The following is a 108,245-nucleotide window of genomic DNA, read 5'->3' as shown; positions in this document are numbered from 1 at the left end:
AACCCAGGCCAGAATCTCTAGTTCTCACTGGTAGGAAATTCCCGGACAGGTCAGATGTATGCCGAGGAACGGCTGAAGGCCGAGATCCTCAAGGAAGCCATTGAAAGAAAGTGGTGAAGCCATCTCATCGTCGTGAGATGGCGCAACGGGCGGTCAAGCAGTATGCAGCCAGTATTCGCCTGGCCTGCGAGGCGTTCGGGATCAGCGAGAAGTGTTATCGCTATCAGGCCAAGTTAAGCAGCGACAATCAACAGATTGCTGACTGGCTGCTTCGGCTTACCCACAACCAACGCAACTGGGGATTCGGCTTGTGCTATTTGTACTTGCGCAACGTTAAAGGCTTTAAATGGAACCACAAGCGCATATACCGCATTTACCGCGAGCTGGAGCTGAACATGCGTATCAAGCCGCGCAAACGCATGGTACGCGAGCAACCTGAGCCATTAATAGTGCCCTACGCACCCAATGAGATCTGGTCGATGGACTTTATGCACGACCAACTGGCCGACGGTCGCGGCATCCGGCTGTTCAATGTCATTGATGACTACAACCGCGAAGGCCTATGCATCGACGTGGACTTCTCGCTGCCTGCACTGCGGGTGATTCGTTCGCTTGAGCAAGTCATTGAATGGCGCGGCAAGCCCAAAATAATTCGCTGTGACAACGGTCCAGAATACGTCAGTTCGGCACTGATGAGCTGGGCTGAAAAGCGCCAGATCAAATTGCAGTTTATCCAACCGGGCAAACCTCAGCAGAACGCCTATATCGAACGGTATAACCGCACGGTGCGCTACGACTGGCTGGCACATCACCTATTTGATTCAGTCTCTGATGTCCAGGACTTCGCAACGCGCTGGCTATGGACATACAATCACGAACGGCCAAACATGGCCTTAGGCGGCATTACACCAATTCAGAAAATGGCCTTGGCCGCTTAGCCTCTACTTTTAACGACCGTTAAAAAAGGGAGGATTACCCCTGGATCGCATTCGCTTCAGTAGCGGTTCTCGTCGTGGTTTGGTACGCGCTAACAACCCAGTAAGCTGGAATATGCGTCTTTGGAAAACTCTCTCCTACTAAACGGTGTACAGCAGCCTCCGCGATCGGTGCCGAGTAATTCACTATTCAGCCGGCCATTAAATCACGCGCTAATACGCCCCTGTTTGTAAATTGGCAGCCGCTTCCGATTCGCCTCGTGAGCCGCGCCATATTCCATGATTCGTGCGGTTTCTTGGGCGACGTCTTCCCCTAAAAAGCGCTCAAGCAAGTACAGCGTTAGATCGATGCACAGGCTGACTCCGCCCCCCGTGATGATTTTCCCTTCGTCGACCACGAGCGCCTCGATTGTTTCGACGGTGGGATGCTCTTCAGCCAGCGTTGTCAGGGGGCAAGTTTCTGGCGCAATGACAGGCACTTTGGTGGTGGCTCGCTTGTGATCCAACAGGCCGGCGGCGGCAAGAATCAGGGCGCCTGTGCAGACGCTTGCAATGCAGGTATCGGCTTGGGAACTGCGATCCTTGAGGAATGACAATATTTGCGGATTCTTTGCCTGAGCCTTCCAGCCTGGCCCGCCGGTAACCACAACGATGTCCGACCCGGGCGCTGTGCTGAAGTCATAATCGGTTTTTACATGCAAGCCATTTTGAAGTTCTACGGTCGCGCTGCTTTGCGAAACCGTGAAATAGGTAAGTTGCGGATAGACTCGCTTGGCCATCGATAGAGTCCCCAGGATTGCAATTTCGATGGGTTCGACAAAGTCGTAAAGTACGACGGCGATCTTCATGGAAGCTCCTGCTGTGTCAACCGCAGTTTCCATACTATGTCTTTATTTCATGGTAGGAAACCATAAGGCCGAAAAGTTGCAAAATAAGTAGGTCGAATGGCTCGGGCGGTAAACGCCCGGGGCTTAGAGCGACTCGGCTATTCCTCCGGCTCGGCCTGATGATCGTGCTCCATGACTACAACCAGTGCCTGCGCATCGCCGCTTCGGCTGCGCCCCCGGTGAGGCAAGCTGGATTCAAAATACATGCTGTCGCCCGGTTCCAGGTTCCAGCGGCGCAGATGGCCGTCTATCTGGATTTCAAACTCGACTTCCCCGGCCAGTATGTATATGAACTCTTCACCCGGATGTTCGAAGTAAGTGTCAATATCCACTTCGGACGGGAAAGTGAAAATGAAGGGTTCCATGAACTTGTGGGCTTTCTTGTGCGCCAGGCTGACATAGTCATAGCCAAACCCCGTTCCGCCGCGCACCACGGGCTTGCGTTCCCAGCGGTGAACCACCGAGATTCGCGGATCAAGAACAGGTTGAAGCGAATCTTCGTTTTGAATCGGGTCAACAAAAAAGTAACTCAGTTCCTGGTTCATGGCTCGGGCAATGCGGGCCAGAGATGCAATGGGCGGCGCGCTTTTGCCGTTTTCGATCTTGGATAGATAGCCCTTGGTAAACCCAGAGCGTTCGGCCAGAACATCAAGGGTGAGCCCGCTGTTGATACGCAATGCCTTCAGGCGGGCGCACACAGCGATTTCCTCGCTGCTGATTGGCGACTCTTGGGGTGAAGGTGCCGGCTGTTTGGTACGTAAGGGGGCGACTGTATTTCTTTTTGCTTTCATAGCTTGTGTCCGCTACGACGTTGCGCCTTGTTTATAGGTGCAACGACGGTGCCAGTTTCCTGATGGCTTATTCTACCGGCGAACTCGGCGGCCCTTGCAAAGCAAAAGCCAAACACGGCTAACGGCCAGCGTATCAGTCGTTTTTTTGGAAGCCCGCGGTATGGAAAAAGACGTTTGGCTTGCGATAAATCGCCAGTAACACGCAGCCTTCGTCAGAACGGGTTTCATGCAGGGAGCCCGGCTTGCGCCATACATATTGGCCTGCGCGGCATATGCCGTCGTGATCATAGAACGAACCTTCAAGCACGAAGCTTTGTTCCAGTTCGGGGTGACGGTGGAAAGGCAATACTGCGCCTGGCTCCCATTTGAGCAGCACGGTCATCTCGCCTTCAGCATCATTGCGGTACAGCACTTTCATCCAGATTTTCTCGAACTGGGATTTCTCCCATTCAAGCTGCTCGGGGTCCACATAGGTGGAGCCGCCAATGGTTGGCTGCAATTTGCCTTTAAGACGCTCGTCTAAGTGTGTTGATTCCATCTGGGCCTCCTGTGTGCCGGGAAATGGGCGCGAACAAACTTTCAGCTTATCGTACGTCCATGTTTCTTAAAAAGCAACTTTTTAATGTGTCATAGGCTAAATCTCCGCTATTAATGGTTTCATTAGGAAATTTTTGTTGTGTTGTAGGAAACTATCAGTTAATTTGGCGGTGTGGCACATCTACACACAATAAATTCAAAATGGTCGGGGCAGGGTTCAGGCTGAATCCCCATCCGGCAGAAATGCAGGTCCATCCTTTAGGAGGTGTACCGTGAAAGAGTCTGTCCGTTGGTGTGTGAAAGCAGCCGCGTTGGCTGTGCTGATCGGGTCAACTTTGGGTGGAGGCGCCGCAGTCGCCGAAGATGCCCGGGTGCGTTGGAAAGTTCAAAGCTGGTTTCCTACCAAGTTACCTCATGTGGGCACACAAATTACCGATATTTCAAATAAGGTGAAGGCGGTATCGGGGGGAAGCATTCAGTTTCAGGTGTTTGAGCCGGGTGCGCTCATTCCTCCTGCCGAATGCTTCGATGCGGTCTCGAACGGCGCGGTGAACGCTTGCTGGGGCATTTCGGGTTATTACTACGGCAAGAACCCGGCGCTGGCCATTTTCTCTGCCGTTCCTTTTGGCCCCGAGTGGCCTGAAATGCTGGCCTATTTCTACTATGGCGGCGGCAAAGAGCAATACGACGAGATATATGCCAAGAACAATATCAAAGGCATTGTGTGTGGCGGCACCGTATCCGAAGCTTCGGGATGGTTCCGGAAGGAAATCAATTCGGTGGACGACCTCAAAGGCATGAAGATGCGCATTTTTGGTCTGGGCGCAAAGGTGGTGGAAAAGCTTGGGGTTTCGGCCCAGTTGATTCCTGCCGGCGACATCTACCCTGCGCTGGAGCTGGGCACCATTGACGCCGCCGAATTCGCAATGCCTGCCGTTGACTTGCAGTTGGGATTCCATCAGGTGGCCAAGCATTACTACTTTCCAGGCTGGCACCAACCGGCCACGCTCTATGAGCTTATTATCAACATGGACAAATGGAACGCACTGTCTGACACACAGAAGGTTCAGGTCGAAATGATGTGTGGCGACAATGTGCGCCAAGCCATTGCCGAAGGCGAATTCAGGCAGCCCGCGGCTCTTAAGGCCATTCAAGACAAGGGTGTTACGGCCCATGAATGGTCACCCGAGATCATTGCAGCGTTTCGCGATGCGTGGGAACAAGTGATCGTCGAGGAATCGCAAGAGTTCCCCGAGTTCAAGAAAGCCTACGACAACTACGCCAAGTTTCGTGAAGAATACAAACCCTGGCGCCAACTTAGTACTGTCAAAGAATAAATCGCACACGGCAGCGGGGTATTGTCGGGGTGCCTGACAAGCCCCCGTTGCATCTGAAAGTGCGGGTTAAACGTAGACCAACAGTGGAGCAGCCGATGCAGGGCATTCTAAGACTGTCGACCGCGCTCGGGCGGTTCGTTGAAAAAGTGGGCATCATTGCTGCGTGGTCAGGGCTGGTGCTGGTTCTGGTCATTATGGTCGACGTCATCGGGCGTCATTTTTTTTCGTCCGGATCGTCCAAGCTGCAAGAGCTTGAATGGCATCTGCACACGATTCTGTTCATGTTTTGCGTTGGGCTGGGGTATATGCACGACACCCACGTGCGTATCGACATCGTGCGCGAAAAATTTGGGCGAAAAGTGCACTGCTGGATCGAGATTCTGGGATGCATCCTATGTTTACTGCCGTTCTGTTTCGTTGTTATTTACTACGGTATCGAGCTAACCCAGCGTTCCTGGCAAGTTAGTGAGATTTCATCCTCGGCAACCGGATTGCCGTACCGCTGGCTGATTAAAGCGGCGATTCCGTTGGGCACGCTGGTTCTGGCGATCAGCGGTGTCAGTGTCCTGCTAAGAAGCATCGTGAGGTTGTTCAGGCCCGATCTTGTGCCGTCACTCACGTTTGATGTCGGCTCCGACGGCACACCCACATAACAACAATTCACAATTGGGCGGAAAAATGGATATTCTGGGAAACCTACCCATCTACATGTTCGTGATGCTGGCCGTTCTGATGTTCACCGGATACCCGGTGGCATTCGTACTTGGCGGTACCGCGCTCACCTTCGGAATGATCGGCTACTACGTCGATTTTTTCGCGTTCGTTGAGTTCTACAACATTACTGCTCGTATCTGGGGCAGCGTGGCCGAAAAACCGATTCTGGTTGCCATTCCCATGTTCATCTTGATGGGGACCATGCTGGAGCGCAGCGGCATCGCCGTTGACCTCTTGCATTGCCTGCAGGTGCTGTTGCGCAGAGTGCCGGGCGGTCTGGCCATTTCTGTCACCATGATGGGCACAATCTTGGCCGCGACAACGGGAATTGTGGGCGCCTCGGTAATCATGATGACGTTGCTGGCGCTGCCTGTGATGTTAAAACGAGGCTATCAGGTGCAGTTGGCGACCGGCACCATTGCAGCTTCAGGCACATTGGGTATTTTGATACCTCCGAGCATCATGCTTGTGATATTGGCCGACTTGCTGGCGGTGTCCGTAGGCGCATTGTTCATGGGGGCGCTCTTTCCAGGCCTGCTTCTGGCCGCTCTGTACATGGTGTACATCTTCATTCTGTGCCTGTTCAAGCCGCGGCTTGCGCCGATCATGGCCAAAGACGAAGCGCCGGCAAGCGCCGGCGCCTTGACGTCTTTGATTTTCCGCAGCTTTCTGCCACCGGTGTTTTTGATTGTCTTGGTGCTGGGTTCCATCTTTGTCGGTGTGGCCACCCCAACCGAGGCCGGCGGGGTCGGAGCATTCGGCGCGTTTGTGCTTGCTGCCTTCAAAGGCAACCTGACTTTACCGGTGATGAAAGATGTATTGGTCCGCTCCGCCAAGACCAACGCCATGCTGTTCATGATCTTCCTGGGTGCTACGGCTTTCTCTTATGTGTTCAGGTCGCTGGGCGGTGACGACATCATTGCCGAGTTCTTCGACAAGCTCGGTATCGGCCCGGTTGGCATTCTCGTGCTCATGATGTTTGTGGTTTTCATAATGGGTTTCTTCTTCGACTGGATTGAAATCATTCTGATCATCCTGCCGGTGTTTATTCCCATTCTGGAGTCACTTGATTTCGGTGGCCATGTAAGCCAGGGAGAGTTTCTGGTGTGGTTTGCGATTCTGCTGGCTGTGAACCTGCAAACATCGTATTTAACCCCGCCGTTCGGTTATGCCTTGTTCTACATGAAGGGCGCCAAGATTCCTGGCGTCACCATGCAGCACATCTATGCTGGAATTGTGCCCTTTGTGATACTGCAATTGATCGGTTTGACGATAGTGGCTTTGTTTCCCGATATCGTGCTGTGGTTGCCGAGGATGTTGGGTTTGTAGGTGATCAGGGCACGGCGGCGCCGTTAGTGCGCCCCTCTCTCTGCTAGACGGTCGAATGGAAAGGCTTTCAGAACCCTCCCTCTAGCCTTATTAGCTGTAATTACAATAATAAAAAAACACGGCTGTTCGCTATTGAAATCCGGGAATACCCTTTGTTGACAATGATTTTCTGCTGTCAGATACTTTGTTAATACAACTGTATTTACAACTATAAGGCGTTTATTTGGTTGTTTCATTCCCAAGGAGGAAGACAATGCAGCAGTGGCGCAAATACGTTTCAAGACTCGTCGCGGCCGGGCTTTTTGCCGGGGCGGTGGGCTGGAGTGCAGCAGCGGTCAGTGAAACTGTTCTCACATTCAATCGGTGGACACCAGCTACACATCATTTTCATTCCCGCATCTATCAGCCATGGGCCGAACGGGTGGAGCATGCAACCGAGGGGCGCGTAAAGATCAGGTTCACCCCTGCTTCGCTGGGCGCTCCGCCCAGGCAGTTTGATCTGGCACGTACAGGCGTTGCCGATCTTACGTCGAACAATCAGGCTTATACGGTAGAAATTTTTCCCTTGGCTATGTTCGCCGAACTGCCGTTCGTGGCAAATAGCGCGGAATCGTTGTCAGTTGCCAATTGGCGCGCGACGCAGGCACTGATGGCCGAGCATGATGAATATAAAGATGTCAAATTGCTCGGTGTGTTTTCCAACGGCCCAGCCATGGTTTTTACTAGAAAGAAACCCATCCGGACGATAGACGACATTCAGGGCTTAAGAACCCGAACCTCGGACGGCATACCCAGCAAGATTGCGGCGCGGTTGGGTGCCATACCAATTACCGCTCCGGTTACCGAGGCGTATCAGATGCTATCCAAGGGGATTATCGACTCGGTGATTCTGCCGCCGGACAGCATCTACAGCTTCAAGATGGACCAGTATCTTGATTACATGACAAGAATACCCAAGGGCCTTTATTCCTCTACATTTTTTCTTGTGATGAACAAAGCCAAGTGGGATGCTCTTTCGCAAGAGGATCAGGAAGGGATCATGAGCGTATCCGGGGAAAACCTGGCCATAGAAGCCGGCAAGGTCTGGGACGACCAGGATCGTATCGCTATCGAAGCATTTGAAGAAAGAGGCATGCAGATCGCTGACCCGGATCCAGCGTTGATCACGGCAATCGAGGCAAAGCTGGCTCCCATTACAGAGGAATGGTTGCAAGTGGCGCAAAGCAAGGGCGTGGACGGTCAAGCCTTGCTGGACGAAGTGCAGCGCCATATCAAGGAGTATGAAAGCGAGAAGAAAGGAGCAAGCGATGAGTGACGGTTTGGCCAACGTTAATGTTGCCAAGCCCGAAGCGCCGTCGAAGCTTATGACCGTTCTAGGCGTCCTCGGCGGAATAGCTTTAGCCATATTGACGCTGATAACCGTAGTGGATGTGCTGGCAAGAACTGCCTCCGATGTTTCGGTAATCGGAGCGTACGAGCTCACCGAGTTGGCGATAGGCGTGGTTGTGGCGTTGGGATTGCCCTTGGTCGCGCTAAATTCAAGCCACCTCACCGTAGACCTGCTGCAGGGCTACTTCAAGGGACGAGTCCTGGCTATTCAAAGAGTGCTGGCTTCCTTGTTGACGGCCGGCGCCGAGTTGTTCCTGGCCTGGTGTCTATACGGCCAAGCGCTCAGGTCTCTGGAAACCGGAGGGCGCACGGCAATGCTTGAAATACCCCTTGCTCCGGTTCTGTTTACGCTGGCTCTGCTTCTCGGCCTCGCTGGGCTGATCACGCTTGGCTTGTTCTTGCGCCGGGTGATTGTGAAAGAAGAGGCCCATAGCTGATGGACTATACCTTTGCGTTAATCGGTTTTGCGGCGCTTGTGGTGTTGATGGCCATTGGGATACCCGTCGGCATCTCGCTAGGAGTTGTGGGGTTCGTGGGCTTCGGCATGCTTGTAGGTTGGGATCCCTCTGTAGCGATGGTGGGTCAGATCGTGGCAGACAACATACTGAACTACAACTTCTCTTTGCTCCCGCTGTTTATTTTGATGGGCAACCTTATTGCCCAATCCCGCATGTCTTCAGAGCTTTTCTCGGCGGCGCATGCCTTTGTCGGGCATTGGCGAGGCGGGCTCGCTCACGCGACGATTGTTTCGTGCGGAGCCTTCAGCGCGGTCTGCGGGTCCAGCATGGCAACCGCCGCCACGATGAGCAAGGTCGCCATTCCAGAAATGCGCAGGTATGGATATTCGGATCGCTTGGCACTGGCCTCCGTCGCGGCTGGCGGAACTCTGGGAATGCTGATTCCACCGAGCGTGGTGCTGATCATTTATGGCTTTCTTACCAACACTGACATCGCACAACTTTTTATCGCCGGCATTGCGCCTGGGGTGCTTGGAGTTGCTTTGTACAGTCTTGCCGTAACGGCAACTACAACGTTCGATCCGTCGGCCGGCCCGCGTTCTCGACTAGGCACGCTACGAGAGCGTCTGGCGGCGCTAAAGAAAGTTTGGCCGGTGGTTTTTTTGTTCTTTCTCATTCTAGGTGGAATATATGGCGGAATATTCACTCCGAATGAAGCGGCCGGAGTGGGCGCTGCCAGCGCCATGATTTTTGCTCTTGCGCGTAGAACGCTAACTTGGTCAAGCCTATTGGTGATTACCGTTGAGACGATGCGTACAACAGCAATGATGTTCTTTTTGCTGTTCGGGGCGCTTTTATTCTCCAATTTTCTTAGCGTCTCGGGTGGAGCGGGGGCGTTAGAGCAATGGATAGTCGGCTTAGACCTGTCGCCTGTCGCTCTTATCGTGGTGATAGTCGGCGTATATCTCGTGCTTGGGATGTTGCTTGAAAGTCTTTCGATGATCTTGCTGACGGTTCCTCTTTTACTGCCCGTCGTCACCGCCGTGGGAATTGACCCGGTATGGTTCGGAATAATCGTGGTGGTCGCCACTGAGATCGGCCTTATCACTCCGCCGGTGGGGCTCAATGTTTTCGTGCTGCGAGCGATTTTCCCCGATGTGTCCATCAATGAGGCGTTCAAGGGTATTTTGCCGTTCTTTCTTGCGGATATGGTGCGATTGGCCTTGATTATTGCGATTCCCGCCATCGCGCTCTATCTCCCGTCGCTCATGAGATAGCCCGGCGTCTTACACGAAAGAAGTCAATTTTTGGAGTCAATATGAAGCACCAACTTTCCGCTGAAATCGCCGGCGCCGGCCTGGGCGCTCTAACCGCGGCCACGAAGCTGGCGCAGCACGGCTGGAAGGTCCGCATGCACGAACGAAACTCGACGATACGAGAGGCCGGGGCGGGCATTTATATATGGGGAAACGGCCTTCGCGTTTTGGAGGCGATAGGTGCAAGAAGAGAGGCCTTGCAAAATACCAGTCGCTGTGTCGCATCCGAGTTTCGTGACAAGAACAACAATGTGATTCCTCGTATCAACAATCAAGACGCGGATCCCGTTCTGGTCTATGCGCTGCCCAGGCAACAGCTTCTCAAGGCGCTATTGAATGCCGCGCTACGAGAGGGCGTGGAGATCGTCACGAGTTCCGAGGTGATCGGTGCGGAGGCTGAAGGGGTCCTGCTGATGAAAAGCGGCGAGCGACTGGCGGCAGACTTCGTGCTGGGCGCCGATGGTGTCGGATCGCGCGTGCGGGATTCCTTGAACCTGGCACGAGAGGTCGAGCTGCTCAATGAGGGCGCGTTTCGCACAATGATAGAACGGGTGCCAGACGATGGCGACGATCGCTTTATGGAAAACTGGAACGGCGTGCATCGTATTCTGGTTACCCCTTGCTCGCCTACTCAAATTTATTTGGCGTTGACCTGTCCATACGACGATCGGGCCGCGGGCCCCCAGTTCGATAAGCAAATATGGACTGAAAAATTTCCCCATCTTTCGCATTGGATAGGCCGTATCGGAACCGACATTCGCTGGGATAGATACTCGCTTATAAAGCTTCATGGCTGGTCCAAGGGGCACGTAGCCATAACTGGAGACGCCGCGCACGCGATGCCTCCGAACCTGGGGCAGGGCGGGGGCATGGCCATGCAAAATGCACTTTCGCTAGCCTTTGAGCTTGGGCAGGTGGATTCGCGCCACGAGATACCGGCCGCGCTGCAGCGTTGGGAGCAGCGGGAAAGAGAACTTACCGAGCATACCCAGCTTTGGAGCATGTTCTACGACGTGTTAGGCGTATGCCCGGATGAAATGCGGCCATTCCTCATGAATCACATGGCCAACGATCCGTGGATGTCACGGCAACGCTTGAGGACAGCGCGGCATATTCCGACCGGAAGCAAAACCTTGCCGGCGTTGGTGGAGCCATGAGCTATAAGCCACTTCCGACACGCCCCGCGATGTTGCATCCCCGTGCGCAAGAATACGCGGACAGTATTCTTGAATGGTCGACCGAGGCGCTTGCGTCCACGCGGCATGTGCTCGACATGCCCTATGGCGAGGATGACTGGCACACATTGGACCTTTATCTTCCTGACGGCGATGCGTTACGCAAACGCCCCGTTTTCATGTTTTTGCATGGGGGCGCCTGGACTAGCGGGCACAAAGAGTGGATGGGTTTTCTAGCGCCTCACTTCACACGTATCGGCGCAATATTCATCTCTGTTTCTTATCGCCTTGCCCCTGAGGCAAAGTTTCCGAATCAGTTGCTGGATACGTTTGACGCGATCGCTTGGGTCTGGAATCACATACACGAATACGGTGGCGATCCAGCTGCGCTTTCCATAGGCGGCCACTCGGCCGGTGGTCATCTCGCAACGTTGGCGGCTCTGAGCCCTGAAGAGCTGGAACGAAGGGGGCTACCTATGGACGCGATCAAAGCTTGCTTGCCTTTGTCTACACCTTTCGATCTGCGCTCGCCGGAGGGGCAGCGGGACCCTGGGCAGGAAAGGGTGTATCGCGATCTTTTGGACAAGGCAGATGATGATTCTGCTGCCAGTCCGATCCTCCACGTCCGTCCGACCGCAGTTCGGTTTCTGGTTGCCTACGGAGACCGAGACTTCCCGCGCATCATAGAGCAAAGTCAGGCCATGGCCATGAAACTTCTGGAAGTGTCATGCGCTGATGTCCATCTGCTTCGGCTTGCGGACAGCGATCATTTTGATACCAATATGAACGGACTGAGCGCGGAAGACCCATGGATAAGGGCGGCTACCGCGTTAGTCGGCAGCACCAAAATTACGTAGCAAAGAACGAGGGAAAACGCGTGAAACAGAATGAAAGGCAAGCCGGCGACTTGAAGCAGATTGTGGCCGCAATCTCCATGACACATACTCCAGGCCTGGGAGACAGGCTCGACGCGCCTCCGCCTGAGCAAATGGGTCGCCTCTATCGCGCCTTCGAGACAGTCCGCGCAGACTTTGAAGGCTCGAACCCCGACCTGATCCTGGCTTTCGTCAACGACCATTTCGATCAATACTGGTTGAACAATATGCCGACGTTCTCCGTTGGTGTGTCGGCCGTACACTACGGTCCGTCAACTGACGCCGAAGCTTGGCTGCAAATGTCACGTCGAGAGCACCCCGGACACGAAGACTATGCAAGGGACATTCTGCTCCAATCCATCAAAGACGGTTTTGATATGGCGCGCTCCGGAGCAGCCGAGTTTAATCATAATGTTCTTATTCCGAAAAAGTTCATTTGGCCTAATCGGGATATTCCTGTTGTCCCCATGTTCATCAATTGCTTTGCGCCGCCCCTTCCTTCATGGGAACGATGCTTCGAACTGGGCAGAAGCATTCGAAGAGTCATCGACCAAAGGCCAGAATCGGTCGCGCTGGTCGCTTCGGGCGGCATCTCGCATTGGCCGCCTTTCGTAAACGAAGAGACGGTTCCCGAAGGCGACCTCTTGCTTCAGCGCCAACTTAAAATCCAACGTGAAGGGCCTGCTGCGCGCGCTTTGGATCAGAACATTCGGGCGGATTTTCATGCGCGTGAAGCTGAAATGGCATCGGGGGACAGGTCGTTGATCAATGTCGAATGGGACCAGCGCATGATGAATGCGTTCGCCGCCCCTGATTTCGAGTATCTTCTGTCGCAAAGCTACGATGACGTCGAGCGCGACGGAGGAAACGGTGGCCACGAAATGGCCTTGTGGATGGCAGTGCTCGGTGCACTGGATGGCGCGGCGGGTAAACCGATAATCTATGAAGCCGTACGAGAATGGATGGGAGGCGTCGGATTGGTCCAGTACAAGCCGTGACGCGTTTATTTCCGGGTTGTATATCGGTTGCTTGAACCAAAGCATGGAATAAAGAACGAAGGTTGAACATGACACGAAGTCAAAGCATTACCAACATAGTGAAAGGCCAGGACCGAAGCAAAAGCTTGCCGGATAGCCTAAGGCTTCAGTTGAATTGCGCGCACTATATTTCGCGTGTGTTGAACCGGTTGAACCTTACTCTCGCGGAAAAACTGAGAGATTTCGATATTACGGTTCAGCACCATAGGGTTCTGCAAATACTATTCTCAGGAGACGGAATCACCATTGGCCAGCTAGCGCAGCGAATGGTGGTCACTTTGCCTGTACTGAGCAGAATACTCAATCAGATGCAGGATAGAGAGCTTATAGAGCGCCGAGCCAATCCCGCCGACGCACGCTACACGCATATCTATATGACTTCGAGAGGGGTCAAGATGTACAAGACAGCAGCGCCCTTGGCACATCCCATCATCGATCACGCGATTAGCGATCTGTCCGACGAAGATGTGGCCCAGTTCCTGGCTTTCCTACAATGCATCGACCGGCGGATCAACGAAGCGTGACGTATTGCTCGGCAGCCAGAAGCGGTGGCCGGGGGGGTAACGAGCAGTCGCCCGCAGCGCCAAGTGTTAGCATCATCGCATGAACGCAATATCTTCCTATACCCCAAGCAGAACCAGCACGACCGAGCAAATCCAGATCAGAAACGATGTGTCGTATCGTCTTCGTCGCTGGCCGGCGCAAGAAGGTGCGAAGCTGGGCGCGCCTCCGCTTCTTCTTGCTCATGGCTGGATGGATGTGGGGGCTTCTTTTCAGCGGTTTGTGGATACGTTAAGTACAGCGCGCGAGGTTATCGCCATTGACTGGCGAGGGTTTGGCGGAAGCAGGGCTTCGCGGCCCAGCGACAGCTATTGGTTTTACGATTATTACGCCGACCTTGACGCAGTCATTGACCATATCTCGCCGAATGCTCCGATTGACCTTCTGGGTCACAGCATGGGCGGCAATATCGCGATGATTTATGCGGGAACTTGCCCCGAGCGTATCAGGCGTCTGGTCAATGTCGAGGGGTTCGGCCTTGCGCGAACATCACCGTCCGAGGCGCCGGCCAGATTGGCTCAATGGCTATCAGAATTGAAGACGCCGGTTTCCATCCGCACATTTGCAAGTTTGCAAGACGTCGCCGACCACTTGATGAAACGCAGCCCCCATATGGAAGAAGGGTTCGCTATCTGGCTTGCCGGGGAGTGGGCCGAACGCAGATCGGACGGACGCTGGCATGTGATGGCCGATGCGGTGCATAAGCGCGTGAACCCGATACTGTACCGTTGTGACGAGGTCCTTGCAGCTTGGAACAGTATTGAAGCCCGGGTCCTATGGGTGGAAGGGGATAAAGTGGAACAAACCCCGCTATCCAGCGAGCGATTTTCGCGCGATGAATTCGAAGAGCGCCTGGGCAGGGTAAAGGCGCTGGAGCGGCTGCGTATTGATGATTGCGGGCATATGGTCCATTTGGATAGGCCGGGTCTTCTTGCTCAGGCTGTGGAAAGCTTCCTGGGCGACTGAGAGGCCTCGATTTGCTGTTTTTCAGCGGTAGTACGGCGAATGCGGAAGCGGCTTGCTTGATGGCTCGTTTCTTGGCGGCCATGCGTGACGGGCGGGCGGGTCGGCCCGCCGTTAATGTGCAGGTCGCCGATGCTCCTTTGTCCGCGCCCGCGCCTGATGGACGCGCATCAGTATCATTGGATATACAATATGGAGTGTATATCAATTGATGGAGGGCAAGTATGCAAGTCGCCAAATGGGGAAACAGCCTGGCCGTACGCTTGCCGGCCGCCGTCGTAGAGGCACTTGAGCTACGTGAAGGCGACGATATTGAGATTATCGTAGACGACGCACGCCGCTTCGCCATTCGCAAGAAACCAGGCGCTGATGCTTTATTGAAGCGCCTGCGCACCTTCCGGGGCAAGCTCCCAGCCGATTTCCGCTTCAGCCGAGATGAAGCCAATGCGCGCAATTAAATGCGAGCATTTCCTCGACAGCAATGTTGTGCTGTATCTGCTTTCGGCAGACGCGGGCAAGGCGGACAAAGTCGAGGAGCTGCTCAAAGCCGGCCCGGTCATAAGTGGCCAGGTGCTCAATGAAGTAACGCATGTATGCCGACGCAAGCTTCAGATGGAATGGGATGAAATAGCGCAATTTCTTGAGCTTGTGCGAGGGTTTTGCAAGGTTGTTCCATTAACGGAAGCTGTGCATGACCAGGCTCGCTTGATCGCTGAAGGCAATAAGCTGTCGTTCTACGATGCCTGCATCGTCGCGGCAGCCGTTACCGCGGGGTGTCAAACTCTCTATAGTGAAGATATGAACCATGGGCAGATATTGGAAGGTGGCTTGACGCTTAAAAACCCGTTTTCTCCAGACTGATTTTCAACTATTTTCTTCCTTCTCAATGCGCACCAGAGAGGCCTCCCGGACAAAGATACTCTGTGCTGGCTTTGCTCATGGTCCAGTATCTGAAACCACTCATACCCAAACCCGCGTTCGCGCAAGGCTTCGACCAAAAGGTCTTGGCCGAAGTGGGGGTATTTACGCGAACCGGGAAACTACGGACGTCTGCAATTGCCTCTACACCGTAGATTTGTAGCAGGTTTATAAATTCTTCCAAGCTGCGCGTCGAGTGACCAATGGTCCAGATAGTTAGCGCCATTCTGTCAACTCTAGCAAATGACGGGCCTGTTGTACTGACGATGAACGCGTCTTCGCCTGCTCGCCGGCGGGAAGCGCTGAGCAGCAGGTAGCAGGCAGACTCGCCAGTCGCTGACAATTGATAGCCCGCATGGGGTCCCCATGCGTTGGTGGGTCTCAATCTTCAGGTGTTCGGCCCTAAGGCACGCTGCTTGCTGGAAGCTAGCGCGCCGCCCGGCGACCCTCTAAGTCACTTGGCGCCACTAAGGCATTTAATTGATCTTCGCAGCTTGCGGAGAACCATCAGGAGCGACTATGCGATCCATCCTTTTATGGCTATTGGGTATTCCCATTCCAATCATTATTTTGCTGGCGATATTTCTGTAAGCACAAGCAGTGTGACCATCATAAAAAGGACATGTCATGCAAACAACTGAGAATTTTTCAGCACCGGGCCAATCGGCTCGCGTATTCGATGAATCCACGCGGTCGGCTGTATCGTGGGGGGCGGTTATCGCGGGTGCCGTGATAGCTGCGGCATTGATGGCGACCCTTGTCACAGGGGGAACGGGCCTAGGGCTTTTGGCGGTATCTCCATGGCAGAACGATGGGGCGTCAGTAACGACGGTTGCCGTGGGTACCATACTTTGGATGTTCCTGACGCATATCATTGCTTATGGCATTGCGGGTTACGTAACCGGGCGGTTGCGTACAAAATGGACAGATCCGCGAAGTGACGAAATTTATTTTCGCGATACTGCGCATGGGTTTCTGGTTTGGGCGCTTAGCGTTGCTGTGGGCCTTGTTGTGTATGGCTTCATGGTGGGTTCGGTAATATCGGGTACCGCCAAGGTAGGCACCCAAGCCGTTTCAGCGGCCGCGGGGCAGCTTGCCAGCGTTGATGACCCTGCCGCCTCGATGGACTACTTTGCCGATGCACTGCTGCGCTCCGGCGGTATGGATGCCGGAGTTCGCGAAGGGGACGACCGCCGTGAGGTTGCTTTAATCCTGAGCACAAGCGTGGTGAAAGGCGAAATTTCCGAGGCGGATCAAACCTACTTGGTTCGGCTAATCTCACAGCGAGCGGATATTGATGAAAGTGAAGCGCGCGCGCGCTTGAACGAAATTGGCGGTCAGGCGCAACAAACGTTCGAGGAAGCTGAGACGAAGGCGCGAGAAGCCGCTGACGCAGCGAGAAAATATGCCGCAGCTTTTTCCCTGTGGGCTTTCGCCGCCTTGCTGCTGGGTGCTTTTGTCGCGAGTTTCTCTGCCACCATCGGTGGACGGGCCCGCGATCTGTAGCTAACAGCACCCGCCCTTAGTTCAGCAAGCTGCGCAATACATATTGCATGATGCCGCCGTGGCGATAGTAGGCAGCTTCGCTGGGCGTATCAATTCGCACCAGTGCATCGAACTGAACATCGCCGGCTTTTACCCTTACTGTTTCCACCTTGCTTGCACCGTTAAGCTGCGTGATGCCGACCACTTCGAAAACCTCTTCCCCTGTTAACCCCAGTGTCTGGGCGTTTTGCCCGTCCAGGTACTGCAACGGCAAAACTCCCATGCCCAGCAAATTCGAGCGGTGGATACGTTCGTACGATTCTGCAATGACCGCGCGCGCACCAAGCAAGGCTGTACCCTTTGCAGCCCAGTCGCGCGACGAGCCGGAGCCGTATTCGGCTCCGGCCAGAATGACCAGCGGCGTGCCTTGCTCGATATAAGCGCGTGAGGCCTCGAAGATGCTGGTGACGGGCGAATCGGCTTTTGTGAAATCTCGCGTATATCCGCCTTCGGTGCCTGGCGCCAACTGGTTGCGCAGCCTCACGTTGGCGAACGTGCCGCGTATCATCACCTCATGATTGCCGCGGCGAGATCCATACGAGTTGAAATCTGCGGGGGCCACGCCATGCTCGGTAAGGTAGGCGGCCGCAGGGGAGCTCCTGGCAATGGACCCTGCGGGGCTGATATGGTCGGTGGTTACCGAATCGCCCAGTTTGGCCAGAACCCGTGCGCCGCTGATGTCTGAGACGGGCTCCGGTTCTCTTGGCATGTTTTCGAAGTATGGAGGCTTGCGAACATAGGTTGAATCGGGGCTCCAGTCAAAAATGGCGCCCTCGGGTGTGGGCAGTTGCCGCCAGCGCTCGTCGCCGGCAAACACGTCAGCGTAGCCGCTTCTGTACATGTCGGAGACGATGGACGATTCCACTACCTGTGCAACTTCGCCGGCGGTGGGCCAGATGTCTTTCAGATACACCTGCTGTCCGTCTTTTCCGGTACCAAGTGCGTCATTGAACAAGTCGATGTCCATCGTGCCGGCCAAGGCGTATGCCACCACCAGCGGAGGCGACATCAGATAGTTCATTTTCACTTCGGCGTGGATTCGGCCTTCAAAGTTGCGATTGCCCGATAGCACTGATACGACGGCCAAGTCGTGCTCGTTCACCGCTTGGCTGACCTCTGGTATTAACGGGCCGGAGTTTCCAATGCAGGTGGTACAGCCATAACCCACAAGGTTGAAACCCAACGCTTCGAGATATGGCGTAAGACCGGCGCGATCATAATAATCAGTGACGACCCGAGACCCCGGCGCCAGGCTGGTCTTGACCCACGGCTTGCGGGAAAGCCCTTTTTCCACCGCATTTTTGGCCAGCAGCGCAGCCGCCATCATGACCGTCGGGTTGGATGTGTTCGTGCAGGAAGTGATTGCCGCGATAACGACGGAGCCATGATCGATCTGGCACTCGGCGCCGTCACTTAACGCGATCGAAACTGGGTCTCTCTGGCGCAGGCCGCTGAGAGGGGCTTCGTCGACATGATCGGTAGGCGCGTCAGAGACCTTTTCGGGTTGTTCAGGCGAAGTCGGGTCTGACGCGGGGAATGTCCCGGCCACTGCCTCATCGTAGCCCTTCAGTTTTTGCGGCGTGTCGTCTAGGTAGGTTGCCAGTGTCCCGCGGAACGCCTGCTTGGCCTCGGCAAGCGAAATCCGGTCTTGCGGACGCTTGGGCCCCGCAATAGAGGGCACAACAGTGGACAGGTCAAGTTCGAGCCGCTCGGAATAACGCGGTTCGGCAAGCGGGTCGTGCCACAAGCCTTGCTCTTTAGCATATGCCTTGACCAGCGCGATTTGCTCGGCAGAGCGGCCGGTGAACTCCATGTATTGCAGCGTAATTTCGTCTATCGGAAATATCGCGATGGTGGAGCCGTACTCTGGGCTCATATTGCCTATCGTGGCGCGATTGGCCAATGGCACTGCCGTTACACCGGGGCCGTAGAATTCGACGAACTTGCCCACCACCCCGTGCTGGCGCAACCTTTCGGTGATTGTGAGGACGAGGTCGGTGGCGGTGGAGCCTTCCGGCAAGGAGCCGGTAAGTTTAAAGCCCACGACCTGCGGAATGAGCATGGAAATCGGCAGGCCAAGCATGGCGGCCTCGGCTTCGATGCCCCCCACGCCCCAAGCCACGACACCCAAGCCATTGACCATTGGGGTGTGCGAGTCGGTACCCACGCAGGTGTCGGGGTATGCCGCGGTGACGCCGTCGGTTTCCTGCGTGAAGATGACACGCGATAAATGTTCCAGATTCACCTGGTGCACAATGCCCGTGCCAGGTGGCACGACCTTGAAGTCGTTAAAGGCGGTTTGGCCCCAACGCAAGAATTGATAGCGCTCGAGATTGCGTTCGTACTCGATCTGCACGTTCTTCTCGAACGCGTTGCTACTGCCAAAGACGTCGACGATGACCGAGTGGTCGATGACCAGTTCGACCGGCGCAAGCGGATTAATGCGATTCGCATCGCCGCCCAAGTCTTGCATCGCTTCGCGCATTGCGGCCAGGTCGACCACCGCGGGCACCCCGGTGAAATCTTGCAGCACCACACGAGCCGGCGTGAATGCGATCTCTTGATCGGGCTGACCTTGGGCGTCCCAGCCGGCCAAGGCTCGGATATCGTCTGCGGTAATGTCGACGCCATCCTCGGTACGCAGCAGATTCTCAAGCAGGATCTTCAGACTATAGGGCAGACTCGCAACATCGAACCCGGCGTCGGCGACGGCGTTGAGTTTATATATTTCGTAGGCTTTACCCGCGACGTCTAACAGACCCTTGGCTTTGAAAGAATTAGTGCTGCCCATGGTGCGCTCCTCTTATGTAACGGTAACTCCAGAGTATCTATATCACCATATCACGAAGGGGCGGCTGCCTCTTTGAATATCTGACCTGCAATGTCAACCTCGCGGCCTTTGCTTACGCCACCCGCGGCACGGTTGCTCTGGTTGAAAGCTTGATCTCTCGATAGCCTTCGCGCTCGATGTCGACGACTTCAACGCTTAGGTGAGTCACTAGGGATTTCCCTAGAAGGCATATGGTTGGCTTGTCAACTTGTTGACTTACCAACTAGTTGGGCCTAGTATTTCGTCTGGCGACCCACCGGCTAAAACTGTTGCTGCAAGCCTAATCGGGCTGGGGCGCAGGCGATCGTGCTGGACCGTGGATCAGTCATGCACGCCGGCGCCAGTGCCGATTTGCTCCACGACACCGCCATTCTCGATCGATATATATCCGTGACACAGGTTCCGGTACATGATCATTAACACCCTGGCCTGGTAGGAGACAGCCATGAACAATCCTGAAAAATACGAAGCCCCTAACGCCTCGGTGCCCAGCCTGGACATCGACCCGTTTTCGGATGACTTTTTGACCAACCCTTATCCGTACCACGAGAAGATGCGCGGTGCGGGCGAGCTGATCTGGCTCGAAAGCTATGGCATCTGGGCATCGGCTCGCCACGAGACGGTGCGCGCAGGACTGAATGATTGGCAGAATTTCATTTCGTCTGCCGGCGTGGGCCTGGCCAATTTCCGAACTGAGCAGCCATTTCGCCCACCAAGCTTGATTCTCGAGGCCGATCCGCCGCAGCATACGCGCTCGCGAACCGTGCTGGCCCGCATACTTTCTCCGCGTGCCATGCAGCAGGTGCGCGAAGACTTTCAAAAGCAGGCCGAATTGCTGATTGATCGCTTGGTTGATCAGGGTGACATCGACGCCGTAAAGGATCTGGGCGAGGTTTATCCGCTTAAGGTCTTCCCGGATGCCGTCGGGCTGACAGAAAGCGGGCGCGAGAACCTGTTGCTGTACGGCAATATGGTCTTCAATGCCTTTGGTCCTAGAAACCATATTTTCGAAGAGGCGGTCGAGCGCTACGAGCCCGTGCGCGAATGGGTCATGCACCAGTGCAAGCGAGAAGAATTGCGTCCGGGTGGGTTCGGTGACCAAATCTATCAAGCTGCCGATGCCGGCGAAATCACTTTTGACGAAGCGCCTATGTTGGTGCGTTCGTTTTTGTCGGCCGGAGTAGACACTACCGTAAACGGCATCGGCAACACCTTGTTCAGTCTGGTGAATCATCCCGACCAGTACGAAAAACTGGTCGAGAACCCCGACTTGGCCCGTCAGGCATTCGAAGAAGGGCTGCGTTTTGAGTCCGCAGTACAAACTTTTTTCCGTACGGTCAATCAGTCGCTGGAGTTTCGCGGACTGCCAATGCAAGAGAATGACAAAGTGCTGTTCTTCCTTGGCGCCGCCAATCGTGACCCCAGGCATTGGAAGAACCCCGACGTCTACGATATTGAGCGCAAGCCTGTCGGCCATATGGCGTTTGGCTCCGGGATTCATGGCTGTGTCGGACAAGCGGTGGCACGGCTCGAAGGCGAGATCATATTCTCAACGCTGGCCAAGCGCGTCAAGCGGCTCGAACTTATTGGCGAGCCGGTACGCAGGCTGAACAACACACTGCGGGCCCTTGACTCGCTGCCTATGCGTCTTATCCCTCATTGATCTATAGGAAGCACACGTGACAAGTATCAAGTACATTGACTCGGCGGGAACGGAAACGGTGTTGGCCGTTCGCGCCGGAACGAACGTTATGCAGGCCGCCGTTGACGGCGGCTTGGAGGGTATCGTCGGAGAATGCGGCGGCTCGGCGATGTGCGCGACCTGCCATGTCTATGTGGACGAGGGCGATTTGAGCAAGTTCGATGCACCCAGCAAGCCAGAGCAGGAAATGCTTGAATGCACAGCAGCCCCCTTGCGCGACACCAGTCGTTTGGGCTGCCAACTTGTGGTCAGCGAAGGCGATATGATTACTGTCCACTTACCGGAAACTCAACAATAGCGGCGACGAATTGCTTCGCCGGACATGATGTAATGAAAAAATCCACTCATTCGGCACCGAAATCATCCAAGTTGATCGAGACCGAAGGCGAGAGCAAGAAATCCAGCGCAACCGCTCGAACAAAGAAGGCCTCGGCCGAACCTGCTTGGCAGGCCGATGGGCTAGACCTCGAAAACTATGCGCCGGCCTATTTTACTTTTGTCGCTACGAAATTGGCATCGGGAGCCGCTGCTGTCTATCGCAAGCATTTCGGGGTCGGTATCGAGATATGGCGGGTGCTGGTCATGCTGGCGCTTGACGAGAAAGTGTCGGTCAATATGGTGTGCAAGCTGATCGGCATGGACAAGGGCTCTGTCAGCCGTTGCTTCAAGAGCATGTACGAGAAAGGCTTTATCACCTTTTCTCATGACCCTCGCGACGGTCGAGTGCGTTACGCCACGTTAACTTCGGCCGGCCGGCGCAAGCACGACGAAATCAAGGCCGTGGCGCTCGCGCGCGAGCAAGCGTTCCTGTCCTGCTTGAAGCCCCAGGAAGCAGCCGTCTTGATCGATATGCTGCATAGACTGCATGCCAATCTGCCACATGTGGAAAAAACCACGCAGCAGTATCTGCGTCAGCACGTCATTAATCCGGCCCACGACAAGTAAAAATATTTCCAAGGAACAGCAATGATGAACATCGTTGTGGTGGGGGGCGGACATGCCGCCGCCCAGTTTTGCGCCAGCCTGGCCGAACAGCAGATCGAAGCCAGGGTAGAGCTGGTCAGCGAAGAGGCTTACCTGCCTTATCACCGGCCGCCGTTGTCCAAAGCTTACTTAAAGGACGCAGAGCCCACTGCAGCCTGGCTTCGCAGTGCAGATTACTATGCTGGAAAAGGTGCGAACTGGCGTCTTTCCAGTCGCGTGCAGCGCATTTCGCGCGACAAGCGCCACGTTGAATTGGCGGGTGGTTTGACGCTGCCTTACGACCACCTTGTGCTGGCCACAGGGGCGAGGGCGCGTGTACTTCCCGGCTTGCCTTCCGGCTTGGATAACGTGCTCACCTTGCGCAATCTGGATGATGCGGCACGCCTGCGTGAGCGTCTTGCCGGCGCGAAGAGCATACTGATTGTCGGGGGCGGCTTTATCGGTTTGGAGGTTGCTGCGACTGCGGCCCAATTGGGTAAGCAGGTTGTCTTGGTCGAGGCCGGCCCGCGTCTGTTGGCCAGGTCCGTGTCGCCGGAATTGTCGGCGTACGTGCTGGCTAGCCACCGTGCGGCGGGCGTGGATGTGCGGCTCGATACCATCGTGGAAGGGTTCGAGATAAGCGGCAATGCGATTCACGCCGCGCAGGTTTCGGACGACCTCCTGCCTGTCGATCTCGTCATTGTCGGGATCGGAGCCAGCCCCAACGACGAACTGGCTCGGGAGGCCGGTCTGGTGTGTGAGAAGGGCGTCGTTGTCGATGCTCATATGGTAACCAGCGATCCGCTGATACTGGCGATCGGTGATTGCACGGCTTTCCCGTTTGCGCCGCTGGGTCGCCACGTTCGTTTGGAGTCGGTTCAGAACGCGAACGACCAGGCCCGCTGTGCGGCGCAGACCCTAGCCGGCATGGCCCAACCTTACACGGCCCTGCCCTGGTTCTGGTCTGAACAAGGCGCTTTGCGTATACAGATCGCCGGTATTCCGGATACGCATCACGATCGGCTCATACGCGGAGACCCAGCCCAAGGCAAGTTCTCGGTGCTGTATTTTGATAATAACGTCCTGGCCTGTGTGGAATCCGTCAATGCACCTGCCGATCACATGGCCGCCCGAAAGCTAATCACAGATGGCGTGCGGATAGTAAGTGACCAGGTGCTGGACGCTTCCATTCCATTGAAGACGTTTGGTCAGTAGTGGTGTCGAGTATCCGAAGCGCCCCGTTGTCAGCCTTGGTGCTGGCACGGAACTATGCGCCGCGTTGCAGCACTCCGCGAAGCATGACTCGAAGAGCGGGCCAACACCGATATGTTGTGTAGTTATGGCGAAAGCTTGAATTTTCGATAGCTGCCGCGCTCTATGTCGACGACTTCAACGCTTAGATGCACGGTCATGTCTTTATCAAACGTGGGCATGTGCTCGAGCATGCCATCGGCCACCCGTTGGCTGAAATCCTTCTTCGCTTCTTCGGTGCGTCCGGCCATAATGCGGACTGTAACGTGGATGAAGCCGCGCCGGCTGTCTGCCAGCCCCACGCGAAACTGATCGGCGCATACCACTCGGGCTTTCAGGTCTGCTTCGTCTTCAACTTCGGGGCTATCCGCCAGCCGGCGTGTGACGGCGGCCAGCATGGCGTCGAACGGCAGGTCGACCAGATTGGGGGTGTATTCAATAAGGATGTGTGGCATTTGGCAGGCGAAGTGGTTTTCTTGAAGTGATTCGACAATTCGCTGCCAGAGGAGAGGCACCAGGCGCCGAAGCCGCGTTTGAATAGTCTACGTTGTGTAAAAGTGTAGCGCCCGAAGGAGGGTGCAATTTATATGAAGCGCACCGATACCTCGGCGGATCCGCTCCGATGGGCGACATGCTGGCCAACAAGCCATCCTGCACGATGTGCGTCTCCCAGTCTGGGCCCTTCGAATAGATACCGCCCTTGGCCTTCAATTCGTCCTCGACGAGGAAGGGCACGACGTCGGCAAGACCGACGCCGGCCTCTTCGGAATTGGTGAAGCCAGTTACCTTTTTGCCCTCGACCAATGGTCGTCCGTCGGCGGTCTTCACGTGGCGCAGTACGCCCGGCGCATGGCAAACCAAGGCGACCAGGGGGGGCGGATAATGAAGGCACGACGGCCGAGCGATGTCACTGGCTTGCCGCTTGTGCCGCCGTTGGACGAGCTGCCGCACACGCTCGCCTGAGACGGCTATCCGCAGCTAGGTTGTGCAGTCTGGAATCGGCGAGTGGCCCGAACCAGGGCGTAGCGTTTGTTATTTATCACAGTCCAGGAAACCGGTCGACCTTGGAAAGCGGAATATTCGCGTCAAAAACCTTGATGCGCAGATCCGTAACGCCCATGTCTGCCAGGCGGGCCGAGTGCATGTCTTTGTATGCGTTGAGCGTTTCCAGGTTTTCAAAGCAGTAGATGCCGCCCGCCTCGCCTGTTTCAGCGTTTTCGGTCCAAAGCTTCCAGACCAGACCCGGTTCGTTGGCAATGCTTTCTGCCAGGCCCTGCATCGCTTTGCTCATTTCGGCGCCGAACGGGCCGGGGGAGGGAAAATCGACTTGTAAGATCTTCATGGAGGACTCCGAAAGGTATGGCGGTGCCGGGATGGGTTCAGCAACATGTGGCGATAGATTCAAATGCAAATTTCGCCTCAGCCCACATTACGCGTCTTCTCATTATCCTCTAAGATGCTTGCCTAGCAAGCCCATCGCCGCGCGCACAATTCTGAGCCCTTCATGAAAAAAACCGATCTCGAAAAGCAAAAAGCCCTGAAACTAACGGGCCGGCTCAATGCCGCCGTTCCACCAGGGCGCTATGCCGGGGCAGCGCCCGCTGTAGATCGTCGTGAACAGCGCCGCTTGGATCAGGCGGCCGGCCTGGTTTCCTTCCCTGTGAAATTGCATCAGCCATTGATTACGGCCTTGAACGCTAAAGCCAAGGCCGATGGCGTCAGCGTTAACGAATTGGTGAACACGCTGCTGGCCGGTGCGTTGAAGGGTTAGCGCATGAAAATCTGGGTTGATGCGGACGCCTGCCCCTCTGTCATCAAGGACATTCTTTACCGGGCGGCGCAGCGATCGAAACGGCCTCTGACCCTGGTGGCCAATCAAATGCTGTATACGCCGCCGTCGCCCTTGATCCGCGCGGTTCAAGTACCGCGCGGGTTCGACGTGGCAGACGACTATATCGTTGAACATGCGTCGGCCGGCGACTTGGTCATTACCGCTGACATACCGCTGGCCAGCGAAGTGTTGCGCAAGGGGGCGCTGGTCATCAGTCCGCGCGGGGAACGTTTCACCGCCGACAGCATCAACGAGCGTCTCGCGATGCGCGACATGATGGAAGAATTGCGTAGCGCCGGCGTCGATACGGGCGGACCGGCCGCGTTAAGCCAAGCGGACAGGCGTGCATTTGCAGGCGCTTTGGATCAAGTGCTGCAGAAAGCGCAACGCGAAGACATTGCCAAGCGCGACTGAGCAGCCTTGAGTAACGGCAGCGGAGATTTTTATTTAGCCTTAACCCCGAACCGCATGGCTATGGTGGAAGTCCGAATCCAGGTATATATTGCTAATAGCGATTCACCCGAGATTCTGGTTCTAGAAAGTTCAAGTCGGGTAGTGTCTTCCCCATTGCCTGGCCCTAGGAGACAACACATGAAAAAACTGGCTATATCTGCGGCCTGCACCGCGTTGTTCTTGACAGCGGCAAGTGTCGGCGCAGCACAAAGCAAAGGGGTTCCAGGGGTGCGCGGCATCGACCATATCGGCTTCACGGTGCCCGACATTGACCAAGGCGTTGAATTCTTCCACGAGGTGTTGGGCTGCGAAGAGGCGATGCGCTTCGGGCCATTCAGTGACGATACCGGCACCTTCATGCAGGATCTGGTGGATGTCCACCCACGAGCTGCCATCAAGCAGATCGCCATGATGCGGTGTGGCGAAGGTTCGAATATTGAACTGTTCCAATATAGCGCGCCGGATCAAAACACAAAAATGCCCCGCAATAGTGATTATGGCGGCTTTCATATCGCTTTTTATGTGGAAGACGTCGGGGCGGCAGTAGACAAGGCCAAGGCACTGGGGCTGAAAACCTTCATGGGGCCGCTGAAGATCGAAGAAGGTCCTGCAGCCGGGCAGTCGATCAATTATGTATTGACTCCCTGGGGCGCCTACGTCGAATTGATTTCTTATCCCAATGGTATGGCGTACGAGAAAGATGCCAAGACCCGCTTGTGGGCGCCTGGCGAGTAAAGGGCCAGCGGCGTCCTGTAACGCCAAACCGACCAGGAGTCTTTTATGAACTCAGGCACCGACGAGGCCGGCCTTGTCATCCGGCCGATGCGTCGCCCCGAGCTCGACATGCTGCTTGATTGGGCCGCCGCCGAAGGCTGGAACCCCGGTTTGCACGATGCCGAAGCGTTCTATGCTGCAGACCCAAGGGGCTTTCTGATAGCCCTTCTTGGCCAGACTCCGGTGGCGGCCATATCCATCGTTCGCTACAACCGCGACTATGCCTTTCTGGGGTTCTACATCGTATCGCCCGCCTATCGCGGGAAAGGTTATGGCTATCGAATTTGGCAGGCCGCCATTGCGGCGATGGGTGAGCGTACCATCGGCCTGGACGGCGTACCGGAACAACAGGAAAACTATCGCCGTTCTGGGTTTCAACTTGCGCACCGCAATATCCGCTATGAGGGCCAATGGCGACAGGGCGATTTGCAAAGCGCCGCATCCAAGGATGCCGATATCGTGCCGCTGAATACGTTGCCATTCGCGGCACTGGCTATTTATGACCGCGCTTTTTTCCCCGCTGCCCGTGACGCGTTTTTGCGCCAATGGATTATGCTGCCTGGATCACTCGCCCTGGGGCGAAAGGCGCAGACTGGCTGGTCGGGTTACGGAGTCATTCGTGAATGTCGCAGCGGATGGAAAATCGGCCCACTGTTCGCCGATACGCCAGAAACTGCGCGAGCGCTTTTTTTGGCGCTAACTACGAAAGCGACAAATTCGATGCCCATTTATCTTGACGTTCCACAATGCAATCCGGCGGCCGTTGCCCTGGCCGAAGAGCACGGCATGCGGCCCGTGTTTGAAACCGCACGCATGTACACGCGTGAACCTCCCAACCTCTCGCTCGCGCGCACGTACGGCATCACTAGCTTCGAGTTGGGTTAAGCACGAAAACGTTCTGGGCTTCAAGACGAACGGCCAAGGCTGGCTGGGTTTTACCGACGGCGATGTTGTGGGCGTTCCGAATGCTGCCTCTGTTGGTGATGGCGCGAGCCCGCGTTGGGGCTTCGATGTTTGTGAATATGGGGGCGTCCGCGCTGCGCGTTGGGATGCTTACGGGCCTCGTGCCGCCGTTGCTCAAATCGTTTTTGTGATTCGAAGTGGCGCCTGTATATTTCTGCTTCATGCCGCCGCTGAGCCTGGTTGAGCCGGGAATGGCCGTAATGGTTGTATCGGGGCGCTTGATATCCATGCTGATAGCCATGGCGGTAGCCGCCATGGTAACCATGCTGATACGCTCCCTGTTGGCCGCCGTAGTAGCTGCTGTGAGAGCCGCCGTGTGCTCCGTAGTAGACGCCGTCGTATGCGCAGGCCGAGACGCTGAAAACCACGCTCAGCACCATGATGCCGCGCAGCCAACTGAGCGATCCGGCTCGAGGCGATGAGCAAGAGCCATTGAAAAGGGCAGGGAACATGATCGTCTCCCAATTCCGCTTTCGCGGATGAAGTCATGTCTTTATCCTAATCCTGAAAGCGGTAATGCAGGGCGTGTCGAAACCATTCGAAACAGCTCAGCCGCCAACTGGGCGGGTTTCGACATTCAGTGAAATGAAGCTGCAAGCATATTTTCGTATTGGAAACGCTTGCGCTACCATTCTGTCTTAAAGTAACCGGTACAAGCGCGGCAAGTGCAGTGCCGACGCACTGCGAACACTATCGCGTCCGGAGTAAGCTCAGTTCCGACGCATATCGAAAACCTATCGCCATCAAGATCATGAACCTTGTAAAAATATCGAGTCATCTCTTTGCTGCAATGGTCGGCCTCGGCATGGCCTTTACTGCGATGGCCGCCGGCCCCGGCGACGACGCCCTGAAAGCCGCCATCGCAAGCGATAAACGCACGCCTGCGTATGTACAGCGCGATGCCGCTCGTCATCCCTATGAGACACTTTCATTCTTTGGCATTCAGCCTGCGATGACGGTGGTGGAGCTTAGCCCGGGCGGTGGCTGGTATACGGAAATCCTCGCGCCTTACCTACGGGACAAGGGCCACTATATTGCCGCAGCGTATAGCGAAAATTCCCCCAGAGAGAACCGGCGCGGCTACACCGCAAATTTCAAGAAGAAATTGGCGGCCGACCCGGATCGATTCGGCAAGGTGCAATTGGCTGTGTTTGAACCGCCCAGCGATCTTAGTTTTGCGCAGCCTGGCAGCGCCGACCTCATCCTGACCTTCCGCAACCTGCATAATTGGCTGTCTTACGGCGACGACAATATGAGGCGCGTATTTGAGAGCGTCTACGCCACCTTGAAGCCCGGCGGCGTGTTTGGCGTGGTCGAGCACCGTCTTCCCGAAGCCATGCCCCAGGACGCCACCGCCAGTTCTGGATACATGCACGAATCTTACGTGATAGATATGGCGAAAAGCGTTGGTTTCAAGCTGGCTGAAAAATCGGAAGTCAATGCAAACCCAAAAGATACGGCCGATCATCCAAACGGCGTGTGGGCCTTGCCGCCCACGTATCGCAACAAGGATGAGCACCGCGACCGCTACGAGGCCATCGGCGAAAGCGACCGCATGACGCTGAAGTTCGTGAAGCCTTGAATCCCTGAATCCTTGACGGTAGGGCGGTTCAATCGCTTGAGCCGCTACTTAACGTTCAATTGATTAGGCGCCATTCAAACAGATGGTGGCTGTGCGTCATCGGGCTGCTATCCAGCTGCCTGAACGGCGGCCTAGCGTGTATATACGCCCTAAGCGCCATATTCATCGTTGCGATATCCGCTATTATCCGTTTATGCAAAAGTGCAAAAAAAGTATGCGAATGTTGCGGGGAAGATGCCAGTGTCAATTCTCTCGAATATCTCAGCCTGCGTTTTGGATGGGTAAGGGCGAAATCCATGGCCCATAGTCGGTGGAGCGCGGCCGCGGCATATTCGCTTTAATGCGCTGAAGCGGCTTGTTGGCCCACAGGGCTTTTGGCGTTTTCGTAAATAATGTCGAGGAATATCTGGATGAAACTCACGGCTCTGGTTCGATGTGCCCCGTTGTTGAGCGCGCTATTGCTGGTACAGCCCGCTTCCGCGGCAGAATTGGCTGAAGATATTTGGTCCGGCGGCCCCATCTTGACCATTGACGATAATCGGCCGCGCGCCGAGGCCGTGGCGGTTAAGGAGGGCAAGATCCTGGCCGTGGGTTCGCTTGACGAAATCGAGCGTTATCGGGGCGAACAGACCGTTATGCACGACTTGGCCGGACGGGCCTTGCTGCCCGGTTTCGTTGATGCGCACGGGCACGCCTTCATGATCGGCTTGCAGGCGGTCTCCGCCAACCTGCTTTCCCCGCCCGATGGTGAAGTGAAAGACATCGACGGCCTGCGTAATGCACTGGCAACGTGGTCGCGCGAGCATGCTTCCACTGAAAAAAGCGCGGGCATGATTCTTGGCTTCGGTTATGACGACGGCCAGCTGGCCGAACAACGCCATCCGACACGTCACGATCTGGATGCTGTATCCAGCGACACCCCGATATTGATTATCCATCAGTCGGGTCATCTCGGGGTGATGAACAGCAAGGCGCTGGAAATGGCCGGAATCAGCGCAAGCACGCCCGACCCTGCGGGAGGCGTCATCCGTCGCGAAGAAGGCTCAAAGACGCCTAACGGTGTTCTTGAAGAGGCCGCATTTTTCGGATCTTTGGCCAAACAGTTTTCCCACATTACCGCAGAGCAGGCGCAGGCTCTTTTTGTGGCGGGCACAAATTTGCTGGGCAAGTATGGCTACACCACCGGCCAAGAGGGGCGCGCCACTTCAGGCATCGTGCCGTTCATGCAGCAGGCGACCAAAGCGGGGAAAATAGATATTGATGTGGTCGCATATGTCGATGTGCTGCAAGACCGTGATTTCATCGCGCAGCATGCCGGCGCCGACTACATCAATGGCTTTCGCGTGGGTGGCGCCAAACTTACCATCGATGGTTCCCCACAAGGGTTCACGGCTTTTCGTGATCGCCCTTACTACAACCCGCCCAAGGGCCATCGGGCCGACTATCGAGGCTACTCGGCGGCCACGCCCGAGCAGGTATTCGACGCCATCGACTGGGCGTTCAAAAATGACATTCAGATCATCACCCACGCCAACGGGGAAGCGGCATCCGACATGTTGCTGGCCGCCATCAAAACAGCCAGGGAAAACAACGGTCTCAAAGATCGCCGTGCCGTGTTGATTCACGGGCAGTTCCTGCGCAAGGATCAGGTCGCCGCCTTGGACGAGCTTGAGGTTTTTCCCTCGTTGTTTCCCATGCATACATTCTACTGGGGCGATTGGCATCGCGACCGCACGGTGGGCCCGGTCAATGCGGAGAATATTTCGCCCACAGGATGGGTGCGCGAGCGTGGAATGATGTTCTCTACACATCATGACGCCCCTGTCGCATTCCCCGACTCGATGCGCGTGTTGTCCGCTACCGTTACCCGCCGCACTCGGTCCGGCGATATTCTGGGGCCGCATCAGCGCGTAGACGTCATGACGGCCCTCAAGGCGATGACACTCTGGCCGGCCTATCAGCATTTTGAAGAAGGTGCCAAGGGTTCGATCGAGCCGGGCAAGCTGGCTGATTTTGTGGTGCTGTCGGAAGACCCCACCGCCATCGACCCGGAAAAACTTAGCGAATTGATCGTTGAGCAAACCATCAAGAACGGCAAAGCGATTTATCAGCGGCCACCCGCTACCGCTCGGGCCCCTGGAAACAGTGCTGCTGTCGGCGATGTCTTTTCGCGCGTATTGAATGGGTGGCAGCACTCAAATGAAGCGTCGGGCCACCAAGGCCATAGCCACGGTCCCGAGCTGTTGATGGGTGTAATCATCGAAGGGTTGGAAAAATGATTCACGTTCTATGGGAACACACTCGCAAGCAAATGAGCGAGCCGCTGGAAGCCTGTACCGCAACTTAGCAGTCGAGGCCAGATTGGAGCACTGGTCAGAATCGTGGGTTTTTTATTGTTTGTGTTTTTGGAATGGTCTATTGCTATTTAGGATCTTTATTCTCGTCCTGAGAACTTTTAAAGTATCTACATCGACGAGAATTTGGTATGCCCGAGCCGAATTCGCCGGAAAACCATCCGGGCAAACATATTGATATAGAGGATCCAACACCATGACACGCACTCAAATTTCCACTATCGCTCTTGCAATCAGCGCCCTGTTCGCCGGCCACGCCGTGGCGGCCGACAACGGCGCCGCGACCCGCGCACAGGTCAAGGCTGAGCTGGCCGAAGCCGTCCGCACCGGCAACGTCATTGCCAACGTAACCGGAGAGCTGGCGAAGGACGCCTATCCGCAAAGCTATGCCGCCGAGCAGAACGTGGCATCGAAGAGCCGCGAGCAGGTTCGCGCGGAACTGTCCGAGGCCGTTCGCACCGGTAACGTAGTTGTCAATGTGACGGGTGAACTGGCCAAGGATGCCTACCCGCAAAGCTATGCCGCTGATCAGAACGTGGCATCCAAAAGCCGCGAGCAGGTGAAGGCAGAACTGGCGGAAGCCGTCCGCACCGGTAACGTCATTGCCAATGTAACCGGCCAGCGCATGAACGAAGCTTATCCGCAAGCCTATTCCGGCCAGCAGAACGTGGCGTCCAATAGTCAGGACGTGGCAGGCGCAGAGCTGGCCGGTGCGGCCAATAGCGACGTGCGTGGTTAATCACCGTTAGCATTGCGCGCGTTGACGCGGGCGCGATGCAACGCACGGCAGCCATAGTTAAGGTGAGCTCAGCGCATCGTTTGGCTGAGAATCGCTAACAAACAGTCGGGTCTGGCAGGCCTGGCTGTTTTTCTTGTTGGAGCGCCAGGCAGCGTTACAGCCGTGCTTTCCGCCATGAAGGGTCGGCCCTGGTGGTAGCGGTCGAAGGCGCCAGGCATGCGCTGCAGGTATCAAACTCAAAACCATCGACAATGGTAATGTAAGGTAGTTCTTCGCTGTACTGAGCGGTACATCAGTTAATTTTGGAAGGTGGAACTATTATGGTTGGCTTGCATCGACATATGCCTGCCAATACAGCGGGGCGTGATTTCGTCTTCGGCGACCTGCATGGCTGTCTCGATTTGCTCGAGGAAGAGCTTTCTCGAGTTGAGTTCGACATCTCGGTGGATCGGCTGTTCTCAGTGGGTGATCTGATCGATCGCGGGCCAGACTCCATGGGCTGCTTGCGGCTGTTACGCGAGCCTTGGTTCCATGCTGTGCGGGGCAATCATGAACAGATGCTTCTGGCGTACTTCCACGAAAAGACGTCGCCTGAGGCGTCCAGTGAATTGACCAAGGTTTTCTTACGCAATGGTGGTCGCTGGGTCCAGGAGCTTGATGCCGCCGTTCGCGACGAGTTGCGTGAAGACCTTCTGCCCCGGGTTGCGGCCCTGCCATTTGTGATTTCCGTCGGAGAGGGTAGCAAGCGGTTCAACATTGTTCATGCAGAGCTCATGTCCGGAAGCATTGATCCCGACGGTTGGTTGGCTCGGCTGGCAGGGCTGCCTCAGGATGAGGCATCACAACGCATATTGACCGACGAGCTATTAACCGATGCGAGCTTGGCGGAAATGACCGAGCCGCTTGCCTGGGGCAGGCGGCTGGTAAAAAGTATCGACATGAAAGCGGCCGATAAAATCGTCACACCCGCCGGCCCTGTATTGAAAAGCACTCGGGCGATGCGGCCGAACCTGTCTCTAACTTACGCGGGCCATACGCCGCAAGGGTGCATGTTGCTGCATGAGTCGCACTTGTTCATAGATAGAGGTGCGTTCAAGCGGGATGTCGGCACGCGCTTATTGGTGCTGAATCACCAAGAGGTGCTTGCCTGGCTCGCCTAGTTAATTTGTGCGGCTCTTTGTGTGAAACTTAATATGAAGTTGGTGAACCTGCTTCGCAAGTTCTTCATCGGGCCCATGCACGACGGTGTCCGAGATTATCTGCTGGATAGGTAGCGGGCGAACCCTTGATGGCGGAACGCCAAGCGCCGGCAGCCACGTGCTTAACTGTTGCGACGAACTTGCGTAGACGATCCTGCCCAATCTTACCCAGCCGTGAGCGGCGGCGCACATGGGGCAGTGCTCGCCCGACGTGTAGACCGTTGCTTTCGAGCGTTCGTCCGGGCTCAGGTTTTGCGCGGCCCAACGCGCTATGGCAAATTCTGGATGCTGGGTGTGATCGCCTCCGGCCACGTGGTTGTGGTCTTCAAACAAAACTTGGCCTTCGGATGACACAAGCACCGATCCGAAAGGCTCGTCTCCAGAAGCGAGAGCTTCCGCTGCCAGCTCTACACATCGTCGAAGGTGAATGCGATCTTCTTCAGTGATCATCTGTCGTCTCCATGTGGTTGTGGTTTCATAGTCGTCACGAGCGCTTACACCCGTAAGCATGGCTGTAAGGCTTGTAATGTTATGATTGCGTTGGTAATGAGCGACGCCCACAGCGTCGCGTTTTAATTGAATACGCCTTTTATCTGTGGCCGCTGCTGTATCTGCAAGTAGTGGTCCATCTTCACATTAGCCAAGAAACAAAGCAACTTGGTCGCCCAGGAGCTTTCTCCTGCAGGTGTGTGGGACAACGGGCGTGACAGGCTAATGATCCTCAAGAAAACTTTAAACACTCTCGCAGAGCCGCGCCATAGTGCTGGTCGTACCCGAATCTCTGTCTTCGCCGCCGCGCTCGGTCTTGTAAGCGGTGTAATCTTTGGCCCCGGCGCGTGGGCCAATGAGCCCACCGCCCAATTGTCGGCCTTGGCTAAAGAAGAGCTTAGCGTCATTGAGCCTGCGGGTACATTACCGGAATCTGTGGAGCCGACAGCGGATGAGCTTGCTCCCGAGCCGCTCGAAGCAGTTCCCGTAATCGATCTGGATTACGTGCAGGATCTGACCTACATCATCGAAGAGGCGCGCAAGCAAGCGCAAGTCGAATACCTTGCCCAGAAGCTGCGTAAACCCCCCCATACCTTGCAAGAGTACGTGCAGCTTGCCTGGGCCGAGGCCAGCAGGCGCGGACTTCGTCCCGAGCTTCTGATCGCTATTATTCATAAGGAAAGCACCTTCCAGCCCAAGGTGCAAAGCAGATATGGGGCGCAGGGGCTGATGCAAGTGGTCAGGCGATGGCACGGAGACAAACTGCAGAAGAACGAGTCTTTGTTTGACCCTGTGGTGAACGTTCGCGTGGGCACAGACGTGTTGGAGGAATATCTGGAGTGGGCCGATGGCGATCTGCCGAAGGCCCTTGCCAAGTATTCCGGCAACGCACGTGGCTACGCCAACACGATAATCGATGAATCGCACAAGCTGGCGGCAGTTGCCGATAGCGCCGCGGCCGAAGTGGCGATGGCGCCGGAACTGTTCGAGCCCACATCGCCTGCCGGCCTTGAAACGGATATGCGGGCGTCAAGCGAGCGGGCCGGCTAAGCCTGGCCGCTTGCTGCGCAACCTTGCTTGCGCCGAGTGCCGGTTTGCAACTGGTATAGTGCCGTGATGATTACCGACACCCCCTTCTTCCATGGCAGCCCGCCAGCAACGCAAGCATGGCCCGATGCGAAATGCCGTTTGGGCTATATACTTTTGCGTTTCGTGCAGGGCTTTGGTCGATAGGTCGTGGTTCATAAAGCATATGCCCTTCTGGCGCTGGCGACACTTTTTTGGGCGGGTAATTCGATCGCGGGCAAATTAGCGGTCGGCCATGTCTCACCCATGGTCATTGTCTCAGTGCGTTGGTTGATCCTGATGGTGGTGCTGTACGCATGCAACAGCCGGCAGGTCGCAGCCGACTGGCCAGTGCTGCGGCCAAGGCTGGGGTACCTGCTGCTTCTGGGCACCCTTGGCTTCACCGGCTTCAGCGCCTTACTCTTTTACGCCCTTATCTATACCTCGGCCATCAATAGCGCGATCTTGCAAGGCGGCATGCCGCTTTTCGTATTTTGCGCCAGCTTCATCTTGTTTGGCAGCCGAGTCAGCCTGAAGCAGGTGATCGGATTCATGATCTCGTTCGTTGGCGTGATTGCCATAGCCGTAAGGGGCGACCTCAGCAACCTGATGGGCTTGGGTATTAATTTTGGCGATGCCTTGATGCTTATCGGCATCATCTCGTACGGCATCTACACCGCCGCGTTGCGCAGCAAGCCCCAAGTGCACTGGGCCAGCCTGATGGTCGTTCTATGCCTTGGCGCCACACTTTCATCGCTTCCGTTCCTGTTCCTTGAAGTAATTCAGGGTACGGTCATCTTCCCGGATTTAGAAGGTTGGGCCGTTATCGCGTATATCGTCATCTTCCCAAGCTTGCTGGGCCAGGTTTTTCACATTCGGTCCGTGGAGTTGATCGGAGCCAACCGAGCCGGCCTATTTGCCAATTTGTTGCCGATCTGGGGCGCTTTATTGGCGGTTGTTCTGCTTGGTGAAGCGTTCCATCTTTATCACGCCGTGGCCCTGGTGATGATTCTTGCGGGGATCGGGCTTGCAGAGTACAGCAGGCGCTCGAAGAGCTAGATGTCGAGTACGAACTTGCCAAAATGTTGCCCACTGGCCTGCTACTGAAAGGCAGAAACGGCGCACTATTACTTTTGCGATAATGGTGCGCCGCTAAGGCCGGAGCAAGCTGAAAGCTGTGGTTGTGCAACCGTTGGGCGGGAAACTTAACGTACGGTATTGGACAGACGTCCCAGGCCATCGATCTCGATATCGACAACATCGCTCGGGCTGAGAAAGCGCGGCGGCGTAAACCCTATTCCGACCCCTACCGGCGTGCCCGTAGCGATGATGTCACCCGGGAGGATTCGCGTGCCTGCGGATAAGGTCTCGATCAGCGTTGGAATATCAAAAATCAAGTCTTTTGTGTTGGCGTTTTGCCTGAGTTCATCGTTGACCCAGCACTTGACATTGAGATTCCCGCCGTCGATTTCGTCGGCCGTGGTGATCCATGGCCCCATCGGGCAGGAAGTTTCGAACGATTTGCCCAGGAACCATTGCTTATGCTTGCCTTGCAGATCGCGCGCCGTCAAATCATTGATGATCACATAACCGAACACATAGCCCATTGCCTCATCTTTACGTATACCCAGCCCGGCCTTTCCTATGACGACCCCTAATTCGGCCTCGTAATCCAATTGCTGGCTGCCTCCGTTTGGATAGCCGATGGGCGTACCGGTTGCGACAACGGTTTCGGGCATTTTCGTAAAGAGGATGGGAGCGGACGGCACGGCATCCGCAGCTCCCGAAGCACTGCTGTCAAACCCGCTGCGGGTGAACTCGTGTGCGTGGTCAAAATAATTCTTACCTACGCAGACGATATTGCGCCGCGGGCGGGGCAAAGGGGCAAGGAATTGCAGCTCTGAGAAAGCCACGTGTTGGTCGTCGAACTTGAGTTGATCCCTGACTTCCGGGTAAGCGGCGATGAGCGCCTGCATGTCAGCGGTATCGGCTCCGGACACCAGGCGGGTGGCAGTTTGGCTTTCTTCATGTACCTGTGCAATGACAGTTACGCCGTTGTGAACAATAGTTGCCAACTTCATAGTCGTTTTCCTTTGGTTCTTGGATGGGCGGGGGTTAACCCCCTTTGGGATCGTCGGACGATGGCTTGTCGGATTGGCCGAGCTGTTGTAGGCCAGTTAACAAGCGCTTGCGAGTATGTTCGGAGTGCAGTCGTGTCAACGAAAGGAATTTGTCCTGGTCCCCTAGAACAAACGCTTGTGCAAGCTCGGTATGTTCGGTTTGTGCTTGGCTGACATCTCCGGTGAGCCGTATTTCGGTGCGGATATAGCCTTCGATCATATTTCGCGAATGCTGCAGCGCCTTGAGATGATGCGGACATTGAGCGGGTGTAAGCAAGGCATCGTGGAACTTCATGTGGAGCTCAAACCATTGCGCCAGAGCGTCGTCGTCATGCTTTTCTGCCAACCGGCGCATGTTGGTGGCAATTGAGTAGACATTTGCGATGTCCGCCTCTGTGCGTCGCGCGATGGAGCGTCGCGCCAGCTCAACCTCGAGCAGGATGCGCAGATCGAATACCTCAATGACTTCTTCGCGATCAAGTTCGGCAATGGCATAGCCGCGGCGAGGATGCAGCACAAGTATGCCGTCTGCCTCCAGACGAGGCAGGGCCTCGCGCAACGGACTGCGGCTGACCCCAAGACGGGCTGCGACCTCGTCTTGTCGAAGCATCTGCCCAGGCATGAAGACGCCGTTGAGTATGGCCTTGCGTAATTCTCGATAGACCACTTCGGGCAAGGTTGGGCTGCTGATCGAATCTAGTGTTTCGTTGTGTTCTTGGGGCATGGCGGTGTGTCTAGTAAAGGAGCATCAAGTTTAATTGATGAGCGGCTTACTAGGTATTGTATAAAATATTCTATGCTCTTGCTTGGTCCGGAAAATTTGTAAGATAAGCAGAGTATTTATGGTTTTCTACCTTAAATACATCAGGGTTAACTCCCATTACTTCAAATTGTATAAAAAATATAATGAAGTTGTGGGTGGCAGGAAAGCACCCGGAATTGCGTTGGATTCTACGGCCCAGGCCATCTGGGGCTCGAACGTTCTACGCGCTTTTAAAGGAATAGAGATGACAAATCAGGTTGAATATTTCAATCCTCCCGGTGCTTGTCCAGCGCAAGGGCTGTACTCACACGTTGGCCGAGTAACCGGGGGCGAGGTTCTGTATGTGGCGGGCCAGTTGTCAGTGGCCGCCGACGGTAGCGTCGCTGGCAAAGGAGACTTCGAAGCGCAGATGCGCCAAGTGTTCAGCAACCTCGGAGATGTGCTCAAAGGCATGGGGTTGGGGTTCAAGGACGTAATCAAGTTCACGACGTTTCTGGTTCATTCGCAGCACATCGAAATATTCATGAAGGTACGCGCAGAGCTTTTCCCGCAACTGTTCGAAGGAGGGTCGTATCCGCCCAACACATTGCTGGTGATCGACCGGCTGGTCAAGGAAGATTTTCTGTTCGAGCTTGAGTCCATCGTTCGGGCGCCGGCCTGAATATGTTGCTTAGTTGAGCAACGATAAAAAACAGGAGACGGATAGTGGCTCATCATCTTTTAGAGGCTACGCCTGAGTCGGTTGGCTGGGGGTATTGGGATGCCACCAGGCCACCGGCCCTCGAAATCGATTCTGGTGATACTGTCACCATCGAGACGCTCTCAGGAGAGCACGAAGATCTGCCGCAGGCTGGTAGTGGATACACGGTTTTGCCAGACCATCGTGCGGTGGTTGAAGGAAAATCCGGTGGGCCCGGCCCTCACTTGCTGACTGGACCGATCTACGTTCGCGACGCGACGCCCGGAGATGTTTTGCAGGTTCAGGTAAATAAGATCGCATTACGGCAAGATTGGGGTTGGAACGTTCAAATCCCATTACTGGGCACCTTGCCCGACGAATACCCCGACTTCCGGCGAATCTACACGCCCATCGACCCCGACAGCGGCAAGGTTTCATTGCCTTGGGGCCAACAGTTTCAATGTCGCCCATTCTTCGGCTGTATGGGTGTGGCGCCGCCCTTGCATCATGGCCGTCTTTCGTCCATCGAGCCGCGGGCCTTCGGTGGCAACATGGACAACAAAGAGCTAGGGGCTGGCGCCACTATTCAGTTTCCTGTATTTACGCCCGGGGCGTTGTTCTCGGCAGGAGACGGCCACGCCCTGCAGGGCGATGGTGAAGTCTGTCTAACGGCGGTGGAAACCGCGCTCACCGGAACGTTTACGTTTCGGCTGATCAAGGCAGGGCAGCTCACGCGTCCGCGGGCCGTCACTCAGACTGATCTGATCACCATGGCGTTTGACGAAGACCTTGACGACGCGGCTAGGTCGGCGTTGCGCGAAATGATCGACCTTATTGTGCAAACCACCGGTTTGTCACGTGAAGACGCCTACACCTTTTGCTCTATTGCGGCCGATTTGCGCATCACGCAAACGGTCAACCGGCACAAGGGCGTGCATTGCATTGTTGCCAAAAACAACTTGCCCGACGCGGGGCAGGGCCTGAACCGCTTGTTCTTGTTCGACTGAACTTGAGCAAGATGTTCTGCACTACATGACACCATAAATGGGGGAGACCACCATGTTTTCAAATAACCGACGCAACCTGCTAAAAGCCGGCGCAGCGACCATTGCTGCTTCATATGCTCCAAGCATATTGGCGAAGAACGACACTATAAAAATTGCTTCGATTTACGATCTGAGCGGGGTGCTCGATAGCTATGGCACCCCAATGGCTCGTATGGTCACCATGGCTGTCGATGAAATCAACGAGTCGGGCGGCTTGCTGGGACGCAAGGTTGAGCTGGTCGAGTTCGACACACAATCAAACAACCAGTTGTATGGGCAGTACGCGATAGAAGCCGCTACACGGCACAAGGCGAGCGCCGTGTTTGGCGCCGTAACATCAGCTTCCCGAGAGGTAATGCGTCCACTGCTCTCACGGCACCGCACCTTGTATTTCTACAGCACTCAGTATGAAGGCGGCGTTTGCGACCGGAATACCTTCATGCTTGGCACGACTCCAGGACAAAAGGCCGTAAAAATTGTGCCCTACGCAATGGAAAAATTCGGTAAGCGGGTATACGCCGTAGCTGCTGATTACAACCTTGGCCACATCATTACCAAATGGCACAAGCAAGTCGTCGAAGAGCATGGCGGCTCCTTGGTGGGGGTAGAGTTCTTCCCCTTGGAGCAAACCGATTTTGGCCCTTCGATTCAAAAAATCCAGGCCATGAACCCTGATTTCGTCATGGCGGACCTGGTTGGCAGCAATCACAATGGTTTTTACAGGCAATGGGCGGCTGCGGGCTTGAATGACCGCATCGGCCTGGCATCGACCATTTTCGGCACCGGTAACGAACAAATATTCACAAACCCAAGAGAGCACAACGGTATATTGACAAGCGCCTGCTACTTTCCAGCCATTGACACGCCCGAGAACAGGGCCTTTCTAGAGCGCGCCGAACGCTATATGCCTAGTAAGACGGCGCCAATGAACGAGCTGCCCGCCATGAGCTACTACGCGGTAATGCTTTGGGCCAAAGCGGTCAAAGAGGCTGGAAGCGCTGAGCGGATGGCCGTGACCGAGGCGCTTGAAAGTGGATTGAGCTATGACGGCCCGGCAGGTTCAGTGACGGTACATGGCCCCAGCCACCACGTATCTCATGATATCTATATTGCGGAAACCAAAGACCAGCAATTCGAGGTACGTGAAACCCATCAGAATCTACCGCCCTCCGATACGGCAGCCGTCTGCGACTTGTTCAAGAATCCCAATGAAAACCGTCAATTCACACCAGTTTAACCACTGACTGATTACGGGTTTCTTATGGATTACACACTGGTTCTGGTCATACAGACGTTGTCCATGGTCGCCACGCTCTTTTTACTGAGCGTGGGTCTGGCCGTCATTTTTGGCATGATGCGCGTCATTAATTTCGCTCATGGCGAGTTTTTCATGATTGGCGCATATGTGGCGGTGTTGGCGGTTAATCATGGTGTCAACTTCTGGCTGGCGGCGTTCTTGTTGGCGCCTCTTGTCGTCGGGTTGATTGGCTGGGTGGTCGAGTGGGCCGTTATACGATGGCTGTATGGTCGGGTCATCGACACCATGCTGGCTACCTGGGGTCTTAGTTTATGCATGATGGGCGCGGTCACTCTGATCTTCGGCAATACGGTGACCGGCATTTCAGCACCCCTTGGGGCGGTGTCGATCGGCCGATACTCTTTCAGCGCTTATGGGTTGGTATTAATCGTACTGGCGGTCGTCATTTTCGTCGCGCTGTATCAGCTGTTACGGCACACCTCGGTTGGGCTGATAACACGCGCGACGATGCAGGACCCGGCCATTACCGCAGTTCTTGGGATGGAACCACGTCGGGTCTACAGCGCCACTTTCGTTTCTGGGGCAATGCTGACCGGCTTTGCCGGAGCGTTGATAGCTCCGATGACAAGCGTCACGCCCACGATGGGGCTGGCTTACATCGCCAAAGCGTTTATCACGGTGATATGTGCGGGACCATCCGTTTTGACCGGAACCATCATGGCATCGGGGCTCTTTGGCTCAATGAATAGCCTGGTTACGTTCTTGTCCTCGCCGGTATTGGGAGAAATCGCGTTGCTTGGCGCCGCGATCTTGTTGCTACGTTTCTTGCCGATAGGCATTACGGGGCGATTCAAAGGGAGGAAAATCTGATGCCGAGCCAGAGCTTGCCTGTTTCGGCGGATGAGCGCCGTAAAATTTTAGGTCGGCAGCCCGAATACGCTGCGTTCATGGCGCTGTTTGTATGCGGGCTGTTGGCGTGGTTGATGCCTCAATATGCCGAAATCTATACCCTCATCACAGTATCCATCTTTGTATGCATGTGCATCTTGTCACTTAGCTTGGGACTGGTATGGGGATATGGGGGAATTTTCTGCCTGGGCCAAGCTGCCTTCTTCGGGTTGGGCGGTTACGTCTACGCTATCGCTGCCTTGAACCTGGAAAATACTCTGATCGGGGCTCTGGCGGCTATTTTGTTACCGGCTTTGTTTGCCGCGATGGTGGGATATTTCCTATTCTGGGGCCGCATCGGAGATGTCTACGTCGGCGTCATAACCTTGACCATTACACTGATATTCACGCAGTTCCTGAACGGCTCTGCAGGGGATGCTTATCGTATCGGAGTCGTGCCGTTGGGCGGATTCAACGGCATACCAGCGACACCCCAGCTTTCGCTGTCAGGCAGCCTGAGCGAACCGTTTTCCATAGAGACCATTTTTCGCATCATTGTGCTGGCTTTGGGAATAACCTACGCCGGTTGCAGGTTCTTCTTGCGGTCTACCCTTGGGAAGTCGATGGTAGGTGCTCGGGAAAACGAAACCAGGATGGCGCTTCTGGGATACGACACTCGCGTGGTCAAGCTGGTTGTGTTTTGCGTTGGGGCGGCGATGGCCGGCATGGCCGGGATGTTGTTCGCCAATTGCCTGACGGTCACACCCAATATGTTCAGTCTGTCCAATACAGTTTATATCGTCATCTGGGTGTTGATCGGCGGGCGTGGAACCTTGCTTGGTCCCATCGTAGGGTGCTTGTTTGTCCAGCTTATGTCCAGCTACCTCGGTAAAAGCGGTGTTTTGAATCCAGAGCTGATATCAGGGGCGGTGTTGTTGCTGTTTGTATTGTTGATTCCGAACGGCCTTGTGCCCAGCTTCATGAGACTGGGCGGAACTCGGCGCCAGGTTGAGTTTCTTCGGAGGCGTTCCGATGGTGTCTGAGTTGGTATCTGTACGTGGCTTGACGATGCGCTTCGGCGGTGTAACGGCCTTATCGAACGTCGATTTCCGTCTCGGCCAGAGCGAGCTGTGTTGCATCATAGGCCCCAACGGCGCTGGGAAAAGCACGTTCTTCAAATGTCTCACGGGCCAAGTCTTGCCGACCATGGGCGAAATTTTATTCGAAGATCACAGGCTCAGCACCCTTTCCTCGCATGAGATCGCACGGCTTGGCATTGGCATAAAAACACAAGTGCCAAGCGTTTTCAACGGGTTGTCCGTTGCTGAGAATGTGTTGATGTCGTTGCGTAGGGTACATCCAAGGCCGCTCCAGGAAGGCCGGCTCTGGGAGGTCGCCGAGCAAACTGGCATAGTCGATATTCTTGGTGAGCAGGTCGAAACGCTGGCCCATGGTCAACGTCAGTTGGTCGAGCTGGCGATGGTGATGGCCCCTAAGCCGAAGCTCATACTGCTGGATGAACCGGCGGCCGGCCTTACCCAGCACGAGGTGGGGCGGCTAGCCGAATTGGTCCGTCTAGTCTCATCCCAGTGCGCGCTGATTGTCGTTGAACACGACATGTCGTTCATCCGTTCTATCGCAAGCCGTATCGTGGTATTTAACCAAGGGTCGGTGCTTATGGACGGTATGGCGCAAGACGTGTTGGAAGACGAGACGGTCAAGAATGTATATCTTGGAAGGCAGGAAGCATGAAACCATTGCTGGAAGTTCAGGGCTTATATTCAGGCTATCTTGGTATACCCGTGTTGAGCGGCGTCGATCTGGATGTTCAAGCGGGCGAGTTTCTTGGAGTGTTCGGACATAACGGCATGGGCAAGACAACTTTGCTTCGTACAATAATGGGCGAAGTAAAGACCCAGCGCGGAAGCATCCAATTCGATCAGCGACCTATCCATGGTCTGCCAGTGGCCCGCCGTGCAAAAATGGGTCTGGGATATGTGCCGCAAGGGCGCCGGATATATGCCGATCTGACTGTACGCGAGAATCTCAAAATGGCCGCACTAGCCGTCAGGGCTGCCTCCAGCATGGTGGATGAGGTAGTCGATTCATTGCCCAGATTGCGGCCCATCCTGGATCGGATCGGAGGAGTGCTGTCGGGCGGCGAACAGCAGATATTGGCGCTGGGGCGCTGCTTGGTTTCAAATCCGCGAATGATTCTATTGGACGAGCCCACTGAAGGAATACAGCCGTCTATACGTGACGAAATCATTGATGTTCTACACGGCCTGCGCAAACAGCGTGAGCTGACGATAATACTCGTCGAACAAAATCTTAATTTTCTTGAAGCGCTGGTTGATAGGCTTGTCGTATTGCAAAAAGGTGTGGTGCGGACCGATATTCAGGTATCCGATCTTGCCAACCTGCTGGCAGGCTGAGATTGTCGCTCACCCTGCTTACTTAAGGTAAGTACGCAGAATCTTCATTAGCGCTTCGATCTCTTCATCCGGATCGATCTGTACGTTCGCTGATTCTATTCTTGAGGTGCCGAACAGCTCGCGAAGATGGCTGTCGAGGACTTCGGCCATGAGGCCGTTCGCCGCGCCCCGAAGCGCGGCGATCTGCTGCAGCAGGGCGCTGCAGTCGGTTCCTTCTTCGACAGCCCGCTCAAGGGCCTCGGCCTGGCCCTTGATGCGGCGCAAGCGCGTGACGGCGCGCTTTTTGTCTTCCGGCGAGTGAGGCATTCGAGTTCGCTAGTAGTTGATCACCGTGCGGATGGACTTGCCGGCGTGCATCAGGTCGAATGCTTCGTTGATGTCGTCCAGCGGCAGGGTGTGCGTGACGAACGGAGCGAGGTCGATGTCGCCCTTCATGGCGTCCTCGACCATGCCGGGAAGCTCGGAGCGCCCCTTGACGCCGCCGAACGCGGTGCCCAGCCAGCGGCGGCCGGTAACCAACTGGAAGGGGCGGGTGGAGATCTCCTGGCCCGCGCCGGCCACGCCGATGATGACCGACTGGCCCCAGCCCCGATGGGCGCACTCGAGGGCGGCGCGCATGACGTTGACGTTGCCGATGCATTCGAAGGAGTGGTCAACGCCCCATTCTGTCATTTCGACAATGACCTGCTGGATGGGCTTGTCGTGATCCTTGGGGTTGATGCAGTCGGTGGCGCCAAAGACTTTGGCCAGTTCGAACTTGTCGGGGTTGGTGTCGATGGCGATGATGCGTCCCGCCTTTGCCTGGCGGGCGCCCTGGATCACGGCCAGGCCGATGCCCCCAAGTCCGAACACCGCCACGCTGTCGCCGGGCTGCACCTTGGCGGTGTTGTGCACCGCGCCGATGCCGGTGGTGACGCCGCAGCCCAGCAGGCAGACGTGCTCTGGATTGGCATCGGGGTTGATCTTGGCCAGCGAGACCTCGGCCACGACGGTGTATTCGCTGAAGGTGGAGCAGCCCATGTAGTGGTAGATGGGCTTGCCGTTGTACGAGAAGCGCGTGGTGCCGTCGGGCATCACGCCCTTGCCCTGGGTGGCGCGAACGGCCACGCAAAGGTTGGTCTTGCCCGACTTGCAGAACAAACATTCGCCGCATTCGGCGGTGTATAGCGGAATGACGTGGTCGCCGGGTTTGACGCTGGTGACGCCCTCGCCGACTTCGACCACGATGCCTGCGCCCTCATGGCCCAGGACGGCGGGAAAGACACCTTCGGGATCGTCGCCGGACAGCGTGAACGCATCGGTATGGCAGACGCCGGTACTTGTGATCTTGACGAGAACCTCGCCCTTGCGGGGCGGCTCTACATCTATCTGGACGATTTCCAATGGCTTTCCGGCCTCGAAAGCTACTGCTGCGCGTGATTTCATGGCTTGGTCCTTAAAGAAAGAGGAACAGAGCAAGCGGCGTGTGGCTGCTTGATTGACATAGCGGGAAGACCTGCGTGGACACGGTCGGTGCTTGATATTTTTGCATACTGCAGGGGAGTATACTTCAACTCCAATAAGTCCACAGCATTTTTGTTGCCAGCGCGTATAACAGGCAAGCAAAGATTCTGCGCAACGAGCGTACCGGAACCCGGTTGGAAAGCCGTGCGCCCATCGGGGCGGTCAGGATGCTGCCGGCGCCTATTCCCGCCAGCGCGGAAAGCGATATGAAGCCCAGTGCGTCTACAGGCAATGTGTCGATTCGCCAGCCGGAAATTGCATAGCCAATTGTTCCCACGACGGCTATTGGAATGCTTAACGTTGCCGCGGTGCCGATGGCCCTGTGGATCGATGCGCCGTGCCACAGCATGAAAGGCACTGTAAGAAACGCCCCCCCGCCGGACACCAGGCCGCTGAGTATGCCGATGGCCACGCCGGCCATGACGACAATGGAAGACCTGATGGATGTGGCTGTCGACTGGGGGCGTTTGTTCAACAATATCTGTGTGCCGCCCGCATAAACGATCACCGCGAATATCATGGCCAACTGCTTTTGTGGTATCCATCCTGAAGCGAGTGTCGCGGCCAAGCTTCCGATCACCATGCCGGGCGCGATCTTGCGGGCGAGGTCTAAATCGACGTTTCCCAATTTGTAGTGCTGCAGTCCGCTGGAGGAGGACGTCAGAACGATGGAGGCCATGGCGGTTCCCAGTGCAAGGTGGATCACATGGTCTGGAGCAATCTGTTGGGCGGTGAATACGATGGCCAATACGGGCACCAGGGTCATGCCGCCCCCGATGCCGAGCAGGCCCGCCAGAAACCCGACAGCCGTTCCTATTGCAAAGTATGTAAGAAACCAGGCCATGTCGTTCTTATGCCGGCAGTCATCGAGCAAGCTCCAGCCGCTCACATAGAGTGTTCAATGCATTTCGCAACATGGCCCGTTCGTCCGCATTCAGTTTTTCCAAAACTGACGCTTCGAAAGCCAGTATCTTGGGCACTATCTTGCTGTGCGTGTTTAATCCTTTATCAGTCAGCCGCAGGGGTTTGCGCCGGCGATCCCGCTCGTCCACCGCCCGCCGCAAGAAGCCTCGCCTGACCAGCTCGGTTACCGCGCGATGGATTGCTACCTCATCCAGCCGGCATGAGTTTGCAATCTCGATGGCCGTGTCGCATTTGCCCGATGCGACGCAGGCAACGACGCGCCATTCGGCGAGCGTCAGGTCGAAAGCCGAATAAATCTTGAGCAGTTCGTCTCCAAAGTAGCCGGACAACAAGACTAGCTGGAATGGAATGAACTGGTCGAGAAGTAAATCGGACGTTTGCTGTTCTACGGATGCCTTATTGGTAGTCACATGAATACTCCGGGTAAATACTGAATCAGTACTGTTGACACTTTCAAAACAAAGTATAAACTTACAAATGAAAGTGTCAAACAAATCTATATCGATAGACCTAATCACTGTTAGGAGGATGGCATGCATCACAAGGCGTTCAGTTCTCTGGCTGCAATTATGGCAGCGTTTCTATTGCTTACCGCTTTGGGCTCGTTTCAGTCCGCGCACGCCCAGGAAAAGCTGACCATCCGCATCGGAATTCAACCCAACATCCTGCCGGAAGCCATCCTCAGAGCGAATCAGACGCTAGAGCAAAAATACGGTGATGTCTATGAGATCAGGTGGGTAGATACAACCCATGCCGGGGCAGCCATCGAGGCAATGGTCGCAGGCTCGATCGATATAACGAACGCGGCGGCCCTGCCATTGATACTCGCTCATGCTCAGGGGCTGGATATATGGGGTGTCGCCGACTCGATAGGGGATGTCTCAGGAATTGTGGTTGGAAAGGATTCGGGCATAGACAGCGTTGCCGATCTGGCAGGAAAGACATTGGCGTATCCGGGTCGAGGTTCTTTGCAACAAGCATTGATTGAGGCCGCGTTGGAAGAGGGAGGTGTCGCGTCGTCGGAGGTACGGCTTGTCCGAGCCCGTTTTCCGGAGATGCCTCTTTTGCTTCAACGGGAGGCGGTAGACGGATTTTCGGGCACGGAACCGTTTATCTCGATGCTGCTGTCGCAAGGCGAGGGCAAGCTCTTGTACCGGCTCTCTGACAAGCTGCAGCAGAAAGAAAATACGATGATCATCGGGCAAATTGGGGTTCGGGGCGAATTTGCCCGCCAACATCCAGATGCTCTCAGGGCCGTGCTGGCTGAGTTTCAGGAGGCTTCGCGTTTTGTAAGAAGCAATCCGAAAGAAGCTGCGAAGGTATTCGCCGCCGTCTTTCCAACGGTGGTGGACGAAAAAAGCTTCACTTACGCCTTGGAACACGGCCTTGTTTATTTTGAAGACGTTCAGCCAAACAAAGACCAGTGGATCAAGTTTCTTGAGTTTTCGAACAAAGCGGGTTTGACCGAGATCGCTGATCCAGACGCGTTTCTTGATAGTTACCTTCATCCCGAGTTTTTGTAGCTTCAACGCTTTCGGAAAGTACGGCCCCTCGAATGAGATGTCGTGTTTTCTCTTCAACCAAGTTCGACATATTTCCCACTAAAGGAGATGGTAATGCGTGCTGAAAGTCCGAAGTTCCCGATTGAAGAAGAGCCTCAAATTCCAACCATGGCAAAGCCCTTGATCATCGAGAGCGCATTTCCGGGGTGGCTGCCGCCCAAGGTGAATCCTCACATTCCGCTTGATCCACGGTTGATCTCTCAAGAAATCATAGATTCGGTGCGTGCTGGTGCCGGAGCCATACACGTGCATCCGCGCGACCCGGCCGATGGTGCATTGCTAATGGACCCGCTCAAGCTGAAGGAGGTTATAGACCCAGTCTTTGACGCATGCGGTGAGGTATTCACCTGGAACCATACTTGGGTGGGAAAACCCATGGAGCCCATTACGTATGTCGATCACACCGAGGAAATATTGCACTTGGGCAATGGAAACAAATACTGCATGGGCAGTGTCGTGCTTATTACGGGCAACCCTGGCGCTCGCGACCAGACGCTTTTTGGCGACGAGCAGGCTGTGAAGGAAGGCGTGCCATATTTGGAGGAAAGGGGCATAAAACCGATCTTCCAGATTTACGATACACACGGCATAGAGTGGCTGGCCCGGGAGATCATCGAAAAAGGCTATGCCAAGTGGGCGCCCTTTATGTGTTGCCTGCATATGGGCAAGCACCATGCCAGCTACATCGGCCAGGATCCGTGGTCTCATCTGCAACTCATTACGAGTATCGGCGCTTTGCGCGCGGCAATACCCGATGCCATCATCGGCTTGCGAGCCGGCGGAAGGAATTGGCTGCCCATAACCACGACGGCAATCGCGATGGGAGTGGACATGGTCGGCATCGGCCAGGAGGATTGTCTGTGGACGTATCCACATAAAGATGAAATCATCACGACTAATTCGGATGTGATCCGCAAGGTTGTTGCAATAGCCACCGAGCTTGGCCGCGATGTGGCCTCGCCAAGGCAGATCAAAACAATTCTGGGCTTTGATCACCATGAGCCGGCGCAAAAACACGATCGAGCATTGTCCTTGAATTCACATTGAGCATTACCGATCGGGGGGCAGGCATCCGTTCTGCGTTGGGTGCTTGCCCCCCAACGGTGGCCGTGCGAAGCCATTTGGAACGGTATTCAACAGAAATGCATGGCGAGGCATTGTTGATGAGGATGGTTATGAAACGAACGACCTGGTTTTGTATCACCGTCGCAGCGCTGTTCGCCCTATGGTGGGGCATAACGACTTTCGTGCACGGTGCTCATCATGTCTTGCCGCGGCCCGAGGCGGTTTGGGCTGAAGCCAAGGTCCTGGCCATGTCGGGCGATCTTTCCGCTCATATAGCGGCCAGCTTGAGACGCGCCGTGCAAGGGTTCATCCTTGCCCTGCTTACCGGAATACCTTTGGGGCTGCTTCTAGGCCTATCCAAGCCATTGTTCAGGCTGTTCCAGCCATTGATCGAAGTGCTGCGTCCGATTTCCCCCATAGCTTGGATACCGTTGAGTGTTCTGTGGTTCGGCATCGAAGAAGGAAGCAAGCTTTTCATTATCTGGTTGATCGCATTCTTTTTCATACTGCTCGCCACGATCTCGGGCGTCGCCAACGTCAACCGTCGTTGGATCGAAGCCGCGAAGACCTTGGGCGCGTCTCGATTCTTCATTCTTCGGAAAGTCGTGCTTTTCGGTGCGTTGCCGCAGATTCTGGTGGGGGCTCGTTTAGGGCTGGCCGTGTCCATCGGTGGCGTTCTATTGGCAGAAATGATCGCGGCGGAATCGGGGATCGGCTTCATGATGGAGCGCGCGCGCGTTGTGCTGCAGCCCGAACCCGTTGTCATCGGGATGATTCTGCTGGCATTGATCGGATACAGCGTAAATCGTTTGTTGGTGCTTTGGGAGAATCGCCTGCTGCGATATCGCTCCTCTATTGGTTCCCCTGAAAAGTGAGCGGTGCCATGAAAGAATCCATCGCCACTGACAGCAGTCAGTTCGAGGTGTCCGCAAGCAGCTCCTTGGGATGGGGCATGTATCTGGTCGGGTTCATTGCTCTTGTGATTCTTTGGGCCTTGGCCTCTTTGATCGTGGACAGCAAGGTCTTCATGCCAAGCCCCATCAGGGTCAGCGAGGCCCTGTATTCTCTTGCCGGAGAAGGTAGATTGCAAGCCGAGGTTTGGGCGAGTTTCACGCGGGTGTTGGCGGGTTTCGGGCTCGGTGCGGCTTGCGGCTTGGTCGCCGGCATTGTTATTGGATTGGCCAAGCGCGTCGAAGAGGCTCTTGAGCCGGCAATCGAGCTTTTTAGGGCAATTCCTCCATACGCAATGATTCCATTTGCCCTTCTGGCGTTTGGCATTGGCGATTTTGGGAAAATACTGGTTCTGGCCTACGCAAGTTTTTTTCCCGTACTGTTAAGCACAGTCGGAGGAGTGACCGGCGTTCCGCTGAGGCTGATGGAGGCCGCTCGTACCTTGGGCGCATCCAGGTCATTTGTGATCAGCCGCGTGGTGTTGCCGGCTGCCGCCAGCGATATGCTTGTAGGCCTGCGCATGGGATTCGGCGCCGCTTGGATTGCGCTGATCGCGGCTGAAATGGTTGCCGCTTCAGATGGACTAGGTGGTCTTATTATCGATGCCCGCGAAACGCTCAATACCCCGGTGGTGATGGCGGGGATGTTGATTATCGGTTTGATCGGGTATGCATGCAATTGCATATTTCTAGGGCTTGAACGCTGGGGAGGAAGAAAATGAAGCCGCTCAAAAAGGAAGCGTGGTCATCCGATGCGACAAGCGCCTGCGGCGCGGACCGGATGATTTCCCCCGTTGCGCCGCAAGCCGGCGGCACTCATACGAATAGCGACACTATCATTAGAGTCGAGTCCGTAGGAAAAGTATGGGCCAAGACAAAAAAATTGGGTCAGGAAGTGGTGGCGCTTACCCCCGTCTCTCTGCAAATCAAGGCTGGTGAGTTCATCGTATTGCTGGGGCCGAGCGGTTGCGGGAAAAGTACGCTGCTTCGAATGATCGCGGGCCTGGATCAGCCGACTTCCGGCGGCATTTTTGTATCGAACCGGGAGGTTGCGGGGCCTAGTTGTGAACGAGGCATGATGTTTCAGGACTATGCCTTGTTTCCTTGGCGTTCCGTCTTCAAGAATATTACGTTCGGGCTCGAGGCGTGCCATGTCGATCGTGCAGAGCAAAACCGCATTGCGGCCGAGTTGATCGATTTGGTCGGCCTTACCGGTTTTGAAGAGTCGTATCCCGGACAGTTGTCGGGAGGGATGCAGCAACGTGTTTCATTGGCGCGTGCGTTGGCGAACGACCCGGAGGTTCTCTTGATGGACGAACCCTTTAGCGCGGTCGATGCCCAAACTCGGGAAACGCTGCAGGATGAGTTGCTGCGTATTTGGCGGCTCAAGGGCAAAACCATTGTTTTTGTCACCCACGATATCTCCGAGGCGGTTTATCTGGCCGACCGTGTCATCACCATGTCCGCTCGGCCGGGCAGGATCCGTAGCGATATGGTGATGGGTTTGCCGCGACCCCGAGATCGGGAAAGCAACGATTTCTTGGGCATGGCTCGCAGACTGAGGCAAGAACTGAAGCCAGACAGCGATATCTCCGCGCGGGAATAGTACTTGCTTTCGTTCGTCGAGCCCGAGCCGAGCCCTGTTGGCTCCCCGGGCGTCGATAAAGGAAGCGAGCTCGTGGACAAGCGAACATTGGCTATTGCTTGTAGTTTCTGCATCGCCTTTGCCGCCGAGGCCTACGCGCACGCAGCGCGAGGCGTCCGATCCGCCGACACCGGCCGTCCCGCACTTCGAGTCTGAATCTACCCGCACTTATCTTATGGCCAAAGAACGATTGACCCTGAATGTAAATGGAACCGACCGTGAGCTTGAAGTCAGGCCCGACGCCCCGCTGCTTTACATCCTGCGGAACGACCTTGAATTGAACAGTCCTAAATACGGTTGCGGCCTGGGCGAGTGCGGGGCATGCGCGGTGCTTGTCGATGGCGTGGCCGCGCGCTCCTGTCTTATACCGGTTGCCGGGATGCAGGGGCGCAAGATAACGACCCTTGAAGGGCTGGGAAGCTTCGACGAGCCTGATCCGATCCAGCAGTCCTTTATCGATCACCAGGCCGCCCAGTGCGGCTACTGCATCAGTGGAATGGTGATTGCCGCAAGGGCGTTGCTGGATCGCAACCCTTCGCCAAGCGAGGCCGAGATCAGGCGCGAGCTGGAATTCAACTTGTGCCGCTGCGGCACCCACGTGGAAATCCTGGCGGCGGTTCGCCAGGCCGCGCAAAGCCGCCAGCGGGTTGCTAGCGGGCAATCATCCACCGAAAACGCAACGGGACAATAGACGCTTATGACGGTCGCCATGCAGCCCGCTTCAGTTTCCCGCCGAGCCTTTCTCAAGGGCTCGGGTTGTCTGCTGATTTCATTTTCAATGCCTTTGGTTGTACGGCGCGCGCGGGCGGCCGGCCCGGCGATGGATGCCGGGTCGCAACTGGTTTCCAAGGATAAGGTGGATTCCTTCATCGCAATCACTGCCGAGGGTAATGTCGTTGCTTGCAATGGCCACGTCGACCTGGGCACGGGCATACGGACCGCGTTCAGCCAGATTGTGGCCGATGAGCTTTATGTGCCGATGGAGCGTGTTTCGATGGTGTTGGGAGACACTGATCGCACGCCTAACCAGGGGCCCACCATCGCCAGTGCCTCGGTGCAGTCGTCGGCGGTGCCCATGCGCCGGGCGGCCGCTCAAGCAAGGGAATTTCTACTTGGGCAGGCCTCGCGCAGGCTGGGGGTGCCTGTTGATCAGCTTACCGTGCGCAACGGTGTGGTCTCGCCGGCGGGAGCGGCACAGGGTTTATCCTACGGCGAAATGGTCAAGGGTGAAACCTTTGCGATGGAACTGTCCGAAGACGTTCCATTGAAAGACCCGGAAGATTACGACTACGTAGGAAAACCGGTGCCCCGGGTGGACATTCCGGCCAAGCTTACCGGCGGCCTGATCTACGTGCACGACATGCGTGTGCCGGGCATGCTTCACGCCCGTGTCGTTCGGCCTCCTTACCGGGGCAGGGATGGCGGCGACATGGTCGGCAACAGCCTGGAGGCCGTCGACAAAGAATCCGTGGCGCACATCGATACGCTGGTGGACGTGGTCGCGATCAAAGATTTCCTCGCCGTGGTCGCAGAGCGCGAAGAGGACGCCATCGACGCCGCACGCGCGCTCAAGGTTGCCTGGACTGCCCCGCCTCCGCTGCAAGACCTGTCCGATTTGGCCGAAGCGCTAAGAGCGAATCCTGACAAGGTGCGCCCGCTCGAGAAGAAAGGCGACGTGGACTTGGCCCTGGAAGGGGCGTCGCGCACCCTGCGCGCCACCTATGTCTGGCCTTATCAGATGCACGGCTCCATCGGGCCGTCCTGTGGCCTGGCGGACTGGAAGGATGGTTTGCTCACCGTCTGGAGCGGCTCGCAGAACCCGCACAATCTTCATTCCGACATCGCTGAACTGCTGGACCTGGCCGAAGAAAAAATACGGGTGGTACGGATGGAGGCCTCGGGCTGCTATGGACGCAATTGCGCGGACGACGCGGCGGCCGAAGCGGCATTGCTGGCGCATCATCTAGGCCGACCCGTCCGCGTGCAACTGATGCGAGAGGAAGAACATGCCTGGGAACCCAAGGGAACGGCCCAGCTTATGGAAGTTGTGGGCGGCATCACTGGCGAAAACACTTTGGCTTATCGGTTTACGACCCGCTATCCGTCCAATGGCTCTCCCACGCTTCCACTGCTCATGGTCGGCAAACAGTCGAACGCTCCCACTGTGTTTGAGATGGGCGACCGTACGGCGATACCCCAATACCGCTGCTCGGATACCGACATTGAAGCATTGGACATGGCGCCGATCGTGCGGGCTTCCTGGATACGGGGGGTGGCGGCCCTGCCCAACGTCTTTGCGCACGAGTCCTTCATCGACGAGCTCGCGGCAGCGGAAAAGGCCGATCCGGTGGAGTTTCGCCTGCGTTTCATGGAGGATGAGCGGCCTATCGCCCTGGTCAAGGCGGTGGCAGAGCGCGCGCAGTGGGCTCCCCGTCCGGCGCATCAGGGCAAGGATGGAGTGCAGAATGGCTTGCTGCACGGCCGTGGTTTTTCTCAGCACCAGTATGTGCATGGGGCTTTCCCGGGGGTGGGAGCATCATGGTGCGCCTGGGCCGTGGAAGTGGAAGTCAACCCGGCCACCGGCTATATCCGGGTCCGGAAAGCCGTCGTGGGGCAGGACTGCGGCCTGATGATCAATCCGGCCGGCGTGGTGCACCAGCTTCACGGGAATGTCATTCAAGCAATCAGCCGAACCTTGAAGGAGCAAGTGTCCTTTGACGAACGGGGCGTGATCGAGCTGGAGTGGGGAGCGTATCCCATTTTGTCGTTTCCGGAAGTGCCGGATATAGACGTCGTACTGATGCCCGACAATGGCAACCCGCCATTGGGCGCGGGCGAGTCGGCCTCTGTTCCCGGGGCGGCCGCGATCGCAAACGCGATCTTTGACGCCACAGGTGTGCGGCTGCGGCAAGCGCCGTTTACTCCCGAGCGGATGAGAGCGGCGCTATCCGCTCAAGGGGAGGATAAGGCATGAGAACGCGACGCGTCCGTTTCCTGGGCTGGTTCTTGATCTTGGCGTTGGTCGTGGCGGTTGCGCTGTTTGCCTTTGTGTGGAAGCCGGCCATCGCCCCTGTGCAGCGCCAGGACACCTTCCCGGAAGAACAGTTGCAAAGGGGCAGGAATGTTGCGGCGGCCGGCTTGTGCGTGGTGTGCCACACGACCGCGAACGGCGAGCGCAATGCGGGTGGGCTTCCCATGGACACGCCGTTTGGCACGATCTATACCACCAACATCACCCCCGATCCGGAAACAGGCATCGGGACATGGTCGTTCGAAGCCTTTGATCGTGCCATGCGGCGCGGCATTGCGCGCGATGGCAGCCATCTTTATCCGGCGTTTCCTTATACCCACTACACCCATACCAGTCCGGAAGATATGGAAGCGCTGTACGCGTACCTGATGTCCGAGCCTGCAGTGCGTGCCGAGCCGCCCAAGACCGAGTTGCCTTTTCCGCTGAACATCCGCTCGTTGATGGCGGGTTGGAATCTCTTGTTTCTGGATCGCGACCCCATCCAGCCTGTCGCGGAGGAGACAGAGGAATGGAATCGAGGGAACTACCTGGCGCGTTCGCTGGGGCATTGTGCGGCGTGCCACTCGCCACGCAACGCGTTGGGCGCCGAGAAAGAGGGCGAGCATTATCTGGCTGGAGGCGAGGCGGAAGGCTGGATCGCTCCGGCCCTGAACCACGATTCGCCGGCTCCCGTTGCGTGGACGGAAGACGCCCTGTTCAACTACCTGCGGCATGGCTTTGACAAAGAGCATGGGGCGGCGGCGGGGTCCATGGCTCCGGTGGTACGGGAAGGCACGGCCCGCATACCCGAAGCCGACACTCGGGCCCTGGCTGTGTACTTCGCCTCGCTGAGCGGGGACGGGGACAGCCGCGCGGGCTCCGCTGAGGAAATAAGGACGCAGGCCGCCGCCACGCTTTCGCCACCGCTTACCGAGGGGGCCAGACTGTTTGGTTCTGCGTGCCTGGTCTGCCACCATGCGGGCGATGGACCGATAAGCTTTGGGGTTCAGCCAGAGTTGTGGTTCAGTACATCGCTATATCTGGACGAGCCCGACAACGTCGTTCGCTACGTGCTGGACGGCGTACAGTCTCCCGCCGCCGACGACCTGGGTTATATGCCGCCTTTCCGGCATAGTCTCAACGACCGGCAAATTGCCGCGCTGGTCAATTACATGCGCACGAGCTTCGCCCAGAAGCCCGAATGGGAGGGCTTGGCCGATACCGTGGGGCGCATCAGGTCTGCGCCTGTGCGATGAACCCGTTGCATCGGGCGCTTGTGGAAAGCCTGTTCCCGATGCCCCCTTTCTACATGGGCGTTGGCGAGACGTTATGTGCGGTGTTTTCATACCGGTCTGTCCTACCCCCGATCATGCAGGTCCTTCAACGCCACCGCCAGTGTTAGCAGCACCACCAGCACAACCACGCCCAAGCCCACCATCATGGCCACCGCCCAAGACGAGGTGGCATCATGCGCCGCGAAGGCGGCTGCGGTGATCACGGCAATGCCTATCGAGCTGCCAATGCGCTGGCCGGTTTGCAGAATGGCGCCCGAGCTGCCGGCATAAGACAGAGGAACGTCGGCTAGGGTAAGCGCCTGGTTTGGGCTGATGACGTAGCCCTGTGCCAGACCGATGAAGGAGAGTGTCAGCACCAGCCACCAGATGCTGGCGATGCCTTTTTCTTGCAAGAAGGCGACCAGAATGCTCAAGCTCAGGCCGAGCAAGGCGAGCAAGATGCCGGCGATGACGATGCGTCGTCCAAAGCGCATGACGCGTTTGCCCGCCCAGTCGGCGGCATAGGCGGAAAGCAGCGCCGCCGGAACGCCAAGCAGGCCGGCTTCGAATGCGGTTTTGCCCACGCCCAATTGTGCGTACATCGCCACCAAGACCCAGACGCTCGTCATGCCCAGAAAGTACAGGGTCATGAGAGTCGTGCCGTTGGTGAAGCTCGAGATGTGGAAGATGTCCAGATCGACCATGGGACTGCCGCCCATGCGGGCGTAGCGGCGTTCCCACTTTACCCAGATGTAGACCAGCGCCAGGCCCGTGGGCAGGAACAGCCAGGTAGCCGGCGAGCTGCGCGCCTCCATGAACGGGAAAAGAACGCCCAGTACCGCCAGGCCCAGCAGGGTTGCGCCGACCGGGTCCAGTGCGCGCAGTAGGCTCTGTTGTTGTACAGGAAGATCGGGGTTCTTCGTATAGGAGAGCAGGGGACGTGGAAACCACATGACGCCCAGGACAATGGTTGCTATTCCGATGGGAACGTTGATAAGGAAGGTAAGCCTCCATCCCAGGTCGGGGCCCCCCATTTGAATGAGCAGGCCCCCAAGTACCGGCCCGATGGCCACCGAAAAGCCTACGACCGTACCCAGGTAACCGAAGGCCCGACCACGCTCGGCGCCCCGGAAGTACTGCTGGATCATGCCGATTCCTTGCGGACTAAGCAGGCCTGAGCCGACCCCCTGAACGAAGCGGGCGACATTCAGCCAGCCAGGGTCGGAAGCCAGCCCTGCCGCGACCGACGACAGCGTGAAAATCAACGTGCCGATCAGAAAGAGGCCGCCGCGGCCAACGATGTCACCGGCGCGGCCGGCGCTGACCAGAATAACGCCGAACATGAGGGCGTAACCCGACAACACCCACTGCAGGTCTGCTTGCGTGGCGTTCAGCCCATGCTGTATGGCAGGGATGGCTACGTTGACAATGCTGACGCCCACAAGCGACATGAAAAGCGACGCCAGAATAACGACTAGAACCCGCCAACGCGCCGGATCCGGCGTGAAGCTGGGCTTGCGTTTTCTACGGGCGGGTGTCGGTGCGGCAGCTTGGTTCATCAATGGCTTTCCTGGAGCTGGAGCATGACTGAGTTTTTATCGTCTAGCATTTGTTGATTCTTTTGGACGTACATCATATAGCTTCATACAAGGGCTTTCTACAAGCGGGTCCGGGAGCGCCGGCCGTTTTGTCGGCACTCTGATTGCTGGTAAATCGACTCTTGTCGCGCGCGCTGGGGGTATGCTCGGTGATGGTGCGGCCACGTGACCAGCATTATGGGCCATCTGGTCCAGAACTTCGCCCCCGGCGCGCAAAACGTCCCTGCAAGCGCTACTTACGAGGTAATCAATGAGCCAATTCAAGATCGCTGTCGTTGTCGGCAGTCTGCGTAAAGAATCGTTCAATTCCCGCCTGGCTGAGGGGCTGATGCGGCTGGCTCCGTCCAACCTGACGTTCACTAAACTCCGAATCGACGATCTTCCGCCATACGACCAGGACGACGACGCCAATCAGGCCGAATCCGTAAAGAGGCTGAAAAGCGAAGTCGCAGCCTCAGATGCCGTCCTGTTTGTTACGCCGGAGTACAATCGTTCGGTGCCGGGCGTGCTGAAAAATGCCATCGACCACGCTTCCCGGCCTTATGGCCAAAGCGCCTGGGCCGGAAAGCCGGCCGGCGTCATTGGGGCTTCCATCGGAAGCATAGGCACGGCAATGTCCCAGCAACACCTGCGCAATATCCTGGCATATCTGGATATGCCGACTCTTGCGCAACCTGAGGCATTCATCCATGTAACGGACGGTCTTTTCGAAGCTAACGGTGACATAGGCGCTGCCAGTCGGGAGTTCCTTCAAAACTGGATAAATGCTTTTGCCGATTTCGTCGCGCTTCGTGTAAAGCGCTAGCTCGTCGCTCTTTACGTGCCATTCCGGTATTATCTTGCAGAAAGACCCTGCACATTGGCAACCAGCGTGATGGGTGCGCTCGGGGGCAACAAGGCACGAGAGGATTGAGCTATGGCGAGCATCCAGCAGCCGAACGCAATGCAGCATATTGCGCAATTAAAACATTGCAAAACTTTGCCAACGTTACCAACTGTAGCAATTCGTCTCATCGACCTGGCCGAGCGAGCTACCTCCACGCTTGACGATTTTGCCGAACTGGTCACTTATGATCCGGCCTTGGTCGGAAAGCTATTGCGTACGGCGAACTCGCCTTTTTACGGCCAGTGGCGCAAAGTAACGGGCCTATCCGATGCTATTGGGTTAATGGGCCTTAATGCCACTATTTCGTTATCGCTAAGCTTTTCCCTGCGTGGTCTGTCTGATGGTGATGGGGCGCTGGGCGAGACGGCCTACTGGACGCGTTCACTTCTTACCGCCTTGGCGGCACGAACAATCGCCGTCGAATTGAAAGAGGCGCAGCCCGAAGATTTTCTTTTATCGGGGTTGCTGCAGGATATCGGCGTGCTTGCCATGTCAGCCATGTTTGGCAGCGCCTATGTCAATATCTATAAAGACAGCGCTGACCATTCCAGCCTGCTCAAGCAGGAAAAGGCGGTTTACGGTTTAAACCATGCCGACATAGGGGCCCAGTTGCTCAAGCAATGGCGGCTGCCTGAGCGCATCTACGAAAGTGTGCGCCGCAGCCATGAGGTCAGGCCGGCCATGTCTCCGGGGGCCGCCGACATCGGGCACCTTTCGGCTTGCGTGGCGGCGGCTGCCAGCATCGCAGACGCTTGGGTGCAAGGCGCGTCAACCGAAGCGTTCAGCAACGCATATCGATCAGTGAAGTGGTACCTGGCCATCAGCCCTGAGCGCTATCAGAAAATCATTACCGCCATGAGCGACCAAATGCCCGAAATGGAGGCGCTGTTCGAGTTCGATCTCATTGATCCCGCCCACTTGGAAAGCATCCAGGAAAGCGCCCGAGAGCTGCTGATCATGCGCAACTTGCGCCTGTCCGAAGAGTCCGTCCAGGCGAGTACGCAGATTCAGACGCTCGAGCGGCGTATCGCCATGCTCGAGTCGCATGCCCAGCGCGACCCGCTAACCGGCCTTTACAATCGAGTCTATCTCGAGCGCCAGCTCAGGCTCGAATTTGACCGCGCGATGCGAGAGCAACTGCCCTTGTGCGTGGCCTACATTGATGTCGACCGCTTCAAGACGTTCAACGACACCTATGGCCACGCCGTCGGCGATCAGGTGCTTATCAACATTTCCCACCGGATGCTGTCCGTGGTTCGGCTCGGAGATACCTTGGCCCGCTATGGCGGCGAAGAGTTCGTGGCGTTGTTTTCCGACACCCGTCTTGAAGAGGCCCAAGAGGCGCTCCAACGCATGTTGGCCGTGGTACGCGGAACCCCCTGCCTTACTTATGACGGCAAGGACACGCACGTAACGTTTTCGGCCGGCGTCGCCATGCTCGCGCCCGAAAACCCGATCTTTCACGATCCGCTCGAGTTGCTCGAGGCTTCCGATCGGGCGCTTTACCAGACCAAATCAAGCGGGCGGGGGCGAATCACGGTGTATGAGCCGGGCCGGAATTAACGTATACGAGCCGTTTCGCCCCGCAATGAAGAGACCATGACGCAGCATCCCAAGTCGTCCAAGACGAGCACTTCCGCCCATCGTATTCCCAGATCCGTTTATGTGCTCACAGGCTGCGTAGGAGTAATCGGAGCCAATTCCTTGGGTCTGGGCCCCATAGCGCCCGAGGTGGCGCGCACTTTCGGCGTCGATGTGGCCACGACCATGCTGGCCACGGCCGCTTTCGGTTGCGGCGCTGCACTCAGCTCCGTGTTCCTGGCCCCCCGGATAGACCGGCTTGGCGCCTATCGCATGTTGCGTCTGTCCATGCTGGTGCTGCCGCTCGCTTTGCTTGCCAGTGCATTGTCGTTGTGGGTGGCCATGTTGATCGTGGCTCAGTTCGTGGCGGGCCTGGCATCGGGCGTGGCGTTTCCGGCCATATACGCGGGTGCGGCAGGGCTGGCGCCGCGTGGACGCGAAAGCAAGACTATCGGGCTTGTCATGTCGGGGTGGATGTTCAGCATGGTGGCAGGCGTGTCGCTTTCGGCCATTGTTGCCGACCTTACGCACTGGCGCTTTGTATACGGCCTTGTCGCATTGCTGGCTGGGGCGATGCTGCTATTGCTATCGCGGCTGAATCTGCGCGACACGGTTTCGACGGGCGAGACGCCCTCACCGCTTTCAGCGCTGTCCTTGCCTGGCATCAAGCTGCTTCTGTTTGCCAACGGTGCGCTCATGACGGCGTTCTACGGCCTGTATGCCTACCTGGGCGATTATTTTCATAGCAGCCTGGGTCTGCCTATCCGGGCGAACGGGCTCATTACACTGGCATATAGCGTCGGTTTCGGCGGCGGAATTCTGGCGGGCGGCTTGGTGAATCGCGCCGGCGTGGACAGGGTGCTGCCGGCTGCCCTGTTCTTCGTGACAGTGGTCTATCTGCTGTTCGGGCTGCTGGGCGATGGCATGGTCGCGATATTGTGCCTGCTGGTTGCGCTGGGCTTTGGCAATTTTTATAGCGTCAATTTGCTTATCGTCAGGCTGACCGCCGTCGATCCCGCCAAACGCGGCACCATTATGGGCTTGCAGACCACGGTTACCAACCTTGCCGTGTTCGCGGGAGCCAGCGGCTTCGGACTGATCTATTCCGCCGGCGGTTTCGTTGCCATGGCATACACCGGCATGGTCTTGGCGTTTGCTGCCGCAATAGCCGGCAAGATGCGCAGCTAAGGCCTGCTTAAGGACTATCGACAGCCCGGGGCACGCTATTTTTCCGGCATCGCTGATGAGTGATGGCTGGTAATCAGCCACTGCCCGTCAGTCCATTCGTATGTGTAGGTATAGCGGGCTGCCACCTTGTTGCCTGTAGCGCCGAAAGTAAAAGTATAAAGGCCGGCATCTACCGCCGAGTTGCAGCCGATGGTTATCATTCTTGCGTTTATTGTTCCGCTAGGCCTGTCGGCCAGGAAGTGTTGGAAATAATCTTCTTGTTCCGCCGCTGTTTGCCTGGCTCGATTCGACATGGTCGGAAGCAGGATGGAGCGCTTGGCGTAGTTGGAAACGACTTTCTTCGGATCGCCGGTTTGCAGGGAAGCGTTCCAGCGATCAAAGAGGGCGGCGATATCTTGTTGGCTGGCCTGTTGGCAGCTTTGCGCGCCTGCCACCTGGGTATCGGAGGGAGCTGTGGCGCATCCCGCAAGCCCCAGGCTTAACACCGCGGCCAGGACGAGTGTGTGCTTCATGATGATTCCTTTTATCAAAGACGAATTCAGATTCGACCTAGGAAGAAGCGTCTCTGCTGGGGCGCGGCCACGGATGCATAGGCCGACGGGTTCAAAATTTACCAGTATTTACTAAATATTTCTACTGGTGAGCTCTATGGGACCACATTGCTGGCGGGCATGCCTCCTTCGTTCTCCATGCGCGAGATCTGTTTGGAGTCTGATCGGGTGAACTTCAGGCGCACGCCGGCGCCGCCTGAGCGGGATGCAAGCCTGCCGACCGTGATTTCAACAAGGATGCGGGCAGCGCCGCATTGTGGTCCGGTGATCATTTGTGCTCCTGTTGTAGGCGATGTCCTGGATGGCGGGAGATAAGCAATTCGACCGCATTATTGTGACATAGACGGAAGAGCTGATGCCTATAAATAAAAGGCAAGGCATGAAGCTTGCTGTGGGCGTCCGGGCATCACTTGGCTGCGCGGCATGTCCGCCGGGTTTCAGTGTTGCTGTCGTACTTCTACGGAGTCCGTCATGGAAGAAAAATTTCGTTTTTTGTCTGAGCGCATTGCTCATGGGGCCGGAACATCGTGGTCATTCGTCATCGCGATCGGGCTGGTCCTTACCTGGGCCGTGTCCGGGCCGATATTCGGATTCTCGGATACCTGGCAACTGATCATCAACACCGGCACCACCATAATCACTTTTTTGATGGTGTTTCTTATTCAGAATACCCAGAATCGCGATGCCATCGCCGTGCATCTCAAGCTGGACGAACTGCTTCGGGTGGTCAAAGGAGCCCGTACCGGCATGATCAACCTCGATCAGTTAAGCAATGCAGAGATCGAACAATTGCGGCGCGACCTGGAGAAAATCGGTCGCGAGGGGGGCTGCGACCTTGCGTCGATCGAAGCCCAGATAAGCACCCATACCAAACGTAGGCAGAGCGGCTCGGGACAGTCATCGGAAGAAACACACTCCAAGGGTTCAATCGAGGTGGAGATTCAGAAAGAGGAGCGTCCCAGACCCGGCTCCAACTCATCGACTTAAGTGCCGAACTCGTCCCGAACTTGGACGCTGTCTGTGCTGAGCGCGGCTTCACGAGGCGGCGGTCACGTCACGAAGCCGCCATCCTCCATACGCTAGAATGATGGGTTCCATCTTAGGTTTACCCATGACTTTTGTAGTGACTGAAGCGTGCATCCAGTGCAAATACACCGACTGCGTCAGTGTTTGCCCCATGGATTGCTTCTTCGAAGGCCCCAATTTCCTTGCCATCCACCCCGACGAATGCATTGATTGCTCCATCTGCGTGGCAGAGTGTCCGGTGGGCGCCATCGTCAGCGACCATGAAATTCCTGACGATCAGCGGCACTTCATGGAAATCAATCGCCGGCTTTCCGGCGACCCTCGTTATCGTCGCATTTCGTCAGCTAAAGATCCGATGCCCGATCATGAAAAGTGGGCGCAAATAAAAGATAAGCTTGGCATGCTCGAGGCGGGCGAGGCGGTCGCGCAGTAATCAAGCCGCGGGTGGGCGCTGTGCTACAGTGCTTGCAGTTTACCGTCCCTGATGCGGTAAGTTGAAGGGTTTAGTCATGCCTCAAACTGGTAACACGGCGTCTTGGTCCGAGCTTCTTAGCGGCCGCAATGGCCTGCGTTCTCTCGCCCTGGCGGGCGGCATTGCCTTGCATGCCGTCAACGTCTACATGGTGGCCACTATTCTACCGTCGGTGGTGCGCGACATCGGTGGCTTGCCCTTTTACGCTTGGAACATGACGCTGTTCGTGCTGGCGTCCATTCTTGGCTCCGCCCTATCGCCCACCGCTCTCGACAAGCTGGGTCCGCGGCACGCGTTTCTGGCGGCCATTGCCGTGTTCTCGGCGGGCACCGCCGCCTGCGCCCTGGCCCCTTCAATGGGCTGGATGTTGGCGGGCCGAACCCTGCAGGGTTTAGGCGGCGGCATGTTGCTGGGCCTTAGTTATTCCTCTACCCGCATCGTGTTTGAAGAGCGCCTGTGGCCCAAGGCCATGGCGCTGCTGTCGAGCATGTGGGGCGTGGCTACCCTTGCAGGGCCGGCGATAGGCGGTATTTTTGCCGAGGCCGGCCTTTGGCGCTGGGCTTTTGGCGCGGTGCTGCCGGTGGCGTTGTTTCTTGCCATCCTCGTGCAGACTCAGATCAGGGCCAAGGCTCCGGACGCCAAGCCGGCGGGACGCATTCCCATGGCCCAGATCGCGCTGCTGATCGTATCTGTATTGGTTGTTTCCGTGGCAAGTCTCTCGGCGAACTTGGGCTGGAATGTGCTTGGTATTGTGGTGGCCTTGCTTGTGGGAATCGGAGTACCGCGCCTTGATGCGGCCGGCGCGACACGGCTGCTGCCAGATGGCGCGTATGACCTCAACCGGCTGGGCGGCGTCTATGCTTGCGTGGCCCTTATCGGCATAGCCATCACGGTAGAAATGTTTGTGCCTTATTTCTTGCAGGTCTTGCATGGGCACACGCCGTTGATGGCAGGCTATTTAAGCGCGCTCATGTCTGCCGGCTGGACCCTGGGCGCGGTAATGAGCACCAGCCGTTCGGCCAACACCGCCGACATTTACACACGCCTGGGCCCGATCGTAACCGCAGTGTCGCTGGCCGGCTTGGGGCTGATGCTGCCCTGGGAAGTGCTATGGGACGAAACCTTGCGCTGGCTGCTGACCGTGCCGTTGTTGGGCGTGGGCTTGGGCATTGGCATGTGCTGGCCGCACTTGCTGACATATGTGTTCAAGGTGGCGCCCGCAGGTCAAGAAAACATGGCTTCGTCGGCCATTATCACGGTGCAGTTGTATGCGATGGCTTTAGGCGCCGCCGTGGCCGGGGCGATCATCAACGCAGCGGGGTTTACAGACCCCGGCGGGCTGCAAGGTACGGCCCAGGCGGCCTTGGCCCTCTTGCTTGCCGTGGCTCTGGCTCCGGCATTTACGGCCGTGTTGATAATTAGAGTGGTACGTGGGCGCCGGCAACTTAGAGCCTAGTTGCCGCGTAGCAGTCGATTCAAGCCGCGATCCTCAAGCGCCCGTATGTTGGAAGGCAAAGAATCAACTGGTCTTGGGCAGCCGGAAGCGCTCGGGGTCAGGGCCATGACGGGCGTCTGTATCGTGCAGCGGGGCGATTGCCGCCATGTCTTCGGCGTCGAGCGTAAAGTCGAAAATATTGAAGTTCTCTCGAATGCGCGCGGGCGTGACGGATTTTGGAATGACGGCATTGCCCAGTTGAGTGTGCCAGCGCAGCACCACTTGGGCCAGCGAACGCCCATGCTTGGCGGCAATAGCCTTCAGCGTGGGGTTCTCCCAAAGCAGGCCGTGCCCAAGAGGGCTCCATGATTGGGTCACGATATCGTGTTCGGCATGATATTCACGCAGCTCGGGCTGTTGAAAACGAGGGTTGAGCTCAATCTGGTTGACCACCGGCAATACGCCGGTTTCATCGAGCAGGCGCTGCAGATGCCCGATATTGAAGTTCGACACCCCCAGCGACTTGATACGGCCTTCGTCGCGCAAGCGGATCAGTGCTTCCCACGATTTGACGTACAGGCCGATTTTGGGGGCGGGCCAATGGATCAAATACATGTCCAGATACTCAAGCCCAAGTTTTTCCATGCTTTCGTCGAAAGCGGCCAGGGTTTCGTCGTAGCCGTGCCGGTCGTTCCATAGCTTGGTGGTGACGAAAAGCTCGCGGCGGTCGATGGCGCTGCGGCGGATGCCTTCGCCAACCCCTGACTCGTTGCCGTAGATGGCGGCCGTGTCGACCAGCCGATAGCCGGTATCTATGGCGGTCTTCACGGTGTCGGCCGCGATGTCGTCCTCTACCTGCCAGACACCGAAACCTAATCGCGGTATCGCATTTCCATCGTGCAATTTGATGGTGTTTAGAATATTGGTCATATTGCTCTCCGTGATGCGTGAACGGGTTATGCTGGACCTTGCGCTCAATGGTCGGCGCAGGTTCGATGGAACCGATTATACGTATGTTAAAAAGCACGCCGTACGGGTGCCGGCTTTCAGAGCCAGGCTGCGGCTTGCCGTTAATTTCAAGGAGCAGGATGTGAGCATCCACACCGAAGTCAAGCGCATTAGCGTGCCGCAACTCATGGCCTACAAGGGCGAGCAAAAAATTGCTTCGCTTACCGCCTACAGCGCGCCTTTTGCCCGCTTGCTCGACGAGCATCTCGACATGATCCTCATCGGCGACTCTACCGCCATGGTGGGTTACGACATGCCCAGCACGTTGGCCATTACTCTTGAGCAGATGGCGGCGCACGCGGCAGCCGTGGTGCGTTCGACACAGCGGGCATGCATTATTGTGGACATGCCCTTCGGCACTTATCAAGAGTCTCCGCAGCAAGCATTTCAAAGCGCGGCTCGAATGCTGGCGTTGTCGGGGGTGGACGGCGTCAAGATGGAAGGCGGTGCCGCGCTGGCCCCCACCACCCAATTCCTGGTCGAGCGAGGTATTCCGGTGCTGGCGCACGTGGGCCTCATGCCTCAATACGTTAACACCATGGGCGGGTTCAAGGCGCAAGGCCTCACAGACGAATCTGCCGAGCGCATCTACGACGATGCCGTGGCCCATGAAAAAGCCGGGGCCTTCGGCTTGGTGCTGGAGGGCGTGGCCGAAGGGCTGGCTCGGCGCATTACCCAGGATGTTTCCATTCCAACCATAGGCATCGGCGCTTCGCCCGACTGCGATGGCCAAATCCTGGTCACCGAAGACATTCTGGGGCTGACCGGCGGCCGCATTCCCAAGTTCGCCAGACAGTTCGCCGATGTCGGCGCGCTCATCAGCCAGGCGGTGGGCCAGTATGCCGATGAAGTGCGTTCGGGCACTTTTCCTGCGCTCGAGAACTGCTTTGGCGTTAGAAAGAAGTAGTTGGAATAACGTTCGTGATACAGATATCGTCTTTTATCGTGGGTGCGCTGCTCGTTTTAGCCGGTCTTTTAACCGGCGCAGCGGCTTGTTTTCTGTATGTGCGCAAGGCCGCAGCGGCGCAGCGCTCGCGTCTTGCGGTGGCCGAAGCCGCTATTGCGCAACACCAACAAGACACCGAACGCATTCGCAATGAGCTTGGCCAGGCAGGACAGCGCCTGGAGTCGCTGGCGCAAGAAAAAAACGCACTTGACCGCGACCTTTCGCACTGGAAAGCTGAAGCGGCGGGCTTGCGTGAGCGGCTGGTCGAGTCGCGCGAGGCCCTTACATCCAAGGAAGAATCCCTGCAGGCTACGGCAGATCGGCTCGCCCGCGTCCAGAACGAGCTTGCCAGCCTCAATGCCACGCACGCCGAAAAGCTGGCCGGATACGGAGAGCTCAAGCAGTCGCTCGAGCAATCCCGGCAGCAGTTGAAGACCGAATTTCAGAATCTCGCCAACCAAATTCTTGAAGAAAAGGGCAAAACCTTCGCGCAGACCAGCCAGTCTTCTCTGGATGCTTTGCTAAAACCATTTCGTGAGCAGATTCAAGGCTTCCAGCAGCGTATCAACCAGGTGCACGATGAGTCGGTAAAGGGCAATGCCGCGCTTGGCACCGAGATAAAGCAGGTGCTGGAAGTCGGCATGAAAATGAGCGCCGAGGCCAATACTTTGGCGACCGCCCTGCGTGGCGAGAAAAAGACCGCCGGCAACTGGGGCGAGGTGCAGCTCGAACGCACGCTGCAACTGGCCGGACTGGTTCCCGGCGACCACTACGAAGCCCAAGTGCGCTTCAAGGATGAGGCCGGCAACGCGCGCCACCCCGATTTCGTCGTCAAGCTGCCTGACGACAAGCATATGGTCATCGACAGCAAAGTGTCTTTGGTGGATTATGACCGTGCCATCAACGCGGAGACCGAGGTAGAGCTGCAAGTGGCGCTTGAGGCCCATGTCAAGGCCGTGCGCAACCATATCGACGACCTTTCCCGTAAAGACTACAGCAACCTGATAGGCATGCGCAGCCCCAGCTTCGTACTGATGTTCATGCCGATCGAGCCGGCCTATATAGAAGCGCTCAAGCACAATCGTGACCTGTTCGATTACGGCTACCAGCGCAACGTGGTGATGGTTTCGCACACTACATTGATGCCCATCTTGCGCACGGTGGCTAATCTGTGGCGCATTGCCCGCAGCAACCAAGAGGCGCACGAGCTTAGTGCCCGTGCAGGCGAAATCTACAACCAGGTCGTGGTGGTGGCCGAGAACCTGAAGAAGCTGGGCGACACGCTGGGGACGGTCAGCAATCACTACAACCGCACGGTCACCTCGCTGGCCGGTCGCCAGGGTTTGTACGGCAAAGCCTCCCGATTCAGCGAGCTGTCGGCCAAAGCCAACAAGACCATGCCCAATATTGAGCCTGTGCATACCGATTTTCAAACAGAGAGACTTGAGCTGGTTGTTTCGGCGCCGCTAATTGAGCATGACGATGAGGCCGACAAACTTGCTAAGGAAGGCAAGCCGCAGCAGCGAGACACATCTACTTTGGATCCGGCCATCGAACATCCTGACCCAGACCTCGAGCCAGATCCCGACCCGGGTCTCGACGCGGAGTCGGCGCACAAGGACGCCACCCAACGTTCATGAAGTCCCTGCGCAATGCCCGCTTGATGCAGGCAGCGCCGCTTCCGGTGCGCGACGGCATTGCGCCCAGCCGGGTATATTTGCCCGCGGGGACTTGGTCCACAGTATTCGACTTTCTTCTTGAGCGCTTTCGCTTCGTGCCTGCCGAAGTATTGCGGCAAAGACTGGAAGATGGGGATATTGTGGATGACGCCGGCATCGCTCAGCGGGTAGAGTCGCCATACGTGGCCAATCAATGGCTTTGGTACTACCGAGTGGTGCCTGATGAACCGGTTGTGCCTTTCGAACTTGGGGTACTGCATCGCGATGAGCGGCTCATCGTCGTCGACAAACCCCATTTCCTGGCCAGCATTCCCGGCGGCCGCCATTTGCGGGAAACGGCACTGACGCGTTTGCGTGATCGCTTCAGTTTGCCTCAATTGACCCCTATACATCGTCTTGATCGGGATACGGCGGGTGTCATGTTGTTCTGCGTCGACCCAAGCAGCCGCGGGGCATACCAGCGACTGCTTCAAACACGCGAGGTTTTTAAGGAGTATGAGGCTGTGGCGCCTTGGCGAGCCGACTTGAGGCTGCCTTGCCGTTATCTGAGCCGCCTCGAGCCCGCGGAATCGCATTTCATGATGCAAGAGGTTCAGGGCGAGGCAAACAGCGAAACCTATATTGAGCTCTTGGAGACGGCTGGAAATTTGGCGCGCTATCGCCTGCTTCCCACGACGGGTCGCAAGCACCAGTTACGTGCTCACATGAGCGCCCTTGGTATTCCTATCTGCAACGACCCTTTTTATCCTGAGTGGCGGCCGGCCGATTCCGAGGATGATTACACCCGGCCTTTGCAATTGCTGGCGCGTGCGGTGGAGTTTGTCGATCCTTTCAGCGGGCAGCGGCGGCGCTTTGAATCGCGGCGACAGCTAGAGGCATTTTTTCCTTAGTTCGTGCCCTTTTGTGTTCTTTAGTCGGGGCGGGGCGGTCCAAGAACCTCTTCCAAATACCCAAACCCTATAAACACCTAACGATTAAGTAGTTCCCCAGAAACCTGTCTGGCTCCACACTATCCGATCTGCAATCAAGGATAGATGAAGCGTGACCACCGGAACCGAACCTCTCGACCAGGAAACTCGCCAGAAATGGCAAGCCCTGGTCGATACCCTCACCCAGATCAGCGCACGGCACCCTGACGCCGTCTTCGCATCGTCGCTGGCGGCCGAGGATATGGTGTTGAGCCATGCCATTTTCGGGGCAAAATTGCCCATCGAGATATTTACGCTGGACACCGGCCGCCTGCATCCTCAAACCCTGGCCATGGTCGACCGCATCGCCGAGCGGTACGGTGTTGCCCTACGCGTCGTGCGCCCCGATGCCCAGGCCGTGCAGGAGCACGTTGCCCAGCATGGTGAATTCGGCTTTTACGAAAGCATCGAGCTACGCAAGGCATGCTGCGGCATCCGCAAAGTCGAACCGCTGCGCCGCGCCTTGGCTGGGCATTCCGCCTGGCTGACCGGCCAGCATCGAGACCAGTCCGTTACGCGGTCAGAGCTGGCCGAAGCCGAATACGACCACACATTTGGCCTGCATAAATACAACCCACTCGCGTCGTGGACCGGCGCCCAGATATGGGCCGTCATTCGCGCTTACGGCATTCCGTACAACCCGCTGCACGACCAGGGCTATCCGTCAATCGGTTGCGACCCCTGTACGCGTGCGGTCCGGCCCGGAGAACATCCGCGCGCCGGCCGCTGGTGGTGGGAGCAGGCCTCGTCCAAAGAGTGCGGCCTGCATCAAGGCAACCTGGCATCTGTGAAGGAAACTGAAAATGGGTGATTTATCGCCAAGAACACATCTGGACTGGCTCGAATCGGAAGCCATCTACATATTGCGCGAGGTGGCGGCAGAGTGCGAGCGCCCCGTCCTGCTTTTTTCGGGCGGCAAGGATTCCGTCGTGCTGCTGCGACTGGCAGAAAAGGCCTTCCGGCCCGGAGGATTCCCGTTTCCCTTGATGCACATTGATACGGGGCATAACTTCGATGAAGTCATCCGCTTTCGCGACCAGCGTGCCGCCGAACTGGGGGAGAACCTCATCGTGCGCTCTGTGGAAGATTCCGTTGCCCGCGGTACCGTTGTGCTGCGCAAGCAGACTGATTCGCGCAACGCCGCCCAGGCTGTCACGCTGCTTGAAGCCATCGAGGAATTCGGGTTTGACGCATGCATAGGCGGCGCCCGCCGCGACGAAGAGAAGGCGCGGGCCAAAGAACGGGTTTTTTCGTTCAGGAACGAGTTTGGGCAGTGGGACCCCAAGGGACAGCGCCCCGAGCTTTGGAACCTGTTCAATACCCGAGTCTATCCCGGCGAAAACATGCGCGTGTTCCCCATTTCGAACTGGACGGAGCTGGACGTGTGGCAGTACATCGCGCGCGAAGGCCTGAGCCTGCCGTCGATCTACTATGCCCACGAGCGCCGGGTTGTGCAGCGCCAGGGCCTGCTTGTGCCGATAACGCCCCTGACCCCGCCCAAAGAAGGCGAAACCCCCGAGGTGCGCACGGTGCGATTCAGAACAGTCGGCGATATTTCGTGCACCTGCCCGGTGGCTTCCACTGCCTCGACGCCGCTGGAGATCATTGCCGAAACCGCTATTACCACTATTACCGAACGCGGCGCCACGCGTCTGGACGACCAGACGTCTGAAGCTTCGATGGAGAAACGCAAGAAAGAAGGATATTTTTGATGAATGCCGTACATGAACCATGGGCCGTTGCGGCCGACACGCAGGTTCTTCGATTTATCACAGCTGGTTCGGTGGACGATGGAAAATCAACCCTGATCGGCAGGCTGCTATACGACAGCAAAGGCGTTTTCGCCGATCAGCTCGAGGCGATCTCGCGCTCTAAATACAAGCGTGTCCAGGCCGACGAGCCCGACCTGGCCTTATTGACAGACGGCCTGGAGGCTGAACGCGAACAAGGCATTACCATCGATGTGGCCTACCGCTATTTCGCCACGCCGCGCCGAAAATTCATCGTGGCTGATGCTCCGGGGCACGAGCAATACACCCGCAACATGGTTACCGGAGCCTCTACCGCCCAGGCCGCCATCATCCTGGTCGATGCCGGAAAGGCCAAAGACGGCAAGCTCCTGGTTCAGACGCGCAGGCACAGCGCGCTAGCGGCGCTGTTGGGCATCAAGCACATCATCGTGGCCGTGAACAAGATGGACCTGGTCGATTGGGATCAAAGCGTCTTCGAGCGGATTCGGGCCTCTTATGCCGAACTGGCCGCCAAGCTGGACATCGACGACTTCCATATCGTGCCTATTTCAGCACTCAAGGGCGACAACGTAGTGGCGGCTTCCCCCCACGCGCCGTGGTATGAAGGCCCGCCGTTGCTGTCGCTGCTAGAAGAACTTTCCATCGCTGATCTGGATGCCGACGGCCCAGCGCGGCTGTTCCTGCAATGGGTCATCAGGCATGGCGGCGACTCCAAGGACAGTTTCCGCGGCTATGCGGGGCAGCTCGCCAGCGGAGTGCTGCGCGTCGGCGACGAAGTGAAGATCATGCCCTCGGGCGTGGGCGTCCGCGTGGCGCGGCTTGTCGCCTTTGATCGCGATATCGAGCAGGCCAGGGCGGGCGACAGCATTACCGTCGTGCTTGATCGAGACGTCGACGCCTCTCGGGGTGATCTGATGGTTCGTGCCGATGATTCTGTCCGCGTGGCCAATGCGTTCGATGCTGAAATCTGCTGGCTGGATCAGCAGGCGCTCAATCCGGAGCGGCAATACTGGCTCAAGCAGGGGACTCGCCTGACCAAAGCGCGCGTGCACACTGTTTACACGCGGCGTGACAGCCACGAGCTGGGGCAGGGGGCGTCGGCGGACAAACTGGAAATGAACGATATCGGACGTGTGTCGTTGAGCACGCGCGATGCGCTTGCTCTGGATTCCTATACAGAAGTCGCAGTCACGGGTTCATTTATCTTGATAGACCCTGCCACCCATCAGACAGCGGCCGCCGGAATGGTGCTGTAGACAGGCTTTTTCGTCTTGGCAGAACTTAATCCACCGCCTTGATCCCGAGGTGGCGGCTTTCCATTTCTTGGCGAAGCTCGCGGCGCAACTGGGCTGCCTGGAAGCGGCCGCGCTTAACTGCACTAAACTGTGGGTTTGGTTCGTGCGACCGCGCACCGGTCGCCGCGACGCCGGGGCTTCCCGTCTCGCGTCGTTCGATTATGCCATCAGGGGCCTGTTTTTAGTGATGCCAGATTCTTTGGAAAGCCGGCTTGCAGCCGTTCGTAGCCGTATCGACCAGGCGTGCCGACGAGCCGGCCGATCGCCGGACGAAGTCAGTTTGTTGCCGGTAAGCAAAACATTTCCCTCCGATGTGCTGCGCGAGGCCGCCGCCTTGGGCATCCGCCGCTTCGGGGAAAACCGCATGCAAGAGATTCGGCAAAAAGATGCCGAGCTTACCGACCTGCGGCCCGAATGGGTGTTGATCGGGCATCTGCAAACCAACAAGGCCAGGGACGCCGCACGGCTGGTCAACGAAGTGCAGTCGCTCGACCGCTGGTCTTTGGCCGAGGCGCTGCATGCAAGGCTGCAACTTGAAGAGCGTGTCATTGACGTCTTGGTGCAGGTAAAGACTTCGCCCGAACCCTCCAAGTTTGGGCTTGATGCCGACGAGTTGCCGGAGTTTCTCGACCGTCTTCGTGAATTGCCCACCATGCGGGTGAAGGGGTTGATGACCATGGCGATCAACTCGCCCGATGAAAGCGCAGTGCGCGCGTGCTTCGGTCTGCTTCGCGAATTGCGCGACCGCATGCGGGCGCAAGGCCATACCGGCCTTGATCGGCTTTCCATGGGCATGAGTGGTGATTTCGAGTGGGCGATCGAAGAGGGCTCCACCGAGGTGCGCATCGGATCCGCCATTTTTGGCCCACGATAAAGTGTAAGGATGGGGCTTGGCGCTGTCCGGCCTCGCAAGATTCAAGGAGAAAAAATGCGTCATCCAATCGGTTTCCTGTTGGCATTGGTCTTGTCGTTTGGCGCATCGGCTGCGCGCGCCGATACGCTCGACATTGTCACGCAGCGCGGTTACGTGCAATGCGGCGTGACCACCGGTTTTGCCGGGTTTTCTACACCGGATGACAAAGGCGTGTGGCGCGGGCTGGACATCGACTTGTGTCGCGCTGTCGCCGCAGCGGTTCTGGGCGATGCCGATAAATTCAAGGCCGTGCCGCTTAACTCCCAGCAGCGCTTCACCGCGCTGCAGTCAGCAGAGATCGATGTCCTGGCTCGTAATACCACCGTCACGCAGCAGCGCGACACGGCCCTGGGCGCCATTAGCGCCGGCATCAATTTCTATGACGGGCAGGGCTTTCTGGTGCACAAAGAGCTGGGCGTCACCAGTGCCAAAGAGCTCGACGGGGCGACCATCTGCATGCAGACCGGCACCTCTAACGAGAACACCATGGCCGATTGGGCACGCGCCAACGGCATAAGCTATCGTCCGGTTGTCATCGAGCAGTTCAACGAAGTGGTGAACACCTTTGCTGCCCGACGCTGCGATGCATTCACAACCGATGCCTCGGGCCTGGCCTCAATACGGGTTTCCCGCATGCAGGACCCGGATGCGTACGCCGTGCTTCCTGAACTGATCTCCAAAGAGCCGTTGGGTCCATTTGTGCGGCAAGGAGACGATGCCTGGTTAAACATCGTGAAGTGGACATTGCACGCCATGACCGGAGCTGAAGAGCTTGGGTTGACGAGTGCCAACGTCGATGAGCATCTGGAAAGCGACAATCCCGCCATCAGGCGGTTGCTGGGTGTGACACCCGGCGCCGGCAAGAATCTCGGCCTCGACGACAAATGGGCTTACAACATTGTCAAGCAGGTGGGCAACTACGGCGAAAGCTATGAGCGCAATGTGGGCATGAAAAGCCCGCTTCAGATTCCGCGTGGCCTCAACGCCCTGTGGACCGAGGGCGGCTTGATCTACCCCTTGCCCATACGTTAGTCAGGGGGCAAGCCGGCGCGGCGCCTTCAGGCGCGACGCTGATAGCGGCCGTCTTCCAGGCGATAGAGGGCGTCTTCCAGCTCCAGCCTAAGCAACAGGCTGCTCAGCTCGGACATTTCCATGCCGGTTCGCGATTGAAGCGTATCGACGTCAACCGGGTCATGGCCCAGCGCGCCCAGTACGCGCGCTTCGGACGTATGCGGCTTGAATAGGGACGGTTGCGGCGCAGCTGTTGTGTCTGCCGCCGCGAGCTGGCCCAGTTCCTCGAGGATGTCCTGACCCGATTCGACCAGCTTCGCGCCCTGCCGTATTAGCGCATGGCAACCCCGCGACAGCGGCGAGTGGATGGAACCCGGAATGGCGAACACCTCGCGCCCAAGCTCTGTGGCCAGGCGAGCGGTGATCAAAGAGCCGCTTTGTTTGGCCGCCTCGACCACCAGGACGCCCCTGGCCAGCCCGGCTACGATGCGGTTGCGCCTGGGGAATTGATGGGGAACAGAGGGAGTGCCCAAGGGCAGTTCGGACACCAGGGCGCCTGCGGTGGCGATTTGTCGAGCTAAATTCAGGTTTGCCGCCGGGTAGATGATGTCGATGCCGGTGCCCATGACGGCAATGGTCGAGCCCGCCTGGGCTCCCGCCTCGAGCGCCCCTTCATGGGCCGCCGTGTCGATACCGTGGGCCAGCCCGCTGGCAACGCACAGCCCTTGTTGAGCCAGGTAGCGTGCGAACGAGCGCGCATTGTCGCGGCCTCCGGGTGTGGCGTTGCGTGCGCCTACGACGGAAATGGCCGGCGTACTGAGCAGCTCTGCACGTCCATTGACGTATAACACCGTGGGCGGGTCGTGGGTATCGAGCAGCGCGGCAGGGTAGGTGGGGTCGGCCAGGGTCAGCAGATGATGCCCCGGCTGCGCAAGCCATTCCAGGGTGCGCTCGATCAAGGCTTGCGTGTCCGCGGCGAGTGGCCGACGCATTTGGGTGGCCAGCTCAGTGGGCAGGTGCTTGGCGAGGGTAGCCGCCGACGCGTCGTAGATGTCCTGCGGCAGCCCGATAGCGGCCAAAAGAGCGCGGGCCCCTGTCGGGCCGATGCCGGGCTCGAGAGTCAGGCGCAGCCAGGCGCGGATCTCTTCAATGGAAGCGGGTGTGTGCATGGCGCAAGTTTGGCATATTGCGTGGTGCTTTGGCGCGGTGATGGCGGGTAAAGTCACACTCGCCTTGCTGCTTGCAGGCCGGGCGGGGTTGGTGAGCGCATGCTTTAAGCTGCTTTATGGAAAAACTCGTTTTGTTATAATCAGTTAAGGAAAAACCCCGCTGTAAAGCCCTTTATTATGCCCGTGGCTCGAATTTGCGGTTTTTTTCTAGAGTTTTGGATTATTTATGGCCCTGCTTCCTATACTTCGTTATCCCGATCCACGCCTGCACAAGGTTGCCAAACCCGTGCAGGCTGTCGACGATCGAATCCGCCAGCTTGTCCGGGACATGGCCGAAACCATGTACGACGCGCCGGGCGTGGGCCTGGCCGCCACCCAGGTTGACGTCCACGAGCGGGTGGTGGTTATCGATGTTTCCGAAGAAAACAACGATCTGCTGGTGCTCATCAATCCCGAGATCACCTGGAAAAGCGACGATCAGCAAGTCTACGAAGAAGGCTGTCTTTCGGTTCCCGGTGTCTACGACGAGGTCCAGCGCGCTGCGAAAATCCATGTGCGGGCCCTTAACGAGCAAGGCGAGCCGTTCGAGTTCGACGCTGAAGGGCTGTTGGCCGTCTGCGTGCAACACGAGCTTGATCATCTTCTGGGCAAGGTCTTTGTCGAATATCTTTCGCCGCTCAAGCAAAACCGCATCAAGACCAAAATCCGCAAGCAAGAACGCGAAGCGCTCAAGGCCTAGGGCCCCTCGAACACATTAATAGGCTTGGACTCATGCGCGTCGTTTTCGCCGGCACTCCGGAATTTGCCCGCCTGGCGCTAGACGCCGTGCTTGCCGCGGGCCATGACATTCCCCTGGTATTGACCCAGCCCGACCGCCCCGCCGGACGCGGCCTCAAGCTGACGCCCAGCGCGGTCAAGCAGGCGGCCGTGGCCGCCGGTATCCCCGTGTTGCAGCCGCGCGGCCTGAAGCTGGACGGCAAGTATGCGGAAGAAGCCCAGGCGGCGCGCCAGGCCCTGCTCGATGCAAAGCCCGACGTCATGGTGGTGGCGGCCTATGGCCTGATATTGCCGCGCTGGGTGCTCGAGCTTCCGCCGTTGGGCTGCCTGAACATCCACGCCAGCCTTTTGCCGCGCTGGCGCGGCGCGGCGCCCATCCAGCGCGCCATTGATGCGGGCGACGCGCAAACCGGCATCACCATCATGCAAATGGACGAAGGGCTGGACACCGGCGACATGCTGCTGGTTCGGTCGCTGCCCATTACGCCCGACCACACGGCGGCGAGCCTGCATGATGAATTGGCCGGCCTCGGCGCACAAGCCATTGTCGAGGCCTTGCGCGTGCTCGCGAACGGGCCGCTGGCCGGCGCCAGGCAACAAGAAGAGCAAGCCACATACGCGGCCAAGCTGGAAAAGTCCGAGGCGCCGCTCGACTTCACCCAGCCGGCCCGGGTGCTTGCCAGGCGCGTGCGGGCCTTTAATCCCGTGCCTGGTGCAACCATGGTCTTGCCGGGCCTTGATTCCCCGGTCAAGGTATGGCGGGCGCAGGCGTTGCCGCAAGCGGCCGAAAACCGGCCGGGCGTGGTTGAATCCGCCTCGGCGGAAGGCATCGATATCGCCACCGCGGATGGCGTGTTGCGGGTGCTCGAGCTGCAGAAAGCGGGCGGCAAGCGGCAGCTCGCCGCCACCTTCATACAGGGGTGGCAACCGTAGGGCGGCATGGCAACGGGCCTGCCAAGAAGGCAGGCCCCGTTCGTTCAGGCCTGGCGCCCGCGTTGCATGCGCCCGTCAGTTCCAGCGGCCGCTGCGGCCGCCCAGGCTGTACGAGCCCGCGCCCAGGAAGATCAGCGCAACGGCGGTAAACAGGAACATGCCCTGCAGTTCGAGCTGCCAGCCTCCCGAGCCGGTAAGCATGAATAGCTGATGGCTGTGCGCCAGAAGAATGGCCACGACCATGTTGATGGCGATCAGCAGGGCGCCCAGGCGGTTGTATATGCCCAGGATCACCAGGATGGGGGCGATTACCTCGCCCACATAGGCGCCCCAGGCGAAGAAGGCGGGGAGGCCTTGCGCCGTAAGCATGGATTCAATGCCGCCGATGCCGTTGAAGAGCTTGGCCAGGCCGTGCATGAGGATGAGAATGCCCAGGGTGAGCCGCAGGATCAGCCGGCCCAGATCATCGCAGGATGTAGAAGACATGCGCTTGGACTCCTTGGTATGTAGGTCCGGCCCACCGAAAGTCGGTGAAGGAAGCCGGGTCCTTGGCAAGCGGCAGTTTATACCTAGGTAGCCTCCGCGTACAGGTCGTATTCGTCCGAATCGGTGACCTTCACCCGCAGCATGTCGCCCGGACGTGCGTTTTTGGCGCCGCTGACGAAGACGTTGCCGTCGATCTCGGGCGCATCCGCGCTTGAGCGGCCGACGGCGCCGTCCGCGTCGACTTCATCGATAAGCACCTCGATTTCGCGGCCCACCTTGCGTTCGAGTCGCTGGGTGGAAATGGCTTGCTGATGGGCCATGAAACGGTCCCAACGCTCTTGCTTCACCTCGTCGGGCACGGGGTCGGGCAGTTCGTTGGCCCTGGCCCCTTCCACCGGCGAATACTGGAAACAGCCCACGCGATCCAGTTGCGCTTCGCTCATCCAGTCGAGCAGGTATTGGAAATCTTCTTCGGTTTCGCCCGGAAAGCCCACGATGAAGGTGGAACGCAAGGTCAGGTCGGGACAGGCCTCGCGCCATTTCTTGATGCGGGCCATGGTGCGGTCTTCGAAGGCCGGCCGCTTCATCAGCTTGAGGATGCGCGGACTGGCATGCTGGAAGGGGATGTCCAGGTAAGGCAGCAGCTTGCCGTCGGCCATCAGCGGAATCACTTCGTCCACGTGCGGGTACGGGTAGACGTAATGCAAGCGGGTCCATACGCCGAAGCCGGCCAGCGCTTCGCAAAGCTGCGTCATGTGGGTCTTGATTGGCCGGCCGTTCCAGAAGCCGGTGCGAAACTTCATGTCGATGCCGTAGGCGCTGGTGTCTTGTGAAATGACCAGCAGCTCTTTGACGCCTGCATTGACCAGACGCTCGGCCTCGCCCAGCACGTCGCCGATGGGCCGGCTGACGTGGGTGCCGCGCATCGAAGGGATGATGCAGAAGCTGCAGCGATGGTTGCAGCCTTCGGATATCTTCAGGTAGGCGTAGTGCCGGGGCGTCAGCTTGATTCCTTGCGGCGGCACCAGGTCGACATACGGATCATGTTCGAGATTGGGCGGCGCCGCCTCGTGTACGGCGCGCACCACTTCCTCATATTGCTGCGGCCCTGTGACCGCCAGCACGGCCGGATGCACGTCGCGGATGACGGATTCTTCGACCCCCATGCAGCCGGTGACGATGACCCGCCCATTCTCGGCGATGGCCTCGCCGATGGCGTCCAGCGACTCGGCCTTGGCGCTGTCGATGAAGCCGCAAGTGTTCACGACGACCACGTCGGCGTTGTCATAGTCGGGCGTGATGACGTAGCCTTCGGTGCGCAATTGCGTCAGGATGCGTTCGGAGTCGACCAGCGCCTTGGGACAGCCCAGGCTGACAAAGCCCACTTTTTTGCGGCCCGCGTTCGGGGGGCCCGCCTTGGGGGAGACCGCCATGGGGCGGCCCGCGTCAGGGGAATTCATGAGTAACCTTTGCAAGCCTTGCGGCTTCGTAAAAATCGTTGTTCAGTATTCGCATGCCCGCGCCTGAAGCGCGGGGCCATTTGATGATAAAGTCCGCACAGATGAACCGCGCCTCTGGATGACCGCAACTCGTGCCTGCCAATAACACTCCATTGCAACGCATTGCGTTGTCAGAAACCCTGCTTGCCTGCGCTCGGACCGTGCAGGCGGTACAGTCGGGGCGCTCGTTATCCGAGGCGCTTGCCGCTACGCCGGCCAATCTGCGCGCAGCAACGCAGGCGATCAGTTTCCACGTCATGCGGCGCCTTGGCCTGGCTAATGAAATCAAGGGCTTGCTGGTGCAGCGCACGCCCCCCAACCCCTTGTTCGACGCATTGTTGCAAGTGTCGCTGGTGCTGCTTGACACTGCGATGGAGGCGACCGAGGGCGCGTCAGGCACCGAGCCCCATGTGCCGGTATATGCAGTGCACACTGTGGTGGATCAATCGGTAAGGGCTGCGGATGCGCCGGGTATGCGCCCGTACAAGAAGCTGTTGAATGCGGCCTTGCGTCGCTTCACACGTGAAAGAACTGATATTTTAACCCAGGCGCGCCGCAAACCCGCCGCGCGCTGGAACTATCCTTCGTGGTGGATAAAACAACTCAAAGCCGCCTACCCCGATCAGTGGGAGTCCTTGTTGCGTGCCGGTGATCGGCCGGGGCCCATGACTTTGCGCGTCAACGTGCGCCGCGCTTCGGTCAGCGAGCTTCAAGACCGGTTTGCTCAGGCTGGTATTGAAGCCGTGAGGGTGGGCGAGACAGGGCTGATGTTGGCTCAGGCCCGGCCGGTGCACGAAATTCCGGGCTTTGACGAAGGCTGGTGGTCAGTGCAGGATGCCGCCGCACAAAAGGCGGCCCTTCTGCTTGCGCCGTTCGATGGAGCCCGGGTGTTGGATGCCTGCTCGGCGCCCGGAGGCAAGGCGGCGCATGTGCTGGAGTCCGCCCAAGTCGAGCTGTGGGCGCTTGACAACGACGCCGTCAGGCTTGAACGGGTGGGCCAGAACCTGGATCGGCTGGGCTTGCGTCACGATCAAGTACTCTTGCGTTGCGCCGACGCGGCAGACACTTCAGCGTGGTGGGATGGCAATCCCTTCGACCTGGTGCTGGCCGACGTGCCCTGCACGGCTTCCGGCGTGGTTCGCCGGCACCCCGACATACGCTGGCTGCGCCGCGAGGCCGACGTGGCCCGCACAGCCGTCTTGCAGCAGAAGATCATCTCGGCCTTGTGGAAGGTCGTCAAGCCGGGCGGACGCTTGCTGTATGCTACATGCTCCATTTTTCCCCAAGAGGGCGAGCAACAAGCGCAACGATTTATGCAAGCGCATGCGGATGCCGAACGGCTGCCTGCCCCGGGGCAGATATTGCCCTTGCCGGATGTAGGGAATCAGGCATCGCAAGATGGATTTTTTTACGCCCTGTTTGCCAAGCGGGCCTAAGACGTCAACAATAATGCTTTCGCCCTTGCGGCGTTCAACCGTGAGCTCAATGATTTTTCGAGTCTGCTCGCTATTTCTGTTCTGCCTTGCCGCTACTTTGTCCGGGGCGAACATCGTTGTGGCCCAGCCTGAGGCCGAACGGGTGGTGCGCGTTGAGCCTCTCGTGCGAGACGCCCGGCTCTACATCGATGCAGACGTCCAGCTCGAAATCAGTTCCGAATTGCGTACTGCCGCACAAAAGGGCGTTCCGGTCTATTTCTCGGCCGATCTCAAGATTACGACGCAACGCTGGTGGTGGTTCGACAAGGTGGTCGTTGACGAGCAAATGACCTGGCGCATTGTGTACAACGCCCTGACGCGGCAATGGCGGGTGGGGACAGGCGAGCTCTCCATTCCGGTGGCATCGCTGGACGACGCCCTGACCTTCGTGCGCAATATCCGCGGCTGGGCGGTGGCGCAAACCGCCGAGCTAGAGATCGACCAACAATACAACGGCCGAATTCGCGTGCGGCTCGACACCTCCCGACTGCCCCGTCCTTTTCAGATCGACGCCTATAACAGTAGTGCCTGGGCTTTAGCCACTCCATGGAAAGATTTTCAGTTTTCGATTTCCGCCGGCGAACACCAGCCCTCTTGAGATGGGGGTTGCGCCTTGCGCTGCTGGTCGCCGCGGTCAGTGCGCTGGCCCTGCTTGGCCTGCTTGTATGGTCGACGGGCAACGCCTCGCGCTATGCGCAGCAGTACGACATGTTGCTGATGCTCAATGGCGTGCTGGCTGTCGCACTGATCTTCTGGGTCGGAGTGCTGGCAGCGCGATTGCTGCGCCAGATCCGGCGGCGCCAGTTCGGGTCGCGGCTTACCGCACGCTTCGCGCTTTACTTTACCTTGATCGGCGTGCTGCCCGGCGCGCTCATCTATGTGCTTTCCGTGCAGTTCATGTCTCGCTCCATTGAGTCCTGGTTCAATGTGCGGGTCGACAGTGCGCTCGAGGCAGGTTTGAATTTGGGGCGGGCGGCCCTGGATGCCCAGCTTGCCGAAGTACGCAGCCGAGCCAAGGTGATTGCGACCTCACTGAACGACACCAGCGATTCCGATATGGCCATTGCCATCACTCGGCTGCGTGAGGCCGGTGGTGTGGCCGAGGCCATGGTGTTTACCGGCAATGGAAGGCTGGTGGCTTTTTCTTCATCCGACTATGGGCAGTTGATACCCGATGGCCCCCCCGCGCACGTGCTCAATCATCTGCGAGTGTCGCGCACCTACGAGGCCGCCGAGGCGGATGAACCACCCGGCGCCGAAGCGGGTGACGAGGATCAAGACCTTCTATCCAGCAGTGATCTGGGCTTGCATTTGCGCGTCGTGTTGCCGGTGCGTTCGCTCGACAGGGTGTCCTCGGCCTTGGGCGTTTCCCCCGAGACACGGTGGCTGCAGGTGATTCAGCCGGTTCCCGAGCAGATCGCACGCAACGCAAATCAGGTGCAGCAAGGTTTTCGCGACTATCAGGAACTTGCTCTATCGCGCCTGGGCTTGAGGAAGCTTTATGGAATTACCTTAACGCTCGCTTTGATTCTGGCGGTCTTTGCGGCGGTGGTCGTGGCGTTGGCCGTGTCGCGTCGCTTGGTCAGGCCCTTGTTGACTTTGGCGGCCGGAACCCAGGCGGTGGGTGTCGGCGATTATCGGCCCCTGCCCGAGCCTCCGGAAAAGGACGAGGTGGGCCAACTGACCCGGTCGTTCAATGCCATGACCCGTCAGCTTGACGAGGCCAGGCGCATGGTAGAGAACAATCGTCAGCAGTTGGAACGATCCAACGTCTATCTTGAGTCCGTCTTGAGCAATCTCTCGTCGGGCGTGCTGGTTTTCGACGAAGGCTTCCGGCTTAACTTGTTCAATCAGGGCGCGCAGAGCATTCTTCATGTCGACTTGCGTTCGGCCAAAGGCCGTCCGCTGGAAACGGTCGAAGGGGCGTTCAAGCTTTCGCAATTGATTCGCCACGCATTTTCGGCGCACGAGGCGGTGGGTTCCGAGCGCCCTTATTGGCAGCAGCAGTTCGAGCTGGAGCTTGATGGCGACGGAGGCGGACGTGAGAATGGGCGCCATCATGTGGTGACGCTTCTGGCGCGTGGCACGCATCTTATGGTTGACGGACGAGGCAACGGTTATCTTGTGGTGTTCGACGACATCAGCGAGGTAATATCCGCCAACCGGGCGGTAGCGTGGGGTGAGGTGGCCCGACGATTGGCCCACGAAATTAAAAACCCGCTCACGCCCATACAACTGTCCGCCGAGCGCCTGGCCATGAAGCTTGCCGATCGCCTGGACGAGTCCGATGCGGCGATGCTGATGCGGTCGACCAATACCATCGTCAACCAGGTGACGTCGCTCAAGCACATGGTGGATGATTTTCGTGAATACGCCCGCACGCCGCCGGCGCAGATGCAGAACATCGACATCAACGACCTGGTGGGCGACGTTCTGATACTGTACGGATGGGACCCTGGCGAAGGCGCTTTGCGCAGCGACGGGCGCAGTGTAAGGATAGAAGCGGTTTTCGAGGCTGGCTTGCCGACCATCGAGGGCGACCCCACGCAGTTGCGTCAGCTCATCCACAATCTGGTCGCCAACGCCCGCGATGCCGCATGCCAGATGCAGCCGGTCGAAGAGGCGTGCATCTACGTGCAGACCAGGCTCATGGAAACCAGTAAAGATGATGGAGAGCGCCAGCAGGCGGTGCGCCTGACAGTATCCGACAATGGTCCGGGCTTCGAGGCGCAGGTGCTGTCACGCGTGTTCGAGCCCTACGTTACAACCAAGGCAACGGGTACGGGGCTGGGGCTGGCCATTGTCAAGAAAATAGTTGAAGAACATGGCGGGCGCATTGACGTTGCCAATCGGCGCGAAGGCGGTGCGCGTATTTCCATCCTCTTGACCCGCTTGGCCAGTTCGAGTTCTGATATAGACTCAAAACTGCAAGCGGACGATAATGCGGGAAAAACATAGGTGAAGCTTTATGGCCAGAATTCTGGTTGTTGATGACGAAATCGGTATTCGCGAACTACTGTCCGAAATTCTCTACGACGAAGGACATACAGTCGAACTTGCAGAAAACGCTGCCGAGGCGCGCGCTGCGCGTCTGCGACGGCGGCCCGACCTCGTTCTTCTCGACATCTGGATGCCGGATACCGATGGCGTCAGCCTGCTCAAAGAGTGGGCGTCGCAGGGTCTTCTCGACATGCCTGTCATCATGATGAGCGGTCATGCCACGGTCGATACCGCAGTCGAAGCCACTCGCATTGGCGCTGCCGATTTTCTAGAAAAGCCCATTACGTTGCAAAAGCTGCTCAAGACCATCGAAACGGTGTTGGCGCATCCTGTTGCGGGGTCCGGCCTGGTTACTACCGCGCGTCCCGCCGCACCGCTCGATCCTCACGTCCAGCCGCTTACCACCGTGCCGGTTCCCGAACTTAGCCAGCCGGTCGCCCCCATTCCCGAAACCAGCAACTCTCTGCTGGGGGGCATTGCGTTGGACCAGCCCCTGCGCGATGCGCGCGACGAGTTCGAGCGCATCTATTTTCAGTATCACCTGGGCCGTGAAAATCACAGCATGACCCGTGTATCTGAAAAAACGGGTCTTGAACGCACCCATCTTTACCGCAAGCTCAAGCAACTGGGAATCGAAACCTCCCGCCGGAAAAGCAGCAGCAACAGCTGATACGGGGTAATTTCCCGGCATGGCGGCGTCCTGATCGGGCCGCCGGACGTTGGAAACTGTTGTCGCCAAGCTGCCAGGCGCGCCGTAAGGCCTATCCGCTGGGTGGCCTGCGTGTAATCGAATCGATCGAAATACGAGTCTCGCCTGCTATCCGCCTGGATGCTGCCCGCCAGGCGTGGCCGTACGCCACCTCCAGCCTGAGATGTATGGTGCCGTCCATGTGACGCTGCTTTTCCAGGGCCGCGACCAATCGATTGCGCCATTGGCGACCGGCCAGAGCAGGCCTGCGGCCGAGGCTGGGGTTGCCGCCCAGAATGCGCAAGTCGTCCAGCAGCTTCTGGGCGCTGCGATAGGTCAGAGTGAGGATTTCCTGGTCCATGACCGGGTCGGCAAAGCCTTGTTCAAGCAACAAATCGCCAAAATCGTGCATGTCGACAAACTGCGGAACCGCTGTGCGAAGATCGGCGTCGGCCAAGGCGTTGCGCACTTCTTGAAGCGAACCTGGGCCCAGGCACGAGAACATGGCCAAGCCGCCGGTACGTAATATCCTTCGCCACTCCGCCAGCACATCGTGCGGCCGATGATGCCAATGCAAGGCCATATTGGACCAGACCAGGTCTTGGCTTTCGGGCGGCAATCCGGTGTCGGCCATGTCGGCCGTGATGAATCGCGCCTCTCGAGTGGGTTTGTTGCGCAGCTTCTGCCATAGGCTCGGCCGGGTGGCATGGCGATTCAGCGCGGTCTGGATCAGGGGCGGACAAGAGTCGATGCCGGTGTAATCGATGTTGGCATACTGGGCGCGCAGCGGCTCAAGCGCATGGCCCGCCCCGCAGCCCGCATCCACGACAGCCTGGGGCTGCAGCTTGATGTAGCTAAGGCGTTGCAGCATTCGCTGCGCGATTTCGCCATACAGGAACTGTGCGTTATCCAGTGGCGCACGCCGTGCGAATTGCCGGATGACGTGTGTGGGGTTCAGCGGTAGGGTTGGGGGCTGTGACATTTGTGCGTTGAGGGTCTGGCCGATGCCGCAGGGGCATGCTTTGATGGGCGCTTGCCCATGCCGAACGAAATTCCAAGGGGTTAATTATGGCCGATCCGCCTCATCGATGCGAATCACGGCGCGTCGCATTGCGCATAAAACTGAAGGCTGGCGTGCGGCGCGTCCTTGACCACGTGCCCACCGACTGTCCGTTGTGTCTGGGGGTCTCTCGAGGGAGCCGGCCTTGCGAGGGCTGCCTGGACGACATCTGGTCGCGGTCGCCGCCCCATCGTTGCCCCGTCTGCGCCCTGGGGCTGCCAAGGGGCCTGGCCTGCCCCGATTGCGCGGCCCTTGGGCCGGCGTTCGAACGCGTCGTGGCGGCTTTCGATTATGGCCCGCCTGCCGACCAGTTGATCCTGCAGTTGAAGAACTCGGGTCGCTTCCAGCATGCACGCTTCATGGCTGATTTGCTGGCCGGCTCGCTGCAGGCGCAAGCCCCCGAGCTGGCTGACAGGATTACAATCGTTCTGCCCGTGCCCTCCAGCCGCCAGGCTTTGCGTCGGCGCGGCTTCAATCCTGCCGGAGAAATCGCTCGCCAGGTTGCCGCCCGGCTTAATCTGCCCTATCGTCCGGGCCTGATCCGGCGTGGTCGCGAGGGCATCAGCCAGAAAACCTTGGGTCGCGCCGCCCGCACCCAGGGCCAGGCCGACCGCTACATCTGTCTTGGCCGCATGGATGGTGCAATGGCCGCAGTGGTTGACGACGTACTCACCACAGGCGCCACCCTGCATGCGGTGGCTGAGGCTTTGAAGCGGTCAGGTGCGGCGACGGTGGTGGGCTTGGTGGTGGCGCGCACACCGTATCGACAAGAGAACTGACGGACTAACAATGTTTCATATCGTGCTGGTTTCCCCCGAGATCCCTCCCAATACCGGTAACGTGATCCGGCTGGCGGCCAATACAGGGGCGGCCTTGCATCTGGTTCGGCCCATGGGGTTCGAGTTGGACGACAGCAAGCTCAAGCGCGCCGGCCTTGATTACCACGAGTGGGCCAGGGTATGCGTGCACGACGACCTGAGCGCTGCCCTGGACGCAACGGCGGCGCCCGCAGAGCGCTGTTTCGCCATGACGACACGAGCAAGCACTTGCCTGGGCGGCCAGCAATTCAAAGCGGGTGATGTATTCGTCTTTGGACGAGAAACAGCCGGTTTGTCGGCCCAAGACCTTGAACGCTTCGCGCCCGTCCAGCGGCTGCGTCTGCCCATGCTGCCCGATCAGCGTAGCCTGAATCTTTCCAACGCCGTGGCCGTTACGGTGTTTGAAGCCTGGCGGCAGCAGGGGTACGAGGGCGGCGTGTAATATGCGGACGGCGTTATTCTGGCCTGGCTTCGCGTGACAGCAGTTCGGAAACTGCCTGCTGGGGCGACAGGCCGTCGAACAGCACGCTGCATACGGTCTCGGTAATAGGCACTTCAATGTCGTGTTTGCGTCCAAGCGCCAATGCCGCCTGCGCGCAGCGCACGCCTTCCGCGGTCATGCCGCCGGCCAGTATGGTATCCAGGCTTTGGCCTTTTCCGATGGCCACGCCCACCTGGCGGTTGCGAGACAGTTCGCCGGTTGCCGTCAAGACCAGGTCGCCAAGGCCGGTCAGCCCATAGAAAGTGTCGGGCAGGCCGCCCAGTGCCACGCCCATACGCTGGATTTCAGCCAGGCCACGCGTGATGAGCGCGGCGCGGGCATTGGCACCCAGCGCGAGGCCGTCGGAAATGCCGCAGGCGATGGCGATGACGTTTTTTAGCGCTCCGCCTACTTCGACGCCGATGACGTCGGTGCTGCCGTAGATGCGTGCCATGCGGCCGTGCAAGGCGGCAGTGGCGGCATCGCGCGCCGCCTCATGCCGGCTGGCAATGGTAAGGGCGACAGGAAGCCCCTGAGCGACCTCTTTGGCGAAGGATGGGCCCGAGAGCACGCCGGCTATCGTTTGCCCGCCCAGGGCGGACTCAGCGATTTCGTGGGGCAATTGCGCAGTGGCAGGGTCAAAGCCCTTGCATGTCCAGACAACGGAGGGACGCGCATTGGGCAAGCGCTTAAGCGCTTGCGACAGGCGCAGACAGGTTTCGGCCATGCCTGCAACCGGTACCCCCAGGATGATGAGGCCTGGAGTTTCGCCGGATGGACATGAATGCGCCACCGCCGAATCGAAGTCGTCGGTGCAGCGTAGGGCCGGCGGCAACGTGATGTCGGGCAGATAGCGCTGGTTGATGTGCAGGGCATCGATGGCCTGCGCTTGGGCGGCGTCGCGCGCCCAGAGCAGGGTGTCGGACTGATCGCTGGCCAGCGCGGCCAGGGCGGTGCCCCAGCTACCGGCCCCCAGCACGGTTGTACGCAGGCGTGGGGCGGACATGGCGCGGGTTTACTGGCGGGTGACGCCGGGAGGCAGGACGATGCCGGAGTCTTGTTCGGCGGGTTGACCCTGCTGTTCGGCCAGTTGCTGCAGGCGTTGCTCGTACAGGCCCTGGAAGTTCACTTCCGTAAGGTGCAGCGGCGGCAACGAAGTACGGTTGATCAGGTCGGCCACGTTGGCCCGCAGATAGGGATACAGCATGGTGGGGCAGACGATGCCAAGCAAGGGGTCAAGCTGATCGGCAGGAATATTGGCCGCCTCGAAGATGCCTGCTTGGGTGGCTTCAATCAGATACAGCACCTTGTCTTCGACGCGGGTTGTTACGGTGGCGGTGACGGTGGATTCGTAGACATTGTCCGCCAGGCGCTGGCCGCCGACGTTGATGGAAACTTCGACGGTGGGCCCCTCTTGCTCAAGGAAGATCTGCGGCGCATTGGGCATCTCGAGCGAGACGTCTTTGATGTAGGTGCGTTGAAGGCCGAAGCTGGGCTCGGTATTGCTGGTCTGGTTGGCTTGGTTCTGGTCCTGGTCGGCCATTTGTCTTCCTAAAAATAATAATCAGCGCATGTGCGCGTATGGGTGGGTCAGCTGTTTAGCAGCGGCATCAAGCCGTCGGCGCGGTCAAGCGCAGCCAGGTCATCATAGCCGCCGACATGCGTGTCGTCGACGTAGATTTGCGGCACGGTGCGCCGTCCGGTGCGTTGCATCATCTCGGCGCGCAGCTCGGGCTGCAGGTCGACGCGTATCTTATCGATATTCGTGATGCCCCGCTGCTTGAGCAGCATTTCGGCGCGTATGCAGTATGGGCAGGTTGCGGTGCAATACATGGTTACGTTGGCCATGAAGTCCTCAGTGAATGGGGTTTTGTTCAAGCTTTCTTCGACAGCGGCAGACCGGCTTGGGTCCAACCACGCAGCCCGCCTTCGAGGCTGACTGCTTCGAGCCCCTTCTTGCGAAGCGTCGCGGCAGCGCGAATCGATTCGCGACCCTGATCGCAGAAAACGATAAGCGGCTTGTTCTTGGGCAGCGTGTCGAGCTTGGCTTCCAGTTCGGCCGCTGGCACATTGCGTGCCTGCGCGATGGTTCCTGTCTTGTATTTTTCGGCCGCGCGAACGTCGATGAAGACCCCTTGACTGCGATTGGCTAATTGCACCGCTTCGGCGGCGGTAACGGGATTGGCGCCGCGGCGCTTGCCGATGGTGGGCCACAATAGCAGCGCCCCGGAAACGACGGCAATAAGTACAATGATGATGTTGTTCTGGCTGAGGATAAAGTCCACGATATGTATCTCGATTAATCTCTTGAAAGTAAAGAACGGTCGGTCGATTATAAAATGGACGCCGATAATCAACTAACTCCGTATGAAAACGTGGGCTAACTATGCATAAACTCGTATTGATGCGCCACGGCGAAAGCCAGTGGAATCTCGAAAACCGCTTCACCGGCTGGCACGACGTCGACCTGACCGAAACAGGCCGCGAACAGGCCCGCCAGGCCGGCGAACTTCTGAAGCGCGAAGGCTTCGAGTTCGACTTGGCTTTTTCCTCGGTGCTCAAGCGCGCCATCCGCACCCTCTGGATCGCGCTCGACGCCATGGATACCATGCATACCCCAATAGGGCTTAGCTGGCGCCTTAACGAACGGCATTATGGGGCGCTGCAGGGGCTTAACAAGGCCGAAACCGCCGCCAAGTACGGCGACGAGCAGGTATTGATATGGCGCCGTGCTTACGCCACCGCGCCCAACCCGCTCGACCACGACGATCCTCGCCACCCCCGATTCGACAAGCGCTATGCCAAGGTGGCCCCCGAGAATCTGCCGGCAACCGAATGCCTTCGGGATACGGTCGAGCGAGTCGTCCCGTTTTGGAACGATTCAATCGCTCCGGCGCTGCGCTCGGGTCGCCGAGTGCTGATCGCAGCCCATGGCAATAGCTTGCGCGCCCTGATCAAGCACCTGGATTCCATCTCCGACACCGACATCATGGGCGTGAACATCCCCACCGGCCAGCCGTTGGTTTACGAGCTTGACGATGATCTCAAGCCGCTGCGCCACTATTATCTGGGCAACCCGGACGAAATCCAGGCGGCCATGGCGGCCGTGGCTGCGCAAGGCAAGGCCAAAGGCTGATCTTCATGCGTCGTATCGGTCTGGCGGTAGTGCTGGTCGCATGGTTGGGGTCGGCGCACGCCGCCGACTCGTCCACCGCCCTGCAAAGCAAACAGGCCGAGGCTCAGGCTCAGCAGAGCCGTTTGCGTGATCGCATCGCGGTTCTGCAAAAAGACATCAATCGACAAGAGTCCTCGCGCAAGAGCGCCGCCAGCGCTTTGGAGGCTTCAGAGAAAGCCATTTCGGACATTGACCGAAGGCTTGCCGAACTGACTCGGCAGCAGCAGCAAGCCGAGGCCGATCTAAAGCATCTCGAAGGGCAGCTCACCGATCAAAAACAAACCCTTGATCTCCGTCGGCAAGAGCTGGCCGATCAGTTGCGGGCACAGTACGCTGGCGGGCTCTCGCCTTGGGCGGCACTGCTGTCGGGCGACGACCCTCAAGCCATAGGCCGCGAGCTGGGATATCTTAGCTACGTATCCCAGGCACAGGCCGCCGCCGTTCACGCCGTCGACGAAGCGATCACAAAACTGCAGGCGCTTCAAGCGCGAACCGAAGAGCGTGAACGCGAATTGGTGCAGGTTGCAGAGGAAACGCGTATACGCAAGGCCGAGCTCGAAAAGCAAAAGCTCGAACGCGGTCGCGTCCTTAGCCAGATCAGCGAACAACTCAAGCAGCAAAGAACGCAAGCCGACACGCTGCAGCGCGATGAACAGCGCCTGGGTCGGCTCGTTACCGGGCTTGAAGCCGCGATTGCGACACAGCTTGAAGAAGAGCGGCTTGCGGAAGAACGCCGCAAAGAGGCAGCCCGGCAAGAAGAGGCGCGCCGTCGCGAAGCCGCCCGACAGGCCGAAGAAGATCGCAAGCACCGCGAACAAGAGCTGCTTCAGTCGCGCCGCGACCAGGAAGCTGCACGGCTGGCGCGCGAGCAGGTGGAAGCCGCGCGTGCACGCCGGCAAGCCCAGGAACAATCAGCGCAGGCGCCGCCGCCGGCGGCGAGCGCCGCCACCGCATTGGATGGATTGCGGCAAGGCCTGCCTTATCCGGTGCGTGGAGAGGTTCAGGGCCGTTTTGGTGCTGAACGCCCCGAAGGGGGGCGCTGGCGCGGCATTGTGCTTCGCACGAGCGAAGGAACCAGGGTCAATGCCATCGCCGCCGGCCGCGTCGTATATGCTGACTGGCTCAACGGCTTCGGTAATATCCTCATCCTCGACCACGGCCGGCAATACCTTAGTGTGTACGCGTATAACCAGAGCTTGCTCAAGCAGGTCGGCCAGGTGGTGGCGGCCGGCGAGGCCATTGCCACAGTGGGCGCCACGGGCGGCCAGGTCGAGTCCGGTCTATACTTTGAAATCCGCCATCAAGGCAAGCCCGTCAATCCTCTTCTTTGGCTGGCGCGATAAATTCGGTACTATTTGTGTCTGACGGCTTCGCCCGGGGGCGGGCCGACACCAAATAACATTTCAGGAATGTGTGCATGGGCACTCGCAGGGTAGGCAGTTTCGGTTTGGTGCTTCTGGGCGCAGTGGGTGGCATTCTGGTCAGTCTGGGCATATCGGCCCTGGCGCAGCGCGCCGAGCCATTGCCGTTGAAAGAGCTGCAACAGTTCGCCAACGTCTTCTCGGCGATCAAGGCCAGCTACGTCGAGCCCCTTACCGATGAAAAGCTGATCAACGATGCCATCAAAGGCATGTTCGACGACCTGGACCCCCACTCGGCATATCTTGATGCCGAGGCGTTCAAGGAAATGGAAGCCATCACGCAAGGCGGCTTCGGGGGCCTGGGCATCGAGATCGGCAGCGAAGACGGCATGCCGAAGGTCATAGCGCCCATCGAAGACACGCCCGCAGCGCGCGCAGGCATTCTGGCCGGCGACCTGATCACGCACATCGATGGCAAGCCGACCAAGGGCATGACGCTCAACGACGCCATCAAACTGATGCGCGGCGAACCCAAAACCTCCATTGTGCTTACCATCAAGCGGGCCGAACAAGACAAGCCCCTGGTGATCACGATTGTGCGCGACCTCATCAAGGTGCGCAGTGTGCGCAGCAAGATGCTCGATAACGATATCGCCTACATGCGCGTGGCTCAGTTCCAAGAGCGCACAACCAGCGATCTGGTCAATCAGTTGCGCAGGCTGGGCGAATCCAAGCCGCCCAAGGCGCTGATCCTTGATTTGCGCAACGATCCGGGCGGCCTGCTTGATGCGGCTATCGGTGTTTCGTCCACATTCCTGCAGCCTAACGTGCTGGTCGTATCCACCAAGGGCCGCATCGCCTCGGCCAATCGCGAGTACTACGCAAAGCGAAGCGATTACATGCGGTATTTTTCTGACGGCAGCGACCCGCTTAGCGGTTCACCCGACTGGACCCGCACGGTGCCTATGGTGGTGCTGGTCAACGTGGGCTCGGCATCGGCGTCCGAGATTGTGGCCGGCGCCTTGCAAGACCATGATCGCGCCAAAGTTCTGGGCAACCGCACTTTCGGCAAAGGGTCGGTGCAAAGCGTTCTGCCCTTGGGCGAAGACAGCGGCATCAAACTGACCACCGCGCGCTACTACACTCCCAAAGGGCGTTCCATCCAGGTTACAGGAGTCGAGCCGGACATCACCGTCGACGATACTGCTCAAGGAAATCTGTTCCGCCTTCCCCGCGAGGCAGACTTGGCGCATCACCTTGAGAACGCCATGGCGACGCCCGAGGTGGTCACTTCCGCCGAAGAAGACGAAGAGGGTGATCGTCCCGATCCCAAGATGTTCGAGTTCGGCGGCGCTGACGACTTCCAGTTGCAACAGGCCATCAACTTGCTCGAGGGCCGTCCCGTCCAGAAAAGCGGGCCGCGCAGCGCAGCGGCTAAAGCCGAGCCGGCTGCGGCTGCTCCAACCACCCCGTCAACGGCAGAGGCAGAAAAAAAAACTGACGAGCCCGCGCAAATCGCCCCTCCCGAGCGAATAGAGCGTTTCCGGCTAACCCCGGACGGCCTGGTTCCCGTCAATGAATGACCAGGATCTGCTGCGATATGCGCGGCATATCCTGCTCAACGAACTAGGCATAGAGGGGCAGGAGAAGCTGCTGGCGGCACGCGTCCTGATCGTGGGCGCGGGTGGCTTGGGTGCTCCGGCCGCGTTGTATCTGGCGGGCGCAGGCGTCGGCAACATCATGCTGGCCGACGACGACGTTGTCGAGCTGAGCAACTTGCAGCGCCAAATAATCCACACCACCGGGCGGCTCGACCAAGCCAAGGCCATATCGGCGCAACAGGCTTTGAACGAGTTGAACCCTTCGGTTCAGATCCAGCCCATAGTCCGCCGCCTGTTGGGACGCGACATGGAAGATGTCGTAGCGCAAGCCGACCTCGTGCTCGACTGCTGCGACAACTTCGCCACCCGCCACGCGGTCAATCGGGCCTGTGTGTTGCATGGCAAGCCGCTGGTTTCGGGCGCGGCCATCCGGTTCGCGGGCCAGGTCAGTGTCTATGACATGCGCGATCCGGCCTCGCCTTGCTACCACTGCCTGTTTCCCGAAGCCGATGATGCCGATGAGGTCAGTTGTGCCACCACCGGCGTGCTGGGCCCTTTGGTGGGCATCATAGGCAGCACGCAGGCGGCTGAGGCGATCAAGCTGATCACGGGCATGGGCCAGGCCCTGACGGGCCGCCTGCTATGTCTGGATGCCCTTACCATGCAATGGAGCAGCATACGTCTCCAACGGGATCCGGCTTGTCCCGTGTGCGCCCATCGTTGAACACAGGGGCTGGGATGATTCTATCGGTCGGGCATGGCGGCCCGGGAAACTACAGCCCGAGCAACGATAGCCTGCGAGGCAGGTCGGCAGTAGGCTTGGCCTGCCAGCCGCTTTGAGCGTAGCGCAGCCATCGGCCCAGCACCCACTCAAGCAGGACGTCCGCGGTTAGCGCGGCTTCGCCGCCTTCATGCTTGTCTTGCTGGGATTCGAGTCGGGCGCTTTGTTCAAGCACATCCGCGACAGACCGCAGCAGAGCATTGACCTGCTCTTGCAACGAGGGGTCTTCGCCGGTCAGCGCTATGCCCGTTAACACCCGTGCTGCGCCTGGATGCCGCTCTACGAACAAGAGCAAGGCATGAACTTGCTTGCGCAGTCTTGCCTTGCCTTGTGGTTCGGTGGCTGCGATATGGGCAAGGTCTTCAAGGAGCTGATCGCCGGTCAGGGTAATCAGGCCCTCGAACATGGCGGCTTTGCCGGCGTAATGCCGATACAGGGCGGCTTCGGACTGATTCAGGCACTTGGCCAGCGCCGCCGTCGTGATGCGGATTGCACCGGGGCTTTCCAGCATGCCGGAAAGTGTTGCCAGGATGGCGACCTGTTTGGCGGATGGCTGTTTAGGCATGGACGTATCCGGAACCGAATGCGGCGATGAACGGCTTAAGCGTGCAAGTTGTGGCGGCCGGTGAGGAGCTGGCCGATCGAGTTTATGCGAACGTCGACATAGTCGCAGCGGCCCGCATGCAGGCCTGAGAACGGCGTGCCCGGGTGGAAGATATGAACGGTTTTCATGCCGAGCTCTCGTGCCGCCTTGAGGTTCTTGAGGGTGTCTTCGACCAGCACGACCCTGGATGCAGGCTGGCCCACACGCGCCAACACCTGTCTCATCAGGGCGCGCGAAGGCTTGGGCCGGATGCGTCCTTGCAGCACCATATGGTCTACGGCCCACAGCCCTTCGAATTGTTGCAGGATGCCGAGGGTCTTGAGCACCGTGCGCGCGTATTTCAATGGGGCGTTGGTCAGAAGTATTTTACGCCCTTTCAGGCCGAGCAGCTTGCGCGACAGGCCGCCTTCCGAATGCACCAGTGCAGCAGCATCGAAGCGGTGGCTGCGCTCTAAGAAGGCGTCCGCATTGACGCCGTGATGTCGCACCAGGCCGATCACCGTGGCGCCGTAGCGTCTCCAGTATTTCACGCGTAGGCGATGAGCTTCGCCCATATCGACGTCGAGCGCCTCCATGATCGCCTCTGTCATGTTCCGGTCGATGGCGTCGAAGATTCCTATGGAACAATCATGCAGGGTGTTGTCCAGGTCGAACAGCCAGACGCGTTGTTGCTCAGGGTCGCCTTGCTGCGACGAGGGTGCGACACGGCTGCGGGGACGATGCGGTGCTGCGGGCGTAAGCAATCGCCGGCCCGCTGTGGCCGGCATGACATTCATTGGGACAAACCTCTAGGCAGAGCTGATCATGGTTCCGACACCACGATCGGTCAGGATCTCGAGAAGCAGGCAATGAGGGACGCGGCCGTCGACAACGTGTACCGAGTTGACGCCGTTGCGCGCGGCCTCGAGCGCGGACGATATCTTGGGCAGCATGCCGCCCGAGATGGTGCCGTCCTTGAAGAGGGCGTCAATGGATTGTGCAGACAAGCTGCGCAGCAGTTCGCCGTTTTTGTCCAGCACCCCCGGGGTGTTGGTCATCATGATGAGTTTTTCAGCACCCAGCACTTCGGCGATCTTGCCGGCCACCAGGTCGGCATTGATGTTGTAGGCGCGCCCGTCTTCACCGTAGCCGATGGAAGAGATCACAGGGATGAACTGATCGTCTTGCAGGGCTTTGACGACCGCCGGTTCGACGTGGGTGATATCGCCCACGTAGCCGATGTCCAGCCATTCGCCCGGGTTTTCCGCATCCGGCATGAGTTTTTTGCGGGCCTGGATGAGGCGACCGTCCTTGCCGGTCAGGCCGACGGCTTTCCCGCCGGCTTCATTGATCATCATGACGATATCCTGCTGCACCTGGCCGCCCAAGACCCACTCGACGACCTCCATGGTTTCAGCGTCGGTAACTCGCATGCCCTGGACGAAATTGCCTTGTTTGCCGATACGCTTGAGCGCATCGTTGATCTGCGGGCCGCCGCCGTGCACGACAATAGGGTTCAGGCCGACCAGCTTGAGCAGCACGACATCGTGCGCAAAGCTGCGTTGCAGTTCTTCCTCGATCATGGCATTGCCGCCGTACTTGACGACAACTGTCTTGCCATGAAAGCGACGGATATAAGGCAGGGCCTCGGACAGGACGTCGGCCTTGACGGTAGAGGAATGAGGCGAGGAATCGGTGGGGGCTGTAGTCATGGCTGAATTGAGATGAAGGCTGTGAAAAACCCGAAAGCGCCGGCGGCTTTCGGGTTTGACGTTGCGGGGCCGGCCTGCGGATCAGCCGGCCAGTGCCCGCTCGACAGTTTTGCGAAACGCGACTTTGTCATAGTTGCCCAGGTAGCGCTTGATGACGCGGCCTTGTTTGTCGACCAGGTAGGCCGTGGGCGTGAGCTTGACGTCATCGAACGCTTTGGCGATTTCACCTGAGGTATCCATGGCGACGGTAAACGGCAATTGCCGTGACGCGGCGAAATTTCGGACGTATTCGGGCGGATCGTAGTCCATCGTGACCGCTATGACCTCGTAGCCCTGGTCGGAGTATTCGTTGTAGGCTTCGATGGTGTCGGGCATCTGTTGCACACAGGTGACGCAGCTTGTGGCCCAGAACTTCACCAGGAACACCTTGCCGCGCAGATCTTCTGTGGTGAAGCGGTGCCCATCCAGCGAGGTGAAGGTAACTTGGGGGGCCGCTTTGGCGGAGCCCGAAAATTGCCATAGGCCGATTCCAGCCACGGCAATCAGGGCGGCAAGGCCGAGAAATAGCTTTTTCATTGGACAGGCATGGTTTGTACGTCGGATGAACCCGGGTCGGATTGCATATCTGACGCAGGCGCGGAGGATTCTTGCGTCGGCGCTACCGAGCTGGCGCCGGTGGCGAGGCTTTCAGCAGCGACGATCTCGAACAATTTTACAACTTTATTGACGCCGCCGACCCCCGCCGTCGCTTTGGCGGCGCGCTGGCTCTCGGCCTCGGTGACGCGCCCCATAAGGTAGACGACGCCGCGCTCGGTTTTAACGACAATGGTTCGAGTGGGGACGTCTTTGGTATTGATGAGGGTGGTGGTGACCTTGGTGCTGAGCCAGCTGTCGTTGGTGCGCACGCTGACCGGGGTGATCTCGCCCACTCGCAGCTGGTTATACACCTGTTCCACCTTTTCGACGCCGGAGGCCAGCTCTTGGGCGCGCTGTTTGTCCTGCTCGGTGGGCACGTCGCCAAGAAGCAGTACCCGGCCCGCGTACGACACGGCATAAGCACGGCCATTTTCGCCGAGCAGCTTGCGCATTTCGGAGCCGATCTTAAGTTCTATTGCCTGGTCTTCAACCTGTTCTCCGGCGGTGCGGCGGTCGGCGGCAACGACGGCGGTGGTGGCTGCGGCGCCGCCCACGACCAGCGGGGCGCAGCCTGACAGAGCACCGAGCGAGACCGCGGGAACGCAAAGAGCGAGCAGTATTTTCGAAAAGCGGTGAGGCAGGTTCATTAGAGCGTGTCTCCGAGAAGCAGGGCGTCTATGCCGTCGCATAGAGCATGAAGGAGCAGAATGTGGACCTCTTGTATGCGCATGGTGCGATCATGCGGCACACATAGGTGGACGTCGGTTTCGTAGAGCAGTTCATTGATTTTTCCGCCGCCCTTGCCGCTGACGGCAATGATGGACATTTCTCGATCATGGGCTGCTTCTATGGACCGCAGGACATTGGGGGAGTTCCCACTGGTGGAAATGGCCACCAGGACGTCGCCGGGTTGCCCCAGTGCATTCACCTGTCGTTCGAATACGGCGTCGAAGCCGTAGTCGTTGCCTACTGCGGTAAGGATGGAAGTGTCGGTGTTGAGCGCGATGCCCGCCAGCGGCAGGCGGTCGCGCTCGAAGCGGCCGACCATCTCGGCGATGAAGTGCTGTGCGTCGGCGGCCGACCCGCCATTGCCGCAGGCGAGAATCTTGTTGTTGTTGGCCAGGGCGCTGAAAAGCAGGTCGACCGCGTTGGATAACGGCCGAGCCAGGGCCTGCGAACTGGCCTTGAAAGTTTCAATTGCATCGTCGAAATGCGATGTCATGCGAGAAGTCATGTCCATGACCGCCATTATCTCATGGCTTCGAACACTCCCTTGAGCCAGGTAAGTTCCACTCCGTCGATGGCGATGACATCAAAGCGGCAGCGGGGTGTTCGCCCATTGAAATGGCGTTGTGCGAGGCGGGGAAGAAAATATGAAGCAGCCCGGGCCAGCCGCTGCTGCTTGATGTGGTCGACGCTGGCGGCGGCGCCGCCGAAACGCGAGTCGTGCCGATGCCGCACTTCGATAAAGGCGAGCACGGCGCCATCCAGACAGACAAGATCGATTTCGCCGGCCCGACACAGCAGGTTTCGCCCCAGTATCCGGGCCCCAGCACGCTCAACATGCGCGGCTGCCCTATCTTCTGCCCTGTTTCCCTGGCGTTGGGTGGGTGATAACCTGGGCGCGTCGGGCGGCGCGCTGGGGGGCGTACAAGGTTTTCGTCGCGCCGCGCGCCTGCGTCGCCGAATGGCTTTGTGCTGTGCGATGCGAGCCAGCGTACGAGGGTCTGACGTATCATCGAGCATTGAACTTCTCCGACATGCACCGACGACCAGTATGAGCCAAACCGCCACGCCCGACTTCACCACGACATGGAATCGTCTCGCCCAAAAGGTGGCCGGTCAGAATTGGCCTGACTCGGCCTTGTATGTGGTCGCGACCCCCATCGGCAACCTGGGCGACCTGAGCTTGCGCGCCTGGCAGACCCTGGTGCAATGCGATGTTATCGCCGCTGAAGATACGCGTGCCAGCCGCGCTTTGCTCGATGCCTGGGGCATATCCACGCCACTCGTCGCTGCGCATCGTCACAACGAGGCTGCGGCGGCCCAGGCAGTGCTTCAACGGCTCGAGAAAGGCGAGCGGGTGGCGCTTATCTCCGATGCGGGCGCTCCGGGGGTCAGCGACCCAGGCGCGCGCATGGTGCGGGTAGTGCGCGAGGCGGGGTACGCGGTGGTCGCTATTCCCGGCGCCAGCGCGGTTATTACGGCGTTGATGGCCAGCGGCGCCACCTCTGATGAGAATCCAGCCTTTGTGTTCGCGGGCTTTGCTCCCGCCAAGTCGGCCGCGAGACAAAAATGGCTTCGGCAATGGACGGCTATTTCCGCCCCCGTCGTCATGTTTGAATCGCCGCATCGCCTTGCCGCGGCCCTGAAAGATCTGCAGGAGGTTTGCGGCCCCCAGCGCGAGCTGACCATTGCGCGTGAACTTACCAAGCGTTTCGAAGAGGTGGTTACCTTGCCGCTGGGGCAGGCTGAGCCATGGCTTGCAGGCGATGCCCACCGCGCTCAGGGCGAATTCGTTCTGATTGTTCACGAGCCGGCCGCCGAGCCCGCCCAAGACGAGCTGGATGCCGCCGTGCTAAGCCTGCTTGATACGCTGCTTGAAATCGCCAGTGTCCGGGACGCGGCGCGCGCGGCGGCCAAGATAAGCGGCTTATCGCGCGATGTGTTGTATGCGGCTGCGCTTGAACGTAAGCGCTAGGCAGGGGGTGTTCGCGGCAAGCCCACTTTTTCGAGCGCCGAAGCGTAGGCCGGCGCGGCTAATCTCGGGTGGCTACCGTCGCTCGCGCGCCTGTTTGTTCCTGGATACGCAGCGCCGCATTGACGGCCTCCGTACGGCTCGAGTAAGGCCCGATCCGGACGCGATAAAGATCGCTCGACGCTATAACCTGGGCCCGGCGGCTTTCCACCAGCGCGATCTGCTTGTTCAACTGATCGGCGAGTGATTCGGCGTTTACCTGCCCGCTGAACGCCCCGAACTGCAGAAATATCCCCGAATTCCCGTCGTCTTCCAGCGTGGGTGCTGGTGTGGCTGTGTCGTTGGGGCTCGCGTCATACGCGGCCTGGGTGGTAAAGACGGGCGTGCCGGCCTGGCCATCCAGCACCGCCAGCGCGTCGGGCACCACGTTGGTGGTGTCGTTTTCCAGTTTGACGGCTACCGCATTGTTCAAATCGACGGCCATGGTTTCGCTGGATTCGGCGGGTGCCGGCTGGTTCGGCTGCGTCGTTAGGCCCGAACCTTGGTTTGCGAGTGCCGTGTGGGTTTTGCCGGCCTGGGCTTGGGCGATTTCCGTGTGCGTAATCGCTTCCACCACCACTTTTCCGCTTCCGGAGCCGATCAGCCCCAGTTTGGCTGCCGCAGTGTATGAGAGGTCGATTACACGACCGCTGTGAAAAGGCCCCCGGTCGTTGATGCGCACCACGACTGTCTTCCCTGTATCGGGCCGCGTTACGCGGGCATAGCTGGGCAGCGGCAGGGTGGGGTGTGCGGCACTCATGGCGTACATGTCGTAGGTTTCGCCATTGGCGGTTTTACGGCCATGGAATTTCTTGCCATACCAGGAGGCAACGCCCGTCTGGCGGAACGGTTTGCCGGACGTTATCGGCACGTAGTTTCGGCCCAATACCCGGTAGGGCCGCATATTCGCCGGCGCGTAAGATTCTATGCGCGGCACTGCATCAGGCGTATTCAGGATATTGGCCGGGATGTTGGCCCCGGGGCCGTCGTCTTTGTAATAGCCGCCGCCTTTGTGTCCTGTCGAGCCGCAGCCGGCCAGCACCAAGGCCGCGCAAAGGGACATCAGGGCAGCCGGGGCTCGAACGCGGCTCATGGTATTTCTATCGGCGGTTGGTTGCGGTGGCGTATCAGCAGCGGCGAGTGATCGGCGAAGCGGCGCGCAAGCTGTTCGGTAACATAGACCGACCGATGCTGCCCGCCCGTGCAGCCTACCGCCACGGTCAGGTAATTGCGCGTATCTTGCATATACAAAGGCAGCCAGCGGCGTATGAAGCCGGCGATGTCCTCGATCATGGTCTCGACGCTGCCAAACTGGGCCAGCCACTTGGCAACCGCGTCGTCTCGCCCCGTAAGGGGCCGCAATTCACGGTCGTAGTGGGGGTTGGGAAGGCAGCGCACGTCAAATACCAGGTCGGCGTCGCCCGGTACGCCACGCTTGTAGGCGAACGACTCAAACGTCAGCACGACCGAAGACCGGTCGGCCTGCACCAGGTCGCGCATCCAGGCGCGCAATTGGCCCGGGGTCAGGTCTGAAGTGTCGATGACGTGTTCTTGTTCGCGCAAAGGGGCGAGCAGCTCGCGCTCGGTATCAATACATTCTTGCAACGACGGTGATTTGCCGTCTTTGGTAAGCCGGTCTGTCAGTGGATGCCGCCGACGCGATTCAGAATAGCGCTGCAGCAGCGTATGGTCGTTGGAATCAAGGAAGACGACGCGGAACTCGGTGCCGCTGGCGCGGAGCGCCGTAATGACCGCGGGCAGATCTTCGAGCTCGCCGGGCGAGCGCACGTCGATGGCGACCGCAACGCGCTCAAGGCCGTCTTCCCGGGTACTGGCGATGAAGTCATGTAAAAACCGTACAGGAAGATTGTCGACGCACAAATAGCCGGAATCTTCGAGCAGGCGCAAGGCGACCGATTTGCCTGAGCCCGAAATGCCTGTGATCAGTACTATCTTCAGCATGCCGGAATGCAGACGGCCCTTGTTGCATGGGCGCCTGCCAACGCAAGATGCCTCGTTGTGTGGATACTGCTCATGGGCTTGTCCTTCTAGTATTGAATTGGCCCTAATCGGGGCGGCTGCTTTCCATTATGGCCAAAGCTTGACGCTCGATGAAGTCGCCCATGGTGTCGATGCCCCGCAAGGTAAGAATGGTGTTGCGCACGGCTGCTTCGACCAACACCGCGAGGTTCCGGCCCGGGGCCACTTGCAGCATGACGCGGCGGATGGGGATGCCAAGAATGTCTTGGGTAAGGTCTTGGACCGGCAAGCGCTCGAATGCATCGGCATTGAGGCGTACAAGCTGAACGATCAGCTTGAGTTTCATTTTACGGCGCACCGAGGTTTCGCCGAATATGGTTCGGATGTCGAGTAGCCCGAGGCCGCGCACTTCGAGTAAATTCTGCAGCAGGGGCGGGCAGTGTCCATCAATGAGATTAGGAGCAATGCGGGAAAGTTCGACCGCGTCGTCGGCCACCAGGCCGTGGCCGCGCGAAATAAGCTCAAGCGCGAGTTCGCTTTTTCCGAGCCCGGAATCGCCCATGATCAGTACACCCAGACCAAGGACATCCATGAAGACGCCGTGCACGGTGGTGCTGGGGGCGAGTCGCTTGCCCAGATAGAAACGCAGCAGCTCGATGAGCTCGGCAGCTTCGATGGGCGTCGACAGCAAGGGAATGCGTTGGTCTTGGCAAAACTGCTTGAGATCGTCGGGTACGCTGAGGTCGCCGGCCAGAACGATGGCGGGCACGCCTCCGGCGACAAGGTCGTCGAGATGATGAATGCGGCGCCGGGGCTCGACCCGGATGTAGTAGCTTAGTTCTTCTTTTCCGAATACCTGGACGCGCGCCGGATGTATCAGATTCAGGTGCCCGACCAGGTCGGCGCCCGACAGGCCTTCGTTGGGGATCACCCGATCAGAGCCTTCTTCGCCGGCGACCCAGGTGAACGAAATCTTGTCGGAGTTTTCGTTAATGAGTTCCTGAACTGTCAGCATGGCAGCCTTCTTGTCTTATTCGGCCGTGGCGACGTCGGTGGTAAGCAGGCGATGGATAACGGCCGGGTCGGTTTCGGTGGACAGCACCTGCCGCAGCGATGGGTTCGATACCAGCCGCGCGATCTCGGCCAAAAGGTCGAGGTGCAACTGGGTGGCGGTTTCGGGCACCAAGACAAAGAACAGCAGATTTGCCAGTCGGCCGTCGCTGGCATCGAAGCGTACCGGGTCTGCCAGGCGCACAAACGCCGCGCATGGCTCTTTGAGCCCCTTGATGCGTCCGTGGGGCACCGCGATATGGTGCCCAAGCGCGGTGGAGCCGAGGCGCTCGCGGGCTATCAGGCTTTGGAAAACGGCGGTTCGGGCAATGCCATGATGGTTCTCAAAAAGCAGGCCGGCTTGCTCGAACGCTCGTTTCTTACTGGTGGCCTCGATATCGAGAGCAATGTTTTCCAGTGGCAGGATACGCGACATGAGATTCATATCGGGCATTATATGGGTATATGAGCCCACATAGAAAGCCAAAGGCCCCAGTCGAATGAATGGGGCCCGGTATACCCCCCGATAACGTTGCGTGCCGAATACGGCGAGGGGGCTTCAGGGTGCAGGCCTCGGCTTTGGCGCCGGGAATGCAACCCTGTATTGCTGGCGTGCGTGTTATGCGCCTATTGGCTGCCTTTTGGCAGGCTCGTGGGCATGATCCTGCATCTTGGTTTTGTACTTGATGACCTGGCGATCGATTTTGTCGGACAACAGGTCGATGGCTGCGTAGAGATTTTCGTCGGAGGCCTCGCAGTGGATATCTTTGCCACGCAGGCGCATGGTGACCTCGGCAGTGTGTTTCAGACGCTCTATTGAGAGCATGACCTGGGTGTCGATGACATTGTCGAAATGTCGTGCAACCCGTGACATTTTGTTCTTGACATAGGCACGGATGGCGGGGGTGAGTTCTAGATGACGACCAGTGATGTTCAGGTTCATGTACCGCTCTCCTGTAGTAACAGTGTGCGCAGGATGCGCGTTGTGAGGATGAAAAATTCTCCTTGTTATGAAGTTGACACAGTTTCAGTGTATCGCCTGAAAAAACTAAATCAAGTGGGATGAATCCTCTCTTTGAGAAAGATCAAGAAGCCCCCATAATATGCGGATACGGCAAAACCCCCAGGGCCGCTTCGGCCCGCAAGGGCGCGCAGCGCCTACATCTTGAAGTTTTTTCCCAGGTAAACCTTGCGCACGGCCTCGTTGTCGATGATCTCGCTGGGGTGCCCATTGGTCAGCACCTTTCCCTCGCTGATAATGTAGGCCCGGTCGCAGATTCCGAGGGTTTCGCGTACGTTGTGATCGGTAATCAGAACGCCGATATTGCGCCCTTTTAGAAAATGCACGATGCGCTGTATTTCGATTACCGCGATGGGGTCCACGCCGGCGAAGGGCTCGTCCAGCAAGATGAACCTGGGGTTGGTGGCCAGGGCGCGGGCGATTTCAACCCGGCGGCGTTCGCCGCCCGACAGCGATATTGCCGTGTTGCGGCGAATGTGGCCGATCTGCAGCTCGTCCAGAAGGGTTTCCAGGCTTTCGCCGATGCGTGTGGACGAAAGGGCGCGTCCGTCGGCATCGTATTGAAGCTCGAGAACCGCCCTGATGTTCTCTTCTACTGTCAGGCGTCGAAACACTGATGCGTCTTGCGGCAAATACGACAGCCCCAGGCGTGCGCGCTTGTGCATGGGCATGGCGGTGATGTGAGTGCCGTCGATTTCGATGCGCCCGGCGTCTGTCGGTACGATGCCCACGATCATATAGAAGCTGGTGGTCTTGCCGGCGCCATTGGGGCCAAGCAGCCCCACGACTTCGCCGCTGTCCACCGACAGCGACACGTCGCGTACGACCGTGCGTTTGCCGTAGGTCTTGCGCAGGCCGGTCGCTTTCAGGCTGCCCGGCTGGTCGCTGGGGGGACGGGTCGTGCCGGAGCGCGACTTGGCGGAAGAAAACATAGGTGGTTTGTCAGGAAAAGGTCTGGGGGCTGAGTGCGCACGGCGGGCGTATCAGCCGTTTTTCGATTTTTGCCGGCATGCCTCGGCGGCGGCATCGGCCTTGGCGCTGGGTGTAGCCAGTGACCGGACGCGTCCTCCTTGGGCGGAAGACTGCGGGCCTCCGTAGGCTTGGTAGACATTGGTGGTTTGGTTGTACTTGACCCGTTCGCCACGTATGGTGTCGAGCGGCTTGCCGCAGATAAATTTAGTTACAATGGCTTGGCCGATCATTTCGATTTCATCGGTTTTGCCGTTGTATTCGCCACGCAAGCCCTCGGCTTCGATCAGCTCGAATTTCTCGGGGTTTTCCTGGCGGACCGTGACCCGTTTACTTGTGCCCGAAACGGTGGCAACGCCGTGCTGGAAGCCTTCAGGGTCTTCGCTCATGACCAGAGTATCGGCGTGCAAGGTCATGAGGCCTCGCGTCATGATGACATTGCCCGTAAAGGTGCTTTCTTTGGTGGCGTCGTTGTAATTGAGGGTGTCGGACAAAATCAGCGTGTCGGGCTCTTCCTCGGGGGCGGCCTGCTGGGCGGAGGCAGCCGTTGTTGCCAAGGCGAGTGCCGCGGCGCACAGCCAAAGATAGAGTCGGTCAGAGGGTCGTGGATTCATGGTCGTTTTCTTGGGAGCCTTAGTTTTTTGAACGGGAGCCCTGGGCGTCTTCGGCGGAGATCCGCACGTCGCTGGACGAAAAAACCTGAAGTGTGCGCTTGGCGTTATCGTACCGCATGCCCGTGCCCACCATGGTGGATTTTCCGTTGACGACCACGGCCGGCAGGTCGGTGAAGACCACATCCTCGTCGGGCAGCAGTGTCAGTTCATCGCTGTTGACATCCAGTGCGGCGCGGTCTTCGTACGGTTTGCGGTGCAAATGGGCGTTGCCGCGCATGATGATGCGTGACCCGTCGCGGTCCATGATGGCCGTGTCCGAGGTGCCGATGGTGATGGGCGAGTCGGCGCGTTGGCCTATGGCCCGGGCCTGGCTCACCTCGTACGAGTCATCATCGGGAAAGTGCTCGAGATAGTCGCCTTCCATGCGGTTGACGGCCATGCCGTCGGCATCCGTGCGCACCATGACGAAGTTGGTCGACCAGGCATCCGGCTCGTGGGTAATGCGACGGGGAGCCTCTATGGACACCGCGCGCTGGGTGTAGTCGGCCGCCCACCACGTGCCGACGACCAGGAAGAGCAGCAGGGCGATGGCGATCAGCGCCGGTAGGCGTTCTTTCATGGCTTATTGTGTGATGCCGCCCAGAATCACGGCGTTGGGCGAGAAAAAATGACGAAGGCGCCCCTGGGCGGCCAGGATCAGGTCGCAGCACTCGCGTGCGGCGCCGTAGCCGCCTTCGCGCGAAGCGACCCAATGGGCGGCCTGTGTAATGTATGGCGGAGCGTTGGGCACGCTGGCGGCAAAACCCACGCGCTGCATTGCGGCCAAGTCTAGGATGTCGTCGCCCATGAAGCCGACCTGATCGAGGGTGTGGCCCTGTTCCCGCACCAGCTCTGAAAGAGCCTGGGCCTTGTCGCGAACGCCTTGAAGCACCAATGAGATGCCCAGTTCGGCGGCCCGCCGGGAAAGGATGGGGCCTTCGCGGCCTGTGATCAGGGCCACGGCGACCCCGCCTTCGCGCATCAGGCGCAAGCCGTGGCCGTCGAGGGCGTTGAAACGCTTGATGGTTTCGCCGTTTTCACCGTACCAGAGGCTGCCGTCGGTCAGGATGCCGTCGACGTCGAAGACCATGAGACGCACTTGGCGGGCCCGCTCGACGGCGGCGGCGGGAGCTTTGGTCAGTATCAGCGCTTCGGCCGGGTGGGGAGGAGTGATTTCAGGTGTCATGGTCAGATTACCTTGGCTGCCAGCAGGTCGTGCATGTGCAGGGCGCCTAATAGTAGCCCGTCTTCGTCGACGACGAGAACCTGGGTCAGGCGGTTGTCGTTCATGAGCGTGGCCGCCTCGACGGCCAATGAGGCGGGCGCAACGGTCTTGGGATTGTGGGACATGCCGTCGATTACGGTCAGGGCGCGGATATCGCCCCGCAACGAGATCAGTCGGCGTAGATCGCCGTCTGTGAAGATGCCCACCGGCCTGCCGTCATCGCCGACGACGATGGTCATGCCCATGCCTTTACGGGACATTTCTTCGAGCGCCTTGGGGATGGGAGTGTCAGTGCGCACAATGGGCAACGCCTCGCCTGCCCGCATGATGTCGCGAACCAGTGTCAGCAGCCGCCTGCCCAGGGCTCCGCCCGGGTGCGAGCGGGCGAAGTCTTCCGAGCTGAATCCTCGCGCCTCGAGACAGGCCACGGCGATTGCGTCGCCCAGGGCCAGCGTCGCAGTGGTGCTGGCGGTGGGCGCCAAGTTGAGCGGGCAGGCTTCTTGTTCGACGTGGACATCAAGGTGCAAATCGGCGTTGACGGCTAATTGCGACTGAGGATGGCCGGTAATGGCAATAAGGGGGATACCCATGCGTTTGGCGATAGTCAGGACGGTGAGTAGTTCACTTGCCGTGCCGGAATAGGAAATAGCCAGCACCATGTCGCGGCTGGTTAGCATGCCCAGGTCGCCATGCAGCGCTTCGACGCCGTGCATGAAAAACGAAGGCGTGCCCGTGGAGGCCAGCGTGGCGGCGATCTTGCGTGCGATGTGGCCCGATTTGCCTATGCCGCTGACGACGACGCGGCCTTCGCAAGCCAGCACCATCTGGACGGCGCGTGCAAAGTCGTCGTCGAGGCGGTCGCGCAGCGCGGTAAGCGCCCTGCTTTCGATTGACAGGGTACGATGCGCCGAGGCGATGGATTCGGAAGCAGTCGGTGGATGCGTGCTTTTCATTGATTGATTTTAAACGCTGGCCGCCCCAAGGCCAAAAGCGGCTCCTTTAATGGATTGATTGGAGGTATAGTTACTGCTGCACACCATCCCAGGACTCTTCGTCTACTTCCATGCATAAAGATCCCGTCAACTACGTTCGCGACGCGATACGCAGTGTTCCCGATTGGCCCAAGCCCGGCGTTACCTTCCGTGATATCACCCCGGTTTTGCAAGACCCGCAATCGTTCCGGGTGCTGGTCGACCTGTTCGTCTACCGGTACATGCGCCAGCGGCTCGACCTGGTTGCCGGTGTCGATGCACGGGGTTTCATCCTGGGTTCGGTGCTGGCCTACGAGCTTAATCTGGGGTTCGTTCCCGTGCGAAAAAAAGGCAAGCTGCCTTTCCACACATTGGCCGAAGAATACACGCTTGAGTACGGCAACGCCACGGTCGAGATGCACTCCGACGCCGTCAAGCCCGGCCAGCGCGTATTGCTGATCGACGACCTTATCGCCACCGGCGGAACCATGCTGGCGGCCGCCAAGCTCTTGCAACGCCTGGGCGCCAATGTGGTCGAGGCGGCCTCCATCATCGACCTGCCCGAGCTGGGCGGTTCCAAGGCGCTCAAGGAAACCGGCCTGCCGCTTTATAGCGTCTGCAGCTTCTAAGTCGAAGCTGCAGGCCAGCTCCATACCCCTTTTCTTCCGAACCGGCGGCTTGCCACAAGCTGCCGTAGCGGCAAGGCTTGTGGCGCGCTTACAGAAACAAGCGGTAAGCGGGGTTGTTGGTCTCGTTCCAGTATGGATAACCCAGCGATTCCAAAAAACCCTTCACGTCTGTCTTGTTGCTGCCGGGCGGCAATTGGATACCCACCAGGACGCGCCCATAATCGTCGCCTTGATTGCGGTAGTGGAATAGGCTGATGTTCCAGTCAGGGTGCATTGCTTGCAGGAAGCGGGCCAGGGCGCCCGGCCGCTCGGGAAACTCAAAGCGAAACAGCATTTCGTGTTCGGCCAGCGCAGACCGCCCCCCCACCATGTAGCGCAGGTGG

At 58.2% G+C, this 108,245-nt stretch carries 115 protein-coding genes and 3 pseudogenes; 72 read left to right on the top strand and 46 right to left on the bottom strand.

The window, feature by feature from the left end:
• Positions 1–36 precede the first annotated feature (36 nt).
• Positions 37–938: pseudogene (locus tag ACIY1O_RS08975) on the top strand (IS3 family transposase); the annotation flags it as partial.
• Between the two features lie 203 nt (positions 939–1,141).
• Here the strand turns inward: ACIY1O_RS08975 and ACIY1O_RS08970 are convergent.
• The 3 genes from ACIY1O_RS08970 to ACIY1O_RS08960 all read right to left on the bottom strand — a co-directional run bounded on the left by ACIY1O_RS08970 (position 1,142) and on the right by ACIY1O_RS08960 (position 3,151).
• Positions 1,142–1,783 (bottom strand): DJ-1/PfpI family protein, encoded by a 642-nt coding sequence (locus ACIY1O_RS08970; protein ID WP_397474752.1) that lies wholly within the window; start codon positions 1,781–1,783, stop codon positions 1,142–1,144.
• 137 nt (positions 1,784–1,920) lie between these two features.
• Positions 1,921–2,613, bottom strand: a complete 693-nt coding sequence (locus tag ACIY1O_RS08965) for a helix-turn-helix domain-containing protein (RefSeq protein WP_397474751.1) — start codon at positions 2,611–2,613, stop codon at positions 1,921–1,923.
• A gap of 133 nt (positions 2,614–2,746) precedes the next feature.
• Entirely contained in the window at positions 2,747–3,151 is a 405-nt protein-coding gene (locus tag ACIY1O_RS08960) for a cupin domain-containing protein (protein ID WP_397474750.1), read from the bottom strand.
• A gap of 271 nt (positions 3,152–3,422) precedes the next feature.
• On the opposite strand from ACIY1O_RS08960, the gene ACIY1O_RS08955 reads away from it, so the two are divergent.
• The 14 genes from ACIY1O_RS08955 (at position 3,423) to ACIY1O_RS08890 (ending at position 16,728) form a co-directional block, all read left to right on the top strand.
• Positions 3,423–4,487 (top strand): TRAP transporter substrate-binding protein, encoded by a 1,065-nt coding sequence (locus tag ACIY1O_RS08955; RefSeq protein WP_397474749.1) that lies wholly within the window; start codon positions 3,423–3,425, stop codon positions 4,485–4,487.
• Between the two features lie 95 nt (positions 4,488–4,582).
• The gene (locus tag ACIY1O_RS08950; protein ID WP_397474748.1) at positions 4,583–5,140 is read left to right on the top strand and encodes a TRAP transporter small permease subunit; all 558 of its coding nucleotides are present in this window, start codon (positions 4,583–4,585) and stop codon (positions 5,138–5,140) included.
• A gap of 25 nt (positions 5,141–5,165) precedes the next feature.
• A complete protein-coding gene (locus ACIY1O_RS08945; RefSeq protein WP_397474747.1) occupies positions 5,166–6,530 on the top strand; it encodes a TRAP transporter large permease in 1,365 nt (454 codons plus the stop codon).
• Between the two features lie 253 nt (positions 6,531–6,783).
• Positions 6,784–7,845 carry a TRAP transporter substrate-binding protein gene (locus ACIY1O_RS08940; RefSeq protein ID WP_397474746.1) on the top strand — a complete coding sequence of 354 codons (1,062 nt, stop codon included), beginning with the start codon at positions 6,784–6,786 and terminating at the stop codon, positions 7,843–7,845.
• Complete coding sequence (locus ACIY1O_RS08935) at positions 7,838–8,356, top strand: TRAP transporter small permease (RefSeq protein WP_397474745.1); 519 nt, start codon at positions 7,838–7,840, stop codon at positions 8,354–8,356. The genes ACIY1O_RS08940 and ACIY1O_RS08935 overlap by 8 nt, the downstream gene beginning before the upstream one ends.
• Positions 8,356–9,654, top strand: coding sequence for a TRAP transporter large permease (locus ACIY1O_RS08930; protein WP_397474744.1), 1,299 nt, complete (start codon positions 8,356–8,358; stop codon positions 9,652–9,654). The genes ACIY1O_RS08935 and ACIY1O_RS08930 overlap by 1 nt, the downstream gene beginning before the upstream one ends.
• Positions 9,655–9,695: 41 nt before the next feature.
• A complete protein-coding gene (locus ACIY1O_RS08925; protein WP_397474743.1) occupies positions 9,696–10,850 on the top strand; it encodes an FAD-dependent oxidoreductase in 1,155 nt (384 codons plus the stop codon).
• A complete protein-coding gene (locus ACIY1O_RS08920; protein ID WP_397474742.1) occupies positions 10,847–11,725 on the top strand; it encodes an alpha/beta hydrolase in 879 nt (292 codons plus the stop codon). Before ACIY1O_RS08925 ends, ACIY1O_RS08920 begins: the two co-directional genes overlap by 4 nt.
• Before the next feature lie 20 nt (positions 11,726–11,745).
• On the top strand, positions 11,746–12,741 hold the full coding sequence (locus tag ACIY1O_RS08915; RefSeq protein ID WP_397474741.1) for a DODA-type extradiol aromatic ring-opening family dioxygenase: 996 nt from the start codon (positions 11,746–11,748) through the stop codon (positions 12,739–12,741).
• Positions 12,742–12,809: 68 nt separating this feature from the next.
• Complete coding sequence (locus ACIY1O_RS08910) at positions 12,810–13,304, top strand: MarR family winged helix-turn-helix transcriptional regulator (protein ID WP_397474740.1); 495 nt, start codon at positions 12,810–12,812, stop codon at positions 13,302–13,304.
• 79 nt (positions 13,305–13,383) lie between these two features.
• A complete protein-coding gene (locus ACIY1O_RS08905; RefSeq protein WP_397474739.1) occupies positions 13,384–14,307 on the top strand; it encodes an alpha/beta fold hydrolase in 924 nt (307 codons plus the stop codon).
• A gap of 221 nt (positions 14,308–14,528) precedes the next feature.
• Positions 14,529–14,762, top strand: a complete 234-nt coding sequence (locus ACIY1O_RS08900; protein WP_397474738.1) for an AbrB/MazE/SpoVT family DNA-binding domain-containing protein — start codon at positions 14,529–14,531, stop codon at positions 14,760–14,762.
• Positions 14,749–15,165 carry a PIN domain-containing protein gene (locus ACIY1O_RS08895; RefSeq protein WP_397474737.1) on the top strand — a complete coding sequence of 139 codons (417 nt, stop codon included), beginning with the start codon at positions 14,749–14,751 and terminating at the stop codon, positions 15,163–15,165. The genes ACIY1O_RS08900 and ACIY1O_RS08895 overlap by 14 nt, the downstream gene beginning before the upstream one ends.
• 684 nt (positions 15,166–15,849) lie before the next feature.
• Entirely contained in the window at positions 15,850–16,728 is an 879-nt protein-coding gene (locus ACIY1O_RS08890) for a hypothetical protein (protein ID WP_397474736.1), read from the top strand.
• A gap of 16 nt (positions 16,729–16,744) precedes the next feature.
• Here ACIY1O_RS08890 and acnA read toward each other — a convergent pair whose 3' ends face one another.
• Both acnA and ACIY1O_RS08880 read right to left on the bottom strand, forming a co-directional pair.
• Positions 16,745–19,558, bottom strand: coding sequence for an aconitate hydratase (gene acnA, locus ACIY1O_RS08885; RefSeq protein WP_397474735.1), 2,814 nt, complete (start codon positions 19,556–19,558; stop codon positions 16,745–16,747).
• A gap of 360 nt (positions 19,559–19,918) precedes the next feature.
• Positions 19,919–20,044, bottom strand: coding sequence for a hypothetical protein (locus ACIY1O_RS08880; RefSeq protein WP_397474734.1), 126 nt, complete (start codon positions 20,042–20,044; stop codon positions 19,919–19,921).
• Here ACIY1O_RS08880 and ACIY1O_RS08875 point away from each other — a divergent pair.
• The 4 genes from ACIY1O_RS08875 to ACIY1O_RS08860 are packed head-to-tail and all read left to right on the top strand — an operon-like array spanning position 20,043 to position 23,477.
• The gene (locus tag ACIY1O_RS08875; RefSeq protein ID WP_397474733.1) at positions 20,043–21,260 is read left to right on the top strand and encodes a cytochrome P450; all 1,218 of its coding nucleotides are present in this window, start codon (positions 20,043–20,045) and stop codon (positions 21,258–21,260) included. The genes ACIY1O_RS08880 and ACIY1O_RS08875 overlap by 2 nt on opposite strands.
• A gap of 16 nt (positions 21,261–21,276) precedes the next feature.
• Entirely contained in the window at positions 21,277–21,597 is a 321-nt protein-coding gene (locus ACIY1O_RS08870; protein ID WP_397474732.1) for a 2Fe-2S iron-sulfur cluster-binding protein, read from the top strand.
• 32 nt (positions 21,598–21,629) lie between these two features.
• On the top strand, positions 21,630–22,244 hold the full coding sequence (locus tag ACIY1O_RS08865) for a MarR family winged helix-turn-helix transcriptional regulator (RefSeq protein WP_397474731.1): 615 nt from the start codon (positions 21,630–21,632) through the stop codon (positions 22,242–22,244).
• Positions 22,245–22,265: 21 nt separating this feature from the next.
• Entirely contained in the window at positions 22,266–23,477 is a 1,212-nt protein-coding gene (locus ACIY1O_RS08860; protein WP_397474730.1) for an NAD(P)/FAD-dependent oxidoreductase, read from the top strand.
• Between the two features lie 122 nt (positions 23,478–23,599).
• Here the strand turns inward: ACIY1O_RS08860 and ACIY1O_RS08855 are convergent, their stop codons facing one another.
• The 3 genes and pseudogenes from ACIY1O_RS08855 to ACIY1O_RS08845 form a co-directional block, all read right to left on the bottom strand.
• Positions 23,600–23,968 (bottom strand): 5-carboxymethyl-2-hydroxymuconate Delta-isomerase, encoded by a 369-nt coding sequence (locus tag ACIY1O_RS08855; protein ID WP_397474729.1) that lies wholly within the window; start codon positions 23,966–23,968, stop codon positions 23,600–23,602.
• Positions 23,969–24,152: 184 nt separating this feature from the next.
• Positions 24,153–24,380: pseudogene (locus ACIY1O_RS08850) on the bottom strand (type 1 glutamine amidotransferase domain-containing protein); the annotation flags it as partial.
• A 172-nt stretch (positions 24,381–24,552) separates the two neighbouring features.
• Positions 24,553–24,855: a monooxygenase gene (locus tag ACIY1O_RS08845; protein WP_397474728.1), complete on the bottom strand. Its 303-nt coding sequence runs from the start codon at positions 24,853–24,855 to the stop codon at positions 24,553–24,555.
• Between the two features lie 162 nt (positions 24,856–25,017).
• On the opposite strand from ACIY1O_RS08845, the gene ACIY1O_RS08840 reads away from it, so the two are divergent.
• The 4 genes from ACIY1O_RS08840 to ACIY1O_RS08825 are packed head-to-tail and all read left to right on the top strand — an operon-like array spanning position 25,018 to position 27,456.
• Positions 25,018–25,284 carry a hypothetical protein gene (locus ACIY1O_RS08840; protein ID WP_397474727.1) on the top strand — a complete coding sequence of 89 codons (267 nt, stop codon included), beginning with the start codon at positions 25,018–25,020 and terminating at the stop codon, positions 25,282–25,284.
• 3 nt (positions 25,285–25,287) lie between these two features.
• Positions 25,288–25,758, top strand: coding sequence for a YaiI/YqxD family protein (locus ACIY1O_RS08835; RefSeq protein ID WP_397474726.1), 471 nt, complete (start codon positions 25,288–25,290; stop codon positions 25,756–25,758).
• A gap of 6 nt (positions 25,759–25,764) precedes the next feature.
• The gene (locus ACIY1O_RS08830; protein WP_397474725.1) at positions 25,765–26,532 is read left to right on the top strand and encodes a VOC family protein; all 768 of its coding nucleotides are present in this window, start codon (positions 25,765–25,767) and stop codon (positions 26,530–26,532) included.
• Positions 26,533–26,577: 45 nt separating this feature from the next.
• Positions 26,578–27,456: a GNAT family N-acetyltransferase gene (locus ACIY1O_RS08825; protein WP_397474724.1), complete on the top strand. Its 879-nt coding sequence runs from the start codon at positions 26,578–26,580 to the stop codon at positions 27,454–27,456.
• 50 nt (positions 27,457–27,506) lie between these two features.
• On the opposite strand, the gene ACIY1O_RS08820 is transcribed toward ACIY1O_RS08825, so the two are convergent.
• Positions 27,507–27,986 (bottom strand): hypothetical protein, encoded by a 480-nt coding sequence (locus tag ACIY1O_RS08820; protein ID WP_397474723.1) that lies wholly within the window; start codon positions 27,984–27,986, stop codon positions 27,507–27,509.
• Positions 27,987–28,339: 353 nt separating this feature from the next.
• Here ACIY1O_RS08820 and ACIY1O_RS08815 point away from each other — a divergent pair, with 353 nt between their 5' ends.
• The 4 genes from ACIY1O_RS08815 (at position 28,340) to ACIY1O_RS08800 (ending at position 33,369) form a co-directional block, all read left to right on the top strand.
• Positions 28,340–29,116: a class I SAM-dependent methyltransferase gene (locus ACIY1O_RS08815; RefSeq protein ID WP_397474722.1), complete on the top strand. Its 777-nt coding sequence runs from the start codon at positions 28,340–28,342 to the stop codon at positions 29,114–29,116.
• A 410-nt stretch (positions 29,117–29,526) separates the two neighbouring features.
• Positions 29,527–31,395, top strand: coding sequence for an amidohydrolase (locus tag ACIY1O_RS08810; RefSeq protein WP_397474721.1), 1,869 nt, complete (start codon positions 29,527–29,529; stop codon positions 31,393–31,395).
• 271 nt (positions 31,396–31,666) lie between these two features.
• Positions 31,667–32,209, top strand: coding sequence for a DUF4148 domain-containing protein (locus ACIY1O_RS08805; protein ID WP_397474720.1), 543 nt, complete (start codon positions 31,667–31,669; stop codon positions 32,207–32,209).
• A gap of 341 nt (positions 32,210–32,550) precedes the next feature.
• Positions 32,551–33,369: a metallophosphoesterase gene (locus ACIY1O_RS08800; RefSeq protein WP_397474719.1), complete on the top strand. Its 819-nt coding sequence runs from the start codon at positions 32,551–32,553 to the stop codon at positions 33,367–33,369.
• Here the strand turns inward: ACIY1O_RS08800 and ACIY1O_RS08795 are convergent, their stop codons facing one another.
• Positions 33,370–33,858 carry a nucleoside deaminase gene (locus tag ACIY1O_RS08795; protein WP_397474718.1) on the bottom strand — a complete coding sequence of 163 codons (489 nt, stop codon included), beginning with the start codon at positions 33,856–33,858 and terminating at the stop codon, positions 33,370–33,372. It lies immediately after the preceding gene.
• A gap of 264 nt (positions 33,859–34,122) precedes the next feature.
• Between ACIY1O_RS08795 and ACIY1O_RS08790 the strand changes: the two genes are divergently transcribed.
• A complete protein-coding gene (locus ACIY1O_RS08790; protein WP_397474717.1) occupies positions 34,123–34,947 on the top strand; it encodes a lytic transglycosylase domain-containing protein in 825 nt (274 codons plus the stop codon).
• 186 nt (positions 34,948–35,133) lie between these two features.
• Positions 35,134–36,021: a DMT family transporter gene (locus ACIY1O_RS08785; RefSeq protein ID WP_397474716.1), complete on the top strand. Its 888-nt coding sequence runs from the start codon at positions 35,134–35,136 to the stop codon at positions 36,019–36,021.
• 146 nt (positions 36,022–36,167) lie between these two features.
• On the opposite strand, the gene ACIY1O_RS08780 is transcribed toward ACIY1O_RS08785, so the two are convergent.
• Both ACIY1O_RS08780 and ACIY1O_RS08775 read right to left on the bottom strand, forming a co-directional pair.
• Complete coding sequence (locus tag ACIY1O_RS08780) at positions 36,168–37,043, bottom strand: fumarylacetoacetate hydrolase family protein (protein ID WP_397474715.1); 876 nt, start codon at positions 37,041–37,043, stop codon at positions 36,168–36,170.
• Between the two features lie 34 nt (positions 37,044–37,077).
• Positions 37,078–37,806, bottom strand: coding sequence for a GntR family transcriptional regulator (locus ACIY1O_RS08775; RefSeq protein ID WP_397474714.1), 729 nt, complete (start codon positions 37,804–37,806; stop codon positions 37,078–37,080).
• Positions 37,807–38,089: 283 nt separating this feature from the next.
• Here ACIY1O_RS08775 and ACIY1O_RS08770 point away from each other — a divergent pair, with 283 nt between their 5' ends.
• Genes ACIY1O_RS08770 through ACIY1O_RS08740 form a run of 7 tightly spaced genes read left to right on the top strand, consistent with a single transcriptional unit; the run spans position 38,090 to position 44,151 of the window.
• The gene (locus ACIY1O_RS08770) at positions 38,090–38,506 is read left to right on the top strand and encodes a RidA family protein (RefSeq protein WP_397474713.1); all 417 of its coding nucleotides are present in this window, start codon (positions 38,090–38,092) and stop codon (positions 38,504–38,506) included.
• 44 nt (positions 38,507–38,550) lie between these two features.
• Complete coding sequence (locus ACIY1O_RS08765; protein ID WP_397474712.1) at positions 38,551–39,531, top strand: acetamidase/formamidase family protein; 981 nt, start codon at positions 38,551–38,553, stop codon at positions 39,529–39,531.
• 52 nt (positions 39,532–39,583) lie between these two features.
• On the top strand, positions 39,584–40,807 hold the full coding sequence (locus tag ACIY1O_RS08760) for an ABC transporter substrate-binding protein (protein WP_397474711.1): 1,224 nt from the start codon (positions 39,584–39,586) through the stop codon (positions 40,805–40,807).
• Between the two features lie 24 nt (positions 40,808–40,831).
• Positions 40,832–41,698, top strand: coding sequence for a branched-chain amino acid ABC transporter permease (locus ACIY1O_RS08755; RefSeq protein ID WP_397474710.1), 867 nt, complete (start codon positions 40,832–40,834; stop codon positions 41,696–41,698).
• The gene (locus ACIY1O_RS08750) at positions 41,698–42,759 is read left to right on the top strand and encodes a branched-chain amino acid ABC transporter permease (RefSeq protein WP_397474709.1); all 1,062 of its coding nucleotides are present in this window, start codon (positions 41,698–41,700) and stop codon (positions 42,757–42,759) included. Before ACIY1O_RS08755 ends, ACIY1O_RS08750 begins: the two co-directional genes overlap by 1 nt.
• Complete coding sequence (locus tag ACIY1O_RS08745; protein ID WP_397474708.1) at positions 42,749–43,468, top strand: ABC transporter ATP-binding protein; 720 nt, start codon at positions 42,749–42,751, stop codon at positions 43,466–43,468. The genes ACIY1O_RS08750 and ACIY1O_RS08745 overlap by 11 nt, the downstream gene beginning before the upstream one ends.
• The gene (locus tag ACIY1O_RS08740) at positions 43,465–44,151 is read left to right on the top strand and encodes an ABC transporter ATP-binding protein (RefSeq protein ID WP_397474707.1); all 687 of its coding nucleotides are present in this window, start codon (positions 43,465–43,467) and stop codon (positions 44,149–44,151) included. Before ACIY1O_RS08745 ends, ACIY1O_RS08740 begins: the two co-directional genes overlap by 4 nt.
• Positions 44,152–44,169: 18 nt before the next feature.
• Here the strand turns inward: ACIY1O_RS08740 and ACIY1O_RS08735 are convergent, their stop codons facing one another.
• The 4 genes from ACIY1O_RS08735 to ACIY1O_RS08720 form a co-directional block, all read right to left on the bottom strand.
• Complete coding sequence (locus tag ACIY1O_RS08735) at positions 44,170–44,457, bottom strand: metal/formaldehyde-sensitive transcriptional repressor (RefSeq protein WP_397474706.1); 288 nt, start codon at positions 44,455–44,457, stop codon at positions 44,170–44,172.
• A gap of 9 nt (positions 44,458–44,466) precedes the next feature.
• Positions 44,467–45,576, bottom strand: coding sequence for an S-(hydroxymethyl)glutathione dehydrogenase/class III alcohol dehydrogenase (locus tag ACIY1O_RS08730; RefSeq protein ID WP_397474705.1), 1,110 nt, complete (start codon positions 45,574–45,576; stop codon positions 44,467–44,469).
• Between the two features lie 124 nt (positions 45,577–45,700).
• Complete coding sequence (locus ACIY1O_RS08725; RefSeq protein ID WP_397474704.1) at positions 45,701–46,498, bottom strand: sulfite exporter TauE/SafE family protein; 798 nt, start codon at positions 46,496–46,498, stop codon at positions 45,701–45,703.
• A 19-nt stretch (positions 46,499–46,517) separates the two neighbouring features.
• Entirely contained in the window at positions 46,518–46,988 is a 471-nt protein-coding gene (locus ACIY1O_RS08720; protein ID WP_397474703.1) for a MarR family winged helix-turn-helix transcriptional regulator, read from the bottom strand.
• A gap of 123 nt (positions 46,989–47,111) precedes the next feature.
• Between ACIY1O_RS08720 and ACIY1O_RS08715 the strand changes: the two genes are divergently transcribed.
• The 8 genes from ACIY1O_RS08715 to ACIY1O_RS08680 all read left to right on the top strand — a co-directional run bounded on the left by ACIY1O_RS08715 (position 47,112) and on the right by ACIY1O_RS08680 (position 56,066).
• Positions 47,112–48,101, top strand: coding sequence for an ABC transporter substrate-binding protein (locus tag ACIY1O_RS08715; RefSeq protein ID WP_397474702.1), 990 nt, complete (start codon positions 47,112–47,114; stop codon positions 48,099–48,101).
• Between the two features lie 93 nt (positions 48,102–48,194).
• A complete protein-coding gene (locus ACIY1O_RS08710) occupies positions 48,195–49,187 on the top strand; it encodes a 3-keto-5-aminohexanoate cleavage protein (RefSeq protein ID WP_397474701.1) in 993 nt (330 codons plus the stop codon).
• Positions 49,188–49,315: 128 nt separating this feature from the next.
• Positions 49,316–50,080, top strand: coding sequence for an ABC transporter permease (locus ACIY1O_RS08705; protein WP_397474700.1), 765 nt, complete (start codon positions 49,316–49,318; stop codon positions 50,078–50,080).
• Positions 50,081–50,088: 8 nt separating this feature from the next.
• The gene (locus tag ACIY1O_RS08700; RefSeq protein WP_397474699.1) at positions 50,089–50,877 is read left to right on the top strand and encodes an ABC transporter permease; all 789 of its coding nucleotides are present in this window, start codon (positions 50,089–50,091) and stop codon (positions 50,875–50,877) included.
• Positions 50,874–51,761 (top strand): ABC transporter ATP-binding protein, encoded by an 888-nt coding sequence (locus ACIY1O_RS08695; protein ID WP_397474698.1) that lies wholly within the window; start codon positions 50,874–50,876, stop codon positions 51,759–51,761. Before ACIY1O_RS08700 ends, ACIY1O_RS08695 begins: the two co-directional genes overlap by 4 nt.
• Positions 51,762–51,975: 214 nt before the next feature.
• Complete coding sequence (locus ACIY1O_RS08690; RefSeq protein ID WP_397474697.1) at positions 51,976–52,491, top strand: (2Fe-2S)-binding protein; 516 nt, start codon at positions 51,976–51,978, stop codon at positions 52,489–52,491.
• A gap of 18 nt (positions 52,492–52,509) precedes the next feature.
• A complete protein-coding gene (locus ACIY1O_RS08685; RefSeq protein WP_397474696.1) occupies positions 52,510–54,774 on the top strand; it encodes a xanthine dehydrogenase family protein molybdopterin-binding subunit in 2,265 nt (754 codons plus the stop codon).
• The gene (locus tag ACIY1O_RS08680; protein WP_397474695.1) at positions 54,771–56,066 is read left to right on the top strand and encodes a c-type cytochrome; all 1,296 of its coding nucleotides are present in this window, start codon (positions 54,771–54,773) and stop codon (positions 56,064–56,066) included. The genes ACIY1O_RS08685 and ACIY1O_RS08680 overlap by 4 nt, the downstream gene beginning before the upstream one ends.
• 101 nt (positions 56,067–56,167) lie before the next feature.
• Here the strand turns inward: ACIY1O_RS08680 and ACIY1O_RS08675 are convergent, their stop codons facing one another.
• Positions 56,168–57,643 (bottom strand): MFS transporter, encoded by a 1,476-nt coding sequence (locus ACIY1O_RS08675; RefSeq protein WP_397474694.1) that lies wholly within the window; start codon positions 57,641–57,643, stop codon positions 56,168–56,170.
• Positions 57,644–57,932: 289 nt separating this feature from the next.
• Between ACIY1O_RS08675 and ACIY1O_RS08670 the strand changes: the two genes are divergently transcribed.
• From ACIY1O_RS08670 to ACIY1O_RS08660, 3 genes are all read left to right on the top strand, one after another.
• Complete coding sequence (locus ACIY1O_RS08670; RefSeq protein ID WP_397474693.1) at positions 57,933–58,487, top strand: NADPH-dependent FMN reductase; 555 nt, start codon at positions 57,933–57,935, stop codon at positions 58,485–58,487.
• A 174-nt stretch (positions 58,488–58,661) separates the two neighbouring features.
• On the top strand, positions 58,662–60,131 hold the full coding sequence (locus tag ACIY1O_RS08665; protein ID WP_397474692.1) for a sensor domain-containing diguanylate cyclase: 1,470 nt from the start codon (positions 58,662–58,664) through the stop codon (positions 60,129–60,131).
• Positions 60,132–60,167: 36 nt separating this feature from the next.
• Complete coding sequence (locus tag ACIY1O_RS08660; RefSeq protein WP_397474691.1) at positions 60,168–61,337, top strand: MFS transporter; 1,170 nt, start codon at positions 60,168–60,170, stop codon at positions 61,335–61,337.
• 35 nt (positions 61,338–61,372) lie between these two features.
• Here ACIY1O_RS08660 and ACIY1O_RS08655 read toward each other — a convergent pair whose 3' ends face one another.
• Both ACIY1O_RS08655 and ACIY1O_RS08650 read right to left on the bottom strand, forming a co-directional pair.
• Positions 61,373–61,849: an SgcJ/EcaC family oxidoreductase gene (locus tag ACIY1O_RS08655; protein ID WP_397474690.1), complete on the bottom strand. Its 477-nt coding sequence runs from the start codon at positions 61,847–61,849 to the stop codon at positions 61,373–61,375.
• 134 nt (positions 61,850–61,983) lie between these two features.
• Positions 61,984–62,160: a hypothetical protein gene (locus ACIY1O_RS08650; RefSeq protein WP_397474689.1), complete on the bottom strand. Its 177-nt coding sequence runs from the start codon at positions 62,158–62,160 to the stop codon at positions 61,984–61,986.
• Positions 62,161–62,359: 199 nt separating this feature from the next.
• Here ACIY1O_RS08650 and ACIY1O_RS08645 point away from each other — a divergent pair, with 199 nt between their 5' ends.
• The 3 genes from ACIY1O_RS08645 to ACIY1O_RS08635 all read left to right on the top strand — a co-directional run bounded on the left by ACIY1O_RS08645 (position 62,360) and on the right by ACIY1O_RS08635 (position 64,842).
• On the top strand, positions 62,360–62,875 hold the full coding sequence (locus tag ACIY1O_RS08645; protein WP_397474688.1) for a low affinity iron permease family protein: 516 nt from the start codon (positions 62,360–62,362) through the stop codon (positions 62,873–62,875).
• A 124-nt stretch (positions 62,876–62,999) separates the two neighbouring features.
• A complete protein-coding gene (gene fdxA / locus ACIY1O_RS08640; RefSeq protein ID WP_397474687.1) occupies positions 63,000–63,347 on the top strand; it encodes a ferredoxin FdxA in 348 nt (115 codons plus the stop codon).
• Between the two features lie 76 nt (positions 63,348–63,423).
• Complete coding sequence (locus ACIY1O_RS08635; protein ID WP_397474686.1) at positions 63,424–64,842, top strand: MFS transporter; 1,419 nt, start codon at positions 63,424–63,426, stop codon at positions 64,840–64,842.
• Between the two features lie 63 nt (positions 64,843–64,905).
• On the opposite strand, the gene ACIY1O_RS08630 is transcribed toward ACIY1O_RS08635, so the two are convergent.
• Positions 64,906–65,751, bottom strand: a complete 846-nt coding sequence (locus ACIY1O_RS08630; RefSeq protein ID WP_397474685.1) for an aldo/keto reductase — start codon at positions 65,749–65,751, stop codon at positions 64,906–64,908.
• A 160-nt stretch (positions 65,752–65,911) separates the two neighbouring features.
• Between ACIY1O_RS08630 and panB the strand changes: the two genes are divergently transcribed.
• From panB to ACIY1O_RS08590, 8 genes are all read left to right on the top strand, one after another.
• Positions 65,912–66,736 (top strand): 3-methyl-2-oxobutanoate hydroxymethyltransferase, encoded by an 825-nt coding sequence (gene panB / locus ACIY1O_RS08625; RefSeq protein WP_397474684.1) that lies wholly within the window; start codon positions 65,912–65,914, stop codon positions 66,734–66,736.
• 14 nt (positions 66,737–66,750) lie between these two features.
• Positions 66,751–68,415 carry a DNA recombination protein RmuC gene (locus ACIY1O_RS08620; protein WP_397474683.1) on the top strand — a complete coding sequence of 555 codons (1,665 nt, stop codon included), beginning with the start codon at positions 66,751–66,753 and terminating at the stop codon, positions 68,413–68,415.
• The gene (locus ACIY1O_RS08615) at positions 68,412–69,344 is read left to right on the top strand and encodes a pseudouridine synthase (protein WP_397474682.1); all 933 of its coding nucleotides are present in this window, start codon (positions 68,412–68,414) and stop codon (positions 69,342–69,344) included. Before ACIY1O_RS08620 ends, ACIY1O_RS08615 begins: the two co-directional genes overlap by 4 nt.
• 151 nt (positions 69,345–69,495) lie before the next feature.
• Positions 69,496–70,233: a phosphoadenylyl-sulfate reductase gene (locus ACIY1O_RS08610; RefSeq protein ID WP_397474681.1), complete on the top strand. Its 738-nt coding sequence runs from the start codon at positions 69,496–69,498 to the stop codon at positions 70,231–70,233.
• Positions 70,226–71,134 carry a sulfate adenylyltransferase subunit CysD gene (gene cysD, locus ACIY1O_RS08605; RefSeq protein ID WP_397474680.1) on the top strand — a complete coding sequence of 303 codons (909 nt, stop codon included), beginning with the start codon at positions 70,226–70,228 and terminating at the stop codon, positions 71,132–71,134. The genes ACIY1O_RS08610 and cysD overlap by 8 nt, the downstream gene beginning before the upstream one ends.
• Positions 71,134–72,429: a sulfate adenylyltransferase subunit 1 gene (locus tag ACIY1O_RS08600; RefSeq protein WP_397474679.1), complete on the top strand. Its 1,296-nt coding sequence runs from the start codon at positions 71,134–71,136 to the stop codon at positions 72,427–72,429. The genes cysD and ACIY1O_RS08600 overlap by 1 nt, the downstream gene beginning before the upstream one ends.
• A gap of 226 nt (positions 72,430–72,655) precedes the next feature.
• Positions 72,656–73,342, top strand: a complete 687-nt coding sequence (locus ACIY1O_RS08595; RefSeq protein ID WP_397474755.1) for a YggS family pyridoxal phosphate-dependent enzyme — start codon at positions 72,656–72,658, stop codon at positions 73,340–73,342.
• Between the two features lie 54 nt (positions 73,343–73,396).
• The gene (locus ACIY1O_RS08590) at positions 73,397–74,413 is read left to right on the top strand and encodes an amino acid ABC transporter substrate-binding protein (protein ID WP_397474678.1); all 1,017 of its coding nucleotides are present in this window, start codon (positions 73,397–73,399) and stop codon (positions 74,411–74,413) included.
• 26 nt (positions 74,414–74,439) lie between these two features.
• Here ACIY1O_RS08590 and dprA read toward each other — a convergent pair whose 3' ends face one another.
• Entirely contained in the window at positions 74,440–75,561 is a 1,122-nt protein-coding gene (gene dprA, locus ACIY1O_RS08585; RefSeq protein WP_397474677.1) for a DNA-processing protein DprA, read from the bottom strand.
• Between the two features lie 226 nt (positions 75,562–75,787).
• On the opposite strand from dprA, the gene def reads away from it, so the two are divergent.
• Entirely contained in the window at positions 75,788–76,300 is a 513-nt protein-coding gene (gene def, locus ACIY1O_RS08580; protein ID WP_397474676.1) for a peptide deformylase, read from the top strand.
• 32 nt (positions 76,301–76,332) lie between these two features.
• Positions 76,333–77,271: a methionyl-tRNA formyltransferase gene (fmt, locus tag ACIY1O_RS08575; RefSeq protein WP_397474675.1), complete on the top strand. Its 939-nt coding sequence runs from the start codon at positions 76,333–76,335 to the stop codon at positions 77,269–77,271.
• A 75-nt stretch (positions 77,272–77,346) separates the two neighbouring features.
• On the opposite strand, the gene ACIY1O_RS08570 is transcribed toward fmt, so the two are convergent.
• Positions 77,347–77,757, bottom strand: coding sequence for a DoxX family protein (locus tag ACIY1O_RS08570; protein WP_397474674.1), 411 nt, complete (start codon positions 77,755–77,757; stop codon positions 77,347–77,349).
• Positions 77,758–77,840: 83 nt separating this feature from the next.
• On the bottom strand, positions 77,841–79,190 hold the full coding sequence (gene rimO / locus ACIY1O_RS08565; RefSeq protein ID WP_397474754.1) for a 30S ribosomal protein S12 methylthiotransferase RimO: 1,350 nt from the start codon (positions 79,188–79,190) through the stop codon (positions 77,841–77,843).
• A 158-nt stretch (positions 79,191–79,348) separates the two neighbouring features.
• On the opposite strand from rimO, the gene rsmB reads away from it, so the two are divergent.
• Genes rsmB through ACIY1O_RS08545 form a run of 4 tightly spaced genes read left to right on the top strand, consistent with a single transcriptional unit; the run spans position 79,349 to position 84,401 of the window.
• Positions 79,349–80,692, top strand: coding sequence for a 16S rRNA (cytosine(967)-C(5))-methyltransferase RsmB (gene rsmB / locus ACIY1O_RS08560; protein WP_397474673.1), 1,344 nt, complete (start codon positions 79,349–79,351; stop codon positions 80,690–80,692).
• Positions 80,693–80,741: 49 nt separating this feature from the next.
• Positions 80,742–81,329: a DUF4390 domain-containing protein gene (locus ACIY1O_RS08555; protein ID WP_397474753.1), complete on the top strand. Its 588-nt coding sequence runs from the start codon at positions 80,742–80,744 to the stop codon at positions 81,327–81,329.
• Entirely contained in the window at positions 81,326–83,689 is a 2,364-nt protein-coding gene (locus ACIY1O_RS08550) for a sensor histidine kinase (protein WP_397474672.1), read from the top strand. Before ACIY1O_RS08555 ends, ACIY1O_RS08550 begins: the two co-directional genes overlap by 4 nt.
• 10 nt (positions 83,690–83,699) lie before the next feature.
• Positions 83,700–84,401, top strand: a complete 702-nt coding sequence (locus tag ACIY1O_RS08545) for a response regulator (RefSeq protein ID WP_397474671.1) — start codon at positions 83,700–83,702, stop codon at positions 84,399–84,401.
• 91 nt (positions 84,402–84,492) lie between these two features.
• Here ACIY1O_RS08545 and ACIY1O_RS08540 read toward each other — a convergent pair whose 3' ends face one another.
• Complete coding sequence (locus ACIY1O_RS08540) at positions 84,493–85,401, bottom strand: methyltransferase domain-containing protein (RefSeq protein WP_397474670.1); 909 nt, start codon at positions 85,399–85,401, stop codon at positions 84,493–84,495.
• 86 nt (positions 85,402–85,487) lie between these two features.
• Between ACIY1O_RS08540 and ACIY1O_RS08535 the strand changes: the two genes are divergently transcribed.
• Both ACIY1O_RS08535 and ACIY1O_RS08530 read left to right on the top strand, forming a co-directional pair.
• Positions 85,488–86,258 (top strand): ComFC family protein, encoded by a 771-nt coding sequence (locus ACIY1O_RS08535; RefSeq protein ID WP_397474669.1) that lies wholly within the window; start codon positions 85,488–85,490, stop codon positions 86,256–86,258.
• Between the two features lie 10 nt (positions 86,259–86,268).
• Positions 86,269–86,739, top strand: coding sequence for a tRNA (cytidine(34)-2'-O)-methyltransferase (locus ACIY1O_RS08530; protein ID WP_397474668.1), 471 nt, complete (start codon positions 86,269–86,271; stop codon positions 86,737–86,739).
• A gap of 13 nt (positions 86,740–86,752) precedes the next feature.
• Here the strand turns inward: ACIY1O_RS08530 and ACIY1O_RS08525 are convergent, their stop codons facing one another.
• The 4 genes from ACIY1O_RS08525 to ACIY1O_RS08510 are packed head-to-tail and all read right to left on the bottom strand — an operon-like array spanning position 86,753 to position 89,135.
• Positions 86,753–87,784, bottom strand: a complete 1,032-nt coding sequence (locus ACIY1O_RS08525) for an NAD(P)H-dependent glycerol-3-phosphate dehydrogenase (RefSeq protein ID WP_397474667.1) — start codon at positions 87,782–87,784, stop codon at positions 86,753–86,755.
• Positions 87,785–87,793: 9 nt separating this feature from the next.
• Positions 87,794–88,321, bottom strand: coding sequence for a protein-export chaperone SecB (gene secB, locus ACIY1O_RS08520; RefSeq protein ID WP_397474666.1), 528 nt, complete (start codon positions 88,319–88,321; stop codon positions 87,794–87,796).
• A gap of 47 nt (positions 88,322–88,368) precedes the next feature.
• Complete coding sequence (gene grxC / locus ACIY1O_RS08515) at positions 88,369–88,626, bottom strand: glutaredoxin 3 (protein ID WP_397474665.1); 258 nt, start codon at positions 88,624–88,626, stop codon at positions 88,369–88,371.
• A gap of 26 nt (positions 88,627–88,652) precedes the next feature.
• Positions 88,653–89,135: a rhodanese-like domain-containing protein gene (locus ACIY1O_RS08510; RefSeq protein ID WP_397474664.1), complete on the bottom strand. Its 483-nt coding sequence runs from the start codon at positions 89,133–89,135 to the stop codon at positions 88,653–88,655.
• A gap of 29 nt (positions 89,136–89,164) precedes the next feature.
• Between ACIY1O_RS08510 and gpmA the strand changes: the two genes are divergently transcribed.
• The 4 genes from gpmA to ACIY1O_RS08490 all read left to right on the top strand — a co-directional run bounded on the left by gpmA (position 89,165) and on the right by ACIY1O_RS08490 (position 93,639).
• Positions 89,165–89,914, top strand: a complete 750-nt coding sequence (gpmA, locus tag ACIY1O_RS08505) for a 2,3-diphosphoglycerate-dependent phosphoglycerate mutase (RefSeq protein WP_397474663.1) — start codon at positions 89,165–89,167, stop codon at positions 89,912–89,914.
• A gap of 5 nt (positions 89,915–89,919) precedes the next feature.
• Positions 89,920–91,296 carry a murein hydrolase activator EnvC family protein gene (locus ACIY1O_RS08500; protein WP_397474662.1) on the top strand — a complete coding sequence of 459 codons (1,377 nt, stop codon included), beginning with the start codon at positions 89,920–89,922 and terminating at the stop codon, positions 91,294–91,296.
• Positions 91,297–91,370: 74 nt separating this feature from the next.
• Positions 91,371–92,897, top strand: a complete 1,527-nt coding sequence (locus tag ACIY1O_RS08495; RefSeq protein ID WP_397474661.1) for a S41 family peptidase — start codon at positions 91,371–91,373, stop codon at positions 92,895–92,897.
• Positions 92,890–93,639, top strand: coding sequence for a HesA/MoeB/ThiF family protein (locus tag ACIY1O_RS08490; RefSeq protein ID WP_397474660.1), 750 nt, complete (start codon positions 92,890–92,892; stop codon positions 93,637–93,639). The genes ACIY1O_RS08495 and ACIY1O_RS08490 overlap by 8 nt, the downstream gene beginning before the upstream one ends.
• A gap of 49 nt (positions 93,640–93,688) precedes the next feature.
• On the opposite strand, the gene slmA is transcribed toward ACIY1O_RS08490, so the two are convergent.
• The 7 genes from slmA to ACIY1O_RS08455 all read right to left on the bottom strand — a co-directional run bounded on the left by slmA (position 93,689) and on the right by ACIY1O_RS08455 (position 98,373).
• Positions 93,689–94,261: a nucleoid occlusion factor SlmA gene (gene slmA, locus ACIY1O_RS08485; protein WP_397474659.1), complete on the bottom strand. Its 573-nt coding sequence runs from the start codon at positions 94,259–94,261 to the stop codon at positions 93,689–93,691.
• A gap of 35 nt (positions 94,262–94,296) precedes the next feature.
• Complete coding sequence (locus ACIY1O_RS08480; RefSeq protein WP_397474658.1) at positions 94,297–95,076, bottom strand: pyrimidine 5'-nucleotidase; 780 nt, start codon at positions 95,074–95,076, stop codon at positions 94,297–94,299.
• Positions 95,077–95,088: 12 nt separating this feature from the next.
• Positions 95,089–95,991, bottom strand: coding sequence for an acetylglutamate kinase (argB, locus tag ACIY1O_RS08475; protein WP_397474657.1), 903 nt, complete (start codon positions 95,989–95,991; stop codon positions 95,089–95,091).
• 81 nt (positions 95,992–96,072) lie between these two features.
• Positions 96,073–96,567 (bottom strand): TlpA disulfide reductase family protein, encoded by a 495-nt coding sequence (locus ACIY1O_RS08470; protein WP_397474656.1) that lies wholly within the window; start codon positions 96,565–96,567, stop codon positions 96,073–96,075.
• A complete protein-coding gene (locus ACIY1O_RS08465) occupies positions 96,564–97,274 on the bottom strand; it encodes a BON domain-containing protein (protein ID WP_397474655.1) in 711 nt (236 codons plus the stop codon). Before ACIY1O_RS08465 ends, ACIY1O_RS08470 begins: the two co-directional genes overlap by 4 nt.
• Positions 97,274–97,867, bottom strand: coding sequence for a phosphoheptose isomerase (locus tag ACIY1O_RS08460; RefSeq protein WP_397474654.1), 594 nt, complete (start codon positions 97,865–97,867; stop codon positions 97,274–97,276). Before ACIY1O_RS08460 ends, ACIY1O_RS08465 begins: the two co-directional genes overlap by 1 nt.
• An 8-nt stretch (positions 97,868–97,875) precedes the next feature.
• The gene (locus ACIY1O_RS08455; protein ID WP_397474653.1) at positions 97,876–98,373 is read right to left on the bottom strand and encodes a YraN family protein; all 498 of its coding nucleotides are present in this window, start codon (positions 98,371–98,373) and stop codon (positions 97,876–97,878) included.
• 31 nt (positions 98,374–98,404) lie between these two features.
• Between ACIY1O_RS08455 and rsmI the strand changes: the two genes are divergently transcribed.
• A complete protein-coding gene (rsmI, locus tag ACIY1O_RS08450) occupies positions 98,405–99,328 on the top strand; it encodes a 16S rRNA (cytidine(1402)-2'-O)-methyltransferase (protein WP_397474652.1) in 924 nt (307 codons plus the stop codon).
• A gap of 58 nt (positions 99,329–99,386) precedes the next feature.
• Here rsmI and ACIY1O_RS08445 read toward each other — a convergent pair whose 3' ends face one another.
• From ACIY1O_RS08445 to ACIY1O_RS08400, 10 genes are all read right to left on the bottom strand, one after another.
• On the bottom strand, positions 99,387–100,457 hold the full coding sequence (locus ACIY1O_RS08445; protein ID WP_397474651.1) for a septal ring lytic transglycosylase RlpA family protein: 1,071 nt from the start codon (positions 100,455–100,457) through the stop codon (positions 99,387–99,389).
• On the bottom strand, positions 100,454–101,326 hold the full coding sequence (gene rapZ, locus ACIY1O_RS08440) for an RNase adapter RapZ (RefSeq protein ID WP_397474650.1): 873 nt from the start codon (positions 101,324–101,326) through the stop codon (positions 100,454–100,456). The genes ACIY1O_RS08445 and rapZ overlap by 4 nt, the downstream gene beginning before the upstream one ends.
• Positions 101,327–101,429: 103 nt before the next feature.
• The gene (gene hprK / locus ACIY1O_RS08435) at positions 101,430–102,359 is read right to left on the bottom strand and encodes an HPr(Ser) kinase/phosphatase (RefSeq protein WP_397474649.1); all 930 of its coding nucleotides are present in this window, start codon (positions 102,357–102,359) and stop codon (positions 101,430–101,432) included.
• A 15-nt stretch (positions 102,360–102,374) separates the two neighbouring features.
• A complete protein-coding gene (locus ACIY1O_RS08430; protein ID WP_397474648.1) occupies positions 102,375–102,839 on the bottom strand; it encodes a PTS sugar transporter subunit IIA in 465 nt (154 codons plus the stop codon).
• A 174-nt stretch (positions 102,840–103,013) separates the two neighbouring features.
• The gene (gene hpf, locus ACIY1O_RS08425) at positions 103,014–103,337 is read right to left on the bottom strand and encodes a ribosome hibernation-promoting factor, HPF/YfiA family (RefSeq protein ID WP_397474647.1); all 324 of its coding nucleotides are present in this window, start codon (positions 103,335–103,337) and stop codon (positions 103,014–103,016) included.
• Positions 103,338–103,552: 215 nt separating this feature from the next.
• Positions 103,553–104,347: an LPS export ABC transporter ATP-binding protein gene (gene lptB, locus ACIY1O_RS08420; RefSeq protein WP_397474646.1), complete on the bottom strand. Its 795-nt coding sequence runs from the start codon at positions 104,345–104,347 to the stop codon at positions 103,553–103,555.
• A 51-nt stretch (positions 104,348–104,398) separates the two neighbouring features.
• Entirely contained in the window at positions 104,399–104,998 is a 600-nt protein-coding gene (lptA, locus tag ACIY1O_RS08415) for a lipopolysaccharide transport periplasmic protein LptA (RefSeq protein WP_397474645.1), read from the bottom strand.
• 19 nt (positions 104,999–105,017) lie between these two features.
• Positions 105,018–105,617 (bottom strand): LPS export ABC transporter periplasmic protein LptC, encoded by a 600-nt coding sequence (gene lptC / locus ACIY1O_RS08410; protein ID WP_397474644.1) that lies wholly within the window; start codon positions 105,615–105,617, stop codon positions 105,018–105,020.
• 3 nt (positions 105,618–105,620) lie between these two features.
• Positions 105,621–106,223 carry a KdsC family phosphatase gene (locus tag ACIY1O_RS08405; RefSeq protein ID WP_397474643.1) on the bottom strand — a complete coding sequence of 201 codons (603 nt, stop codon included), beginning with the start codon at positions 106,221–106,223 and terminating at the stop codon, positions 105,621–105,623.
• A gap of 2 nt (positions 106,224–106,225) precedes the next feature.
• On the bottom strand, positions 106,226–107,215 hold the full coding sequence (locus tag ACIY1O_RS08400) for a KpsF/GutQ family sugar-phosphate isomerase (RefSeq protein WP_397474642.1): 990 nt from the start codon (positions 107,213–107,215) through the stop codon (positions 106,226–106,228).
• A gap of 110 nt (positions 107,216–107,325) precedes the next feature.
• Between ACIY1O_RS08400 and ACIY1O_RS08395 the strand changes: the two genes are divergently transcribed.
• Complete coding sequence (locus tag ACIY1O_RS08395) at positions 107,326–107,862, top strand: adenine phosphoribosyltransferase (protein WP_397474641.1); 537 nt, start codon at positions 107,326–107,328, stop codon at positions 107,860–107,862.
• An 88-nt stretch (positions 107,863–107,950) separates the two neighbouring features.
• Here the strand turns inward: ACIY1O_RS08395 and ACIY1O_RS08390 are convergent.
• Positions 107,951–108,245, bottom strand: a pseudogene (locus tag ACIY1O_RS08390) (threonine ammonia-lyase, biosynthetic); the annotation flags it as partial.

The sequence above is a fragment of the Pusillimonas sp. genome (genome assembly GCF_044464525.1).
In the GTDB taxonomy this organism is placed as follows: domain Bacteria; phylum Pseudomonadota; class Gammaproteobacteria; order Burkholderiales; family Burkholderiaceae_B; genus Pusillimonas.
The sequence above is the reverse complement of the archived record's forward strand: the minus strand, read 5'-3'. Positions and strand labels throughout refer to the sequence as shown.

Coding starts and splice junctions, on each gene's coding strand:
- ACIY1O_RS08735 (WP_397474706.1), bottom strand. CDS start 44,457: ATGCCTCACTCGCCGGAAGACAAAAAGCGCGCCGTCACGCGCTTGCGC.
- ACIY1O_RS08835 (WP_397474726.1), top strand. CDS start 25,288: ATGAAAATCTGGGTTGATGCGGACGCCTGCCCCTCTGTCATCAAGGAC.
- ACIY1O_RS08960 (WP_397474750.1), bottom strand. CDS start 3,151: ATGGAATCAACACACTTAGACGAGCGTCTTAAAGGCAAATTGCAGCCA.
- ACIY1O_RS08405 (WP_397474643.1), bottom strand. CDS start 106,223: ATGACACCTGAAATCACTCCTCCCCACCCGGCCGAAGCGCTGATACTG.
- ACIY1O_RS08740 (WP_397474707.1), top strand. CDS start 43,465: ATGAAACCATTGCTGGAAGTTCAGGGCTTATATTCAGGCTATCTTGGT.
- hpf (WP_397474647.1), bottom strand. CDS start 103,337: ATGAACCTGAACATCACTGGTCGTCATCTAGAACTCACCCCCGCCATC.
- ACIY1O_RS08925 (WP_397474743.1), top strand. CDS start 9,696: ATGAAGCACCAACTTTCCGCTGAAATCGCCGGCGCCGGCCTGGGCGCT.
- ACIY1O_RS08660 (WP_397474691.1), top strand. CDS start 60,168: ATGACGCAGCATCCCAAGTCGTCCAAGACGAGCACTTCCGCCCATCGT.
- ACIY1O_RS08570 (WP_397474674.1), bottom strand. CDS start 77,757: ATGTCTTCTACATCCTGCGATGATCTGGGCCGGCTGATCCTGCGGCTC.
- grxC (WP_397474665.1), bottom strand. CDS start 88,626: ATGGCCAACGTAACCATGTATTGCACCGCAACCTGCCCATACTGCATA.
- gpmA (WP_397474663.1), top strand. CDS start 89,165: ATGCATAAACTCGTATTGATGCGCCACGGCGAAAGCCAGTGGAATCTC.
- ACIY1O_RS08805 (WP_397474720.1), top strand. CDS start 31,667: ATGACACGCACTCAAATTTCCACTATCGCTCTTGCAATCAGCGCCCTG.
- ACIY1O_RS08675 (WP_397474694.1), bottom strand. CDS start 57,643: ATGAACCAAGCTGCCGCACCGACACCCGCCCGTAGAAAACGCAAGCCC.
- ACIY1O_RS08860 (WP_397474730.1), top strand. CDS start 22,266: ATGATGAACATCGTTGTGGTGGGGGGCGGACATGCCGCCGCCCAGTTT.
- fdxA (WP_397474687.1), top strand. CDS start 63,000: ATGACTTTTGTAGTGACTGAAGCGTGCATCCAGTGCAAATACACCGAC.
- ACIY1O_RS08745 (WP_397474708.1), top strand. CDS start 42,749: ATGGTGTCTGAGTTGGTATCTGTACGTGGCTTGACGATGCGCTTCGGC.
- ACIY1O_RS08970 (WP_397474752.1), bottom strand. CDS start 1,783: ATGAAGATCGCCGTCGTACTTTACGACTTTGTCGAACCCATCGAAATT.
- ACIY1O_RS08930 (WP_397474744.1), top strand. CDS start 8,356: ATGGACTATACCTTTGCGTTAATCGGTTTTGCGGCGCTTGTGGTGTTG.
- ACIY1O_RS08600 (WP_397474679.1), top strand. CDS start 71,134: ATGAATGCCGTACATGAACCATGGGCCGTTGCGGCCGACACGCAGGTT.
- ACIY1O_RS08895 (WP_397474737.1), top strand. CDS start 14,749: ATGCGCGCAATTAAATGCGAGCATTTCCTCGACAGCAATGTTGTGCTG.
- cysD (WP_397474680.1), top strand. CDS start 70,226: ATGGGTGATTTATCGCCAAGAACACATCTGGACTGGCTCGAATCGGAA.
- ACIY1O_RS08470 (WP_397474656.1), bottom strand. CDS start 96,567: ATGAAAAAGCTATTTCTCGGCCTTGCCGCCCTGATTGCCGTGGCTGGA.
- ACIY1O_RS08820 (WP_397474723.1), bottom strand. CDS start 27,986: ATGTTCCCTGCCCTTTTCAATGGCTCTTGCTCATCGCCTCGAGCCGGA.
- lptB (WP_397474646.1), bottom strand. CDS start 104,347: ATGTTTTCTTCCGCCAAGTCGCGCTCCGGCACGACCCGTCCCCCCAGC.
- ACIY1O_RS08490 (WP_397474660.1), top strand. CDS start 92,890: ATGAATGACCAGGATCTGCTGCGATATGCGCGGCATATCCTGCTCAAC.
- ACIY1O_RS08530 (WP_397474668.1), top strand. CDS start 86,269: ATGTTTCATATCGTGCTGGTTTCCCCCGAGATCCCTCCCAATACCGGT.
- ACIY1O_RS08655 (WP_397474690.1), bottom strand. CDS start 61,849: ATGAAGCACACACTCGTCCTGGCCGCGGTGTTAAGCCTGGGGCTTGCG.
- rsmI (WP_397474652.1), top strand. CDS start 98,405: ATGAGCCAAACCGCCACGCCCGACTTCACCACGACATGGAATCGTCTC.
- ACIY1O_RS08615 (WP_397474682.1), top strand. CDS start 68,412: ATGAAGTCCCTGCGCAATGCCCGCTTGATGCAGGCAGCGCCGCTTCCG.
- ACIY1O_RS08800 (WP_397474719.1), top strand. CDS start 32,551: ATGCCTGCCAATACAGCGGGGCGTGATTTCGTCTTCGGCGACCTGCAT.
- ACIY1O_RS08890 (WP_397474736.1), top strand. CDS start 15,850: ATGCAAACAACTGAGAATTTTTCAGCACCGGGCCAATCGGCTCGCGTA.
- lptA (WP_397474645.1), bottom strand. CDS start 104,998: ATGAATCCACGACCCTCTGACCGACTCTATCTTTGGCTGTGCGCCGCG.
- lptC (WP_397474644.1), bottom strand. CDS start 105,617: ATGAAAGAACGCCTACCGGCGCTGATCGCCATCGCCCTGCTGCTCTTC.
- ACIY1O_RS08695 (WP_397474698.1), top strand. CDS start 50,874: ATGAAGCCGCTCAAAAAGGAAGCGTGGTCATCCGATGCGACAAGCGCC.
- secB (WP_397474666.1), bottom strand. CDS start 88,321: ATGGCCGACCAGGACCAGAACCAAGCCAACCAGACCAGCAATACCGAG.
- ACIY1O_RS08495 (WP_397474661.1), top strand. CDS start 91,371: ATGGGCACTCGCAGGGTAGGCAGTTTCGGTTTGGTGCTTCTGGGCGCA.
- ACIY1O_RS08790 (WP_397474717.1), top strand. CDS start 34,123: ATGATCCTCAAGAAAACTTTAAACACTCTCGCAGAGCCGCGCCATAGT.
- argB (WP_397474657.1), bottom strand. CDS start 95,991: ATGACTACAGCCCCCACCGATTCCTCGCCTCATTCCTCTACCGTCAAG.
- ACIY1O_RS08780 (WP_397474715.1), bottom strand. CDS start 37,043: ATGAAGTTGGCAACTATTGTTCACAACGGCGTAACTGTCATTGCACAG.
- ACIY1O_RS08875 (WP_397474733.1), top strand. CDS start 20,043: ATGAACAATCCTGAAAAATACGAAGCCCCTAACGCCTCGGTGCCCAGC.
- ACIY1O_RS08700 (WP_397474699.1), top strand. CDS start 50,089: ATGAAAGAATCCATCGCCACTGACAGCAGTCAGTTCGAGGTGTCCGCA.
- ACIY1O_RS08815 (WP_397474722.1), top strand. CDS start 28,340: ATGGCCTTTACTGCGATGGCCGCCGGCCCCGGCGACGACGCCCTGAAA.
- ACIY1O_RS08500 (WP_397474662.1), top strand. CDS start 89,920: ATGCGTCGTATCGGTCTGGCGGTAGTGCTGGTCGCATGGTTGGGGTCG.
- ACIY1O_RS08845 (WP_397474728.1), bottom strand. CDS start 24,855: ATGAAGATCTTACAAGTCGATTTTCCCTCCCCCGGCCCGTTCGGCGCC.
- ACIY1O_RS08525 (WP_397474667.1), bottom strand. CDS start 87,784: ATGTCCGCCCCACGCCTGCGTACAACCGTGCTGGGGGCCGGTAGCTGG.
- ACIY1O_RS08710 (WP_397474701.1), top strand. CDS start 48,195: ATGCGTGCTGAAAGTCCGAAGTTCCCGATTGAAGAAGAGCCTCAAATT.
- ACIY1O_RS08650 (WP_397474689.1), bottom strand. CDS start 62,160: ATGATCACCGGACCACAATGCGGCGCTGCCCGCATCCTTGTTGAAATC.
- hprK (WP_397474649.1), bottom strand. CDS start 102,359: ATGCTGACAGTTCAGGAACTCATTAACGAAAACTCCGACAAGATTTCG.
- ACIY1O_RS08880 (WP_397474734.1), bottom strand. CDS start 20,044: ATGGCTGTCTCCTACCAGGCCAGGGTGTTAATGATCATGTACCGGAAC.
- ACIY1O_RS08590 (WP_397474678.1), top strand. CDS start 73,397: ATGCGTCATCCAATCGGTTTCCTGTTGGCATTGGTCTTGTCGTTTGGC.
- ACIY1O_RS08900 (WP_397474738.1), top strand. CDS start 14,529: ATGCAAGTCGCCAAATGGGGAAACAGCCTGGCCGTACGCTTGCCGGCC.
- ACIY1O_RS08770 (WP_397474713.1), top strand. CDS start 38,090: ATGACAAATCAGGTTGAATATTTCAATCCTCCCGGTGCTTGTCCAGCG.
- ACIY1O_RS08945 (WP_397474747.1), top strand. CDS start 5,166: ATGGATATTCTGGGAAACCTACCCATCTACATGTTCGTGATGCTGGCC.
- ACIY1O_RS08935 (WP_397474745.1), top strand. CDS start 7,838: ATGAGTGACGGTTTGGCCAACGTTAATGTTGCCAAGCCCGAAGCGCCG.
- ACIY1O_RS08540 (WP_397474670.1), bottom strand. CDS start 85,401: ATGTCACAGCCCCCAACCCTACCGCTGAACCCCACACACGTCATCCGG.
- ACIY1O_RS08750 (WP_397474709.1), top strand. CDS start 41,698: ATGCCGAGCCAGAGCTTGCCTGTTTCGGCGGATGAGCGCCGTAAAATT.
- ACIY1O_RS08910 (WP_397474740.1), top strand. CDS start 12,810: ATGACACGAAGTCAAAGCATTACCAACATAGTGAAAGGCCAGGACCGA.
- ACIY1O_RS08755 (WP_397474710.1), top strand. CDS start 40,832: ATGGATTACACACTGGTTCTGGTCATACAGACGTTGTCCATGGTCGCC.
- dprA (WP_397474677.1), bottom strand. CDS start 75,561: ATGCACACACCCGCTTCCATTGAAGAGATCCGCGCCTGGCTGCGCCTG.
- ACIY1O_RS08400 (WP_397474642.1), bottom strand. CDS start 107,215: ATGAAAAGCACGCATCCACCGACTGCTTCCGAATCCATCGCCTCGGCG.
- ACIY1O_RS08535 (WP_397474669.1), top strand. CDS start 85,488: ATGGCCGATCCGCCTCATCGATGCGAATCACGGCGCGTCGCATTGCGC.
- ACIY1O_RS08670 (WP_397474693.1), top strand. CDS start 57,933: ATGAGCCAATTCAAGATCGCTGTCGTTGTCGGCAGTCTGCGTAAAGAA.
- ACIY1O_RS08775 (WP_397474714.1), bottom strand. CDS start 37,806: ATGCCCCAAGAACACAACGAAACACTAGATTCGATCAGCAGCCCAACC.
- ACIY1O_RS08630 (WP_397474685.1), bottom strand. CDS start 65,751: ATGACCAATATTCTAAACACCATCAAATTGCACGATGGAAATGCGATA.
- ACIY1O_RS08480 (WP_397474658.1), bottom strand. CDS start 95,076: ATGAATGTCATGCCGGCCACAGCGGGCCGGCGATTGCTTACGCCCGCA.
- ACIY1O_RS08690 (WP_397474697.1), top strand. CDS start 51,976: ATGGCCAAAGAACGATTGACCCTGAATGTAAATGGAACCGACCGTGAG.
- ACIY1O_RS08920 (WP_397474742.1), top strand. CDS start 10,847: ATGAGCTATAAGCCACTTCCGACACGCCCCGCGATGTTGCATCCCCGT.
- ACIY1O_RS08810 (WP_397474721.1), top strand. CDS start 29,527: ATGAAACTCACGGCTCTGGTTCGATGTGCCCCGTTGTTGAGCGCGCTA.
- ACIY1O_RS08395 (WP_397474641.1), top strand. CDS start 107,326: ATGCATAAAGATCCCGTCAACTACGTTCGCGACGCGATACGCAGTGTT.
- ACIY1O_RS08455 (WP_397474653.1), bottom strand. CDS start 98,373: ATGCTCGATGATACGTCAGACCCTCGTACGCTGGCTCGCATCGCACAG.
- ACIY1O_RS08715 (WP_397474702.1), top strand. CDS start 47,112: ATGCATCACAAGGCGTTCAGTTCTCTGGCTGCAATTATGGCAGCGTTT.
- ACIY1O_RS08545 (WP_397474671.1), top strand. CDS start 83,700: ATGGCCAGAATTCTGGTTGTTGATGACGAAATCGGTATTCGCGAACTA.
- ACIY1O_RS08905 (WP_397474739.1), top strand. CDS start 13,384: ATGAACGCAATATCTTCCTATACCCCAAGCAGAACCAGCACGACCGAG.
- ACIY1O_RS08595 (WP_397474755.1), top strand. CDS start 72,656: ATGCCAGATTCTTTGGAAAGCCGGCTTGCAGCCGTTCGTAGCCGTATC.
- ACIY1O_RS08855 (WP_397474729.1), bottom strand. CDS start 23,968: ATGCCACACATCCTTATTGAATACACCCCCAATCTGGTCGACCTGCCG.
- ACIY1O_RS08840 (WP_397474727.1), top strand. CDS start 25,018: ATGAAAAAAACCGATCTCGAAAAGCAAAAAGCCCTGAAACTAACGGGC.
- rapZ (WP_397474650.1), bottom strand. CDS start 101,326: ATGCTGAAGATAGTACTGATCACAGGCATTTCGGGCTCAGGCAAATCG.
- ACIY1O_RS08645 (WP_397474688.1), top strand. CDS start 62,360: ATGGAAGAAAAATTTCGTTTTTTGTCTGAGCGCATTGCTCATGGGGCC.
- ACIY1O_RS08965 (WP_397474751.1), bottom strand. CDS start 2,613: ATGAAAGCAAAAAGAAATACAGTCGCCCCCTTACGTACCAAACAGCCG.
- ACIY1O_RS08460 (WP_397474654.1), bottom strand. CDS start 97,867: ATGGACATGACTTCTCGCATGACATCGCATTTCGACGATGCAATTGAA.
- slmA (WP_397474659.1), bottom strand. CDS start 94,261: ATGCCTAAACAGCCATCCGCCAAACAGGTCGCCATCCTGGCAACACTT.
- fmt (WP_397474675.1), top strand. CDS start 76,333: ATGCGCGTCGTTTTCGCCGGCACTCCGGAATTTGCCCGCCTGGCGCTA.
- acnA (WP_397474735.1), bottom strand. CDS start 19,558: ATGGGCAGCACTAATTCTTTCAAAGCCAAGGGTCTGTTAGACGTCGCG.
- ACIY1O_RS08865 (WP_397474731.1), top strand. CDS start 21,630: ATGAAAAAATCCACTCATTCGGCACCGAAATCATCCAAGTTGATCGAG.
- ACIY1O_RS08825 (WP_397474724.1), top strand. CDS start 26,578: ATGAACTCAGGCACCGACGAGGCCGGCCTTGTCATCCGGCCGATGCGT.
- ACIY1O_RS08950 (WP_397474748.1), top strand. CDS start 4,583: ATGCAGGGCATTCTAAGACTGTCGACCGCGCTCGGGCGGTTCGTTGAA.
- ACIY1O_RS08685 (WP_397474696.1), top strand. CDS start 52,510: ATGCAGCCCGCTTCAGTTTCCCGCCGAGCCTTTCTCAAGGGCTCGGGT.
- ACIY1O_RS08680 (WP_397474695.1), top strand. CDS start 54,771: ATGAGAACGCGACGCGTCCGTTTCCTGGGCTGGTTCTTGATCTTGGCG.
- ACIY1O_RS08725 (WP_397474704.1), bottom strand. CDS start 46,498: ATGGCCTGGTTTCTTACATACTTTGCAATAGGAACGGCTGTCGGGTTT.
- ACIY1O_RS08795 (WP_397474718.1), bottom strand. CDS start 33,858: ATGATCACTGAAGAAGATCGCATTCACCTTCGACGATGTGTAGAGCTG.
- def (WP_397474676.1), top strand. CDS start 75,788: ATGGCCCTGCTTCCTATACTTCGTTATCCCGATCCACGCCTGCACAAG.
- ACIY1O_RS08760 (WP_397474711.1), top strand. CDS start 39,584: ATGTTTTCAAATAACCGACGCAACCTGCTAAAAGCCGGCGCAGCGACC.
- ACIY1O_RS08445 (WP_397474651.1), bottom strand. CDS start 100,457: ATGAGCCGCGTTCGAGCCCCGGCTGCCCTGATGTCCCTTTGCGCGGCC.
- rimO (WP_397474754.1), bottom strand. CDS start 79,190: ATGGCGGTCTCCCCCAAGGCGGGCCCCCCGAACGCGGGCCGCAAAAAA.
- ACIY1O_RS08940 (WP_397474746.1), top strand. CDS start 6,784: ATGCAGCAGTGGCGCAAATACGTTTCAAGACTCGTCGCGGCCGGGCTT.
- ACIY1O_RS08635 (WP_397474686.1), top strand. CDS start 63,424: ATGCCTCAAACTGGTAACACGGCGTCTTGGTCCGAGCTTCTTAGCGGC.
- ACIY1O_RS08705 (WP_397474700.1), top strand. CDS start 49,316: ATGAAACGAACGACCTGGTTTTGTATCACCGTCGCAGCGCTGTTCGCC.
- ACIY1O_RS08465 (WP_397474655.1), bottom strand. CDS start 97,274: ATGAACCTGCCTCACCGCTTTTCGAAAATACTGCTCGCTCTTTGCGTT.
- ACIY1O_RS08430 (WP_397474648.1), bottom strand. CDS start 102,839: ATGAATCTCATGTCGCGTATCCTGCCACTGGAAAACATTGCTCTCGAT.
- ACIY1O_RS08555 (WP_397474753.1), top strand. CDS start 80,742: ATGATTTTTCGAGTCTGCTCGCTATTTCTGTTCTGCCTTGCCGCTACT.
- ACIY1O_RS08730 (WP_397474705.1), bottom strand. CDS start 45,576: ATGAAATCACGCGCAGCAGTAGCTTTCGAGGCCGGAAAGCCATTGGAA.